The organism is Halomonas sp. 1513, assembly GCA_001971685.1.
In the GTDB taxonomy this organism is placed as follows: domain Bacteria; phylum Pseudomonadota; class Gammaproteobacteria; order Pseudomonadales; family Halomonadaceae; genus Franzmannia.
Map to the genome: position 1 here is coordinate 3032564 of CP019326.1, position 115343 is coordinate 3147906.

The window sequence follows — 115343 nt, forward strand, 5'->3', positions numbered from 1 at the left end:
CTTGAAGGTGGCCACGTGCAGGACCGGACCAAATATCTCACGCTCGAGATCCTCGATCCCGCCGACCTCGACCACCGCCGGGGTAACGAAGGTGCCGGTGTCCGGCACCGGCAGCGTCTTCATCACCTTGCCGGCTTTTTCCTGCTCCGCCACGTAGGCGCTGATGTCAGCCTGTGCCTCGGCATCGATCACCGGCGAGACGTCGGTGTCGGTATTCCACGGGTCGCCGATGGTCAGCGCGTCCATGGCGCCGTCGAGCATCGTCAGCAGCCGCTCGCGGGCCTCCTCCTGAACATAGAGCATGCGTAGCGCTGAACAGCGCTGGCCGGCCGACTGGAAGGAGGAGATCAGGATGTCGCGCACCGCCTGCTCGGTCAGCGCCGTGGAGTCGACGATCATGGCGTTCAGCCCGCCGGTCTCGGCAATCAGTACCGCGTCCGGCCCGGCGTTCTGCGCCAGGGCCTTGTGGATGATCTGCGCCACCGGGGTCGAACCGGTGAAGCACACGCCGGCGATGCGCGGGTCGCTGGTCAGCGGCCCGCCCACCGTCGGCCCGTCGCCGGGCAGCAGCTGCAGCGCCGCTTCCGGCAGGCCGGCCTCACGCATCAGCTCCACGGCGCGGGCGGCAATCAGCGGCGTCTGCTCGGCGGGCTTGGCGAGCACGGCGTTGCCGGCGGCCAGCGCCGCGGCGATCTGGCCGGTGGTGATGGCCAGCGGGAAATTCCACGGGCTGATGCAGACGAAAATACCGCGGGCACTGCCCGGCTCCTCGGCCTCCAGGCGCTCGGCCTCGTTGGCATAGAAGCGCAGGAAGTCCACCGCTTCGCGCACCTCGGCGATGCCGTCGAACATCATCTTGCCGGCCTCGCGGGTGGTGATCACGGTCAGCTCGGCGATGTGCGCTTCATAGAGGTCAGCGGTGCGGCGCAGCACCTCGGCGCGCTCCGACGCCGGGCGCGCCGACCACTCGCGGAAGCCCTGCTCGGCGGCATCGAGGGCGGCGGCCACCTCCTCCGGTGTCGCTTCATGTACCTTACCAATCACCCGCGAGCCGTCGGCGGGCGACACGGCGTCGCGAGCCGGCCCTTGCGGTGCCGGACTGCCCACCAGCATGGGACCTGCCGTCCAGGTGGTATCGGCAAAGGCCTCGCGTGCCTTGAGCAGCGGCAGAATCGAGGCGGGTTCGTTGATGCGGTAGCCCTTGGAGTTCTTGCGATCGGGCGCGAACAGCTCGCCGGGCTGGCGAATCAGCGGGCTTGAGACGTCCTTGCCAAGCTGCTGGAACCCGGACACCGGATCCTTCGACACCTCGCTTGGCGGAATCGAGCTATCCACTACCTGGTTGACGAATGAGGAGTTCGCGCCGTTCTCCAGCAGGCGGCGTACCAGGTAGGCCAGCAGGTCGCGGTGCGCGCCAACCGGGGCGTAGATGCGACAGTGCGTGCCTTCCGCCTGCTTGACGATATGGTGCAGCGATTCGCCCATGCCGTGCAGGCGCTGAAACTCGTAGCTCTCCTTGTCGCCGCCGGCCATGGCCACCACGGCGGCACAGGTGTGGGCGTTGTGGGTGGCGAACTGCGGGTAGATGCGGTCGCGCCGGTCGAGCAGCATCTGCGCACAGGCCATGTAGCTGACATCGGTGTTGACCTTGCGGGTGTAGACCGGGAAGGTCTTGACGCCCATTTCCTGGGACAGCTTGATCTCGGTATCCCAGTAGGCCCCTTTCACCAGGCGCACCATGATCTTGCGGTCGAAGCGTTCGGCAAGCTCGTAGAGCGCCTCGATCGTCGGCCCGGCGCGGCGCCCGTAGGCCTGCACCACGACCCCGAATCCGTCCCAGCCATCGAGGCTGGGGTCCGACATCAGCGCCTCGATCACGTCGAGGGAGAGGTCGAGCCGGTCCTGCTCCTCGGCGTCGATATTGAAGCCGATATTGGCCTTGGCCGCCTGCTGCACCAGCTCCCTGGCGCGTGGCACCAGTTCCGACATCACCGTGTCACGGTGGGTATATTCATAGCGCGGATGCAGCGCAGAGAGCTTCACCGAGATGCCGGGGCTGCCGCGCACGTCGCCCTTGGCCTGCTTGGCAATCGCGGTGATCGCCTTGGCATAGGCCTGGTGATAGCGAACGGCATCCTCGTCGGTGCGTGCCGCTTCGCCGAGCATGTCATAGGAGTAGGTGTAGCCCTGCTTCTCGAGTTCGCGGGCATTCTTCATGCCCTCCTCGATGGTCTGGCCGAGCACGAACTGACGGCCGAGGATCTTCATCGACTGGCCAACGGCCTTGCGCACCACCGGTTCGCCCATGCGACGGACCAGGCCACGCAGCGCCCGCGTCGGGCCCTTGGGATCCTCTTCCAGCACCTTGCCGGTCAGCAGCAACGCCCAGGTCGAGGCGTTTACCATCGACGAAGAGGACTTGCCCAGGTGGGCACCCCAGTCGGACGGCTCGATCTTGTCGTGGATCAGGTCGTCGATGGTTTCCGCATCGGGCACGCGCAGCAGCGCTTCAGCCAGACACATCAGGCCGACACCCTCGGTGGTCGAGAGTCCGTACTCGGCCAGGAACGCCTCCATCATCGAGGGCGACCGTTCCTTGCGTACCCGTGCCACGTAGTTGGCACCCACGGCTGCCACCTCGTGGCGCTCCTCCTCCGACAGTTTGATACGCTCGACAAGCTCCTGCAGCACCGCTACTTCATCGGCGTCGTAGTTGGCGCGGATGCGTGCCCGGAGGTCTGCCGAATCGATGTGCAGATGTCGCTTGGCGTCGTTCATGCTGAATCTCTCCTTGCTACTCGAGGCGTAGCCTTGTTGCGCCGCGTAAAAAGGGCCCCCGTAGGAGCCCCTTCACTACGTTGCATGCGTCCTGCTAGCGCTTACTAGCGAGTGATGTGCTGATATTCACCGGCATCGGCCGTCACGCTGCTCACCACCATGATGGCAACGAAGGAGGCGATGAAGCCAGGAATGATCTCGTATACACCGGGGCCGCCCATGAACTCACCGTTCCAACCCAGTGAGATCCAGATCATGACCGTGGCAGCACCCACCACCATGCCGGCGATGGCGCCGGCGCCGTTGGTGCGTGGCCACATCAGCGACAGGAGGATCAGCGGGCCGAACGCCGCCCCGAAGCCTGCCCAGGCGTTACTGACCAGCCCCAGCACCTGAGAGTCCTCATCGGACGCAATTACGGCGGCCACGATACCCACCAGCACCACACATACGCGACCTACGGCCACGCACTGCTGCTCGGTCGCGTTCTTGTGCAGGAACAGGCGGTAGAAGTCCTCCGTAAGCGATGAAGACGACACCAGCAGCTGACTGGAAATCGTGCTCATGATAGCGGCCAGCAGCGCCGCATAGAGGAAGCCGGTAATCAACGGGTGGAACAGCAGATCCGCGAGGATGATAAAGATCGTTTCCGGGTCCTGGACGTCCATGCCGTTGCGGATCGCATAGGCGCGGCCGAAGATCCCCAGCGAGACCGCACCGATCAGCGAGATCAGCATCCAGCCCATGCCGATGTTGCGGGCAACCGGCACGTCCTTGAGCGAGCGTATGGCCATGAAGCGCACGATGATATGCGGCTGTCCGAAATAGCCCAGCCCCCAGGTCACCGCCGACAGCCAGCCGATGAAGGTCAGCCCCGACGTCCAGGACAGCAGTGTGGGATCGACGTCATTCAAGGTCTGTGAGGCCTGGCCAAAACCGCCGCCCCCTTCACCAAACAGCACCACCGCCGGCATGATCACCAGCGCCAGCATCATGATGCAGCCCTGCACGAAGTCGGTCATGCTCACGGCCAGGAAGCCGCCGACCACGGTATAGATCAGTACCACGCCGAGGGTGATCATGACCCCCATGGCGTAGTTGCTCATGTCGCCGAAGTTGTATATCCCGGCGAACGCGCTTTCGAACAGCTTGCCGCCCGCCACCAGGCCTGAGGCGGTGTAGACCGCAAAGAAGATCACGATGACGATGGCGGACACCGTCCGCAGAGAGAGCGCCCGAGTCGGAAACCGGTTGGCCAGGAACGCCGGGATGGTAATCGCATTGCCGTAATGCACGGTCTGCTCGCGAAGCCGCGGTGCCACCAGCGTCCAGTTGAAGAACGCACCTACCAGCAGGCCGATGCCGATCCAGGCCGAGCCCAGACCAGAGACGAACATGGCCCCGGGCAACCCCAGCAGCAACCAACCGCTCATGTCCGACGCACCGGCTGACAGGGCCGCCACTTGCGGGCTGAGGCCACGGCCACCCAACATGTAATCCTCGGATGAGGCCGTCGCTTTGCGCATGGCATAGATGCCGATGGCGATCATTAGCGCAAAGTAACCAAACAAACTAATCCAAACACCAGTAGCCATGAACGTACTCCCGTTCGTCGGATCAGAACCAGCACCGTCAGGTAAGCGCTTTACCCGTGATGACGCCGATGGTGGCTCGCATGTTTTAGCGCGGCTTTTTGTTCGCGTAACGCTTTCGCATCACAAGCGGTACAGCCTGTGACGCCAGCCGCTAACCGCAGTGATCGCCTCCTCTCGTTGCGTTTGCCTGGTAAATTATCAAGAACCAGCTTCCTTCTTTTGATCCCAAGTGCTGGACGTGATGCGCGCTACAATGGATCTCACTATTTATCAGGAATTTTCTTAACATTACAAAGCGTAGCAGGTAATTCAGGCCGATGGGGCGCCGTCCTGCACACGGTGGTTGGCCACCACCAACGATGGGTTCACGGCAAGAACATCAAGCGAAAAGACAGGTAGTTATTTGCCGCCGCATGAAACATGGAAAATGCCGGGCTGAACGGGAGAGGCTGACGATTCGTGCGGGCCAACGGTGGAGCCAGGACGTGGAGTGAGACCACCAGAAATAGAAAAAGCCGCTGAAATCAGCGGCTTTTTCGATATTCGTGGCGGAGGGGGAGGGATTCGAACCCTCGAAGCCTTTCGACTTACACACTTTCCAGGCGTGCTCCTTCGACCACTCGGACACCCCTCCACATTGTGGCTCTTTCGCAGGAACGGGCGGCGTTAGCGGCTCGGCCTATGCGTCAGAACGGCGCACACTGTAACGAGCCAAGCCCGTGATTGCAAGCGCTTTTCCCCACTTCCCGGCGTTGCAGCCGTTGGCTCTGACGGCGCCAGACACGCCTCGGGGACTGCCGCAATACGTGACTCAGTCCCAGCGCTCGACGAAGTCGGCCGGGTCGCGTTCGGGAAGCGGCTTGTGGCGCCCGGCCAGCTGGCCGAGGTAGAGAAAGCCGACGATCTCGTCGTGCTCGCCCAGGCCAAGCCCCTTGCGCACGGTGCTGTTGAAGGCGTAGTGGCCGCTGCGCCACATGGCGCCGAGGCCCAGGGCATGAGCGGCGAGTATGATGCCGTGGGCGGCGCAGCCGGCGGAAATCACCTGCTCCACCGGCGGCACCTTGGGCAGATCCGGAGTGACCTTGGCGATCACCGCGATCACCATCGGTGCGCGAAGGGGTTTCTTGCGTGCGGCGTTGAGGGTGTCATCGCCGCTGTGCGGGTCATCGCGGTACTCGGCCTCGGCGAACAGCTCACCGAGGCGGTCGAGGCCCTTGCCGGAGAACTCGATGAAACGCCACGGCGTCAGCTCCTTGTGGTCGGGCGCGCGCAGCGCGGCGCGGTACAGCGCCTCGCACTGGGCCGCATCAGGGGGCGGGCCCATCAGCTTGCCCATGGAACTGCGCTCGTGCAGCAGCGTCATGGCATCCATCCGGCGTCTCCTCGTCGTGGTGTCGAATAGGCCACCAGCTTACCGCAGTGACTTACTGCCGAGCCAGGCGCAGCGGCTCCGGCGGGCGCTCGCCGGGGGTCCCGCGCCAGGGGCTGATATCCAGGCCGCCGCGGCGCACATAGCGCGCCAGCACTAGCAGCCGCTCGGGCCGGGCGCAGGCCATCAGGTCGCTGAAGATGTGCTCGACGCAGTGCTCGTGGAAGTCCTGGTGCTGGCGATAGCCGATCAGGTAGCGCAGCAGCCCTTCACGGTCGAGCCGGGGGCCACGGTAGCGGATCATCACGCTGCCCCAGTCGGGCTGGCCGGTGACCGGGCAGTTGGACTTGAGCAGGTGCGAGTGCAGCGTCTCCTCGACGATCTCCTCCCCTGCCTTCAGATGGGCCGCACTCGGAGTGTAGTCGTCGATCTCGATGTCCAGGTCATCCAGGCACTCGCCGGGCAGGCGCCGCGGCGCCAGCGCCTGGTCGTCGACGCCGAACAGTGCCACCTCGACGGCTGCACCGGCCACGCCGCTCAGGTCCCGCTCGAGAGTCGCTATCACCTCTTCGCGGCTGGCGAAGCGGGTCTGGTTGAAGCCGTTGAGATAGAGCTTCCACGACTTGGACTCGATCAGGTGCGGCGAGTCCGCCGGCAGCCGGAAGCGGGCCACCGCCACCAGCGGCTTGCCGCGGGCGTTGAGCCACGAGACCTCAAAAGCGTGCCACTCGTCCTCGCCGACGAACGGCAAGGCGCCCTCCTCGATGCCCAGCGGCGCGCGGTTGGCGGCCCGCGGGATGGGATAGAGCAGCGTGGCGTCGTAGCGCTCCGGGTAGGCCGACTCGCGGCCCAGCGGGGCGTGGGCCAGGGTATCGGGACGATCTTGGCTCATGAACGAATTCCTTTGCCGTGTTCGAGCATCCACAGCGCGAGGCCGAACAGCACCACGATAAAGGCCACGATGGCGCTCAGCGCCCAGACTACCGGGATATCCGAGACGCCCAGGAAGCCGTAGCGGAACACGTTGACCATGTACAGGATCGGGTTGAGCATCGACACCCCCTGCCACAGCGCCGGCAGCATCGAGATCGAGTAGAACACCCCGCCGAGGTAGGTCAACGGCGTGAGGATGAAGGTCGGCACGATGGAAATATCGTCGAACTTGTCGGCCAGCAGCGCGTTGATGAAGCCGCCGATGGAGAACAGCGCCGAGGTCAGCACCACCACGAAGATAGTCAGCAGCGGGTGAGCCATGCTAATTCGGGTGAAGAACAGCGACACGATGGTCACGATCAGCCCCACGCCCAGCCCGCGGGCCATGCCGCCCAGCACGAAGCCGGCCAGGATCACCCAGTTGGGCATCGGCGAGACCATCATCTCCTCGATGGAGCGCTGGAACTTGTTGGAGAAGAAGGATGACGCGACGTTGGAGTAGCTGTTGGTGATCACCGCCATCATGATCAGCCCGGGGACGATGAAGTCCATGTAGCTGAAGCCGTCCATCTCGCCGATTCGCGAGCCGATCAGGCTGCCGAAGATGATGAAGTACATGGTCATGGTGATCGACGGCGGCAGCAAGGTCTGCGGCCAGATCCGCGTGAAGCGCTTGATCTCCTTGTGCACAAGGGTCCATAGCGCGATGGCGATCTGCGTCGGGTTCATGGGCGGGCCTCCGCTGCCTTGGTGGCACGGTCGAGCTCGGCATTGCCCTGCTCGACCATGGTCACGAACATCTCCTCGAGGCGGTTGGCGCGGTTGCGCATCGACACCACCTCGATGCCCTGCTCGCCGAGGGCGGCGAAGATATCGTTGAGCCGCTGCCCGCGGTGCACCATGACCGCCAGCTGGGCGCCGTCGACCTGCTGCACCTCGAAGCCCTCGATCTGCGGCACCGCCTCCAGCGGGGCGGCCAGGTCGAACAGGAAGGTCTCGGTGTCGAGTTCGGTGAGCAGTGACTTGACGCTGGTGTTACGGATGATCTCGCCGTGGTTGATGATCGCCACGTTGCGGCACAGGCTCTCGGCTTCCTCGAGGTAGTGGGTGGTGAGAATGATGGTGGTGCCCTCCTCGCGGTTGATGCGGCGCAGGTACTCCCACATGCTGCGGCGCAGCTCGATATCCACGCCGGCGGTGGGCTCGTCGAGGATCAGCAGCTTGGGCCGGTGCATCAGCGCCCGGGCAATCATCAGCCGGCGCTTCATGCCGCCGGAGAGCATCCGCGCGCTGCCGTCGCGCTTGTCCCACAGGCCGAGGTCGCCGAGCAGGCGCTTGGCGCGGGGCAAGGCCTCGCTGCGCGGCATGCCGTAGTAGCCGGCCTGGGCCAGCACGATATCGATGACCTTCTCGAACTGGTTGAAGTTGAACTCCTGGGGCACCACACCGAGATGATACTTGGCGCGAGCAAAGTCGCGGTCGGTATCGATGCCGAAGATCGAGATCTCACCGGCGCTCTTCTGCACCAGCGAGCAGACCACGCCGAGGGTGGTCGACTTGCCAGCCCCGTTGGGCCCGAGCAGCGCGAAGAAGTCGCCCTGCTGCACATCGAGATCGATGCCCTTGAGGGCGTGAAAACCGTTGCCGTAGACCTTGGTCAGCCCACGGATGGACAGCGCCGGTGTGGCCATCGGGATCTCCCGGGAGATAGGTGAATCATTAGGCAACTAAAGATATGGCCGATCGTCGAGAATTCAAGGGCCTCGAGAATCAGATATAGGGAGGGGCTTATTTGGAGCGGGAAACGAGATTCGAACTCGCGACCCCAACCTTGGCAAGGTTGTGCTCTACCACTGAGCTATTCCCGCATGATGAAGCGTGGCAGCGATGTGGCGTCCCATAGGGGGTTCGAACCCCTGTTACCGCCGTGAAAGGGCGGTGTCCTGGACCACTAGACGAATGGGACGCAATATTTTTTGGTGCTTGGAGCGGGAAACGAGATCGACCGGGCTGGCGCACCAGCTCGCGACCGTCGCATTGGCCTGCTCGGGTCTTACTTGGAGCGGGAAACGAGATTCGAACTCGCGACCCCAACCTTGGCAAGGTTGTGCTCTACCACTGAGCTATTCCCGCTTGTATCACAACCTATCGATGATCGGAGTGGCGTCCCATAGGGGGTTCGAACCCCTGTTACCGCCGTGAAAGGGCGGTGTCCTGGACCACTAGACGAATGGGACGCATGGAGCGGGAAACGAGATTCGAACTCGCGACCCCAACCTTGGCAAGGTTGTGCTCTACCACTGAGCTATTCCCGCACAGGCCCTTTACCAGCCGATCATCCAGCACCTGACGAGAGGAAGTGGCGTCCCATAGGGGGTTCGAACCCCTGTTACCGCCGTGAAAGGGCGGTGTCCTGGACCACTAGACGAATGGGACGCGGCGTTCCCTCATCGAGGTGGCGCGTATGTTACTGAGCGCTCATTAGGCTGTCAAGCGACTGCCCAGGCGGGATTTTCCCGACCGGCCAGCTACGCTGATAATAGCCGTGTCGAGACTAGCCAGACACCCCCCGAGCGGTGTTTGATGGCCACAGATTCACCCGCAGCGAGAGAGACCGCCATGCGCAACAAAGTCGAGAAAAGCGACGCCGAGTGGCGTGCCCAGCTAACCCCGGAGCAGTATCGCGTCACCCGTGAGAAAGGTACCGAACGGCCGTTCAGCGGCGACTACCAGGTCAGCGACGACCACGGCATCTACCACTGCGTGTGCTGTCAGGCGCCGCTGTTCGAAAGCGAGCACAAGTTCGACGCCGGCTGCGGCTGGCCGAGCTTCGACCGCCCGCTGGGGGTCAACGCCGTGGAAGAGCACGTCGACGACAGCCACGGCATGCAGCGCACCGAGGTGGTCTGCGCCCACTGCAACGCCCACCTCGGCCATGTCTTCCCCGACGGCCCGCCCGAGACCACCGGCCTGCGCTACTGCATCAACTCGGTATCGCTGACCTTCCACGACGGCGAATAAACCCGACCGGGCCGGCGCCTGCCGGCCCACGCCAAGCTCTGCTAGAATGGTCGCCTTTTGCACGCGGATGGAGAGTGGCCATGCTCGGCTGGTTCCCGGGACACATGAACAAGGCGCGCCGCCAGATCAAGGAGGCGCTGCCGGAGATCGACGTGGTGCTCGAGGTGCTGGATGCCCGCCTGCCCTACTCCAGCGCCAATCCGATGCTCGCCGAGCTCACCGAGCACAAGCCGGTGCTCAAGATCCTGTCGCGGGCCGACCTCGCCGACCCGACGCGCACCGCCGAGTGGGTCGCCCACTTCGACGCCCAGGACGACACCCGCGCCCTGGCCGTGACCACTACCAACGCTCGCGAGCTAAAGCGCATCCCTGCGCTGTGCCATGAACTGGCCGGCCAGATCCGCGCCGACCGCGACGTGCGGGTCATGGTGATGGGCATTCCCAACGTAGGTAAATCGACCTTGATCAACGGCCTGGCCGGCCGCAAGATCGCCAAGACCGGTAACGAGCCGGCGGTGACCAAGCGCCAGCAGAAGGTGCGCATCGACGGCCGGGTAGCGCTGATCGACACTCCCGGGGTGCTGTGGCCGAAGATCGAGGATCAGGCCAGCGCCTACCGCCTGGCCGCCAGCGGCGCGATCCGCGACACCGCCATTGACTATATCGACGTGGCGGTGATCACCGCCGCCGAACTGGCCAAGCGCTATCCCGAGGCCCTCACCGCGCGCTATAAGCTCAAGGCGCTGCCCGCCTACACCGCCAACCCCGATGCGGCGCGGGTCGAGGCCGACGGCCCGGCGCGGCCCGACTTCCTGGCCCTGGCCGGCTTCGACGGCGCTGCCATCGTCGCCGAGATCGCCGCCAGGCGCGGCGGCCTGCGCGCCGGCGGCGAAGTCGACCTGCACCGCGGCGCCGAGGTGCTGCTGCATGAACTGCGCGACGGCAAGCTCGGCCCGGTAACCCTCGAGACCCCGGCGGACATCCCCGCGCCAGCGGTCGAGGACGACGCCCCGGATGGCATAGATAACCCATAAGACGCCCCTCGCGGGCTCCACTACTGGACGCACTTTCGGACACCCCATGGACACCCCGATCAGGAAATCGCACAAGCTTCACAACGTCTGCTACGACATCCGCGGCCCGGTGCTCGACCATGCCAAGCGCCTGGAAGAGGAAGGTCAGCGCATCCTCAAGCTGAATATCGGCAATCCCGCGCCGTTCGGCTTCGAGGCCCCGGAGGAGATTCTTCAGGACGTGATGCGCAACCTGCCCACCGCCCAGGGCTACTGCGATTCCAAGGGGCTCTACTCGGCGCGCAAGGCGATCATGCAGGAGTGTCAGCGCAAGCAGATCCCCGGCGTCGGCATCGAGGACATCTACATCGGCAACGGTGTCTCGGAACTGATCGTGATGGCCATGCAGGCGCTGCTCAACGACGGCGACGAGGTGCTGATCCCGGCGCCGGACTATCCGCTGTGGACCGCCGCCGCCAACCTCTCCGGCGGACGCCCGGTGCACTACCTGTGCGACGAGCAGGCCGACTGGGCGCCGGACATGGACGATATTCGCGCCAAGGTCACCAGCCATACCCGCGCCATCGTGCTGATCAATCCCAACAACCCCACCGGCGCGGTGTATCCGCCGGCGGTGGTCAGCGAGCTGCTCGACATCGCCCGCGAACACGACCTGGTGGTGTTCTCCGACGAGATCTACGACAAGATCCTCTACGACGACGTCGAGCACGTCTCCACCGGCGCCCTGGCCAGTGACGACCAGTTGGTGGTGACCATGAACGGGCTCTCCAAGAGCTACCGCTGCGCCGGCTTCCGCTCCGGCTGGATGATCCTCTCCGGCGGCGTCGCCAAGCAGCGCGCCGCCGATTACATCCAGGGCCTGACCATGCTCGCCTCGATGCGCCTGTGCGCCAACGTGCCGGCCCAGCACGCCATCCAGACCGCGCTGGGCGGCTATCAGTCGATCAACGACCTGATCCTGCCCGGCGGACGGCTGCGCGCCCAGCGCGACATCACCGTGGAGAAGCTCAACGCCATCCCCGGGGTCTCCTGCACGACGCCCAAGGGCGCGCTCTATGCCTTCCCGCGGCTCGACCCCAAGGTGTTCAACATCCAGGACGACCAGCAGCTGGTGCTCGACCTGCTGCTGCAGGAGAAGATCCTGCTGGTGCAGGGTACCGCCTTCAACTGGCCGCAGCCGGACCACGTGCGCATCGTCACCCTGCCGTGGGCCGAGCAGCTCGGTGATGCACTGGAGCGCTTCGGCAACTTCCTGTCGCGCTATCGTCAATGACGCATAAAACGCCAGCGGCTTGGGAAGCGCTGAATAAATCGGCTAGCGGGATGAAGCACAAGGCGCACGGAGCACAGAAACCGGAGCCTATGGGGTATAGGTGAGGATTTCGAGCACCGCGCAACGCAGTGATTCGCACGCGCAGGCATTTAGTCAGTGTTTCCCTTGAAACCCGGGCCCACAGACCGTATCTAATCCACAGCTAATTTGTCGTTTCTTGCCGGAGACCGCGTAACATGATGAGAATCCTGCTTTTCCTGGCCACCAACCTGGGTGTGATCCTGGTCGCCAGCATCACCCTCAGGCTGCTTGGCGTTGAGCCCTACCTCAACGCCCAAGGCCTGAACATGAACTCGCTGCTGATCTTCTGCTTCATTTTCGGCATGGCCGGCTCGATGATCTCGCTGTTCATCTCCAAGTGGATGGCCAAGCGCAGCACTGGCACGGTGGTCATCGAGCAGCCGTCGAACAGCACCGAAAAGTGGCTGCTCGACACCGTCGAGGAGCTGTCCCGGGAAGCCGGCATCAAGACCCCCGAGGTCGGCATCTTCCCGGCCCAGCAGTCCAACGCCTTCGCCACCGGCTGGAACAAGAACGACGCCCTGGTGGCGGTTTCCGCCGGCCTGCTCAACCGCATGCGCCCGGAGGAGGTGCGCGCGGTGCTGGCCCACGAGATCGGCCACGTGGCCAATGGCGACATGGTCACCCTGGCGCTGATCCAGGGCGTGGTGAACACCTTCGTGATGTTCTTCGCGCGCATCGTCGCCCACCTGGTCGACGGCTTTCTCAAGAGCCGAAATAACGGCGCCGGGCTCGGTTTCATGGGCTATTTTGCGGTAGTGATCGTGGCCGAGATCGTATTCGGCATCGTCGCCTCGGCGATCGTCGCCTGGTTCTCGCGCTTCCGCGAGTATCGCGCCGACGCCGCCGGCGCCAGGCTGGCCGGTTCCGGTGCGATGATCAACGCCCTGGCGCGCCTCAAGGCCGAGACCGAGCTGCCCGACCAGATGCCGGACACCCTGCGCGCCATGGCCATCACCAAGGGCCAGACCCGCTCGCTGATGGAGCGCATGTTCGCCAGCCACCCGCCGCTGGATGATCGCATCCGCGCCCTCAAGGAGGCGGCTTACCGTCAGTGAGTCGCACGCTGCCTGAACCTGGCCACGACGCAACGGGCTCACCCAAGGGTGAGCCCGTTGCGTTGCTGCGCCGGGCATCGCGCCCGGCCATGTGCCTCAACTGACCCGAAAGCCCGCCGCGGCAAGCAGAGGCGCCAGCGGCTGGCTGTCCTTGCCCAGTGCCACCTTGAGCGTGGCAAACTCACGCCGCAGCGGATACTCGGCACGCCAGGCATCGAAGCCTTTGGCCATGCCCTGGGTGGCCGCCCTGAGCGCCAGACCGTCATGGTCGCGGCGCACATCGTAGACCGCGCGCATGCACAACCGCAGCGCGTCCCAGGGCGACAGCCCGCTGCCCAGCTCGAGACGCCTCAGTGGCGGCGGCGGCGCCAGGTCGTCGATACTCAGCCTGGCCGGCAACCCGAAACGGCGCAGCGCCGCGGCATAGATCTGCTGGGTGCCGCGCAGCTTGCCGTCGAGGCTATAGCCGGCGATATGCGGCGTGGCAATATCCACCCGCTGCCGCAGCGTCGCGTCGATGCCCGGCTCTCCTTCCCAAACATCGAGCACCACGCGCAGATCCCCCGCCGTGGCCAGGCGCTGGCTCAGCGCGGCGCCATCCAGGCAGTCGCCGCGACCGGCATTGAGCAGCCAGGTGCCGGGCTTGAGTGCGGCAATGCGCTCGGCGTTGAGCAGGTGGTGGGTGGCATGCGCGCCGCTGCGCACCAGCGGGGTATGCAGGCAGAGTACATCGGCCCACTCACAGAGTTCGCCCAGGCCATGGAAGCGCTCGCCCGGCTCCGCCTCGGCGCGCGGCGGGTCGCAGCGGCGGCAGTCGAGCCCCAGCGCCGTCAGCCGCCGATAGAGCCGCTCACCCACGTTACCGGCACCGACGATCCCCACCCGGCGCCGGTCGAGGGCGGTTTCTTCACGCTCGGCAAGCAGCGCCAGGCTCGACAGCACATAATCGACCACCGCCTCGGCGTTGCAGCCCGGGGCGCTGGCGAAGTCGATGCCGCGGGCGGCCAGCGCCGCCTGGTCGACATGATCGGTACCGATGGTACAGGTGCCGACGAAACGCAGCCGCGCCCCGGCCCGCTGGGCGGCCTCGAGCAGCGAGGCATCGACCCGGGTGATCGAGCGCACGATCAGCGCCTCGGCACCGGCCAGCGCCGCGCCGTCGATCTCACGGCCGGGCAGCATGACCACCTCGCCAAGTTCGCCGAAGCAGCGCTTGGCAGCAGGGATGTTGGCATCGACGATCACACGCATGTGGGACTCCCCAACGATCGCGTTAGCAGGCAAGCACAGCGCTATGGCTATGCCCGGCAACGCCGTTACAATAGCACGCCGAACAGCGTCGAGCGCCCGACCAGGCTCGCCCACCACCTTCAGGAGCCCCGATGATCGTCCGTTGGGAGAGTGAACATGACTACGTGCTGGTGCATATCCATCAGGACATGTTCGGCGACTGGATCTTCAGCCGCGCCTGGGGGCAGATCGGCACCCAGTTCGGCGGTCTCAAGCACCAGCTCGCCGACGACTACGCCCAGGCGGTGATGTGGCTCGACGATATAGGCCACATCCAGGCCTCGCGGGGCTTTCACAAGGTGCTCGAGGTACAGGACGACACCCCCGAGGGGCGCGACGCGGTGCGCCAGCTGTCGCTGCTGGAGGCGCTGTAAGCGGTAAGCGCCAAGTGCTCCGCGCTGCCCGTAGGGCCTAGCCCAGATAGCGCCGCCCGCCGCGGATTACCGCGCCTTTCACTTCAGCCGGCGCGGGCGCTTGGTATAGCCGCCGCTGCAGGGCCTCCCAGGCGCCAGCGTCCAGCCAGCCGCGCGCCTCCAGCCAGGCCGCCAGCCTCGCCGGGTCGAAGCCGCGATCGAGCTCCTCGCCCTGCTGATCGGCGAGTACCGGAATCCGCACGCCGTAGCGCGCCATCAAGGCGTCGTCCTCGCTGATTTCGACATGCTCCAGCGTCACCGGCTCACTGCTCAGCTCGCTGAGTAGCGCCTCGAGCTGGCTGCACAGGTGGCAGCCCAGGGTGGTGTAGAGTCGCAGCCGGATCATGCGGCCTCCCGATGGCGGATCATGAAGACGTGGTGGATATCCGGGCGCCGCGCGAAGTCCGGATCGAAGGTCTTGGCGGAGATGTCCTCCACCGCGTACTCCGCGGCGAGGTCGGTATCGAGCACGAACTTGCGCTGATTGTTGGAGAACACCAGGGTACCGCCGGGGGCCAGCCGCGCCATGGCCAGGCGCACCAGGCGGCCGTGGTCGCGCTGGATATCCAGGGTCGCGGCCATCTTCTTGGAATTGGAGAAGGTCGGCGGGTCCATGAAGATCAGGTCGAACTGGCTACCGGCGGTCTCCAGCCAGCGCAGGCAGTCGTCGCGCACCACGCGGTGGCGACTCGGGTCGAGGCGGTTGAGGGCGAAGTTGTCCCGCGCCCACTCCAGGTAGGTATTCGACAGATCGACGCTGACACTGTCGCTGGCACCGCCCTGCTGCTCGGTACCCAGCGCGGCGTGCACCGTCGCCGTGGCGGTGTAGCAGAACAGGTTGAGAAAGCGCGTGCCGGGTGCCAGCTCAGCGAGCAGCCGCCGCACCGGCCGGTGGTCGAGGAACAGCCCGGTATCCAGATAGTCGCGCAGGTTGACCCATAGCCGCGCACGGCATTCGCGTACTTCGAAGCGTTCGCCGCTGGCGGCCTGCTTCTGGTACTGGGCACGCCCGCTCTGGCGCTCGCGCTGCTTGACGTAGACATGCTCGGGGCGCACCCCGAGCACCTCGGGAATCACCTGCAGGGCATCGTGTAGGCGGCGCTGGGCCTGGGCGGCGTTGACCGAGCGCGGTGGCGCATACTCCTGCACGTGGACGCGCTCGCCGTAGACATCGATGGCCAGGGCGTACTCCGGCATGTCGGCGTCATAGAGCCGATAGCAGGGCTCGCCGCGCTGCTTGAGCCATTTCTTGAGGCGCTTGCGGTTCTTCTCCAGGCGGTTGGCAAACATCTGCGCGCCCTCGCTGCGCCGCGGTGCGCTGTCGCCCTCGCCGTGGGCGGGCTCAGACGCCAATGCGTCTGCCGGGGACGCATCTAGGTCAGCTTGCGGCAACGGCATCAACAGCAGCTTGCAGTCCAGCGGGCCGTTCTTGAAGGCGTACTGCTTGACGGCACGCAGCCCGGTACGGTGGCCGAGATCCGGGTTGCCGGTGAACAGCGCCAGGGTCCAGCCCGGGAAGGCGCGCCGGCTACGCTCGCCGATGGCGGCGTACAGCGGCACCAGTTCGGGCAGTTCGCCGATGCGCTCGCCGTAGGGCGGGTTGGTGATGATCAGCCCAGGCGTCTCGGCGTCCAGCGCCGCGGGGCGCGTCAGCTGGGCCACCGCGCCGCCGCTGACGTCGATCAGCGCCGGAATCCCGGCGCGCATGGCGTTGGCCTTGGCCGCGGCGACCGCCTGAGGGCTCTGGTCGACACCGAACAGTGCCGACTTGCAGCGCTTGCGGCCGATGCTGGCGCGGGCCTCGGCCTCGCGCTTGAGCTCGGCCCACAGCGCGGCGTCGTGGCCCGCCCAGCCGTGCAAGCCGAAGCGCTCCCTAGCCAGCCCGGGTGCCACGTCGGCGGCCATCAGCGCGGCTTCGATGAGCAAGGTCCCCGAGCCGCACAGCGGGTCGACCAGCGCCTCGCCGGCCTTGGCGCGAGCCGGCCAGTCGACGCGCATCAGCAGCGCCGCGGCGAGGTTCTCCTTGAGCGGCGCATGGCCAAGCTCACGGCGATAGCCACGCTTGTGCAGGCTGTCGCCGGACAGGTCGATGCCAAGCGTCAGGCGGCCGCGATGCAGGTGAGCATAGAGCCGCAGGTCCGGTGACTTGGGGTCGATATCCGGGCGCCCGCCGCCGGCAGCACGCAGCGCATCCACCACCCCATCCTTGACCGTCTGGGCGCCGAAGCGGGTATGCCGGATATGCGCCGACTGGCCGTGGAAGTCCACCGCCAGCGTCGTGCCCGGCCGCCAGTGCTGCTCCCAGGCCACGGCCGCGGCGCTGGCCTTGAGCTGCTCGGGGTGTTCGATGCCCTCCTCCCGCGCCAGGCACAGCACCACCCGGTTGGCCAGCCGCGACCACAGGCAGAGCCGATAGGCCACCTCGAGTGATCCGCTGGCATGCACGCCGGCCACGGTGGTCTTGTCGACCTGGGCGCCGAGCGCGCTCAGCTCATCCGCCAGCAGGCCCTCGATACCCCACGGGCATGTTACAAAAATGTGATGGTTATCAGCCAGTTGTATATCAGTCATAAAAAAGTGCCACGGCCCTGCTGCCGGTCATATTCCTGTGGTGTCAGTTTGATGATGGCCTTATGCAAAATCACCGCTCGACAAGGCCCCGCATCATGAACTAGATGTAATAGGGTAGCTACTGAAAACGCATGCGTTTCTTGTCCATGGACGCCACTGGTAATGGCGTGTGGCGGGTCGACCCGACCCACCGCACTAACACCATTCGTCCCGAATAAACTCGGTTCTTCATCAAGAGGCCATCCGATGAAACGACAGAAACGTGATCGCTTCCAGCGTGCCTATGTTCACGGTTACAAGGCGGGCATCACCGGCCGCTCCCGTGATGACTGTCCCAGTCAGGATGTGAATCTTCGCGAATACTGGATGAGCGGTTGGCGTGAGGGTCGTGGGGATCAATGGTCCGGTATGACAGGTGTCTCCGGCATTCACAAGAACCCCATGGTGATGTGATATCACCGTCTTCATCGTTTAATGCGTAACGCATGCGATGATTCTTTCAAGGCCCGCCTCACCCGCGGGCCTTTCTGTTGCCCGCCTGTCGCTTACCCCTGGCTCGCCTCACGCAGCGCCCGCGCGCACTCGCCCACCAGCGCCGGGCCACGGTAGATAAAGCCCGAGTAGAGCTGCACCAGGTCGGCGCCCGCCTCGAGCTTGGCCGCCGCCGCCGCCGCGCTGTCGATGCCCCCCACGCCGATGATCGGCATGTCCGGCAACTGCTGGCGCAGCGCGCGAATCACCCGGTTGGAGGCCTCGAACACCGGCCGCCCGGAGAGTCCGCCCTGCTCGTCGGCGTGGGCAAGTCCGGCCACCGCCTCGCGGTCTACCGTGGTGTTGGTGGCAATCACCGCGTCGATCTCGCTGCGGGTCAAGGAGGCGGCGACCAGCCCGACCTCCTCGGCGCTCATGTCCGGGGCGATCTTTACCGCCAGCGGCACGCGCCGCCCGCTGCGCTGGTCGAGCTGCGTGGCCTCCTCACGCAGCGTGCCCAGCAGCGCATCGAGATGCTCACCGAACTGCAGATTGCGCAGCCCGGGGGTATTGGGCGAGGAGATATTCACGGTGATGTAGTCGGCATGGGCGTGGACCTTGCGCAGGCAGATCAGGTAGTCGTCCACCGCCTGCTCCACCGGGGTGGTGAGATTCTTGCCGATGTTGATACCGATCACGCCCTGGTAGCGGCTGGCCTGGACCCGCGCCACCAGGTGATCGACGCCGGCATTGTTGAAGCCCATGCGGTTGATGATCGCCTCTGCCTCGGGCAGGCGGAACATGCGCGGTTTGGGGTTGCCGTCCTGGGGCTTGGGGGTCACGGTACCGACCTCGACGAAGCCGAAGCCCAGCGCGCCCAGCGCATCGAGGTGGTCGGCGTTCTTGTCGAGCCCGGCGGCCAGCCCGACCCGATTGGGGAAGCGCAGGCCCATCAGCGTCAGCGGATCGGCGACCTGGGCTCCACCGCAGCGCCGCGCCAGGCCCACGCGGTTGGCCAGGTCGAGACCCTTGAGGGCCACCCCGTGGGCGGTTTCCGGATCGAGTCGGAACAGCAGCGAGCGGGCAAGCGAATACATGGCACTCCTCGGGGCGACAGATGGCGACGGGCGGCGATTATAGCCCAGCCGCCCCATAAACGACGAACCCCCGCATGCGCGGGGGTTCGTGGGTCGATGACGGCCTGCATCAGCTCTCGCTGTTGCTCTCGGCGAGGTCGGCCAGTTCGCGGATCGCTACCGAGAACAGCGGGAAACCGCCCTGGCTGCCGGAGCGCACCTCGGCGAGCAGATTGCACCAGCGCTGGAACAGCCGGTCGTGTCGCTCGAGCCACTGCTCCACGCGCTGTTCGACGTCACGCGCTCCGCTGTCGAGCTTGATCACGCCCACCGTCAATGCCAGCTGCTGGCGATCGAGATCGTCGCGGAAACTCTCTCGCGCCTGGGCCTGCCAGCTATCGCGCACCTCCAGGGCGTTGATCTGGTCGATCATCCACGGCAGTTCGAGGCGATGGCCGACCTCGTAGAAGACCTCGGCGACGCGCTGGATCTTCTCGTCGGTCTGCTTGGCGGCCTCGATGATGCCGAGCCCGGCATACAGGCTCTGGGTCGAGGCCACGCTGCTGGCCAGGGCGTCCGGCACGCCGGCCGCCTTGAGCTGGTCGCGGCGCGCCTCCCAGGCCTGACGCTCATCGCCGCGCAGGCGCTTGCCAAGGCTCTCCTGGAGCTGCGCCAGGCGCGGCGCGAAGTGCTCGATGCAGTCCTTGGTGGTCATGCTGCTGCGCTGACGCAGGAACCAGCGCGTGGCGCGCCGCAGCAGCCGCATCAGGTCGAGCATCATGCGGTACTGGACGCGGCTGTCGACCTTGTTGTCGAGGGCCTCGATCTTGTGCCACACGCCGTTGAGGCTGAAGCTGTCGCGGGCCACGATATAGGCACGAGCGATGTCGGCACGCCCGGCGCCGGTGGTGTCCATCAGCCGCCGTACGAAGACGATGCCCATGTGGTCGACCAGGTCGTTGGCGATCTGGGTGGCGACGATCTCGCGCTTCAGCTTGTGATCGTACATTTCGGTCTTGAAGCGCTCCACCAGCACCTGCGGGAAGATACGCTCCAGATGCTGCTGGATATACGGATCATCGGGCACCTCGGAAGCGATCAGGTCACCCTTGAGGGTGCTCTTGGCATATGAGACCAGCACCGACAGCTCGGGCAGGGTCAAGCCTTCGTCCGCGTTGGAGCGCTCGATCAGGGTCTCGTCGTCGGGCAGGAACTCCAGCTCGCGGTCGAGATGTCCGCTGGCCTCGAGCTCGTTGATGAAGCGCCGGTAGGGGCCCAGCCCCTCCTTGGAGAGCACTTCGGAGAGCGCCAGCGCCTGGGTCTGGCGGTAGTTGTCGATCAGTACCAGCTGCGACACGTCCTCGGTCATCTCGGCGAGCAGCTGATTGCGCTGCTTGTCGGTCATGTCTCCGCGCTTGACGATGTCGTCGAGCAGGATCTTGATGTTGACCTCGTGGTCGGAGCAGTTGACCCCGCCGGCGTTATCGATGAAGTCGGTGTTGACCCTCACCCCGCGGGCAGCCGCCTCCATGCGACCGCGCTGGGTAAGGCCCAGGTTACCGCCCTCGCCAACCACCCGGCAGTTGAGCTCGCGGCCGTCGATGCGCAGCGCATCGTTGGCCTTGTCGCCGACCTCGGCGTCGCTCTCGCTGGCGGCCTTGACGTAGGTGCCGATGCCGCCGTTCCAGATCAGGTCCACGGGCGACTTGAGCATGGCGCGAATCAGGTCGTTGGGCGCCAGCTTGTCGGCCTGTATGTCGAAGGCCGCCCGCATCTCGGGCGTAATCGCGATCGACTTGGCGCTGCGCGAGAAGATCCCGCCGCCCTTGGAGATCAGCTTGGCGTCGTAGTCCTCCCAGCTCGAACGCGGCAGGTCAAACAGCCGCTTGCGCTCGGCGAACGACTTGGCCGCATCCGGCGCCGGGTCGACGAAGATATGCAGGTGGTTGAAGGCGCCGAGCAGGCGGATCTTGTCCGACAGCAGCATGCCGTTGCCGAACACGTCGCCGGCCATGTCGCCGATGCCCACCACGCTGAACTCGTCGGCCTGGGTGTTGACGCCGAACTCGCGGAAGTGGCGTTTGACCGACTCCCAGGCGCCCTTGGCGGTAATCCCCATCTTCTTGTGGTCGTAGCCGTTGGCGCCGCCGGAGGCGAAGGCGTCGCCCAGCCAGTGGCCGTACTCGAGGGAGATCTCGTTGGCGATATCAGAGAAGGTCGCGGTGCCCTTGTCGGCGGCGACCACCAGGTAGGGATCATCCTCGTCGTGGCGCACCACCGCCTGGGGCGGCACTACCTCGCCGGCCACCAGGTTGTCGGTGACGTCGAGCAGCGCGCGGATGAAGATCTGATAGCAGGCGATGCCTTCGCGCTGCAGGGCATCGCGGTCGCCGCCCTCGGGCAGTCGCTTGCAGACGAAGCCGCCCTTGGCGCCTACCGGCACGATCACCGCGTTCTTGACCTGCTGGGCCTTGACCAGCCCCAGCACCTCGGTGCGGAAGTCCTCGCGACGATCCGACCAGCGCAGCCCGCCGCGGGCCACCTTGCCGCCGCGCAGGTGCACGCCCTCGACCCGCGGCGAGTAGACGAATATCTCGAACGCCGGGCGCGGCTTGGGCATGTCGGGCACGCGAGTCGGGTCGAGCTTGAAGGCGATGTAGTCCTTGAGTGCGCCGTCGGCGCCGGGCTGATAGTAGTTGGTGCGCAGCGTGGCCTGGATCAGCTCGATATAGCGGCGCAGCAGCAGGTCGTCGTTGAGGCTAGCGACGCCGTCGAGGCTGTGCTGCAGGCGCATCAGGCACGCCTCGACCTCGCTGTCGCGATCGCCCTGTTCGGGATCGAAGCGCAGCTCGAACAGCGAGACCAGCTCGCGGGTGATCTCCGGGTACTTGGTCAGGGTAGTGGCGATGTAGAGCTGCGACAGGCCGAAGCGGATCTGCTTGAGGTAGCGCGCGTAGGCGCGCAGCATGGCCACCTCGCGCCAGCTGAGGTTGGCGCCGATCACCAGGCGGTTGAAGGCGTCGTTCTCGGCCTCGCCGTTCCAGATGCGCTTGAAGGCATCGATGAACGGCTCGCGCATCTCCTGCAGGTTGACCACCTCGTTGGTGTGGTGCTCGAGATCGAAGTCGTGGATCCAGCAGGTACCGTCGGCGCGGGTGAGCTCATAGGGGCGCTCGCCGATCACCCGCAGCCCGAGGTTCTCCATCACCGGCAGCACGTCGGAGAGCGGGATCGGCCGGTCGCGATGGAACAGCTTGAGATTGACCCCGTCGCCCTCCTCCTCGACCAGCCGATAGAGCGACAGCGACAGCGGCGCACTGGCGTCCAGGTCGTTGACGTGGTGAATATCGTAGACCGCCGTGCGGGCCGTGAAGTCCTCGCGATAGGCCGCCGGGAAAGCATCGCGGTAGACGTCCATCAGCCGGTTGGCCTGCTCCTCGCCGAAGCCCTCGACCATCGCCTCGTGCAGCTCGTCGCGCCAGCTGCGGGCAAGCCCGATGACCTTGTTCTCGATACGCTTGAGGTCGTAGTCGGCCGGCGCATCGCCGTTGAAGCGCAGGATCAACTGGATACGCGCCAGCACCGACTCGGAGAGGTAGGTGTTGAAATCGCCGAAGGTGGCATCGAGCTCTTCGCACAGCAGGTTCTGGATGCGCACGCGCAGGTCGGTGGAGAACACGTCCCGCGGCACGAACACCAGGCAGGAGTAGAACTTGCCGAAACGATCCTCGCGCACGAACAGGCGCACCCGACGCCGCTCGCGGATATTGAGAATCCCCAGTGCGGTGCGGGTCAGCTCCTCGCTGGTGATCTGGAACAGATCGTCGCGCGGATAGACCTCGAGGATCTGTATCAGCTGCTTGCCGTCGTGGCCGTCGGGATTGACCGCGGTGGCCTCCATTACCGCCTTGAGCTTCTTGCGCAGCACCGGCACGTTGCGCGGCGACTCGTTGTAGATCGTGGCGGCATACAGCCCCAGGAAGCGCCGCTCGCCGATCACCTTGCCCTTGGCATCATAGCGGTCGATGGAGATGTAGTCGGGATAGGCGGGGCGATGCACGCGGGCGTGATGGGCGCTCTTGGCGAACGACAGCAGCTCGGGAATCAGCACGTAGTGGTCGCCGTCGACGCCCTGGTCGTTGCGGATGCGTTCGCGATAGCGCGGCTGGTCGAGGCGGAACACCCCCAGCTCGCTGCCTTCGACCAACTTGAGCTCGTCGTGGCCGTCGACCTCCACCACCTCGTACTCGTCGTAGCCGAGGAAGGTGAAGTTGTTGTCGAGCAGCCACTCGAGGAAGGCCATCGCCTCCTGATGGTCGGCGGGGTCGACCTGCTTGGGACGCTTGGCCTTGAGCTCCTTGAGGGCGGCCGACACCTGATCGCGCATCGGCGTGAAATCGGCCACCGCGGTGCGCACATCGAGCAGCACCTCGTGCAGGCTGGCCTCGATCTCCTCGAGTAGCTTGGGATCGGAGTGGCGATCGACCTCGATCACCATCAGCGACTCACGCGAGGCCGGCGCGTCCTTGTCGCCGGGCCGGGCGACCTTGGTCAGGCGATGCTTGGCATCGCGCTGCATGGCCAGTACAGCATTGTGGATGGCGTGCACGGTGATGCCGCGGCGGTTGAGTTCGATGCGCACCGAGTCGACCAGGAACGGCATGTCGGCGTGCAGCACCTCGACCTGGGTGTGAGTCGACTGCCAGCCGTGCTCGGCGAAGTCGGGGTTGTAGACCCGCACCTTGGGCTTGCTCAGGTCGTGACTCTGAATGAAGTGCCAGGTCGACAGCGTCGCGCCGTAGACATCCTCGGGGCGCCGCCCGGCCATGTCCTCGAGCGACGCGCTGGCATAGAACGCATCGGCGAAGGCGGTGATCGCCTTGACCTTGTCGTCCGCCAGACGCTTGACCAACTGCTCCTGAAGCTGAGCCAGGAACTCCTGCTTGCCATCGATCGCAACGTGTTGCATCCATCACCTCGGCGTGGGCCAGCCGCAGCGCGACCGGCGAAATCGTCCAGTGAGCGACCCGTAGGGTCGCATGTGGCGTCACTCTACCCTTGGCGCGGCGTCTAACCTACTGAGTTGCCAGTCTTGTCATGCGTCATGTCGGTTGCGCATCGGCGTTCCAACAGCACCCCGCATTCGCAGTGATGGGTCCAGGGAAACTGGTCGAACAGTGCGAAGCGCGTGATGCGGTGGCTGTCGCAGAGGCGCTCGAGATTGGCCGCCAACGTATCGGGATTACATGAAATGTAGACGATGCGCGAATAGCCGCTCAGCTGCGCGCAGCTGGCGTCATCCAGCCCGGCTCGCGGCGGATCCACCAGCACGGTAGAAAAATCGTAGTCGTCCAGCGCCATCTCGGCCACCCGGCGGCCGCCCTTCTCGCCTTTCAGCGCGGCGGCGAACTCCTCCGCCGACATCCGCCCCACCTGCACGTTGTCGATGCGGTTGGCGGCCAGGTTCTCCCGCGCGCTGGCCACCGAGGTGCGCGAGATCTCGGTGGCCAGCACGCGGCGGAAGTTCTCGGCCAGGGCCACGGTGAAGTTGCCGTTGCCGCAGTAGAGCTCGACCAGGTCGGCGGCCTGGCTGTCGCGGGTCACGTCCCGCGCCCAGCCGAGCATGGCGCGGCAGATCTCGGCATTGGGCTGGGTGAAGCTGTTCTCGACCTGCTGGTAGGCAAACTCACGCCCCTCGACTTCGAGCCGCTCCCAGACGTGGTCGCGCTCGAGCACCAGCCGCTGCTTGCGCGAACGACCGATGATGGCGACATCCAGCGCCTCCTGCAGCGCTCGCGCCTCGGCCTCCCAGGCCTCGTCCAGCGGCTTGTGGTAGATCAGCGTGACCAGCGCCTCGCCGGCCAGGGTGGTCAGGAACTCGACCTGGAACAGCTTGCGGCGCAGCAGCGGGTTGTCGCGCAACGCCTCGATCAGCTGCGGCATCAGCTGATTGATGTGCCGGCTGGCCACCGGGTACTGATCGAGGCGGATCACCCGCTTCTGCTTGGGGTCGTCGGGGTCGACCTCGAACATGGCGTAGAACAGGTCGTCGCCCTCGTGCCACAGGCGAAATTCGCAGCGCATGCGGTAGTGGCTCGGTGGCGAGGCGAACACTTCCAGCGGCGGCGGATCGAAGCGCGCGAACTGGGCGCTGATGCGCTGGCGCTTGGCCTCGAGCTGCTCGGCGTAGCGCGGTGGGTCGACGACGGGTACGGCCACGGGGCCTCCTTGACGATGAGAATACGGGGTAAGCGACGCCTCAGGGCGTCGACGAAGGGAAGGACGTGTCTGTGGAGACCCCGTCCAGCGCCAGGCCGCGCACCTGGGCAAAGCCAAAGCGCGCCAGGGCCGGTGCCAGCAACGGCGCCTCGCGGGTCAGCCAGGCGGTCTGCGGGCCGGGCAGCGAGGGCAGCGGCGACACCACCTGAGCGACCCGCCGGGCGATGGCGTCACCGGAGTCGACCCAGGTCACCGGCCGCGGCGCCGCGGCGGCCAGCGCCTCACGCAGCAGCGGAAAATGCGTACAGCCCAACACCACGGTGTCGAGCTCGGGGTCCTGCCAAAGCGGCGCCAGGCACGCCTCGATCACCTGCGGATCGAGCGCGCCACCGGCCAGCCAGTGCTCGGCCTCGGCGACCAGCGGATCGGCGGCCAGGCGCTGTACGTGGCAGTGGCCGGCGAAGGTCTCGATCAAGCGCCGCGTATAGGGCCGGTTGACCGTGGCCGAGGTGGCCAACAGCGCCAGGTGGCCGCTTTGCGACAGCGCCGCGGCGGGCTTGATCGCCGGCACGGTGCCCACCACCGGCATCGTCAGTCGACTACGCAGCGCCTCGAGGGCCAGGGTACTGGCGGTATTGCAGGCCACCACCAGGGCACTGGCGCCGCTGGCCGCCGCCGCGGCCTCGCACACTGCCACGCAGCGCTCCACCAGCCAGGCATCCTGCTTGGTCCCGTAGGGCAGCATGGCGTTGTCGCAGACGTACGCCAGCGAGGCCTGAGGCAGGCGCTGGCGCATCGCCGCGACCACCGACAGCCCGCCGACACCGGAATCGAATACCAGCAGCGGTCCGCTCATGGCTGCCGCCCCTGAAAATGCGCCAGCAGTGTGTCGATCAGCACCCGTAGCCGCGCCGGCATCAGCTCGCGCTCGGCGTACAGCAAGTACACCTCGAGGGGCGGGGGAGCGAAGGCCTCGAGCACCCGTACCAGGCGCCCACGGCGTACTTCGGGCTCGCCCAGGAAGGCCGGTTTCATCGCCAGCCCCATGCCGCGCGCCGCGGCCTCGACCAGGGCGCGGCCGTTGTTGCAGGTCAATACCGGCCGATAGCGCACCCGCTCCGACTGGCCGTCAACCTGGAAGACCCAGCCCGGGCCACCGCGCTGCAGGCTGTAGTGCAGGCAGCGATGGTGGCTGAGCTCGCGGGGATGCTGCGGCACGCCGTAGCGCTCGAAGTAGCTCGGCGCGCCGTACAGGTGAACCGGCATCGCCATCAGCGGGCGGGCGATCAGGCTGGAGTCCTCCAGGGCGCCGATGCGTACCACCAGGTCGAAGTCCTCGGCCAGCGGGTCGACGCGGCGATCCTCGAGCACCACCTCCAGCTCCACCCCGGGGTGGGCCTGCTCGAAGGCCTGCAGCGCCGGCATCAGCTCGCGCACGCCAAAATCCAGCGGCGCCGACAGCCGCAGGCGACCGCGCACCTCGCCGCGCTGCTCGCCCAGCTCCGCCTCCAGCTCGCCGAGCTCATCGAGCAGCCGCGCGGCGCCCTGCAGATAGCGCTCGCCCTCGACGGTCAGTTGCAGGCGTCGGGTGGTGCGCATCAGCAGGCGCACCCCGAGCAGCGCCTCCAGGCGCGAGATCTGCTTGCTGACCATAGCGTTGGACAGCCCGAGCTTGCGCGCGCCGCCGGCGAAGCTGCCCGCCTCGACGACGGCACGAAAGATCTGCATTGCCTGTAGCCGGTCCATAGCGCCCCGCGCGGTGTGATCGATGCCGGGCATTCTACCCTGCCGTCGGCCGCGACTCGACCGTCACGACCCCCCTTGCCTCAACCTCGAATACTGGTTATTTTTACAGTAATAAATGATTCAGCCGGAGCCCGCATGCATCTAACCCCGATAGCCCAGCACGCCGCACGCAAGCCGCACCCCGGCCTGCAACGCCGCGGTGCCAGCGGCTTTCCCTCGCCAGCCGACGACTATCTGGAGGCGCCGCTGGACCTGCACCGCCTGCTGGTACCGCGTCCCGCCTCGACCTTCTTCATGCGCGTCGAGGGCGATGCCCAGGCCACGGCCGGCTTTCAGCACGGCGATCTGCTGGTGGTCGACCGCGCCCTGACGCCGCAGCGCGGCGACTGGGTGGTGGCGGCCATCGACGGCGAGCTCTGCCTGCGCCGGCTCGACGGCCAGCGGCGGCGTCGCTGGCTGTGCCCGCCCACGTCACACCAGGCGCGCCTGCCCCTCGACGGTGAAAGCGACTGCCGCCTGTGGGGCGTGGTGCACTATGTGGTGCACGGCTGCCGCCAGGCACCGCCAATGACTACCTGAGCCGGGAGCCCGTCGTGTTCGCGCTGGTCGATGCCAACAATTTCTACGTCAGCTGTGAACGGCTGTTCGCCCCCCATCTGGAGGGCCAGCCGGTGGGCGTGCTGTCGAACAACGACGGCTGCGTGATCGCCCGCTCCAACGAGTTCAAGGCGCTGGGCATCCCGATGGGCATTCCGACCCACAAGATCGCCCCCGCGCTGCGCCGCCGCATCACCCTGTGCTCGTCCAACTACACCCTCTACGGCGACCTCTCGGCGCGTAGCCAGCAGGTGCTGGCCGCGCGAGTGCCGGCGCTGGAGCCCTACTCCATCGACGAGAGTTTCCTCGATCTGCGCGGCCTGCCCGACGATCTCACCGCGCTTGGCGCCGAGCTGTGCCAGGCGGTAGCGCGGGAGGTGGGGCTGCCGGTGTCGGTGGGTATCGCCCCGACCCGCACCCTGGCCAAGCTCGCCAACCATCGCGCCAAGCGTCAGCCGGGCCGGCCCCAGGTGTGTGTCTGGTCCCACGCTGACGACCGTGACCTGCGTGGGACGCTTGCCGAGCTGCCGCTGAGCGCGGTGTGGGGCATCGGTGAGCGCCTGCAGTGCCGGCTGCTCGACCACGGCATCGATACCGCCGCGGCGCTGCGCTCGGCCCCCGGCGCCTGGCTGCAGCAGCGCTTCGGGGTGGTGGTGGCGCGCACCGCCCTGGAGCTCGCCGGCCATCCCTGCCTGGCGGGCACCGACCTGGCCACGCCGCGGCGCAGCATCTTGTGCTCACGTTCGTTTCGCCAGGCGCTGCGGCGGCGCGAGTCGCTGGCGGCTGCACTGCGCTACCACTGCCAGCGAGCCGGCGAGAAGCTGCGCCGCGACGACCTCCAGGCCGCCGCCATCGGCGTCTTCCTGCGCACCAATCCGTTCCAGGACGTCGTCCAGCGGCGCGCCAGCCTGTGGGCGCCAATGCCGGTTCCCAGCGCCGACACGCTGCGCCTCAATCAACTGGCGCAGCAGTTGCTCGATCAGCTCTGGGAGGCGGGATTGGCCTATCATAAAGTGGGCGTGATGCTGGCCGAACTGAGCCCGCGCCAGCATCACCAGGCCTCACTGCTGGATCCCGCCGAATCGCCCAGCAAGGCGCAGCTGATGGGCGCCTGGGACAACATCCGCGCCCGCTTCGGCCGCGAGGCGCTAACGCTCGGCGTGCAGGCCCCCGACGCCGACTGGCAGATGCACAGCCGCCGGCGCTCATCGCGCTATACCACGCGCTGGGATGAGCTGCCGGCGGTGCGGGCGCATTAGCCGGGCCTGGGCGGCGCTCCCGTTACAGGGCCGGCTCCGGCGTGGCCCTGAGTTCGGCGTAGAGTTCGGGGTAGGCCGCTTGCAGGTACTCGAGACGCGCCTTGGCGCCCTCGGGCAGCAGGGTGGCGAGATGACGCAGGTCGGCGTCGTCGAAGTGCTCGGCGATCAACGGGAAGAGCGCCTCGCGCTCGTCGCGTAGGTAGGCGCGGTGGGCCTCGAGGTAGGCACGCAGGTCCTCGGCGAAACGATCCATGGGCAGCACCGCATCCATCAGAATCATGTCGAGATCCTGGGACAGCCGCTGCAGCCGCTCACGCAGCGCACGGTAGTCGGCACTCAGGCGATTGCTGAGTTCGCTGACCTCGGGCACCTTGGTCGCAAGCTGCTCGCTGCACAGCCGCTCCAGCGGCACGGTGAAGTCCTCCATGTAGTCGAGCACATAGTCGACGACTTCGCGGATCAGCTGGAAGTCGGGGCGCTCACCGGCGGCGAGCGTCTTCTGTTTGAGCTGCAGCACGTGCAACAGGCGCGCCATATTGGCATGATCCTGGCGCAATTGAGTCAGCATGGGCATGGAGGGTCCTCCTCTGCTGTCGAGTGCTCTGCTGTCGAGGGCGAACGTCGGCACGACATTGGATCGTGCCGAGGTGTCCCAGGTTCCAACGGACAGCACGACGCCACGGCTACGATGAGTGTTTAACCCTAGTGGCTCTGGCGCCATCCTGCCTGTCGCCAAACGTCGCATACGAAGCATACTGAGGAAGCCATGGACCTGTTCAGCCAGACACATGCCAACGCCGGAGCTCCGCTGGCCTATCGCATGCGCCCGCGACACCTGGCCGAATATATCGGCCAGCAGGCGCTGGTCGGCCCGGACAAGCCGCTGCGGCGCATGGCGGAAAGCGCCAGCGTGCGCTCGATGATCCTGTGGGGCCCACCCGGCGTGGGCAAGACCACCCTGGCCGAAATTCTCGCCAACGAATCCGGCGCCCGGCTCGAGCAGCTCTCGGCGGTGATGGCCGGGGTCAAGGATATCCGCGCTGCCGTGGAGCGCGCGCAACTGTCGCAGGGGCACAACACGCTGCTGTTCCTCGACGAGATCCACCGCCTCAACAAGAGCCAGCAGGACGCCCTGCTACCCCACGTCGAATCCGGGCTGCTGACGCTGATCGGCGCCACCACCGAGAACCCCTCCTTCGAGGTCAACTCGGCGCTGCTGTCGCGGGCGCGGGTCTATGTGCTCAAGACACTCACCGAGGACGAGCTGCTCGCGGTGCTGCGCCAGGCCCTCGCGGATAGCCAGCGCGGGCTTGGCCAGCGGCGCATCCAGGTCGACGACGACGTGCTGGCCATGCTGGCCCGCGCCGCCGGCGGCGACGCGCGACGCGCCCTCGGCCTGCTCGAGACCGCCTGCGATTTCTGCGTGCCAGACGGCGACGGCGAACGCCTGCCGACAGAGGCGCTGGCCGACGTGCTGGGCCATCAGGCCAGCGCCTTCGACAAGCAGGGCGACCACTACTACGACCTGCTCTCGGCGATCCACAAGTCGCTGCGCTCGTCGCGGGTCGATGCCGCGCTGATGTACATGGCGCAGTTCATGCAGGGCGGCGGCGACCCACTCGACGTGGTCAGACGCCTGGCGGCGATCGCCTCGGAGGACGTCGGCAATGCCGACCCCCGCGCCCTGCCGTTGGTGATGGCGGCCTGGGACGCCTATCTGCGCCTCGGCGACTACGAGGGCCAGCGCGCCATCGCCCACGCCGCCATCCACCTGGCGGTGGCGCCCAAGAGCAATGCCATCGACCAGGCCTGGAAGCAGGCCAAGGCGCTTGCCGCCCAGCACCCCACCCTCGAGGTACCCAGCTACCTGCGCAACGCGCCGACCCAGCTGATGAAGGAGCTCGGCCACGGCGACGGCTACCGCTACGCCCACCACGAGCCCCACGGCTACCCTGCCGGCCGCCGCCACGACTGCTGGCCCGAGGGCCTGCCACCGGCGAGTCTCTACCAGCCCAGCGAGTTCGGCCAGGAGGCGCGCTTCAAGCAGATCATGGCGTGGCGCGCCGAGCTCGACGCCGAGGCCGACGGCGACGAGTAGCGCCGAGCGCCGCAGAATGTTGCCTGACAGCGGATAAGAACCAGCAAGCCCCCGCCGAATTCGCTCCGGCGGGGGCTTGCTGACTTGCTGGGCGCTAGGCGCTTACTGCTCGGCGCTATCAGTGATCGTCGCGGATCACATCGGCGTTGTCGGGGATCTCGAACACGAAGTGGGCCTCGTCGATATCGCCGTTGACCTGGATATTGCTGAACTCGATGGCGGTACGCTGGCCGGTGCTGTCGTTCATCTGCAGGGCACCGAACTGCTCGCCGTAGAAGGTCATCTTGAGCTCTTCGAACAGCGTATCGGCGCCGCGCGGCACCAGCGTGAAGGTCTCGGTATCGCCCTGCTGCTGGTGGCTCACCTGGTAGCTGTCGGTGAGCTCGGTGGCGCTGCCGGAGAGCAGCAGTGCCGGGGTGTGCGTGACGCGGGTGTCCAGCGCCTGCACCGTGACCTGCTCGAGGTCCGGGTCATGCAGGAAGACCTCGTCGCCGTCCGACACCACTTCCTGGCGATAGGGCGCGTCGACTTCCCAGCGGAACTTGCCGGGCCGCGATAGCCACATCTGGCCCCGCGCCTCCTGGAGGCGCTGCCCGCTGCCGTCGAGGATCTGCTGCTCGAAGTCGGCAGAATAGGTCTCCAGCGAATCGAGCAGCTGGGTAAGGCGCTCGGCGCCGTCATCGGCCAGCGCGGTGAGGGGCATGGCAGCAGTCAGCGACAGGGCCAGCAGCGATGTCTTCAGTTTCATTTTCACTCCCTTACGCCGCACCTTCAGTGCACGACGATGTTGTGTTCCCGACTCATGGACAGCGCCCCTGAGTGGACGTTGCAGCGCAACCAGCGCTTCCACGATTGCTGCATGCTTGTCATCAGTCGCCGGCGGGTGGGCCGGCCAGGACTTCGCGACTGCCGTTGCTGCCCATCGACGACACCACGCCGGCCGACTCCATCGCCTCGACCAGCCGCGCGGCGCGGTTGTAGCCGATCTTGAAGCGCCGCTGCACCGCCGAGATCGAGGCGCGACGCGACTCGGTGACGAACATCACCGCCTCGTCGTAGAGGGCGTCCTGCTCGGCGTCGTCGCCATCGCCGCCACCCTCGGCCTCGAGGCCGGTCAAGGCATCGGCGGACACCCCGCCGGAGAGGATCTCCTCGATGTATTCAGGCTCGCCGCGGCGCTTCCAGTCCTCGACGATGCGGTGCACTTCGTCATCGTCGACGAAGGCGCCGTGGACCCGCGTCGGCAGGCCCGAGCCGGCCGGCAGGTAGAGCATGTCGCCGTGGCCGAGCAGGTTCTCGGCGCCGCCCTGGTCGAGGATGGTGCGCGAGTCGACCCGCGAGGAGACCTGGAAGGCCATGCGGGTGGGAATGTTGGCCTTGATCAGGCCGGTCACCACGTCCACCGACGGCCGCTGGGTGGCAAGTATCAGGTGGATGCCGGCGGCGCGGGCCTTCTGCGCCAGCCGCGCGATCAGCTCCTCGACCTTCTTGCCGACGATCATGAACATGTCGGCGAACTCGTCGATCACCACCACGATGTAGGGCAGCTTCTCGAGCACCGGCGGCGTTTCGTGCATCTGCCACGGCTGCGGCTCCCACAGCGGGTCGGCGACCTGGGCGCCGGCGCGCTCGGCCTCGTCGAGCTTAGCGTTGAAGCCGGCGATATTGCGCACGCCCATGGCCGCCATCAGCTTGTAGCGGCGCTCCATCTCGGCCACGCACCAGCGCAGCGCGTTGGCGGCCTCCTTCATGTCGGTGACCACCGGCGCCAGCAGATGCGGGATGCCGTCGTACACCGACAGCTCGAGCATCTTGGGGTCGACCATGATCATGCGCACTTCGTCGGGGGTGCCCTTGAGCAGCATCGAGATCAACATGGCGTTGACCCCCACCGACTTGCCCGAGCCGGTGGTGCCGGCCACCAGCAGGTGCGGCATCTTGCCGAGGTTGGCGACCACCGGCGCGCCGCCGATGTCCTGGCCCAGCGCCAAGGTCAGTGCCGAGGCCTCGTGCTGATAGCGGTCGGAGTCGATCACCTCGCGTAGGCGGATCATGGCGCGCTTGGGATTGGGAATTTCGATGCCCACGGTGGGCTTGCCGGGAATGATCTCCACCACCCGTACGCTCTTGACCATCAGCGAGCGCGCCAGGTCCTTGGCCAGGTTGCTGATCTTGGAGACCTTGACCCCGGCGGCGGGCTTGATCTCGAAGCGCGTGATCACCGGCCCCGGCCAGGTCTCGACCACCTCGGCCTTGACGCCGTACTCGCGCAGCCGCGTCTCGAGCAGCTCGGCCATGCTCGCCAGCTGCTCCGGGGTGTAGTTGGGCTGGTGCGGCTCCGGCGGCGTCAGCAGCCGCAGGCTGGGCAGCTCACCGTCGGGCTCTGAGACCATGTCGAACTGGGGGCGCTGGTTCTGCAGGTGCTCCACGGTCCATAGCGCCGGGCCGGCGGGCTCGGCGGCGGCGGCGCGGCCCTGCTCGGCAGTGGCCACCCGGGGCGTCTCGACCGGCGTCTGCCCAGGGTCGGGAGCCATCTGGGGAGCGGCCTCTTCCGCCGCGCCGTGGTCTGCCGCAGGGTGATCGGGTGGCACGTGCTCGTCGGCCACCTTGGCCGGTGCTGGCGGCGTATCCGGCTCGTCGAGATCCGACCACGACAGGCGCGGCTCATCGGCGTCAGGCTCGTCTTCCCAGTCGGCGTCGCGCCAGCTGACCAGGCTCGGCTCACGCTTGTCGCTGCGCGCCGGCGAGTGCGGCGACGAGCCCGATGAAGCCCAGGCCTGGGGGCGCGCCTCGTCGTCTGCGTCCAGTTCCACGGCTACGCCGGGGCGCGGCTCCGCGGGAGCCGGATCAGCGGGAGCCGGTTCGGTGGGTGCCGGCTCGGCCGCCTGCGGGCTTGTCACGTCATCGCGCTGGGCACTCAGCGACATACCCGCCCAGGAGGGCTCATCGACATCCGGGCGCAGCGGCGTCTCTTGTGTCGCTGCCGGCCCGGCAGCGCCGGCCCAGGCGGCCTGTCCGGCAGCCGATGAAGCTGGCGCCGCGGCCCGCGCGCTGGCGCTGTACGCCGCCTCGGGTCGCTTGGCCGACGGCGTGTGCGCCGGCACCTCCCACGGGATATCGGTGTTTCCGTCATCGCCAAACCCCGGCTCGAGTCGCCCCTCGGCCCGCGACGGGGGCGCCTGGGAGGCCATCTCAGGCACGCTGTCGGCGTTGCCTTGCCAGGGCAGCAGGCGCTGCCACCAGCGGCGCGCGGTGGTCTCGGGCTGCTCGTCTTGCGCCTCGTTGTCAGTCGCTTGCCTCTCACTGCGCTGGGCATCACGGGCATCGCGGGCCTGCTCGCGACGCACCAGCCAGTGGTCCTTGGCACCCCCCAGCTGTTCCCAGACCCAGCCGATCAGGCGGAACAGCTGGCGCCCCAGCTCGTCCATCACCGTCAGCCAGGAGAGGCCAGAGAACAGCGGAAAGCCGCAGAGGATCGCCACCATCGCCAGCAGCGTGGTGCCGTGGGCGCCGACCAGCGGGTAGAGCCCCACCACCAGGCCTTCACCGAGAATCCCCCCTGAGGCGTAGGGCAGGCCGCTGTAGGGGCTGTAGAAGTGCAGGGCACCCAGCGTCGTGGTGCCAAGCAGCAGCAGCACCAGGCCGGCGGCCTTGACCGCCAGCGCCGTGGTATCCCACTCGAAGCGCACCTGTCGCGAGCGTACCAGCCACCAGGCGGCAAACCCCAGCATGCCGGGCCACCACAGCGCACTGGCGCCGAACAGCGAATACAGCACATCCGCCAGCCAGGCACCGACCGGCCCCATCCAGTTGCCGACTGCCGTCTCGGGCCCGCTGTGCGACCACCCCGGATCCCCGGCCTGGTAGCTGAACAAGGCCAGCAGCAGAAACACGCAGCCGGCGAGCAGCATGATCACCACCCCCTCGCGGCTGGCACCTTGAAGCTTCAATCCAACGCGACGTGCCTGGTCCTTGGCCTGGCTGGCCCTGCCCTTGGCCTGGGTCGCCGGCGTGCGGCGAGCGCTGGCTCTCTTCTTGACACTCAAGCGGCCTTCCCCCTTGTACGCCTGTGACGGCGTCATCCATGGTCACGCAATGGCGCCATCATACCGAGCCAACAGGCCGCATCACAGTAGTGAATCGGCGACATAACCACAGCGGGGATGACCCCCGCCCCGGCCATGGTCAATAATGGTGACCCGTATCCAACACAGACCCCGTTCATCGATGCTGCCCTGGCTGCCCCCGACGCCGATCCGCTTTCCGCCGACCAACACCGCGCTCGACGATCCCGACGGCCTGCTGGCCGCCGGCGGCGCGCTGACGCCGGCGTGGCTGCTAGCTGCCTACCGACGCGGCATCTTTCCCTGGTACAGCGACGACCAGCCGATCCTGTGGTGGAGCCCCGATCCGCGCATGGTGCTCTTTCCGGCCGACCTCAAGGTGCGACGCAGTCTCGCCAAGCGGCTGCGCAACGGCGGCTTCTCGACCAGCATCGACCGCGCCTTTGCCTCGGTCATCGCGGCTTGCGCAGAGTGCCGCGCGGCGCATGAAGGCACCTGGATCACCAGCGAGATGCGTGACGCCTACCTGGCGCTGCACCGCCTCGGTCATGCCCACTCGGTGGAGGTGTGGCGTGATGACGCACTGGTGGGTGGCCTCTACGGCGTCGCCATCGGCCGGATGTTCTTCGGCGAATCGATGTTCTCGCGGGAGCGCGACGCCTCGAAGGTGGCGCTGGTCACGCTGGCCAGACACCTCGAGGCCCACGGCGGCGGCCTGATCGACTGCCAGATGCATACCGCTCACCTGGCCAGCCTAGGCGCCAGGGACATCGCCCGGGACGCGTTCCTCGACTATCTTGAGCAGTATGCACAGGCCGCCGCCGGAGCGGCCTTTCACCCGCCAGGAGAGGGCGACAGTGAGCAGTAATACGCCTCGGCAGCCGACGCGGGATCTGCGTTTCTTCCTAACGGTCCCGCATGCCTGCAGCTACCTCGAGAAACGCGAGGCCACCACGCTGTTTCTCGACCCCCAGGAGTCACCCGGCCAGGGCGTCTACGACGCCCTGGCCCTGCTCGGCTTTCGGCGCAGCGGTCGGCATCTCTACCGCCCCCACTGCGACGCCTGCAACGCCTGCGTCTCGGTACGCATACCGGTTGCCGACTTCACCCCCAATCGCAGCCAGCGCAAGCTGCTGCGGCGCAACGCCGACCTGACCCTGCACGAGCGTCCGGCGCGCTTCGATGCCGAACACTACGGCCTGTATGCGCGCTATATCCGCGAACGCCACGCCGACGGCGACATGTTTCCGCCCAGCCACGAGCAGTACCGCACTTTCCTGACCCTCGATCATCCTTACGCGCGGCTGCTCGAATTCCGCCTCGACGGGCGCCTGGTGGCGATTGCGGCCATCGACCTGCTGGGGCATGGGCTCTCGGCGATCTACACCTTCTTCGACCCCGACCCGGCCTTCGAGCGACGTTCGCTGGGCAGCTACGCGGTGCTCACCCTGGTGGAGCAGGCACGCCACCGCCAACTGCCCCATGTCTACCTCGGCTACTGGATCCGCGAATGCCGCAAGATGAACTACAAGCGCAGTTTTCAGCCGCTGGAATACCTTCACGGCCGCCACTGGCGGCGCGAAATTCCAACATGAGCGGCTTTTTTGCCTTGGCGGGCGGCTTGCGGCACAATATCGCGCTATCTTGTTGACCAACACCAAGCACGAGGAACCGCCTCATATGGCACGTGAAGACCATATCGAAATGGAAGGTGTCGTCGTCGATACCCTTCCCAACACCATGTTCCGCGTCGAGCTGGAAAACGGCCACGTGGTCACTGCACACATCTCCGGCAAGATGCGCAAGAACTACATCCGCATCCTGACCGGCGACAAGGTCAAGGTCGAGCTGACGCCCTACGACCTGTCCAAGGGCCGCATCGTCTACCGCTCCCGCTAAGCCCGCACCCCGCCACCGGCCCCGAACCGCAGCCCCTAACGCGCGACGCCCCGTCATGTGACAGGGCGCCGGTACTGCGCGTTGACAGGCTGCGACCGGCATACACCGGTCGCGCTACGTTCAGGCCAGTTCGGCCTCGGTTTCCAGCCGCAGCTCGTCGTCCCCCTCCTCGACGCTGACATGCACCACGCCGCCGTGTTCGGAGAGCTCGCCGAATAGGATCATCTCGGCCAGCGGCTTCTTGAGCTTGTCCTGAATCAGGCGCGCCATCGGCCGCGCGCCCATCTCCGGATCATAGCCCTGCTCGGCAAGCCAGCTGCGCGCCGCCTCGTCGACGTCGAGCTGCACGCGCTTCTCGTCGAGCTGCGCCTGTAGTTCGACCAGGAACTTGTCGACCACGTTGCGCACCACCTCGGGCACCAGGCCGTGGAACTGGATGATGCCGTCGAGACGATTGCGGAACTCGGGGGTGAAGGTCTTGCGAATCACCTCCATGCCGTCGGTGGAGTGGTCCTGAGTCTGGAAGCCGATCGAGCGCCGCGCGATCTGCTCGGCACCGGCATTCGAGGTCATGATCAGGATCACGTGGCGGAAGTCCGCCTCGCGGCCGTTGTTGTCGGTCAGGCGGCCGTGATCCATCACCTGCAGCAGCAGGTTGAAGACCTCGGGGTGCGCCTTCTCGATCTCGTCGAGCAGCAGCACGCAGTGCGGCTGCTTGGTGATCGCCTCGGTGAGCAGCCCACCCTGGTCGTAGCCGACGTAGCCGGGAGGCGCACCGATGAGCCGCGACACGGTGTGGCGCTCCATGTACTCGGACATGTCGAAGCGCACCAGCTCGATGCCCATCAGCGAGGCCAGCTGCTTGGCCACTTCTGTCTTGCCGACCCCGGTGGGGCCGGAGAACAGGAAGCTGCCCACCGGCTTGTCCGGCGACTTGAGGCCGGCCCGCGACAGCTTGATCGCCGCCGACAGGCTGGTGATCGCCTCGTCCTGGCCGAACACCAGCATCTTGAGGTCGCGCTCGAGGTTGGAGAGCAGCTTACGGTCGGAGCTGGAGACGCTCTTCGGCGGAATCCGCGCGATCGACGCCACCACCGCCTCGACCTGATCGACGTCGATGGTATCGACCCGCACCTCCGGCGGCAGCAGGCGCTGGTGCGCGCCGGCCTCGTCGATCACGTCGATGGCCTTGTCGGGCAGGTGGCGATCGTTGATGTAGCGATCCGCCAGGCGCGCCGCACTCTCCAGCGCGCCGTCGGTGTACTTGAGCTTGTGGTGCTCCTCGAAGCGCCCACGCAGGCCCTTGAGAATGCGGATGGTGTCCTCGACCGACGGCGCCATGACATCGACCTTCTGGAAGCGCCGGGCCAGGGCACGGTCCTTCTCGAAGATGCCGCGGAACTCCTGGAAGGTGGTCGAGCCGATGCAGCGCAGCTCACCCGACGAGAGCAGCGGCTTGAGCAGGTTGGACGCATCCATGACCCCGCCGGACGCCGCACCGGCACCGATCACGGTGTGGATCTCGTCGATGAACAGGATCGCGTTGGGCTGCTTCTTGAGCTCGGCCAGCAGGCTCTTGAGGCGCTTCTCGAAGTCGCCACGGTACTTGGTGCCGGCCAGCAGTGCGCCCATGTCGAGCGAGTAGACCACCGCATCGGCGATCACGTCGGGTACCTCTTCCTCGACGACCCGCTTGGCCAGACCTTCGGCGATGGCGGTCTTGCCCACCCCGGCCTCGCCGACCAGCAGCGGGTTGTTCTTGCGCCGCCGGGCGAGAATCTGCACCACTCGTTCGAGCTCGTGGTCGCGACCGATCAGCGGGTCGATCTTGCCCAGTCGCGCCTGCTCGTTGAGGTTGGTGGCGTAGCCAGTGAGCGGATGTGCCGCACCTTCGCTACCGCCCTCCTCGGCTTCTTCGGCATCCGATGATGGCGCCGACGAGGGGCTCTGGGTATGCCCCGACACCTTGGAGATGCCGTGGGCGATGTAATTCACGGCATCCACTCGCGCCACATTCTGCTGCTTGAGGAAGTAGACCGCCTGGCTCTCCTGCTCGGAGAAGATCGCCACCAGCACGTTGGCGCCGGTGACCTCGCTCTTGCCGGAGGACTGCACGTGGAAGACCGCGCGCTGCAGTACGCGCTGGAAGCCCAGCGTCGGCTGTGTCTCGCGATCGACCTGATCCTCGGGGATCAACGGCGTGGTGGAGTTAATGAAATCCTGCAGGTCGGAGCGCAGTTTTTCGAGATTGGCCCCGCAGGCTCGCAGCACGTCTGCCGCGGAGGCATTATCGAGCAGTGCCAGCAGCAGGTGCTCCACGGTCATGAATTCGTGGCGCTTGGAACGGGCCACGGTAAACGCCGTGTTCAGGGTCAGTTCAAGTTCTTTGCTCAGCATGGCAGTCCCCTTCTCGCCGCCTCGGGCTTACGTCGGCAAATTTCTCGGCCGCATTCTCACCATCGGGCACATTCATGGGTTTCGCAAGCTCGATGTTCCAACGCTTGCCGATCGCAGCATGCGAACGACCGGTCGCGTACACGCTCAATCCGCCGCGTCGATGTCACACAGCAGTGGATGCTGGCACTCGCGGGCGTACTCGTTGACCTGATGACACTTGGTTTCGGCGATGTCGCGGGTGAATATCCCGCAGGTCGCCTTGCCCTGTGTATGTACCGCCAGCATGACCTGTACGGCTTTTTCGCTCTCTAAGTGAAAGAAGGTCTGCAGCACCTCGACCACGAACTCCATCGGTGTGAAGTCGTCATTGTGCAGCACCACCTTGTACATCGGCGGCCTGGCCAGTTCCGGATCGGCCGACTGGGTCGCCAGGTCGCCATCGTCGTCGGGCTCCGACTCCGGCGGCCGGGTCATGCCCAGTGTCGCAGTGCAGTGAGTGGCGCCGGTCGCTCCGAGCTCATCGTGTTGATACATAACCATTGGTGTCCATCGATAATGTCTGCTCGCCGCTGGCGCCACGCTTATTCGACGCCATTCGCGGCGGCGGGTTCATTACTCAGTGATAAATGCGTCCCCGGGTCGCCACTTGCAAGGCCCGGGCCAACGGCACGAGCAAAAAAAGGCCCCCGCCCGCCAGGCGGACGAGGGCCCTGGGCCTTCGCAGGCGACGGGATCAGTCGTTGGCGACCACGCTCAACGCAGCGTTGAGGGTCCGACTGGGGCGCATCGCCTCGCGGGTCAGGTCGTGATCCGGGTGATAGTAGCCACGGATATCGACCGGCTTGCCCTGCACGCCGTTGAGTTCATCGAGGATAGCCGCCTCGTTGCTCTTCAGCGACTCGGCCAGGCGCGCGAACAGCGCCTTGAGTTCGGCATCTTCGTCCTGGGCGGCCAGCGCCTCGGCCCAGTACATCGCCAGGTAGAAGTGGCTGCCGCGGTTGTCGATCTCACCGACCTTGCGCGACGGCGACTTGTTGCTGTCGAGGAACTTGCCGTTGGCACTGTCCAGGGCCTTGGCCAGCAGCGTGGCGCGCACGTTGCCGAAAGCGTTGCCGAGGTGCTCCAGCGACGCCGCCAGGGCCAGGAACTCGCCCAGCGAATCCCAGCGCAGGTGGTTCTCTTCGAGGAACTGCTGGACGTGCTTGGGCGCTGAGCCGCCGGCACCGGTCTCGAAAAGGCCGCCGCCGTTCATCAGCGGCACGATGGAGAGCATCTTGGCACTGGTGCCGAGCTCCATGATCGGGAACAGGTCAGTGAGGTAGTCGCGCAGCACGTTGCCGGTGACCGAGATGGTGTCCTGACCCTTGCGGATCCGCTCGAGCGAGACCTGCATCGCCTCCACCGGTGCCAGAATACGGATATCCAGGCCGCTGGTGTCGTGATCCTTGAGGTAGGTCTCGACCTTGTTGATCAGCTGGGCGTCGTGGGCGCGCTTGGCGTCGAGCCAGAAGATCGCCGGGGCGCCGCTGTCGCGGGCACGGGTTACCGCCAGCTTGACCCAGTCCTGAATCGGCGCGTCCTTGGTCTGGCACATGCGCCAGATGTCGCCGCGCTCGACGCTGTGCTCGAACAGCAGCGCGCCGCTCTCGTCGATGACCCGCACGGTGCCGTCGGCGGGGATCTCGAAGGTCTTGTCGTGGGAGCCGTACTCTTCGGCCTTCTGCGCCATCAGGCCGACATTGGGCACGCTGCCCATGGTGGTCGGATCGAAGGCACCGTTGGCCTTGCAGTCGTCGATCACGGTCTGATAGATGCTGGCGTAGCAGCGATCCGGAATCACCGCCTTGGCGTCATGCAGCTGGTCGTCGGCGCCCCACATCTTGCCCGAGTCGCGGATCATCGCCGGCATCGAGGCGTCGACAATCACGTCGCTGGGCACGTGCAGGTTGGTGATACCCTTGTGGGAGTTGACCATCGCCAGGCGCGGACGCTCGGCGTAGAGCGCCTCGACGTCGGCCTTGATCGCCTCCTGCTTGGCGTCGGGCAGCGATTTGATGGTGGCGTAGAGATCGCCGATGCCGCTGTTGGCGTTGAAGCCGACCTTGTCGAGCTCAGCGGCATGCTTGGCCAGCACGTCGCGGTAGAAGGCCTCCACCGCCACGCCGAAGATGATCGGGTCGGAGACCTTCATCATGGTCGCCTTGAGGTGCAGCGAGAACAGCACGTCCTGCTGCTTGGCATCCTCGATCTGCTCGGCGATGAAGGCGCTCAGGGCGCGGCGGCTCATGACCGAACCGTCGACCACCTCGCCGGCCAGCACCGGGGTCTGCTCCTTGAGCACCTGGGTGCTGCCGTCGGCACTCACCAGCTCGATCTTGACGTTGCCGGCGGCCTCGATCAGCGCCGATTTCTCACTGGCGTAGAAGTCGCCGTCGCCCATGCTCGCCACGTGGGACTTGGAGTCGGCGCTCCACTCGCCCATGCGGTGCGGGTACTTGCGGGCGAAGCCCTTGACCGACTGCGGCGCACGGCGGTCGGAGTTGCCTTCGCGCAGCACCGGGTTGACCGCGCTGCCCTTGACCTTGTCATAGCGCGCCTTGACGTCGTGCTCGACCTGCGAGGCGGGCTCGTCGGGGTAGTTGGGCAGCTTGTAGCCCTGCTGCTGCAGTTCGCGAATGGCCGCCTTGAGCTGCGGCGTCGAGGCGCTGATATTGGGCAACTTGATGATATTGGCTTCCGGCGTCTTGGCCAGATCGCCAAGCTCGGCCAGATGATCGCCGAGCTGCTGTTCGTCGCTCAGGTAATCAGGAAACTGGGACAGGATACGCCCGGCCAAGGAAATGTCGCGGGTTTCCACTTCGATGCCGGCGGGATCGGTAAACGCATCGATGATCGGCAGCAGTGAGTGGGTGGCAAGGGCAGGCGCTTCGTCGGTAAGCGTGTAGATAATCTTCGGCGTTTTTGACATGTTAGCGGTAGTCTCTCTGGTCTCTCTGGTCACAGCGATTGCAGGAAAGGCGAGCGGGTCGGAACACCAGGCAGGGACAGGACTCGGCGGGTCCGGTTGTGACGACGGCGCTCCCAGCGATCGGCTGGCAGTATACCAGCGCGAGGCCTGTTTCGCATGAGCGATGTTCGTCTACCCCCGCCCCGCGGCGACCGACGAGCCGGCCCTGCAAGCAGCGACGTAATACGATTTACCCCTTGATGGCGGAGCCCCATGAGCACCCTGTATCTACTCCACAAGCCTTATCAGGTGCTCTCACAGTTCACCGATCGTGAGGGCCGCGCGACCCTGGCCGACTATCTCGAGGCGCCCGGGGTGTATGCCGCCGGCCGCCTCGACTACGACTCAGAAGGCCTGCTGCTGCTCAGCGACGATGGGGCGCTGATCCATCGCATCAGCCATCCGCGCCACAAGCAGCCCAAGACCTATCGGGTCCAGGTCGAGGGCGAGCCCAACGACGCCGCGTTGCAGGCCCTGCGCCACGGCGTGCCGCTCAAGGATGGGCCGACGCGGCCGGCCAAGGTACGCCGCCTCGAGGCCAGCGAGCTGCCCGACCGCCAGCCGCCGCTGGACCCCAAGCGCCATCCGCACACTGCCTGGCTGGAACTGACCATCAGCGAAGGGCGCAACCGTCAGGTACGGCGCATGACCGCTCACGTCGGCCACCCCACCCTGCGCCTGGTGCGCGTCGCCATCGGCCCCTGGCGACTCGACGGCCTGGCCCCCGGCGAGTGGCGCCGCGAAATCCTCAATGCCCCGGCGCGTCGAACGGCCAGGTCTCACCCCCCACAGAGGCGCTCACGATGAAACGCTGGTCTCCCCGGGTCACCGTCGCCACCGTCGTCGAGCGCGCCGGCCGCTATTTGCTGGTCGAGGAGGACCGCGGCGGCCCCTTCACCCTGTTCAACCAGCCCGCCGGCCATCTGGAGCCCGGCGAACGGCTGCTCGAGGCCGCCGAGCGTGAAGTCCGCGAAGAGACCGCCTGGCGGGTCGGCATCACCGACTACCTGGGGCTCTACGTCTACCACGCTCAGGACGGCCTGACCTTTCACAGCCACGGCTATGTGGGCATGGCGCTGGCCCACCTGGGCAACGAGCTCGACCGCGACGTCCTGGCCATTCACTGGCTGACCTTCGATGAGATCGAGGACCTGGAGCGCGCCGGCCGGCTGAGAAGCCCGCTGGTGATGCGCCGCATCCGCGACGCGCGCAGCGGCCGGGTGTTCCCGATGGACGTGATTCAGGAGCGCTAGCACCCACGCCCCTGAGCTCACCACTTCATCACCAGTCGATAGAGCGCCGGGATCACCAGTAGCGTGAGCAGGGTCGAGGCGATGAGCCCCGAGATGATCGCCCAGGCCATGGGCGGCCACAGCGTCGACTGGGTCAGGGTCAGGGGCACCAGGCCGGCAACGGTGGTGGCGGTGGTGAGCAGCACCGGCCGGGTGCGCCGAGCGACCGCCCCGACGACCGCATCGTCCAGGGGCATGCCCTGCCGGCGATGGGTATTCATCACGTCGATCAGCACGATGGCATTGTTGACCACGATCCCCACCAGGGCGACGACGCCCAGCATGGCGGTGAAGCCGAACGGCTGCCCGGTCAGCCACAGGCCCGGGATCACGCCGATGGCCGCCAGCGGCACGGTGGTCAATACGATGCCCAACTGGCGAAAGGAGTTGAACTGCGCCAGCAGGAAGACGACCAGCAACAGGATGCCGAATGGCAGGGTCTGGAACAGCGCCGTATTGGCATCCCCCGCCGACTCGGCCGCCCCACCCACCGTGTAGGTCACTCCCTCGGGCAGCTCGAGCTCCGCCAGCCGCGGCAGCAGTCCGTCCAGCACCCCGGCATAGGTCTGGCCATCCGCCACCTCGGCCAGCACGGTGGTCATGCGGCGCAGGCCACGATGCTGGATCACCGCCGGCTGCCATGTCGTGCGCAGGGCGGCGACCTCGCCGAGAGGCACCGAGTCGCCGTTGTCCGCGGTCAGACGCAGCCCTTCGAGTGCGGACAGGGGGAAACGCTCGCCCTCCGGGGAACGAATCAGCAGCGCCGCGGGTTCCCGCTCGGCGCGCCAGGTACTCACCTCGATGCCGCGACTGGCCCCCGCCACCGCCATGGCGACCTCGCGCCGCGACAGGCCGAAATCGCCGGCACGGGCATCGTCCACGTCCAGCCGCAGCGTGGGGAGCCCTTCACCCAGAGTATGCCGCGCATCCCGCGCACCCTCGGCACCCCGCACCAGCGCCAGAATGCGCTCCGTGCCTTCGGCGAGCCGACTGCGCTCCTCGGCGAAGACGCGAATCTCGACGGGGGCCGTGACGGGCGGCCCCTGCCCCAGGCGTCGCGCCACCACATCGGCCTCCGGCAACCGTTCCGAGGTAACGTCCCGGACCCACGCCATCAGCGGGGCCAGATCGTCGGCATGCTCCGCCTCGACCACCAGCCGCGCCAGATGCGCCTGACGGGGCTGCTCGACCAGGTTGTAATAGAACCGTGGGCCGCTGAAGCCGGCAAAAAGGTGTACGCCGGTCACCGCCGGCCGCTCACGCAGGTCCGCGGCCAGCACGCTCGCCTCATGGGCGGTGTAATCGAGATGCGTGCCCTCGGCGAAGTGCAGATCGATGACCAGTTGGTTGCGGTCCGTATCGGGAAAGAAGTCATGGTTGAGCAGTGGCACCATGGCCAGCGCGCCCACCAGCAGGACCACGGCGCCGGCGAGTATGCCGCCGGGCCAGCGAACGGCGAAGCGCCCGATCCGCGAACCCGCGCCTGACAGGCTGCGCCGCTGTGAGCCGCCGCCGGGCTTGAGGATGGCGGCGGCGAAGACGGGGGTGACGAAGATGGCATAGAGGTAGCTCACCACCAGGGTCAGCATCACCATCACCGGAATCGCCCGGGTGAAGTCGGCGGTATTGCCGCTGGAAAGCAGCAGCGGCACGAAGGCGGCCAGGGTGGTGCCGGTCGCCGCCAGCAGCGGCGCGGCAAGCTCTCGCACCGAACGCGACACGGCCTCCGCCGCCGAGCGCCCCTGGTCGCGATGCCACTGCAGGTTCTCCACCATGACGATGGCGTTGTCCACCAGCATACCCAGCGCGATCACCATGCCCGCCACGGCGATCTGGTGCAGGATGCCGCCTCCCATGGCATAGATGGCCAGGGCCGAAAAGGTCACCAGCGGCACGATCAGCATCACCGCGAATCCCAGCCTCAGGCCCATGGTCAGGAACAGCAGGACGCCGAGAATGGCAATACCCAGCAGCAGCGAGACGCCGAGTTCGGCCAGCCGCTGCTCCACCCAGCGGGGCTGATAGAACATCTCCTGGATCTGCAGCGGCGCATAGGCGGGGCGCACCTCATCGAGCAGGCTGCGCAGGGATTCGCCGAAACGCACGGCATTGACCCGCTCGTTGGAGAGAATGATGCCCAGTGCCACGGCGGGCTCACCGTCATGCCAGATCCGCTCGGTGGCGGGCTCCCGTGGCGACAGCCGTACATCCGCCAGCTCGCCTAGCGGAATGACGTCGCCAGGCCGCGTGCGAATCGGCGTCATGGCCAGATCTTCGAGGCTGCCAAACTCCGTCACCGGGTCGAGCACCACCGAGCGCCCGCCGCTGGAGAGGCTGCCCCCCGCGGACGTCAGGTTGCGGGCGGCCAACTGATCGCCCAGCGCCTGGGCATCGAGCCCGGTCAGTTCCGCCAGGGCATCGTCCCAACTGACGATGACCTGCTGCCCGGGATCGGCGAGCAGGTCGATGCGCGCAATGTCCTTGAGTCGGAACAGATCCCGACGCAGCCGCTCGGCCGCCTCGCGCAGCTCGAGCAGGTCATCGGAGCCGGTCACCGACAGCACGATGCCGTGGGCATCGGAGTCCCGATCGCTGATCTCGGCGTCACCCACCCCGTCGGGAAACTTGCGCGACGCCCGGTTCACCGCAATGCGGATCTGCTCCCAGGCGGCGTCGGTGTCATAGACATGCTCGTGCATCTCGATGGTGACATGCGCCACCCCCAGCCGCGCCGTGCCGATGAGCTCGTTGACCTCCTCGACCTGGGCCAGCTCCTCTTCCAGCGCGTTGAGCACCAGACGCTCGACCTGCTCCGGCTCCGCGCCGGGATACGGCACCAGCACCTGGCCGAAGCGGTAGGGAAAGAAGGGATCCTCCTGACGGTCCATGGTCAGCCAGGCGGCCAGTCCGATCAGCGCCAGCAGTGTCGTCACGGTCAGCACCAGGCGCTTGACGTGCAGCGTCGCGTGCAGCCACTTCATGGCAGTACCCGCACGCTATCGCCCGGCTGGAGGCGCCCCTGGCCCGCCACCACCACCCGGTCGCCGTGAGAAAGCGGGGCCGAGATGGTCACCCAGTCGTCCGCCAGTCGTCCCGGCGCCACCGCCACCCGCCGTATGCTCTCCTCATCAGTGAGGGCGAGGACGTAGGGCGCGTGCCCGCCGGGGTCCTGCACGGCAGAGAGTGGCACCTGCAGCGATGACCCCATGGGAACGGCAAGAGATACCTGCACCGACTCCCCGGGGGCCAGCCGCGGGTCGGGGTCGAGTTCGACCACCACCGGCACCAGCGCCGAACCGGCTCTCCCCACGCTGCTGATCCGCCCCTGGAAGCGGCCTTCCAGTAGCGTCGGCGACACCTGAACCGGCATCCCCGCGGTTAGCCGGGCGCCGAGCATCGCCGGGACGCGAATCGCCACCTCCACGCCATCGGTACCGGAAAGCGCCAGCACCGGTTCCCCGGCGGCCACGAAGTCGCCTGCCTCGACGAACAGGTCGGCCACGTCGGCCGCGAACGGCGCCCGCAGCGTCATCTCCTCGACCTGGGCTGCGGCATCGGCACGGGCAGCCACTGCCTGCTCCCGGACCTGGGCGGTGGCCTGCCGTTCTGCGACCAGCCGATCCAGCTCCTCCTGGGCGACCAGGTTCCGCTCGCGCAGCACCCGGGCCCGCTCGACATCCCTCTCAAGCCTGGCGAGATGGGCATCGAGCTCCTTGACCCGCCCCTCGGCACCCGCCAAGGCAGGTTCAAGCGCGGGGTTGTGCAGCCGGGCCAGGGGGTCTCCCTGCTCGACGCGCTGGCCGCGCTCCACGAGGCGCTCGCTGAGCACGCCGGCATGCAGGAAAGCCGGCGTGCCCCGGTCCATAGCCTGCACCACACCGGGGAAGCGCATCCTCTGTTCGGCGGCGCCGTTGCGCACCTGGGCGACACGCACCATCGGCCGAGTATCGAGCGTTTCGTTGGCCTCGCCCCTCGCGGCCGGCGCCGAGTCGCAGCCAGCAAGTAGCAGCACGATGCCCAGCACCCCCAGCACCCTCGTGGCAGCCTCTCCTCTTGCCCCCTGTGTCATGTTCCTGCTTCCTCATTCAGCGAACAGGCTTAACAAACTGGCCGACCGGTCAGTAATTGGCACAAAAAACTCAGTTCTGCGGCGCGACCCCGGCCATGAAGATCGTCAGAAAATCTTCCAGAAAAGCCTCGTCGCTGCCCATGCCCGGCCAGTGTTGATGATGACACTTGGCCTCGAACCATTGCGTGCACGTCATCACGAACAGCGCGATCACATGGGTTGGGTTGATGTCCTTACGCAGCAGGCCACGCACCTGGGCCTGGCGAACCCATTCGGCACCCGCACCGACGAGCTGGTGGTCGAGCTCTCCACAATGACTGTCCCCTTCCAGATGGGTCCAGGCGAACAACCGCACGACGCCGGGGTTGTCGCGTAAAAAGTGGAAGTAGGCTTCCACCGAATTCCGCAACAGCATGGCATCCGGCTCACCGGCCCCCTCCAGCATGGCCATCTGACCAGTGTAATAGCGCTCGAAGGCACGATTCTTGACCGCCTCCCACAGCTGTTCTTTGCTGCCGAAATGGTGATGGATCAGGCTCTTGGTCACATCGGCCGAACGCGCCAGCGCACTCAGCTTGACGGCGGAGAAGCCCTGCTCTACGAAGAGGGACTCCGCCGCGTCGAGAATGCGGGTGCGGGTCAGTTCAGGATCTCGGGTCTGGGTTTTCTGGCTCATCGCCAGACGATAGCCTCGATTGGCCGGCCGGTCAATTGACCCCGTGCTCGTCGCAGCGAAGCCCCACAAGATGAAGCACCGCAGCAACATGAGGTATAATCGCCGGCCATTTGAGGCTCCAACCCGAGAGAGTGTATGTCTTCAGCTACCGGCAAGGTGATCGTCGGCATGTCCGGCGGTGTCGACTCCTCCGTCTCTGCACAGCTGCTGCTCGACCAGGGTTACCAGGTCGAGGGGTTGTTCATGAAGAACTGGGACGAGGACGACGGTACCGAGTACTGCACCGCCAAGGAGGATCTGGCAGACGCCCAGGCGGTGTGCGACAAGCTCGGCATCCACCTGCACACCGCCAACTTCGCCGCCGAGTACTGGGACAACGTCTTCGAGCACTTCCTGGCCGAGTATCAGGCCGGGCGCACGCCGAACCCTGACATCCTGTGCAACCGCGAGATCAAGTTCAAGGTGTTCCTCGAGTACGCCGAGATGCTCGGTGCCGACAAGATCGCCACCGGCCACTACGTGCGTGGCGGCGTGCGCGACGGCCGCCCACGCCTGCTCAAGGGCCTGGATGCCAACAAGGACCAGAGCTACTTCCTGCACGCGGTGCCCGAGGCGGCCATCGCCCGCACCCTGTTCCCGGTCGGCGAACTCGAGAAGCCCGAGGTCCGCGCGATCGCCGAGCGCCACGGTCTGGCTACCGCGCGCAAGAAGGACTCGACGGGGATCTGCTTTATCGGCGAGCGGCGCTTCAGCGACTTCCTCAAGCAGTATCTGCCGGCCCGGCCGGGCACCATCGAGACCCCCGACGGCGAGTTGATCGGCGAGCACATGGGCCTGATGTACTACACCCTCGGCCAGCGCCAGGGGCTCGGCATCGGCGGCCTGGCCAACCACCCGGATGCGCCCTGGTACGTGGCCGCCAAGGACCTCGAGCGCAACGTGCTGGTCGCCGTCCAGGGCAAGCACCACCCGCTGCTGTACAGCGACAGCCTGGCCACCGAGGCCATGGACTGGGTAGCCGGCGACCCGCCCGCCGCGACTGGCCGCTTCACCGCCAAGACCCGCTACCGCCAGGAAGACGTGCCTTGCCATATGCACACGCTGCCCGATGGCGGCGTCGAGGTGCGCTTCGATGAACCGCAGCGCGCGGTGACGCCGGGCCAGTCGCTGGTGCTCTACGCTAACGACGTCTGCCTCGGCGGCGGCGTGATCCGCACCACCTGGAACGCCACGGAGGCAGCCGCATGAGCAGTACCCCGATCCACAGCGCCCCGGACAGCCCGATGGCCCGCCAGGCCCTGGCGCTGGCCGGCGTCTTTCAGGCCGCCGCAGTGGTCGACGAAATGGCGCGCACCGGCCAGGCCGACGAGCGCGCCTGGAGCACCCTGATTCGCGCCACCGTGGACACCGACCCCGAGAGCTTCGAAGCCATCTACGGCGGCCATCCCAACTACCTGCGCCAAGGGCTCGACGTGCTCGAGGCAGTGGTCGGCCGCAAGCAGGCCAACCCGGTGGTGCTGCGCTACGGCTTCTCGCTGCTGATGCTGATGAACAAGCTGCGCAACAACAGCGACATGATGGGCACCCTGGGCAGCAAGCTGACCCGCATCCAGGGCCAGGCCGAGCACTTCGGCGACACCCACGAAAACGTGGTCGCCAGCCTCGGCGAGCTCTATCAGGAGACGCTCTCGACCTTCAAGTACCGCATCGTGGTACAGGGCGAGCCCAGCCTGCTACAGCAGCGCATGATGCCCGAGCGGGTGCGCGCCGCGCTGCTGGCCGGCGTGCGCTTCGGCCTGCTGTGGCATCAGCAGGGCGGCCGGCGCTGGAAGCTGGTGTTCCAGCGCGGTGCCATGAAGCGCGCCCTCGACCAGATCAACCGCCAGTGATCCGCGACCAGACGACCCGTCCCAACCTCCAGGAAGACCCGACCATGCAGCTCTCCTCCCTGACCGCCCTCTCCCCCGTCGACGGCCGCTACGGCAGCAAGGCCGCGGCGCTGCGCGAGCACTTCAGTGAATTCGGCCTGATCCGCGCCCGGGTCACCGTCGAGGTGCGCTGGCTCGAGGCGCTGGCCGCGCTGCCGGGCATCGCCGAGGTGCCGCCGCTGTCACCGGCCGCCAAGGCCTTCCTCGACGCCCTGGTGGCCGACTTCAGTGAAGCCGACGCCGCGCGCATCAAGGAGATCGAGCGCACCACCAATCACGACGTCAAGGCGGTGGAGTACTTCATCAAGGAGCGCATCGCCGAGCAGCCCGAGCTGCACGCGATCAGCGAATTCGTGCACTTCGCCTGCACCAGCGAGGACATCAACAACCTCTCCCACGGCGTGATGCTGACAGACGGGCTCAAGAGCCTGCTGCCGGTGATGCACGAGGTGGCCGACGCCATCGCCGCACTCGCCCACCAGCACGCCGCCCAGCCGATGCTGTCGCGCACCCACGGCCAGACCGCCAGCCCCACCACGCTCGGCAAGGAGATGGCCAACGTCGCCTACCGTCTGCGCCGCCAGCTCAAGCAGATCGAGGGCGTCGAGATCCTCGGCAAGATCAACGGCGCGGTGGGCAACTACAACGCCCACCTCACCACCTACCCCGAGGTCGACTGGGAAGCCAATGCCCGCACATTCGTCGAGGGCCTGGGGCTCTCCTTCAACCCCTACACCACCCAGATCGAGCCCCACGACTACATCGCCGAGCTGTTCGACGCCATCTGCCGTTTCCACACCGTGCTGATCGACTTCGATCGCGACGTCTGGGGATATATTTCGCTGGGCTACTTCAAGCAGCGCACCGTCGAGGGCGAGATCGGCTCCTCGACCATGCCGCACAAGGTCAACCCCATCGACTTCGAGAACTCCGAGGGCAACCTGGGGCTGGCCAACGCCATCCTCGGCCACCTGGCCCAGAAGCTGCCGATCTCGCGCTGGCAGCGCGACCTCACCGACTCCACGGTGCTGCGCAACCTCGGCGTCGGCCTGGCCTACGGCCTGATCGCCTACCAGGCCTCGCTCAAGGGCATCTCCAAGCTCGAGGCCAACCCCTCGCGCCTTGACGAAGACCTCGACGCCAGCTGGGAAGTGCTCGCCGAGCCGATCCAGACGGTGATGCGCCGCTACGGCATCGAGCAGCCCTACGAGAAGCTCAAGGAACTGACCCGCGGCAAGCGCATCGACCAGGCCGGCTTCGCCGCCTTCATCGACACCCTGAAACTTCCCGAGGACGTCAAAGTGGAGCTGAAGGCACTCAGCCCGGCGACCTATACTGGCAATGCCAGTGAGCAAGCGAGCAGGCTGTAAGCGCCTAGCGCCCAGCAAATTCAGCGGCGCCGGGGACAGGCCGTAGAGGGGTTTTTGCCAGGAACGGCAAAAGGTAGCGTACAGGGACGTATTTACAGCGCCCCCTCGCAGGCCTGTCGCCGGTTCAGCCGCGGGACAGCATAAGCGGCGCCGGGGACAGTCGCGATTCCTGCCCGCAGCTTCAATCTTTGCAACGAGGTACGACGCATGCCCCCTGATTCCCCGCGACAACTGCTCGGCGGCCTCACCGCCAGCGAGTTCCTGCGCGACGTCTGGCAGCAGAAACCGCTGCTGATCCGCGGCGCCCTGTCCGACCTCGAATGCCCGCTCGACCCAGACGAGCTGGCCGGCCTGGCCTGCGAGGAAGGCATCGAAGCGCGCCTGGTCGATGAGCATGGCCGCGACGGCCCCTGGCAGGTCCAGCACGGCCCCTTCGATGACGCCACCTTTGCCGCCCTGCCCGACGAGAACTGGTCGCTGCTGGTCCAGGCCGTAGACCACTACGTACCCGAGGTCGCCGCGCTGCTCGAGCACTTCGACTTCCTGCCGCGCTGGCGCCTCGACGACATCATGATCAGCTACGCCCCGCCGGGCGGCAGCGTCGGCCCCCACGTCGACCACTACGACGTCTTCCTGCTCCAGGCCAGCGGCCAGCGCCGCTGGCAGCTGGGCGGCGCGGTGGCCGACGACGCCCCGATCATCGCCGGCATCGACCTGCGCATCCTCGAGCGCTTCGAGGTAACCCCGGGTGATGACTGGGTGCTCGAGCCCGGCGACATGCTCTACTTGCCGCCCGGCTGGGCCCACCACGGGGTCAGCCAGTCCGACGACTGCATGACGGTCTCGGTGGGCTTCCGCGCCCCCTCCGCCGACGAGGCGGTGACCTCCTATGCCGACTATGTCGGCGAGACGCTGCCCGCCTCGAGGCGCTTCGGCGATGCCGGCATGACGCCGCCCGTCGATCCCAGTGAGCTCGACGACGACGCAGTCCAGCGTGTACGCCAGCTGATCCTCGACAGCCTAGATGACCCCGCCCAGATGGCACAGTGGTTCGGCCGAGCCATGACCCAGCCCAAGTATGTCGACCAGCTGGTGCCTGCCGAACGCCCCATCGAGGTCGAGGAGCTTGTCGCGACACTACACGACGGCGACGAGCTGGTGCGCAGCCTGGGGTCGCGCTTCGCCTGGCGGGCGCTTGACGATGCGCGTGCCACACTGTTCGTCGACGGCGACGGTCTGACCTGCTCGCTGCCGCTGGCCCGGGCGCTGGCCTCCGACGCCGCGCTTGACGCCACGCTGCTCGAAATCGACGGCGCCGCCGAGCTGCTCGCGCTGCTGCATGATCGCGGTAGCCTCGGCTGGCCACTGGAAGACGACGATGAGGATGACCAATGAGCGACGCCATCAGCATGGAACAGGGTGACTGGGAAGAACTCGGCAGCGAAGCCAGCGAGATACGCCGCATCGTGTTCATCGTCGAGCAGCAGGTCCCCCAGGAAGAGGAGTGGGACGGTCGCGATGCCTTCTGCCTGCACTTCCTGATCCGCCATCACGGCCGGGCACTGGGCACTGCGCGACTGCTGCCGGACGGCCACCTGGGGCGCGTAGCGGTTCTCGAGGAGGGCCGCGGCCTGGGCCTCGGCCGGCGCCTCGTCGAGGCCGCCATCGAGGCGGCACGCCACCAGGGGCATGCCCATCTCGAGCTGGCGGCCCAGCTGCAGGCTATCCCTTTCTACGAACGACTCGGCTTCAGTGCCTATGGCGACGAATTCCTCGACGCCGGCATTCCGCACCGCAACATGTCCCTTTCTCTAGGTGACTGATTCACCGACACCTTTCCCCATAGAAGAAAGCTGACTACAGAAAGCGAGCCGTTTTTGGCTCGCTTGTAGTCATACTACAACCCCTTCTGCCGCTAAGTAATGATTGTTGAGCCCAGTGTTCATGGGCCATAGTTCAATCACAGGCATGAATTAAAACGACCGTTTTATAGCCTCATGTAGTGGCCATTAAACATTCGTTTTATTTTGAGACCTGATACGACCAAGGCAGTACAGACAGCGCTACAGACCTGGTCAATGCTGATATCACTTCGCAGGTGCAGCATAGCAACGGACACCCTTGGCACCGGGTGAAGTCGACCAAGCCAATAGCGTGATACTGCAGCGCAAAAGACGAGAAAGGACGGCCCCATGTCAGTTTACCAAGACGACCTAAACACCATCACTCGACTGCGTGACGCCCAGGGCGGCAAGTGGGACACCATCAATCCCGAGTATGCCGCGCGCATGAAAGCCCAGAACCGCTTCAAGACCGGTCTCGACATTGCCCGCTACACCGCCGGCATCATGCGCCAGGACATGGCCGACTATGACGCCGACACCAGCCAGTACACCCAGTCGCTGGGCTGCTGGCACGGTTTCATCGGCCAACAGAAGATGATCGCGATCAAGCGTCACCACGGCACCACCAAGAAGCGCTACCTGTACCTGTCGGGATGGATGATCGCCGCGCTGCGTTCCGAGTTCGGCCCGCTGCCCGACCAGTCGATGCATGAGAAGACCTCGGTGCCGGCGCTGATCGAAGAGCTCTACACCTTCCTGCGCCAGGCCGACGCCCGTGAGCTGGGCCACCTGTTCCATGAACTTGACGATGCCCGGGCCAAGGGTGACGCCATTGCCGAACGTGCCGTGCAGAAGCGCATCGACAACCATGAGACCCACGTGGTGCCGATCATCGCCGATATCGACGCCGGCTTCGGTAACGAGGAGGCTACCTACCTGCTGGCCAAGCGCATGATCGAGGCGGGTGCCTGCTGCATCCAGCTCGAGAACCAGGTCTCCGACGCCAAGCAGTGCGGCCATCAGGACGGCAAGGTTACCGTGCCCCACGAGGACTTCCTGGCCAAGATCAATGCCGTGCGCTACGCCTTCCTCGAGCTGGGGGTCGACGACGGGGTGATCGTGGCACGCACCGACTCGCTGGGCGCCGGCCTGACCCAGAAACTGCCGGTAAGCAAGGAGCCGGGCGACCTCGCTGCACAGTACAACCGCTTTCTCTACACCACGCCGATCGAATCTGCCGACGACGTCAGCGAGGGCGACAGCGTGATCAAGCTGGATGGCGAACTGCGCAAGCCGCTGCGCCTGGCCAACGGCCTGTATCGCTTCCGCTCAGGCACCGGCGAGGATCGCGTGGTGCTGGACTGCATCACCAGCCTGCAGAACGGTGCCGATCTGCTGTGGATCGAGACCGAGAAGCCCCACGTCGGCCAGATTGCCAGCATGGTCAACCGCATCCGTGAGGTAGTGCCCGACGCCAAGCTGGTCTACAACAACTCGCCGTCCTTCAACTGGACCCTCAACTTCCGCCAGCAGGTGTTCGACGCCTGGCAGACCGAAGGCAAGGATGTCTCGGGCTACGACCGCGCCCAGCTGATGAGCGCCGACTACGACGACACCGAGCTGGCCGCGGTGGCCGACGAGTGGACGCGCAACTTCCAGCGCGACGGCGCGCGGGAGGCGGGTATCTTCCACCACCTGATCACCTTGCCGACCTATCACACCGCGGCACTCTCCACCGATGAGCTGGCCAAGGGCTACTTCGGCGAAGAGGGCATGCTGGCCTACGTCGCCGGCGTCCAGCGCAAGGAGATTCGTAGCGGCCTGGCCTGCGTCAAGCACCAGGACATGGCCGGCTCCAATATCGGTGACGACCACAAGGAGTACTTCTCCGGCGCCGGCGCCCTCAAGGCCGGCGGCAAGGACAACACCATGAACCAGTTTGGCTGATTCACGCCGACACGCGCAGATCGCATGGCATGACAGTGATTGGGGAGGCAGCCGCCTCCCCTTTTTTGCGTTTCCTTATTGTTTGCCGAATGCCCGGCCTACACTGGGGGCACTCGAGCATAAGACGCTGGTCGAAGCGGGAAAGTAGGATTAAACTCGCTGAAAACACCGTTTCATAATCTGTTTCATCATCGGAGGTGCTTCCATGAAACGTCTTCTTCCCGTCGTTGCCTTGGGCGTGCTGACATTGGCCGGCTGTGCCAATACCGCGCCCTTAGGCGGCGACGTCTACCGCAGCAGCCAGGCCCAGACCGGCCAGAGCGTTGCCTACGGCACCATCACCGCATTGCGCCAGGTACAGATCCAGGCCGACAGCCCCCAGGGCAATGTGATAGGTACGGTCGGCGGCGGCGTCATCGGCGGCTTGCTGGGTAACCAGGTCGGCGGTGGCTCCGGCCGCCAGCTAGCAACGGCCGCCGGTGCCATCGGCGGCGCCGTGGCCGGTTCGCGTACCGAGGATGCGGTCAACCGTACCCGCGCCTGGGAAATGGAAGTGCGTCGCGACAACGGCGAGAGCGTGGTGGTGGTCCAGCGCGCCGACCGCAACTTCCAGGTGGGTCAGCGTGTCCGCCTGATCGGTAGCGGAGCCAGCATGAGCGTGGCGCCTTACTGAGATTTCCTCTACTCACAGCAAAAAGGCTCGCCAATGGCGAGCCTTTTAGTTTCTGGTCACGGCGGGGCTCAGTGCGACTTGGCTTTCTTCATCGCCCAGCACAGCAGGCGCTTGGCGACCCAGGCAACCAGCGCAATGAATAGCAGGGTCAGCAGCATGTCCACCGGACGCACCAGGAAGGTCGCCCCCAGGATCGCCAGCGCCGGGCACCACACCCAGCGATCATCGCCGTCGCTGCGCAACACCTCGGGCAGCACCCGCTGCAGGAAAGGGCTCAGGCTGGCCTCCCAGCGGCTCAGGCCGAAATAGAGGATCGCGGCAAATCCAATTAGCCAGATAATGGTCACGGTCATCGGCATCTCCATCATGATTTAGCAATTGAAGGGTATAACACTGCGAGTAAATGACGCTCAGGGTAAAACATGCCGGCCACGAAAAGTACCCACTATTCGGCGCATGTTGCCCCTCGCACAACGCGTCGCCGGCTCGTCGCCCACCACGGGCCCGCAGACCACTCGCCTTGAGCATCAATCATGATGGGCAGGCAAAACCTGAAAAAATTCCCTGCGCCCCTGACAGCCCCCCAACCGGCACGTTACCATTGCCGAGACATGCACTCACCAAAGGTTCATCAATGCAGATTGCGCAGAACTCCGTTGTCGCGTTTCACTACACCCTGACCAACGACGCAGGTGAAGTGCTGGACAGCTCGGAAGGCCGCGACCCGCTCACTTACCTCCACGGCGCCGGCAACATCATTCCGGGCCTGGAAAAGGAGCTCGAAGGCCGCGAGAGCGGTGAGAAGCTGCAGGTCACCGTTCAGCCGGCCGAAGGCTATGGCGAGACCCAGCCGTCGCTGGTACAGGAAGTGCCCCGCGATGCCTTCCAAGGCGTCGAGAGCGTCGAGCCGGGCATGCAGTTCCAGGCTCAGACCCAGGGCGGCCCGCTGATGGTCACCGTGACTCAGGTCGAAGGCGACACCGTGACCGTGGATGGCAACCATCCGCTGGCCGGCCAGACGCTGAACTTCGACGTCGAGATCGCCACGGTTCGCGAAGCCAGCCAGGAAGAGCTCGAGCACGGCCACGTGCACGGCGAGGGCGGCGTGGAGCACTAAACGCTCGCTACGCTCGACCCGACACGCGGGGCAGCCATCGGCTGCCCCGCGGTCGTTTCAGGCCTCGCCGTCGGCGCGCTGTGGCACCAGCACCAGTTGCCCGTGGCGCACGCTGCGCTCGGCGATCACCTCGCTGGCGAACCCCTGCACTTCGCTGCCTTGCCCCTTGAGCACGGCTATCTCAAGGCAACTGTGGTGGTCGAGATGCACGTGCAGGGTCGAGACGGTCAAGTGGTGGTGGGCATGTGAGTGGTGGGTCAGGCGCTTGGACAGCTCACGCGCGGCGTGATCGTAGACATACACCAGCGCCCCCACGCAAGGCTGCTCGGCATCGCCGTCGAGGGCCGTCTCCTTGATGCCTGCCCGCGCCAGGTCGCGGATCGCCTCGGAGCGGTTCTGGTAGCCGCGCTGAACGATCAACCGATCCAGATCCGCCATCAGGGCATCGTCCAATGTCACCGTTACCCGCTGCATCACTCCCTCCTTGCCTCGTGCCGCTCGCCACACAAGTATGATGTTATTGACTAGACTTCATACCCCTTCGACTTTAGGGTAAAGAAAAAAGCCCAAGGACCCCATGATGCCGCTATTCTGCCGACGCTGGATGGCCGCTGCGACGCTTGTCGCGCCTCTCGCCTTCGGCGCGACTGCCGCCCACGCCGAGCCATCCCTGGTACTGGCCATCGGCGGTGAGCCCAGCGAGGGCTTCGACCCGCTGCTGGGCTGGGGCCACTACGGCCACCCGCTGTTCCAGTCGACGCTGCTGAGCCGCGATGCCGACCTGGCGACTCAGCCAGAGCTGGCCCGCGACTGGACGCTGTCCGATGATCGTCTGCGCTGGACACTCACTCTGCGCGACGACGCCACCTTCAGCGACGGCACCCCGCTGACCGCCAAGGATGTGGCCTTCACCTTCAACGCCGCCGCCCGCGCCGGAGGGCGCGCCGACCTCAGCGTACTGGCCAGCGCCGACGCCCTCGACGACCACCGCGTGCAGCTGAGCCTGACAGAGCCGCGCATCACCTTCGTCGACACCCTCTACACCCTGGGCATCGTCCCCGACGCCGACCGCGATAACGGCTACCACGACGGCTACGGCCGGGCGCCGCTGGGCTCAGGCCCCTACCGGCTGGTCGAGTGGCAAGAGGGCGAGCAACTGATCGTCGAACGCAACCCCTACTACCATGGCGACACACCGCCCTTCCAACGGCTGGTGTTCCAGTTCACCGGCGAGGATACCACGCTGGCCTCGGCCAATGCCGGCCGCCTGCAGCTGGCCGCGATTCCGCCGGCGCTGGCCGCCCAGCCGCCCGCCGGCATGCGCCGGGTCGCCATGCGCAGCGTCGACAACCGCGGCATCCTGTTTCCCATGCAGCCCGCACGCGGTGAAGTCAGCGACAGCGGCGCGCCGATCGGCAATGACGTCACCGCCGACCCGGCGATCCGCCACGCGGTCAACCTGGCCATCGACCGCGAGCTGCTGGTGGAGGTCGCCCTGCACGGCTTTGGCCAGCCGGCCTACGGCCCCGCCGACGGCCTGCCGTGGAGCGACGCCGCCGAACGCGTCGACGACGGCGACCTGCAGGCCGCTGCCGAGCGGCTAGACGCCGCAGGCTGGCAGTTGCAGGGCGATGGCCTGCGCCGGCGCGACGGCCAGGCGGCGGGCTTCCGGCTCACCTACCCTGCCGGCGACACCACCCGCCAGTTGCTCGCCGAGAGCGTCGCCGAACTGCTGCGCCCGCTGGGCATCGCGGTCGAACCGACGGGCCGCCACTGGGACGAGATCCGCCGCGAGGCGCTGCATCAGGATGCCATCCTGTTCGGCTGGGGCAGCCACAGCCCGCAGGAGATCTACTACCTCTATCACAGCCAGCACGCCGGCCAGGATTACTACAACAGCGGCTTGTATGCCAACCCGACCGTCGACGCCCACCTCGAGGCGGCCCAGAGCGCCGCGAGCTTCGACGCCTCGCTGCCCCATTGGCGAGCGGCCCAGTGGGACGGCGAAGCGGGCTACGGGGTACGCGGCGATGCCGCCTGGGCCTGGCTGGTCAATCTCGAGCACCTCTACTTCGTCGACGACTGCCTCGACCTCGGTGAGCTGGGCATCGCGCCCCACGGCCACGGCTGGCCGATCACCGCCAACCTGCTCGAATGGCAGTGGCAGTGCGACGGATGATGCGTTTGATCGCCCCGTTGGCGAGGCGGCTGCTGCGCCTGATCGCGGTGCTCGGGATAGTGGCGCTGGCCGCCTTCGGCCTGATGCAGGCCTCGCCGGTGGACCCAGTAGACGCCTACCTGGGCCCGCAGCTGGCCCAGGTCAGCCCCGAGCAGCGGGCGCTGATTGCCGAACGCTGGGGCGCCGACCAGCCCGCAGCGCAGCAGTTTGGGCTGTGGCTTGGCAACCTGCTGCGCGGCGAGCTGGGCTGGAGCCGGGTCTACAACGCCCCGGTCAGCGAGGTGATCGGCACCCGCTTCCTGGCCTCGCTGCCACTGCTGGCCAGCGCCTGGCTGGGCGCCACCCTGTTCGGCTTCATCCTCGGCGTGGTGGCCGGCACCCGCGAAGACGGCTGGGCGGATCGTTGGATCCGCCGCTACGCCTACACCCTGGCCTCGACGCCGACCTTCTGGCTGGCGATCCTGGCGCTGCTGCTGTTCTCGGTAGCGCTGGGCTGGACCCCGGTGTGCTGCGCCGGCCCCGTCGGCATGACCCGCGACGAAGTGGGCCTGGCCAGCCGCCTGCATCATCTGCTGCTGCCGGCGTTGACCCTGTCCCTGCTCGGCGTGGCCCAGATCACCCTGCATACCCGGGCGCGGATGCTCGAGCTGATGCGCTCCGACGTGGCCCTGCACGCCTTTGCCCAAGGCGCCAGCCGGCGCGAGGTGGCGTGGCGCCACGGCGCGCGGCACGCCTGCCTGCCGGCGCTGACGCTGGCCTTCGCTTCGCTCGGCGAGCTGTTCGGCGGCTCGATCCTGGTCGAGCAGGTATTCGCCTACCCCGGCCTGGGTCGCGCCACGGTCGAGGCCGGCCTGCGTAGCGATATCCCGCTGCTGCTGGCCATCGCACTGTTCACCGCGCTGTTCGTCAGCGCCGGCAATGCCCTGGCCGACGGCCTCTACCGATTGATCGACCCGCGCCTGCGCGAGGTGCGTACATGAGCCGTGATGCGTCGCCACCGCTGGCCCTGCGCGGCAATCCGCGGCTGGCCCTGGCACTCGGCTCCCTGGTCCTGCTGGCCGCCCTCGTCGCGCTGCTGATCGCCCAGCCCACGCTCGCCGAGCGTGCCGCCGCCAGCGACTTCCAGGCCCGCCTGCTGGCCCCCGGCGGCGAGCACTGGTTCGGCACCGACGTGCTGGGTCGCGACCTGTTCGCACGCACCCTGCAGGGCCTGGCACTGAGCCTATGGGTGGGCGCGGCGGCGGCACTGCTCGGTACCCTGATCGCGCTGGCCTTGGCGGCCCTGGCCAGCCTCGACCGTCGCGCCGATGCCGCCGTCGGGCTGCTGGTCGACAGCGTGCTGGGGCTGCCGCATCTGATTCTGCTGATCCTGATCGCTTTCGCCCTGGGCGGCGGCACCCAGGCGGTGATCATTGCCGTGGCACTGACCCACTGGCCGAGCCTGACCCGGGTACTGCGCGCCGAGCTGCTGCAGCTGCGCCAGGCCGACTATGTGCGCCTGTCGCGGCGTTTCGGCAAGTCGCGCCGCCATGTGATCCGCCACCACCTGCTGCCGGCACTGCTGCCTCACTGCCTGGTCGGCGGCCTGCTGCTGTTTCCCCATGCGATCCTCCACGAGGCGGCGCTGACCTTCCTCGGCTTCGGCCTTAGCCCGGGTCAGCCCGCCATCGGTGTGCTACTCGCCGAGTCGCTGCGCTATCTCAGCGCCGGCTACTGGTGGCTGGGCGTCTTCCCCGGGCTCGGCCTGCTGCTGCTGGTGCTGACCTTCGATCGCCTGGGCAGCGCCCTACGGCGGCTGCTCACCCCCCGCGAGGCCCAGCAATGACCCCGACCTCATCAAGCGGAGCCTGACCATGCTCGAGATCCGCCAGCTCGCCCTCGACTTCCTGCGCTACCGCGGCCTATGGCGCCGCGAGGCGGTCGCCTGCCTGCACGACGTATCGCTGACGCTGACCCGCGGCGAAGTGCACGCCGTGGTGGGCGCCTCCGGGGCCGGCAAGAGCCTGATGGCCCAAGCCATGATGGGGCTACTGCCCGGCAACACCCGGCGCCGCGGTGAGCTGTGGCTCGACGGCGAGCCGCTTGACGCGGCGCGCCAGGCGGCGCTGCGCGGCAAACGTCTGGCGCTGATTCCCCAGTCGCTGGCGGCGCTGGATCCGCTGGTACGTAGCCAGCGTCAGGTCGCCTGGGCGGCACAGCGTGCCGGCGCCGCCGCACCGCGGGCGGCCGCCGAACGCGCCCTGGCGCAGCTCGGCCTGGTCGGCGACAGCGCTCGGCGCTACCCCCACCAGCTCTCCGGCGGCATGGCGCGGCGGGTGCTGCTGGCCATGGCCACCGCCGGCGACGCCGAGTGGCTGATCGCCGACGAGCCCAGCGTCGGCCTCGACCCGCAGCAGCGCGACGGCGTGCTCGACCAGCTGCGCGAGCTAGCCGACGCCGGCAAGGGCGTGCTGCTGATCACCCACGACCTGCGCCATGCGCTGCGCGTGGCCGACCGGGTCACGGTGTTCCACGCCGGCACCACCCTGGAAACCGCGCCGGCGGATGCCTTCCAGGGTTGTGGCGAGGCGCTGGCCAGCGACTACGCCCGGGCGCTTTGGCGGGCCCTGCCCGACAACGATTTCGCTCGGCCGTCGCTGCACGAGGTCGCCCAGCTTGCTTGAGGCACGCGACATCACGCTCGGCTATGGTGCCGGCGAGTGCGTGCTGCGCGGGCTCTCGCTGCGGCTGGCAGCGGGGGAATGGGTCGGCCTCAGCGGCGCCTCGGGGTCCGGCAAGTCGACCCTCGGCCAGGTGCTCGCCGGGCATCTTGCGCCTCGGCGTGGCAGCCTGCGGCTCGACGGCGCAGCGCTGCCGCGGCACGGCCTGCACCCGGTGCAGTGGCTGCCCCAGGTGCCGGAGCTGGCGGTCAATCCGCGCTGGCGCATCGGCCGCGTACTGAATGAGGCCTGGTCGCCGAGCGCCGCGCAGCGCCGGCGCTTCGGCATCGACGACGCCTGGCTCGAACGCTATCCCCACGAACTGTCCGGCGGCGAGCTGCAGCGGGTGGTGGTGCTGCGCGGCCTGGCGCCCGGGGTTCGCTACCTGATCGCCGACGAGATCTCCTCGATGCTCGACGCCATCACCCAGGCAGCGCTATGGCAGGCGCTGCGCGAGGAAGCGCAGGAGCGCACCCTGGGGATGCTGGTGATCGGTCATGACCCGGCGCTGCTGCAGCGACTCTGCCAGCGTCGCCTGCGACTAGACAACGGTCAGCTCTACCCCGAGTCCTGACCCTCGCGTGCCCGCAGGGTGCGATAGCCACCCCACAACCGGGTGGCGGTGGTGATCAGACAGGCCACCGCGAACAGCGTGGCCAGCAGCGCAAAGTGCTGGGGAAACAGACAGAACAGCACGAAGGCGAACAGCGTCTCGGTGCCCTCGGTGAGCCCGTGCAGGTAGTAGAAGGCCTTGGATTCAAACCGTGGCCGCTCCAGGCGGTGCTTGGCGGCCATGATCGCGAAGGCCAGAAAGGAGGTACCGGTACCGATGAAGGCGAACAGCAGCAGCGCCGCCGCCAGGGCGTTGGCCGCCGGGTCGGCCAGCGCAAAGCCCAGCACCACCGCGGCGTAGAAGACGAAGTCGAGGCCGATATCGAGGAAACCGCCGGCATCGCTGGCACGCTGGGTATGCCGCGCCAGGGCACCGTCCAGCCCGTCGCCGAGCCGGTTGAGCAGGATCACCACCAGCGCCGCGGCGTACCACTCCAGCGCCAGCAGCGGCAGCACCAGCATGCCCACCGCGAAGGCCGCCAGGGTGACATGATCCGCTTGCACGCCGCGTCGTGCCAGCGCTGCAGCCATCCATCCAAGCGGCGCCTGGGTCAACGGCATAGTCCAGCGGTCGAGCATCAGCTGCGCTCCTCACGGGCATCGATCAGGTGTGGCTTGCCGCTGCGCCGCCGCCAGCGGAAGTAGCGCGCCAGCCAGTCGAGCACACGCTCGGGTTTGTGGGCATTCTTCCACACACCGGCGCTGGCCTTGGCCGCCTCCGAATAGCTCGGATAGGGATGAATGGTCGCCAGCAGCTTGTTGAGGCCGATATTGCGGGTCATCGCCAGGGTGAAGGTGGCGAGCAGCTCGCCGGCGCCGTGGCCGACCACGCAGGCGCCGAGGATCCGGTCCTTGCCGGGCACCGTCAGCACCTTGACGAAGCCGCGGTCGTAGCCGTCGGCGATGGCGCGGTCCAGCTCGCCGAGCTCGTAGCGGGTCAGCTCATACGCGACCCCGCGCGCCTCGGCCTCGCGCTCGCTAAGCCCGACCCGCGCCACCTCGGGGTCGCTGAAGGTCACCGCCGGCAGCGCCCGGTAGCTGACCGCGAAGCACTTGACCTCGCCGAACAGGGCGTTGACGGTGGCGTGCCAGGCTTGGTGGGCGCTGGCGTGGGTCAGTTGGTAGGGTCCCACGACGTCGCCGCAGGCCCAGATATTGGGGTGCACGCTGCGCAGGGTCTCGTCGACATCGAGGGTGCCGTTGGCACGGGTGGCAATCCCCAGCGCCTCCAGTCCCAATCCGGTCACGTTGGCCTCGCGTCCCACCGCCATCAGCAGGCGGTCGAAGACGAGGCGTGCCTGGCTGCCGTCGCCGCGCTCGATGACCAGCACCTTGCCGCGCTCGGCGTGACTGGGACCCGGCTCCACCGCCACCGCGCGACAGCCCAGATGCAGCGCCACGCCCTCCTCGCGCAGCCCGGCCTCGAGCGCCTCGGCGACGTCGCGATCCTCCCGCGGCAGCAGCTGGGCGGCGCCTTCGACCAGGTTTACCCGGCTACCCAGCCGCGCGAAGCTCTGGCCCAGTTCGCAGCCGATCGGCCCGCCGCCGATCACCACCAGCCGCTCGGGCAGCCGCTCGAGCTGCCACAGGTTGTCGGAGGTCAGCATCTCGTCGGCAGCGATGCCCGGCAGCGGCAGCACCCGCGGACGCGCACCGCTGGCGATGATCACATGGCGACTGGTCAGCACCCGCTCGCCGACGCGCACCTCCCACGGCGTCTGCAGGTGCGCCTCGCCGTGCACCACGTCCACGCCGAGCCCGCGATAGCGAGCCGGGCTGTCGTGGGGGGCGACCTTGGCAACGGCCGCGTGGACATGCGCCATGACGCCGTGAAAATCGATATCGGGTGCGCCGAGGTGAACCCCGAAGCGCTTGGCGCTGCGCGCCTCATGGGCGGCGCGGGCGGCGCGAATCAGCGCCTTGGAGGGCACGCAGCCGGTATTCAGGCAGTCGCCGCCCATGGCATCGCGCTCCACCAGCGCTACCCGCGCCTTGACCGCCGCGGCGATATAGCTCGCCACCAGCCCCGCCGAGCCGGCGCCGATCACCACGATGTCGTAGTCGAAGCTGCGCGGGCGGTGGTAGGCCTTGGCCAGCCGTCGACGCTTGATGGCCTCCACCGTGAAGCGTGCCAGCAGTGGAAACAGCCCGATCAGCACGAACGACACGATCAGCGTCGGCGACAGGATCCCGCCCAGCGACTCGAGGCTGCCGAGCTCGCGGCCGGCGTTCACGAACACCGCGGTGCCGGGCAGCATGCCCAGCTGACTGACCCAATAGAAGGTCGTCACCTTCATGCGCGTCAGCCCCATCACCAGGTTGATGACGAAGAACGGGAACAGCGGAATCAAACGTAGGGTGAACAGATACAGCGCGCCCTCACGCTGAATGCCGCGGTTGATGCTGTCGAGCTGCGAAGCAAAGCGACGCTCCAGCGGGCCGCGGGCCAGGGTCCGCGCGATCAGGAAGGCCAGGGTCGCGCCCAGGGTGCTGGCGAAGGAGATGATCAACAGCCCCCAGCCGAAGCCGAACAGCGCCCCGCCGAGCAGCGTCAGCAGTGTGGCGCCGGGCAGCGACAGCCCGGCCATCAGCGTGTAGATCAGGAAGAACCCGCCGCCGACCAGCAGCGGCCGCTCGCCGAACCAGTGCTGGAACTCGGCCTGATTGGCCCTTAGGTTGTCGAGGGTCAGCCACTGGTGCGCGCCGCTGATAAAGAATGTCGCCACGACCAGCGCAATACCGGCCAGGATCCATAGTCGTCGTTGTGCCAAGCTCGTCTCTCCATGATCGGGGTACCTGCCTGAGCCTCAGGTTACGCACGCCTCCCGGCGCCCTATTCTTAGAGGAAACTGCGCATCAGGTTGGCGCTAAGTCGCGTTGGGGCCTGGCTTCCTTACACCGGCAGCCGCAAGTACCCGGGGAACCCCTATGCCATCAGGCCATCAAAGCAGTCATCGTCCCGCAACCGGTCAATTACCATGCCACCGATTCGTCCGCTTCGCTACGCCCTGCTTGCCCTGCTGCCACTCGCCGCCCACGCCGAAGAGGCCAACCAGTCGACGGCCGAGGCGGTCTTCGCCGGCGGCTGCTTCTGGTGCGTGGAAGAGTTCTTCGATGCCGTCGACGGCGTGCTCGCCACGACCTCCGGCTTCAGCGGCGGTGACGTCGAAAACCCCAGCTACGAGCAGGTAGTGGCCGGCGGCACCGGGCATGCCGAAGTGGTCAAGGTCGAATACGACCCGTCCCAGGTCGACTACGAGACGCTGCTGCATGTGTTCTGGCGCAACGTCGACCCCTTCGTCGAAGACCGTCAGTTCTGCGACGCCGGCGAGGCCTATCGCAGCGCGATCTTCACCGCCAGCGACGAGGAGCGCGCCCTGGCCGAGGCCAGCCGGGACGCCGTGGCCGAGCGCTTCGACCAGCCCATCGCGACCCGGATCTATGACTTCGAAACCTTCTACCCGGCCGAGGATTACCACCAGAACTACTATCAGGAGAACCCGCTGCGCTACCGCTTCTACAAGTCGGCCTGCGGCCGTGAAGAGCGCCTCGAGGAGATCTGGGGGGATGAAGCCGGCGGCTTGTAGTGCGCCCTCAGCCCGCCAGGCGGCGCTCCTGACGGCCTAGCCGTGCGGCCAGCGCCAGGGTCACCGCCAATACCAGCCACGAGGCCAGCGCCACGCCCCACCAGTGGGCCAGCTGCCAGAACGGCTCCAGGTAGAAGCCGCCGAGGCTGGCGCCAACGTAGTAGAACACCAGGTAGAGCGCCGAGGCGCTGCCGCGTGCCGCCTTGGCCTGGCGACCGACCCAGCTCGAGGCCGTCGAGTGGGCGAAGAAGAAGCCGAAGGCGTTGACGGTCAATCCGATGATGATCGCCGCCAGCGACCCGGCCAGGGTCAGCAGGGTGCCGGCGGCAAAGATCGCGATGCCCAGCATCATGCAACGCGGCTGCGACAGCCGCTGGGCGGCCCGCCCGGACAGCGAGGCGCCCAGGGTGCCGCCCAGGTAGGTGACGAAGACCATCCCCAGCCACTGGGTGGCCAGGCCGTAGGGCGCCTCGCTCAAGCGGAAGGTGATATAGCTGTATTGGTTGATGAAAATCAGGAAGTTGAGTCCACCGATCAGGTAGGCACCGAGCAGCAGCGGATTGCCCAGGTGGCCGGCGATCGAGGCCAGCGCCGCCGTCAGCCGAAACGGCTGCGGCGCGAAGTGGCGCGATGCCGGCAGCAGCTTCCAGAACAGCGCCACGCACACCACGCTGACCACGCCGACGGTCGCGAAGCTAGCCTGCCAGCCGCCCAGATCGGCGGCGAAACCGCCCATGACACGACCGCCGATGCCGCCCAGGGTGTTGGCGCTGATATACAGCCCCACCGCCAGCATCAGTCCACGCCTGTCGAACTCGTCGCCCATCCAGGCGATGGCCACCGCCGGCAGGCCACCCAGTACGAATCCCTGCACGGCCCGCAGCGCGAGCAGCGTAGGGTAGTTCGGCGCCAGCGCCAGTCCCAGGCTGCACAGGGTGGTCAGCACCAGGGTCACCAGCATGATGCCGCGACGGCCGATGGCGTCGGAGAGCGTACCGAACACCAGCAGCGCCAGCGCCAGCGCCAGCGTCGACACCGACATCACCAACCCTGCGGCCAGGGTCGAGATACCGAATACCTGGCGCAGCTCCGGCAGCAGCGGCTGCGGCGCGTAGAGATTGATGAATACCGTGAAGGATCCCAGGCAGAGGGCCAGGGTGGCACGCCACCAGGCGCGGCTATGGGCTTCGATCATGGACGTCTCCCCGTGGGAGAGGCATGATCGTCGTCTCGGACCAATAAGCCAAACAGCAACTTTTGATAGCCGCCATCGGATTTTCTTATGAGCCTACCCTTCGATCTGCGCGCCCTACAGTGCTTCGTCAGCGTCGCCGACCAGCGCGGCTTCAGCGCCGCCGCCCGCGAGCTGCATGTCGCTCAGTCGGCCATCAGCCAGACCATCGCCAATCTCGAAAAGCGCCTCGAGCTGACCCTCTTCCATCGCCACGAGCGACGCATCAGCCTCACCGCCGAAGGCGAAGCGCTCTACGCCCACGCCAAGGCGCTGCTCGAGCGCGCCGAGGCGGCCCATCTGGCGATGCGCGAGCTGCACGGCCTGGTCAAGGGCGAGGTGCGCATCGGCATTCCCTCGATGCTCGGCTCCTACTACTTTCCGCCGCTGCTGATGGGCTTCAAGGCGCGCCACCCGGGCATCCGCCTGACGGTGGTCGAGGCCGGCACGCGTCGCCTGCAGCACATGATCAACGCTGGCGAGCTGGATCTGGGTGTGGTGATCGACGATGCCACCAGCCAGGGGCTGGAGCGGCGCCGCTTCCTGCGCGAGGAGATGGTGGTTTGCGTACCCGAGGATCATCCGTTTGCCGGACGCGCCAGCGTCTCGCCGGCGGACTTCTTCAGCGAGCCCTTGGTGCTGTTTCAGGACGGCTACTTTCACCGCGAGTTCGTCGATGCCCTGGCCGAGGCGGGTGACCACCAGGCCGACGTGGCCTTTCAGTCGAACCTGATTCCGCTGACCAAGGCCATCGTCCGCCAGGGGTTCGGGATCACCACCTTCCTGCGCCGGGTGATCGACGAGCCGGGGCTGGCCGCGGTGTCGTTCGCCCCCGAGGCGTGGCTGGAACTCTCGCTGGCCTGGGCCCGTGGCAGTGGCCTGTCACGGGCCGAGCAGGCCTTCGTCGACTTCGTGCTGGAGCACCCCGATCAGCCGCGCTGAGTCCAGGCCGCGCGCTGTGCCAGCTGGGTCTGGTCCATGGGCCGCCGCGACTGCCAGTAGTGGCGCTGCCAGTAGGTGTTATCGATCTCGGAGAGGATCACCCCCTGGGACGTGGAGGCGTGCAGGAAGTAGCCGTCGCCGACATAGACGCCGACGTGGTTGTAAGGCCCCGGCGGGCGAAAGAACACCAGATCACCGGGACGCAGCTCGCTACGCTCGATGCGGCTGCCCTGCAGCGCCTGGGACTCGGTGGTGCGCGGCAGGTCCATGCGGAAGCTGTCGTTGAAGACATGCTGCATCAGCGCCGAGCAGTCGATGCCGGCCTGGCCTTCGCCGCCCAGGCGATAGGGGGTGCCCACCCAGCGCTCGTGCTGCGCCAGCAGTGCCTGGCGCACCAGCGCCGGCGAGGGACGCTGGAAACTGCGCAGTTCGCGGGTCGGGTTGTCCACCGGAGACATCAGCGGGTCACGGTCGAGAGACGGCAGGGAAGTACCGAAGTACTCGGCGGGCGGCTCTTCCTGCGGGGTTCCAGCACAGCCAGCCACGATACCGAGAAGCAGACATACGCCAGCAATACGCAACATTAAGCGACCTCGTTCACGAATGCGCGAACCGCGCCTTGCCACCAGCACGCGTAATCACGCATGTCGGGGGCAGTGTGACGTCGCTGTGGAAGTGGTGCCCAGGGCGGATGCCCGACGTACCACGTCCATAGCGGCCTGTCAGCGGTCCGATGCCAAGGGAAAATCAGGCACCTGACAGGAAGCGCCTGTTGACAAAAACCTGTTGAATATAATCCATGTTATGGCGCCTGGCGACAGCCGGGAACGTAACGTTTGGTTAATGAAGGGTGCGCGCATCCCCCGGCAGGGTATCGATATGCATCGGCGCCCAGTGCCGCGGCCGTGCCCCCGGGAAGTCGAGGCTCGCCCAGGCGCCGGCCAGCGGCGGCGCGCCGGTGAGCCAGGCCACCAGTGCCTCGCGGAAGCTGGCCAGGAAATCTGACCGCTCCTCGGTCTCGCCCATGAAGAACGAGAAACCGGCGTAGAGACCGCGGGCGTAGGCCGACCAGCCGGCGTAGTGCTCGGCGGCCAGCCGCGTGGCGCGCTCCAGCACCGCGGCGAAGGCCGCTTCATCGAGCCAGGCCAGCTGACGCGCGGCAATCGCCAGGTCCACCGCCTGGGCGATGTCCCAGGCGGTCATGTCGATATCGTTGCAGCCATCCTCGTTGTCGCGCACCCGCGCCAGCCGCAGCAGGTGATTGCGCTCCTCTTCGCCGCAATCACCGGACTCAAGGGTGGCGATTTCGGACGCCAGGCGGGCGGTGTTGAGGGTATAGGGGGCATAGTTGATCTGGAATTCCTGGCGATCCCCGGAACCGAGCAGGAAATCCAGAAACTCGGCCACGCCCGCGGCGCTGTGCAGGCCGTAGTGGCCGTCGAGCCACTCGCGGATCGCCTCGCACTCCCTGGGGCTCTCGGGTAGCGGCTCGCTCCAGGCGCTGGTGTTGAGCGGCCCGACCAGCGCCAGCGCGGTGAAGCGCGGCAGGCTGGGACGCTCGCCGGGCTCCTGCCAGGCCCCTGGCTTCCAGTCCAGCCAGTGGAAGGGGCTGCCGGGATCGTCGCGGTGCCAGCAGATCTCGTGGCTCAGCAGCGGCCCCTCGCCGTCGGGCAGCACGCTCTCCCAGGCCGACCAGGCGCTCAACAGGCGCCGCGCATCGGGATAGAAGCGACACAGCACGCCGCGCAGCGATTCGGCCTGGTCAGCCAGAGCCGCGGCGTCGAACTCGCCGCTGTCCATCGCCATCTGCAGGTAGAAAGCGTACTTCTCGGCCATGTGAATGGTGGCGGCATGGCGGCTGCAGCCGGCCAGCGCATCGCGCTGGGCCAGCGCCGCGGCCGGCGGCTCACCAAAGGGAGTGCGCGTCCTGGGCAGCGCCGCATGGCTGGCATCGGCGGCCAGCTGGTTGAGATGGTGGGCCTGGGCCGGCAGCCAGTAGCGGCGCAGCCCGTCGGCGCCGTCGTCAGGGAACAGCCCCAGCGTCTCGCGCAGGTAGCCGCGGGCGTCATCGCTGCGGGCCTCGCTCAGCGCTGGCGACACACCCTGGCAATAGAGCAGGTCGGGTTCGCGGATCGAGGCCAGCGCCAGCACCCAGTGACGCGGCTCACGGCGCCAGGCGCGCATCGCTGTGCGGCTGCGCTGGCGCAGCGGCTCCTCGAGCAAGTCGGCCAGCGGCTCGCGCCAGGGACTGACCGCCGACTGCAGCAGCAGCCCCCAGTCGCCGGGCACCTCACCGCAGCGATCGCGCCCGTCGAACAGGCTGCGTCCGCGCTGGTAGGCGTTGACCAGCGCCATCCAGTCGCTGTAGCGCCGCGCCAGCAGATCCAGGGCATGGCCGGCGAAATCCTCGGCCTCCTCCTGGCTGAGCCACTCCAGGCACCAGCCGGCATGCGCCAGCTCGACCATCCGCAGCCAGTCCCAGGCCGCCCACTCCAACGGCTCGCCGCGGGCCACGAAGGTCAGTAGCATATGGCCGTAGGGCTCGGCACCCTGCAGCCCGGCCAGCCACGCCTGGCGCTGCTCGGCGTCCTGCTCGAGCAGGCGGCTGGCGTCGAGGTCCCAGCCGTAGCGGTCGCCCTGCCCGGCCAGCCACAGTATCAGGCGGATCAGCCCGTCACGCTCATGCACCTGCCACACCTCACCCAGCCAGCCGGCCACATCGGGCCAGTCGAGGCCGGGGCTCGGCGGCAGCGCCAGGGTCGGCGCGAAGGCCGCACGCAGGCGCCACACCGACTCCCGCGGGGCGCTCGGCCAGAGCGGGGCCGGCGCCTCGCGCCGCGCCAGGCGCGCAGCGAGCATCTCCCAGGTCACGCCGTCACCGTCCTGCTCGAGGCGCGCCAGCGCCTCACAGGCTTCATAGAAGCCGTCGTCGCCGCGCACCCAGCCCTCGCCACTGCGGATGGCAAGCAGCGCCTTGAGCCACTCGCCGAGATCACGGTAGTGGGCGCAGATATCGTCGGCCAGGCGCCTGACCCAGGCCCGCGCCTGCTCGCCGGGCAGCCAGCCCGCTGCCGCCGCCAGCGCCAGCAGCTCCAGGGCATCGAGCTGGCACAGGGCATTGGGCGGGCCCGCAGGGAACGCCTCGAGCAATCGCCAGCCGAGTTCGCTGCGCTCCTCGACCCCGAGGTAGCTCAGCCGCTCGGCGGCCAGCTCCGCCGACACCGCCGTCGGGTCGGGCTCGAAGGCCCAGCCGCACAGCACCAGTTGTTGCGCCCACCAGGCATTCAGGGGATCGACCAAGACTCACCTCTACATCACGAAAGACGGCAACGCATAAATCGGCGCCCAGTGTAGCCGAAAGCGTACAGGCCGCCGATGGTTGACGGCCAAACAGGGCAATATGGCCGCCGAATCGTTTTATATATTGCACACTACGTCAATTATGATAACAATCAGCCCATCGACCCTGAGGAGGCAGCATGCCCATACACACAATCCCCGATCTGATGATCGACAAGGCGTTCATTGCCGGCGCCTGGCGCGACGCCGAGCGGCGCTTCGCGGTGACCAACCCGGTCAGTGGCGACGTGCTCGCCGAAGTGCCCGACCTCGACGCCGACGCCGCGCGCGACGCCGTGGCCGCCGCCGAGGCGGCCTGGCCGGCGTGGCGCAAGACCCCGGCCAAGCAGCGCAGCGCGCTGCTGCGCGCCTGGTTCGAGGCGATCATGGCCCACCAGGAAGACCTGGCACGCTTGATGACCCTGGAGCAGGGCAAGCCGCTCGCCGAATCCCGCGGCGAGGTTGCCTACGGCGCCAGCTTCATCGAGTTCTACGCCGAGCAGGCCAAGCGCATGGCCGGCGAGACGCTGCCCAGCCACGGCGCCGACAAGCGCCTGCTGGTGCTGCGCGAACCGGTCGGCGTGGTCGCCGCCATCACTCCGTGGAACTTCCCGCTGGCGATGATCACCCGCAAGTGCGCCCCGGCGCTGGCCGCCGGCTGCCCGGTGGTGATCAAGCCCGCCGAGGCCACCCCGCTGACCGCCCTGGCCCTGGCGCGCCTCGCCGAGCAGGTCGGCTTTCCCGCCGGCCTGCTCAACGTGGTCACCGCCGAGAAGCCGGCGGCCATTGGCGAGGTGCTGACCAGCGACCCGCGGGTGCGCAAGGTCTCCTTCACCGGCTCGACGCCGGTGGGTAAGAAGCTGCTGGCGCAGTGCGCCGGCACGGTCAAGAAGGTCTCCATGGAACTGGGCGGCAACGCGCCGTTCATCGTCTTCGACGACGCCGACCTCGACGCCGCGGTGGAGGGCGCCATCGCCTCCAAGTTCCGCAACGCCGGTCAGACCTGCGTCTGCACCAACCGCTTCCTGGTTCAGGACGGCGTCTATGATGCCTTCCTCGAGAAACTCGCCGCCCGCGTCGCCGAGCTCGAGGTCGGCGACGGCCTCGATGAGGGCGTGACGCAGGGGCCGCTGATCAATGCCGCGGCGGTGGACAAGGTCCAGTCGCATATCCACGACGCCCTGGAGAAAGGCGCGCGGCTGGTATGCGGCGGCGAACCGCATGTCCTGGGCGGCAACTTCTTCCAGCCCACCGTGGTCGCCGACGTTACCGCCGAGATGCGCGTGGCCCGCGAGGAGACCTTCGGCCCGCTGGCCCCGGTGTTCCGTTTCGACACCGACGAACAGGCCATCGCCATGGCCAACGCTACCGAGTTCGGCCTCGCCGCCTACTTCTATGCCCGCGACTATCGGCGCATCTGGCATGTCATGGAAGGCCTCGAGTATGGCATGGTAGCAGTCAATGAAGGTCTGCTTTCCACCGAACTTGCGCCGTTTGGCGGCGTCAAGGAATCGGGCCTGGGCCGTGAAGGGTCGCACCACGGCCTGGATGACTTCACTGAGCTAAAGTATGTGTGTATCGGCGGCCTGTGAGCGCCCCCCTACCAACGATCCAAGGAGTGACACGATGACTAATGCAGAGCTCAACGACCTCAAGCAGCGCTATGTGGCCAACGGCGCCGCCAGCCCCGCCACGGCCTTCGCCGACCGCGCCGAGAACGCCCAGGTGTGGGACGCCGACGGCAACCGCTTCGTCGACTTCGCCGGCGGCATCGGCGTGCTCAATATCGGCCACCGCCATCCCAAGGTGGTCGCAGCGGTCAAGGCCCAGCTCGACAAGGTGATGCACACCTGCCAGACCGTGATGCCCTACGAGGGCTACGTGAAGGTGGCCGAGAAGCTCAGCCAGATCACCCCGGTGCGCGGCCACGCCAAGGTGATGCTGGCCAACTCCGGCGCCGAGGCGCTGGAAAACGCCGTCAAGGTCGCCCGCGCCGCCACCGGCAAGAACAACGTGATCTGCTTCGACGGCGGCTATCACGGCCGTACCTTCATGACCATGGCCATGAACGGCAAGGTCGCGCCCTACCAGACCGACTTCGGCAGCATGCCCGGCAACGTCTTCCGTGCGCCCTTCCCGGTGCCCTACCACGGTGTCAGCGAAGACGAAGCCCTGCGTGGCTTGAAGATGGCGCTCAAGACCGACGCCAACCCCAAGGACACCGCAGCCATCGTGCTCGAGCCGGTGCTCGGCGAGGGCGGCTTCTATCCGGCGCCGACCAGCTTCCTCAAGGCGATCCGCGAGATCTGCGACGAGCACGGCATCCTGATGATCATCGACGAGGTGCAGTCGGGCTTCGGGCGCACCGGCAAGATGTTCGCCATCGAGCACAGCGGCGTCGAGCCCGATATCATGACCATGGCCAAGAGCATGGCCGACGGCATGCCGATCTCCGCGGTGGTCGGCACCGACAAGGTGATGGACGCTTCTGGCGGCAACTCGCTGGGCGGCACCTATACCGGCAGCCCGGTCTCCTGCGCCGCGACCCTGGCGGTACTCGAGGTCTTCGAGGAGGAGAACATCCTCGCCAAGAGTAACGCCCTGGGCGACAAGCTGGCCAAGCGCTTCGCCACCTGGCAGCAGGACTTCGACTGCATCGACAACGGGCGCAACATGGGCGCCATGGCGGCCTTCGACCTGGTCTCCGACAAGGCCAACCACACCCCGGACGCCGAGCTGGCCGCGGCGCTGTGCAAGAAGGCCCGCGACAACGGCCTGATCCTGCTCTCCTGCGGCATGTACGGCAACACCATCCGCTTCCTGATGCCGGTCACCATCGAGGACGACATCCTCGAAGAGGGCCTTGGCATCCTCGAGTCGTGCCTCAAGGAACTGGTCGGCCAGAAGGCAAGTGCCACCGCCTGAGTCAGCCCCTAGTCGTCACTACCCACCGCCCGGCTGACCGCAGCCGGGCGGTTTTTTTGGTGATATCCTTGCCCTGGCTTTGCACGACACTGCCTGCGCCCAAGGACCTTCGATGTTTCGCACCCTCTCTCTGCTGCGCTCGCTGCACGGCGCCCACCACTCGCTGGCGGACGCCCGCGCCACCGTGCAGCGCGCCTGCGACTACCGCTGGCTGCGCGGGGCCATGGCCGGCTGCCATGTCGCCGAGGCGTCCAAGCCGCTGGCTGACGCCACCCCCTGCGTGGCCCTTACCCAACTGGTCAGCGCGTCGCCGGCGCGGCTGCGCGGCGGCAACTGGCCCGCCGACGCCGAGGCTCGTGAGCGCTGCCGGGTCGAGGGTAGCCACGCCTGCCGCGCCGCCGGAGCACCGGCCTATCGCACCCTCGAGAGCCTCTCCCAGGGCCTGGTTCATGGCGCCATGTCGGTGCTCGAGGATGCCGCCCGGCTCGACTACCTGCTCGAACAGCGGGCGCTATGGCTGACCTGGCGCCGCCCCCAGCGTCTCGAGGGCGCGCTTGCGGCGCTGGCCGCTCGCCGGCTTGGCCAGGCACACCAGGGGGTGTTCGTGCTCGAGCTCAGGGTGCCGGGACGCGACCTTGAGGGCGCCCCCCGCGGCGCCTGGCTCGATCAGCAGCTCGACCGCTACCGCAAGCTGCTGCCCCGCTGACCCCTTGTAGGACACACCGTGACTCTCCTAGGCTGGTAGCCACGCATGATGCGACGCCACCCACACAAGGAGAGACGTGTGAACGACACAGACCTCGGCGTTCTCGACGCCGCCCATCTCGTCGAGCGCTATCGACGCCGCGACTGCTCGCCGCTGGAGGCCACCCGCGCCGCCCTCGAACGGATCGAACGCTTCAATCCTGCCGTCAACGCCTATGTATACGTCGATCACGAGGGTGCCGAGAAAGCCGCCCGAGCCTCGGCGCGGCGCTGGGGCAAGGGCGAGCCGCTGAGCGCCATCGACGGCGTGCCGGTGTCGCTCAAGGACCTCACCGCGGTGGCCGGCATGCCCTCCCGGGACGGCTCGCTGACCACCGATGACGTCCCCCGTGAGCACGACTCGCCGCCGGCCCGAAAGCTGCGCGAGGCCGGGGCGATCCTGCTCGGCAAGACCAATACGCCGGAGTTCGGCTGGAAGGGCGTGACCGACAGTCTCGTCCACGGCGCCACCCGCAACCCCTGGGATACCCGGCTGACCCCGGGCGGCTCCTCCGGCGGCGCGGGCGTCGCCGCGGCGCTGAACATGGGCGTGCTGCACCAGGGCGGCGACTCTGGCGGTTCGATTCGCATTCCCGCCGCTTTCACCGGCACTTTCGGCTTCAAGCCGTCGTTCGGCTGGGTGCCCCAGTGGCCGCCCTCCCAGGAGCCGACACTCTCGCACCTCGGTCCAATCACCCGCACCGTGGGCGATGCGGCCCTGATGCTCAACGTGATCGGCCGCTATGACTACCACGACCCCTACGCCATCCGCGGCCAGCCCGACGACTGGGGCAGCGATATCGGCCAGGGCATCGAAGGGCTGCGCATCGCCTACTCCGCCGACCTCGGCTATGCCAAGGTCGACCCCCAGGTCGCCCAGCGCGTCAGGGAGGCCGCCGACAAGCTCGCGGCACTCGGCGCCGAGATCGTTGAGGTCGACCCCGGTTTCGCCTCACCGCTCTCCACCTTCCAGACCATCTGGTTCACCGCCTCGCTGGACATGTACCAGCAGCTGAGCGCCAGTCAGCGCGAACAGCTCGACCCCGGTCTGGTCTCGAATGCGCTGCGCGCCGAGTCGCTGTCGTCGGTGGATCTGTTCCGCGCCCTCAGCGAGCGCGCACGGCTGACCGAGCGGTTGGAACACTTCAATCGCGACTATCATCTGCTGATGACCCCGGCAGTGGCCGTCGAGCCGTTTGCCATCAACCACGAGGTACCGCCGGGCAGCGGCATGCAGGACTGGGAGGACTGGGCGCCCTTCTCTTACCCCTTCAACCTCAGCCAGCAGCCCGCCGCCTCGGTGCCCTGCGGCTTTACCGACAAGGGGCTGCCGGTGGGCTTCCAACTGGCCGGCGGCAAGTTCGACGACCAGCGTGTGCTGCGCGTCTGCCATGCCTTCATGGAGGCATATCCGCCACGCTTCCCGGCCATGCCCGACCCCATTCAACAGGCCTGAACGCACACCGCCCGGCAGGTGCCGGGCGGTGCTCAGTCGCGTGCCGCGATGTCGTCAGGCGCTGCGCACCTTGGAAATCACCCATAGCAGGACCACCGCACCTACCGTGGCGGTGACCAGCGAGCCAATGAAGCCGCCGGACTGCAGCCCCAGCAGGCTGAACAGGAAACCGCCGATCACTGCCCCGACAATCCCCACGCCGATATTGCCGAGGATGCCAAAGCCGCCGCCGCGCATGATATTACCGGCAATCCAACCCGCCAGACCGCCAATGATCAACCACAGAATCAATCCCATCGTGCTCTCCTTCGTCCATTGAATCGTCTCGCATGCAGCCATCCGCGGCGATAGCACTTCAGAACGATGAGCCAGGCTCATCGAGAAAGGCCAGTTCCTGCGCCGTGGAGTCACGCCCCAGTATGGCATTGCGATGGGGGTAGCGGCCAAACCTGGCGATGACATCGCGGTGGCGATGTTCGAAGCGCAGGTTCTCCTCGAGGCCCGGCTGGTCGAACAGGCGCAGCGCTTCATCGTGCACCTTGAGCGACTCGCTGTGCATATAGGGCATATACAGGAAAGCGCGCCAGGCAACGTCGAGATGGCGATCACGGCGCTGGGCCACCGCCTCCTGCGCCAGTACCAGGGCCATGCCATCGTTGGCGAAGGCTGCCGGGGTGTCGCGATAGACGTTGCGCGAGAACTGGTCGAGCAGGATGATCTCGGCCAGCCGCCCCCGCGCCGAGAGGCGCCACTCCCACAGCTCACCGCGACTCGCCGCCTCGAGCCTGGCGCCAAAGCGCCGCGAGATGCTGGCATCGAGCGCCGCATCCTTGCGAAACCACTGCGCAGGCGTCAGCTCGTCGAACCAGAACGCCAGTATCTCATCTGCATCGTCCATGCCACCTCCCGTCGTTGCCGGCGCGCCGCTGCAGCGCTGCGGTGCAGTTGCTATCATCTGAGCCCGCCGCCCGCCGCGGGTTCCCCCTTAGCCTACGTCAAGGAGTCACGATGGCCACCCAGGAAATGTTGGAAATGTCGCTGTTCGTCTTCAACCTGGTCGGCCTGGTGGTGTGCCTGGTCGGCCTAAGCCTGACCCGGCGGCGGCGCACGCTGGGTTACACCATCGCCGTGCTCGGCTTCCTGATTGCCGCGACTCCCATGCTGGCGCAGCTCGTCGGCAGCCTCTGAGAAAGACCTACAGCCGGGCGACGACGGTTGCCGCCTGCCCCACGCCGCGCGACACTGGTGGCTGACTTGCCATGGATTGCCGTCATGCCCGTTACCGTCACCCTGCTGTCGCTGTGCCAGGCCCTGCTGGTCAGCGGCAATATCCTGCTGATCGCGGTATCGCCGCTGATCGGTGCCAGCCTGGCACCCAGCCCCAACTGGTCCACCGCGCCGGTGGCCACCCAGTGGCTGGGGCTGATGTGCGCCACCATCCCGGCTTCGCTGATCATGGCCAGGCTGGGTCGCAAGCGCGGCTTCGTGCTGGGCAACCTGCTGGGGCTCGCCGGCGTGGCGGTGGCGATACAGGCGCTACGCGGCGAGCAGTTCGCGCTGTTCCTGCTCGCCACCTGGCTGATCGGTATCGGCATCGGCTTCGGTCAGCTGTATCGTTTCGCCGCGGTGGAGGCCGCCCCGGCGCCGCTGCGTGACCGCGCCATCGGCCTGGTGATGGGCGGCGGCGTGCTGGCGGCGTTCTTCGGCCCGTGGCTGGCCCGGGTCAGCCGCGAGGTCGGCGAAGTCCCCTTCCTGGGCAGCTTCGTCGGGCTCGGCGCGCTCTACCTGGTGGCCCTGCTGATCCTCGCCGTCACGCGGCTGCCACCAGCGACCCGCACTCACGGCGAGGGCACGCCACGACCGCTGGGCGAGATCCTGCGCCAGCCGACCTTTATCGTCGCCGTCAGCGCCGCACTGATTGGCTACGGAGTGATGAACCTGGCCATGACCGCCACGCCGCTGGCGATGGCTAGCGTCGGGCACCACTTCGACCACGTTGCCGCGACCATCCAGTGGCACGTAGTGGCGATGTTCCTGCCGTCGTTCTTCACCGGTCATCTGACCGCCCGTTTCGGCGCCAGGCGCATGATCGTCGCCGGCTGCCTGCTGCTGGTGGCCAGCGCCCTGGCCGCGCAGATCGAGACCGGGGTGATGGGCTTTCACCTGGCCCTGGTGCTGCTCGGACTGGGCTGGAACTTCACCTTCCTGCCCGCCACCGGGCTGCTCACCGAGACCTATCGGCCGGTGGAGAAGGCCCGCACCCAGGCCGCCAACGAGTTCCTGGTGTTCTCCACCGTGGCGCTGACCGCGCTACTCGCCGGGCCAATGGTAAGCCAGCTCGGCTGGGCCACCCTCAACGCGCTGCTGATCCCGCTGGCGCTGCTGCCAGTGGCCTTACTGGCCTGGCAGCGACTTGCCAAGGCGCCCACTGGCCCGCACATTAGTGGCTGAATTCACACCACGAGTCGTCTTGCATGCCGCAACCCCTGGCACGCGAACTGGGTAATCTCATCGAACGCGGTCGCGACCGCCAGCTGCGGCTGGCGGTCACCGGCCTGTCGCGGGCCGGCAAGACCGCCTTTCTCACCTCGCTGGTCCATCAGCTGCGCCACGCCGGCCTCGAGGCGCGCCTCGATCTGCTGCCGGCGGCCCGCGACGGCCGCCTGCTCGGCGCCAGCCGGGTCAGCCAGCGCGACCTCGGCGTGCCGCGCTTCCCCTACGACCAGGCACTGGCGGCACTCGACGAAACCCCACCGCGCTGGCCGGCGCCGACCCGCGGCATCAGCGAACTGCGCCTGGTGATTCGCTACCGCCCGGCCAAGCGCGGTTTGCTCGGCGGCGAGAGCCGCGAGCTGACCCTCGACCTGTTCGACTACCCCGGCGAGTGGCTGCTCGACCTGCCGCTGCTCGACCACGACTACCTGAGCTGGAGCGAGTCCCAGGATGCGCGACTGACCCGCGGCCAGGCGCGCCACGCCATGTTCGCCGAGTGGCGCGCCGCGGTGGCCGACCTCGACCCTGCCGCTGACGCCGACGAGGCGCAGCTGGCGGCGATTGCCGAACGCTATGCCGAAGGGCTGCGCGCCGCCCGCGAGGCCGGCTTCGCCGACCTGCAGCCGGGACGCTTCCTGCTCCCGGGCGATCTCGACGGCGCCCCGGTACTGCAGTTCTTCCCGCTGCCGGGGCTCGCCGAGGCCCAGCGCAAGTCCCTCGAGGCACTGCCCGAGGAGAGCGTCTATCGCACCCTGGCGGCACGCTACGCCCACTACCGCCGCCACATCGTCAAACCCTTCTACCAGCAGCATTTTCGGCGCTTCGACCGGCAGGTCGTGCTGGTCGACGTGCTCGGCGCCCTCAACGCCGGCCCCGAACGCTTCGAGGACCTTTCCCGGGCGCTCTCCACGCTGATGCAGAGCTTCGCCTACGGCAAGCGCAGCCTGGTCTCGCGGCTGTTCGCACCGCGCATCGACCGCCTGGCGATCGCCGCCACCAAAGCCGACCACGTCACCCCCGAGCAGCACGGCCACCTGGTCAGCCTGCTCGAAGCGCTGCTGGCCGAGCCGCTCAAGGACCTGCGCTTCGCCGACGTGCCGGTGCGGGCGCTGTCGCTGGCGTCGATCCGCGCCACCCACCCGCGGGAGGTCGAGCAGCGCGGCAAGCGCACCCCGGCGCTGGCCGGCACCACCCTCGACGGTGACGAGGTGCTGCTGTTTCCCGGCGAGGTGCCGCCGCGGCTGCCGGACGCCGGCTTCTGGGCCCGTCAGGGGTTCGACTTCCACGCCTTCCGGCCGCTGCCTCGCGACGCCGGCGCCCTGCCCCATATCCGCCTCGACGCGGCCCTCGACTGGCTGATCGGAGACAAGCTGCAATGAACGATCCCCGCCCCGGCCAGCGCTTCGCACTCGATGATCCACCCGCTGCGCCCGGCGATCCGCGCCCGGCCCAGGCCTTCGACCCGGCCACCGAGAGCCGCGACTGGCAGCCCGAGGCCGAGCCCCAGGCCCCCGGCGAAGCGGCACTGGTGGCGAGCCTGGCGCGCCCGCGCAGGCGCCGCTGGGGCCTGCTGACGCTGCTCGGCGGTGCCCTCGGCCTGGGCGCCGTGGAAGCAGGCTCGACGCTGTATGCGGCGAGCCTCGGCGGCGACTGGCTGGCCGGCGCCTGGAGCGTGCTGCTGATGCTGGCGCTGGGGCTGGGTGGCCGCGCCCTGCTGCGCGAGCTGTGGCGACTGCGGCGGCTGCGCCGTCACGGCCGCCTGCGCGAGGCGCTGGCCGGCCTCGACCAGGCCAGCCCGCGTGAGGCACTGGCGCTGGCGCAGCGGCTGCGCGAGCAGCTCGGCCTGGATGCCGACCACCCCCACTGGCAGGGCTTCGTCACAGCCCATCAGCCCCACCACGACGGCGGCGAGACCCGCGCGCTGCTGGCCCACCACCTGCTCGCGCCCCGCGACCGCGAGGCGCGCCGGCTGATCTCGCGGATGTCCGGCGACACCGCGGTGCTGGTGGCGGTCAGCCCGCTGACGCTGGTCGACATGGCACTGGTGGCGTGGCGCAACCTGGCGCTGATCGACCGCCTGGCGCGCCTCTACGGGCTCGAACTCGGCTACGCCAGCCGCCTGCGGCTGTTTCGCGCGGTGCTCTACAACATGGCCTTCGCCGGCGCCAGCGAGATTGCCTCCGAGGCGAGCATGGAGATCCTCTCGATGAACCTCGCCGGACGCCTCTCGACCCGCGCCGGTCAGGGACTCGGCGTGGGCCTGCTCAGTGCCCGCCTGGGGCTGCGTACCGCCCGGCTGACGCGCCCGCTGGCCTTCGCCGACGACGAGGCACCGCGCATGAAGGACCTGCGCGGTGAGGTGTGGCAGCGGCTGCGCCGCCTCGAGGAAGAGCGCTGAGACTTGCTTGACCGGGATCAATGCAGCGCCGCTGTGATCGGCTAGGCTGAGGGGGAAACATCCCTGACGGAGACAGCCATGTTCAAATCAGTACTCATCGCCGTGGACGGCTCAGAGCACGCCAAGAAAGCCCTCGAGGTCGCCTGCCAGCTGGTCAGCAAGGAGGATGCGACCCTGCATATCCTGCACATCCCCGAGGCGCTGACCCATGAGACCACGCTAGTATGGGGGATCGGCGCCATCGCCATCGAGTCCTCCCGCGAGGTGCTCGAGGAGGCCGGCAAGTCGGTCATCGACCGCGCCAGCGAGGCGGCCCGCAGCATGGGCGCCAGCCACGTCGAGACCCACCTCAGCAAGGGCGACCCGGCGCGCAACATCCTGCGCCACGCCGAAAAGCTCGGCGTCGAGGCCATCGTGATGGGCAGCCGCGGCCTGGGCGACTTCGCCGGGCTGATGATGGGCAGCGTCTCGCACAAGGTGACCAACAGCGCCAAGTGCACGGTGATCAGCGTACGCTAAGGCTCAGAGAGCGAAATAGTCCCGTAGGCGCCTGGCCACGGCGGTATCGGCATGATGGCCGATCAACCTGGCACCGTGGACACGCCCGGCGAGGCCAGGATGGGCATTGGCCATGACATGGGCCTCGCCGGCCACCGCCAGCATCTCGCTGTCGTTGAGGTTGTCGCCGAAGGCCAGACAGGCCTCCGGGGCAACCTCCAGACGCTCGAGCAGTGCCAGAAGCGCCTGACCCTTGTTGACCCCGCCGGCCATCACCTCCAGCGAGTTGGCCATCGAGTAGGTGACGTGCAGCTGCGCGCCAAGTCGCGCGGCGATGTCAGCCTCGAGTTCGGCCAGATGCGCCGGCTCGCCGATATACAGCACCTTGCCCACCCCCTGGCCATCGAGCAGGGCCGGCTCCACCACCCGATAGCCGAAACCGGTATGCGCGTGTAGCGCCAGCAGCGCCGGCGCCGGGGCGTCGATCAGCCACTCGTCGTCTTGATAAAGGTTGAGCCGTACGCTGTCCGGCCGCTCCAGGGCGATCAGCTCGCGGGCGTGCTCCGCCGCCAGGTGGCGGGCATGCAGCAGCCGATCATCGGGGTCGTGCAGGTAGGCGCCGTTGGTGCTGATCAGGTGCACCGGCACCCCGAGCCGCTCGCGGAATGCCAGCATGTCGCGATAGTGGCGCCCCGACGCGAAGGCCAGGTGGTGGCCCCGCTCGGCCAGGGCGCGCAGGGTGGCGACGGTGTCGGGATGAAGGTCGTGGTCGGCGCCCAGCAGGGTACCGTCGAGATCGGAAACGATCAGGTGTGGCGGCATGCAGCGTCCTCAATGGAATCGTGTCACCCCGACTAACGTATAGCCGAACGCCCTGCGACCACAAGCGCCGGGGGCGTATGCTGGGGGTCTCGATAGTTGTGTCACAGGAGACGCCATGAAGACCCTCGTGATCGGCGCCAACGGCCAGATCGGCCGCCAGTTCTGCGAACTCGCCAGCCGCGGCGGCATGTCGCTACGCGCCATGATCCGCCACTCCGACCAGCAGCCGTGGTTTCACGAACGCGGTATCGATACCGTGATCGGCGACCTGGAAGGCGACTTCCACCAGGCCTTCAACGGCTGCGACCAGGTCGTCTTCAGCGCCGGCTCGGGCCCGCATACCGGCCCCGACAAGACGCTGCTGATCGACCTGTATGGCGCGATCCGCGCCGTCGACCTGGCGGTCGAGCGCGGCCTGGAGCGTTTCCTGATGGTCAGCGCGCTGCGTGCCAGCGACCCCATGGCCGCCCCCGCCAAGCTGCGGCCCTATATGGCGGCCAAGTTCGCCGCCGACGCCTACCTGCGCTGCGCGCGCATCCCCCACGTGATCCTCAAGCCCGGCAAGCTCACCGACGCCCCCGCCAGCCGACTGGTGAGTGCCGCCGCCGCGCATGCCGACGGGATCGAGGTCTCGCGCGGCAACGTCGCCTACGCGCTGCTGCACTTGAGCCAGGCGCGCATGCTCAAGAATCGCGAGTTCGACCTGCTCGACGGCGACTCGAGCATTGCCATGGCCCTGCTGTAATTGGCGAGGCCGGCGGGAATCCGTATAGTGGCCCTCTACCCCCGCCAAGCAAAAGTGTCCGATGCTGCAGAATAACGCCCTGCTTGCCCAGCTCAAGCAACAGATTCGCTCTACCACGCCCCGCGTAGAGGGCGTGATCAAGGCCACCGACAAGGGATTCGGCTTCCTCGAGACCGACGACGGCGAGTCCTACTTCGTGCCGCCGCCGGCGATGAAGCAAGTCATCCACGGCGATCGCGTCGCGGCCGTGCTCCACGAGGAGGGCGACAAGCGCTCCGTCGAGCCGGACACCCTCATCGAGCAGGGCCTGACGCGCTTCGTCGCCCGCGTCCAGAAGCGCGAAGGCCGGCTGGCCGTGGTGCCCGACCATCCCTCGATCAAGAATGTCCTCAAGTCGCGGATCAAGAACAGCCTCGACGAGGAGAGCATCGGCGACGGCGACTGGATCGTGGCGCGCCTGGTGCGTCATCCGCTCAAGGAGAACGACCGCGGCTTCTTCGCCCAGATCGACGAACTGGTGGTCAAGGCCGACGACCCGGCAGTGCCGTGGCGCGTGACCCTGGCCCGCCATGCCCTCGAGCAGGCCTCCCCCGAGGCCGGTGACGAGTGGCCGCTGCGCGACGAGGGCCTCGAGCGCGAAGACCTCACCGCCGAGCCGTTCTTCACCATCGACGGCGAGAAGACCCGTGACATGGACGATGCGCTGCGCGTCGAGCCCCGCGACGGCGGCGGCTGGCGGCTCAGCGTGGCCATCGCCGACCCCACCGCCTACGTCGACGAGCAGCACGCCGCCGACCTCGAGGCGCGCACCCGGGCCTTCACCGTCTATCTGCCGGGTCAGAACGTCACCATGCTGCCGGAAGTGCTGGCCGACGACCTGTGCTCGCTGTGGGAAGGCCGCGAGCGGCCGGTGCTGGCCTGCCAGCTCGAGGTCAATGCCGACGGCAGCCTCGGCGACTATCGCTTCTTCGCCGCCACCGCCACGTCGCATGCCAAGCTGGCCTATGACCGGGTCTCCGACTGGCTGGAAGGCCAGGGCGAATGGGCCCCCGACGCGGCGATCGCCCCCCAGCTCGAGGCGCTACGCGACCTGACCGAGGCGCGCAGCGCCTGGCGCGCCGAGCATGCGCTGGTGTTCAAGGATCGACCCGACTACGAGTTCGACCTCGACGAGGCCGGCAACGTGCTCGGCATCCGCACCGAGCAGCGGCGCATCGCCAATCGCATGATCGAAGAGTCGATGATCGCCGCCAACGCCTGCTGTGCCGACCTGCTCGCCGACAAGGTCGGCCACGGCATCTTCAACGTGCACCGCGCCTTCGATCCGGACAAGGCCGAGGCCGCTCACGAGTTCCTCAGCGCCCAGCAGATCGAAGTCGAGCGCGAGGCGCTCACCGAGCTGCCGCGCTACCGTGAGCTCAAGCGCGCGCTGGAGAGCCGCGAGGACGCCTGGCTGGACATCCGCCTGAGGCGTTTCCAGGGCTTCACCAGCATGTCGGCGCTGCCCGGACCGCACTTCGGCCTGGGCCTGGCCGCCTACGCCACCTGGACCTCGCCGATCCGCAAGTATGGCGATATGGTCAACCACCGCCTGATCAAGCAGGTCCTCAAGGGCGAGAGCGCCTCGGCGGAGGCCAGCCAGCAGCTCACCGAGCAGCTCACCGAGCGGCGCCGTCTCAATCGCATGGCCGAGCGCGACGTCAAGGACTGGCTCTATGTGCGCTTCCTGACACCCGCCGCCAAGGCCCAGGACGCCTTCGAGGCGGAGATCATGGCCATCAACCGCGGCGGCATGCGCGTGCGCCTGATCGCCAACGGTGCCACCGCCTTCGTGCCCGCGCCGATGATGCACAGCGACCGCGACAAGGTCGTTATCGACGACAAGGAGGGCCGCATTCAGGTGGAAGGCGAAGAGCGCTACAAGCTCGGCGATGCGATTCGCGTGGCGCTGGTCGAGGCCCGCGAGGAGACTCGCTCGCTGGTGGCCCGCCCGGCGACCTGAGGCCGCCAACACCACAACGCCTCGACCAACGTCGAGGCGTTTTTGTTAGTGATGCCTTCATCGGCGCGCGCCCCTCAGGTCGCGCTGCGGCCTGCCTGATCTACGGACAGCGCATGAGACTGGAAGAAACGCAGCATTTCCTGGGTCGCATCGGGTCCTTTGGCATCCGTATGCGATCCGCGTGCATCGCCCCCTGACCAGGCATGGCCGGCCCCGTGGATGACCCACTGCTCGAGGCACAGCTGGCCATGCGCATCATGATGGAGAGTCTTGGTGTAGGCGTGGCCATTGGCGACCTGCCCCCGCTCCAGCGAGGTTCCGGCCCCTCGTGAGACGGCGTACTGTGCGGCAACGCGATCGGCATTGCTGGGATGCACCGTGGTGTCACGATCGCCGTGAAATACCACGGCAGGCACCGTCGATGCCCAGGTGGAGGCGCCGGCCGATGAGGCGGCAGCCATGGGGCGTCCACCCTGCATCGCCGCCAAGGCATCGGGGAGGCTCTGGGCGACCGCGTGAGGCAGCCCCGAGTGCACGCCCACCGCCGCATAGAGGTCCGGATAGGTCATCGCCAGTGTGGTTGCCATGGCGCCACCCGCGGATAGGCCTGCGACATAGACTCGGCTGGCATCGAGCGCGTGGGTGTCGATGATCTGGCGGGTCATGCCGGCGAGGATCGCCGGCTCACCGCCGCCGCGCTGCTGGTCTTCGGCCTTGAACCAGTTCCAGCATTTGGAGCTGTTGGCGGTCATCGGCTGAGCAGGATAGAGCACGCAGAACTGCTGCTCTTCGGCCAGCCGGTTCATGCGGGTCCCAGCGGCGAAGTCATCCGGGTCCTGGGTGCAGCCATGCAGCATGACGACCAGCGGCAGTGCCTGGCCGTGATAGCCACCGGGCAGATACAGCTTGTATTCACGCGTGCCGGCAGGGTGGCTAAAGCGACCGGCGGTGAACGCGCCGGGCTGCGCTATCTCGCTGGTGCTCAGCTCGGACCGGGCCATGGATTCACGCATCTGGCGCCACGTGTCGCGCCATGCCGAAGGCATCCCGCCACCAGCGGTCCCCGCCGTGGCCTGTCGGGCATGGCCAAACGCCGTGAACGGCGCCGCGCCCGCTGACGGCTCAGCGGTCGAGTGTCCCTCGGCAGACGCCGACGACACTTCCTCGTCAACGACTTCGCAGGTCCCGGTGAAGGTATTGCCTGCGGAGTAGGACGCATCCGGCGCGTGTTCGCTGCTGCCCGTACTCTTCCCGTCAGGCATGGCGCCCTGCAGGATAGCCATGGCCTCGTGCAGCTGCCCGGCGCGGGTGAGCCGCGTCGCTTCTTGCATTCGCTGTGCGTCGATCATCTTCGATGTCCCTATTCGGTGCGTCAGTGGATTCGATCCGCCAGGGCCGTCTTGACCGCCTTGCTGGCATGCAGGGCTCCCAGCACGACCACCGATTCGATGGTGGCGCGGGCAAGCTCCGCTGATACGTCGTCGGCAATGCTGGCCATTCCCAGCACCTGAATCTGCAACATCTCTCCCGCTGCCTGCAGCGCCTCCAGGTCGCTGCGGCTGTAATGCTCGAGCCCCAACACGAAGGCCTTGCGCGTCACGGTGTCCCTGACCACTTCGGCATGGGTCGCCAGCTGGTTGCGGATAGCGGTACGGATCAGGTCGGTGCGATTGGAGTAGAAGCCTTCCTGGACCAGCAGGTCGATCTGCCCCAGGTCGACGACCCCCAGGTTGATGGTGATCTTCTCGCTCGAGTCGCCGCCCTTGCGGCGAAGTTCGTGCACGCTCATGTGCGTTACCTCGTTATCCATACAGCAGGCTCCGCGCCCACCATCCAAATGGAAGCTAATGGGAATCCATATACCATCTGTACGGATGGTATAATAGACCTTCTCGGCAGCTAGTCAACGCTCGGACAAAAAAAAGCCCGCCGATGGCAGGCCTCTCTACGCGGTGTCAGCAGGATGCTTTACAGGCCGCGCTGACGCTTCTCCTGCGCCCAGTCGATGGCGGGGCCGCGCATGCCGTGGCCGCCGCGATAGGGGGCATACTGCGGCGGCTGCCAACCGTTGAGCAAAGCCGGATCGAGGCGATACACCTCGACACCGATGGGCTGGCAGGTGCTCAGCGGGTCCTTGGCGTTGGGGCCCCACAGATCCACCGATAGATCGCCGCCGGGGCAGCACGACAGCGCGCAGAGCAGGTCGATCTCGGCGAAGAACTCGATATAGTCGCCTTCGCGTGCCGGGCAGGCCTTCATGAAGTACTGGTCGTCCTCGTTGAGGCCGGTGCACTGGAAGACGTTGAGCACGTCGTGGACGTCGAACTCGGTGAGCCCGAAAGGCGCCACCGCGCGCACCAGATTCGAATGGCAGTGGTGGTCGAAGTCCTCGCCGGTGAGCAGCTTGTTGACGTAGGGGTCGCAGCGCGTGCCGAGCAGGTCGTGGACCCGGCCACCGTCGTCATCGACGCCGTAGCCCTCCAGCGTATCGGCGATGATGGTGGCCATCGGCCGCAGGTAGGGCAGCGTCGACCACAGCCGGTCGAAGGTCGAAACGTGGGCGCGCTGCAGCTGACGCGTCCGCGAGGCCCAGAAGCGCTCGCGGGGGTTGTGCAGGCTCCAGAGATTGAAGTCGCCGACCTGGGGGCCATGCAGCGTCGACAGGCGCAGCACGTGTCCGGCCGGCACCGTCCAGGCCAGTCCGTCGCGCAGCGGCACCACGTGCTGTGCGATGCGCTCACGGTCGGCGGGATCACATAGCCGCGAGTAGAAATCGCGATCCACGTCGAGTACCGACCCCTTGCTTGCCTGATAGGCGGCAGACACCTTGGCCATGCATTTCTCCTCGTCATGTCACTGCCGGCGGCAGCGCTACATCTGGTCCGGGCGCGGCGGCGTGCCGATCCTGGGCTGGCTGATATCCTCGGAGGATAGCCCGCGGAACAGCGCGAAGATCATGGCAAACACCATGATGAAGATCGGCAGTCCGATCACCGTGATCACCTGCTGCAGCGCCTCGAGGCCCGCTTCGCCGGCGAGCACGATCAGCATCGCCGCCACGACGCCCTCGGACACCCCCCAGAACACGCGCTGGCGCACCGGCCCCTGGCCGGCATCACCGGTGCACAGCATGTCGACCACCAGCGACGCCGAGTCCGATGAGGTGGCAAAGAAGATCGCCACGATCACCACCGCCAGTCCCTGGATCAGCGTGGTGGCCGGAAAGTGCTCGAAGAAGGCGAACATCGCCAGCGGCACGCTCTCGGCCACCGCCGCCGACATCACCCCCGCCTGGTCGCCCAGCGCCTCGCGGGCGGCACTGCCGATACCGTCGATCTCCATCGCCGACCAGCCGAAGATGGCGAACCACACCAGGGTGAACAGCGACGGCGCGAACAGCACGCCGAGCACGAACTCGCGAATGGTGCGGCCCTTGGATATACGCGCCACGAAGATGCCGATGAACGGCGACCATGTCACCGTCCAGGCCCAGTAGAACACCGTCCAGTTGCCCTGCCAGCCCCAGCTGCCGCCCTCGCGGGTGTACTGGGCCAGGGTGTCATTCCAGAACGCCATGGGCACGATATTGGACACGTAGATACCCAGCGTCTCGACGATCCCGCGCAGCAGGAACACCGTGGAGCCGGTGAGCAGCACGAACAGCATCAGGCCGGTGGCCATGCCGATATTGATGTTGGAAAGGATCTTCACGCCCTTGTCGAGCCCGGCGACGATCGAGCCCACGGCCACCGCGGTCAATACGATGATGATCAGAACCTTGACCGTGACGCTATCCGGCACGCCCATCAGCTCCGACAGGCCGGCGTTGATCTGCGAGGTGCCCAGGCCGATCGACACCGCCACCCCGAACAGGGTGCCGAGCACCGCGAAGACGTCGATGGTCTTGCCCAGCGGCCCATAGACCCGCTCCTTGAGCAGCGGGTAGAACACCGAGCTGACCCGCATCGGCAGGCCGTGGCGATGGATGAAGTAGGCAAAGGCCAGCCCCGGCAGGGTGAAGATGGTCCAGGTATGCAGGCCCAGGTGATAGAGCGAGAAGCCGATCGCCTCCTGGGAGGCCGCCACCGAGTGTGGCTCGATGTCGCCGTGGGGCGGATTGGAAAAGTGAAAGATCGGCTCGGCCACGCCCCAGAACATCAACACGGTGCCGATACCGCCGGCAAACAGCATGGAGAACCAGGAGACGTTGCCATACTCAGGCCTTTCATCCTCGCGGCCTAGGCGTATCTGGCCATAGCGGCTCATCGCCACCCACAGCAGAAACAGCAGCCAGGCGTTCACCCCCATGATGAAGAACCAGCCGAGGTTGGTGACCACCCACTCGCGGCCGCTGGCAAACACATCTCGGATGGTTTCCGGGGCGATCAGCAGCGCCAGCAGAAAGAGCACCATCAATCCTGCCGAGGTGAAGAAGATGGTCGGTTCGGTGCGCAGCCCGAGTCGCTTGGCTAGCTTATCCATAGTGGCCCCTGCTCCTGGTGGCGGAATGTCGCGCATCCCGGTGGCATTCGCTTCTCAGCCTAGCAGCTAGCGATGGTCACACCGCTCAGCGACACCGCAGGTCATTCAACGCCCACGAAAAAAGGCACCCGAAGGTGCCTTTTAACGTGCCGAAGAGGCAGCGACCGAGTTACCAGCCGGTCACCTGCTTCAGGGCGTCGCCGATCTCGGCCAGCGAACGCACGGTCTTGACCCCGGCGTCCTCGAGGGCGGCGAACTTCTCGTCCGCGGTGCCCTTGCCGCCGGAGATGATCGCACCGGCGTGGCCCATGCGCTTGCCCGGAGGCGCGGTCACGCCGGCGATGTAGGAGACCACCGGCTTGGAGACGTTGGCCTTGATGTAGGCCGCGGCCTCTTCCTCGGCGGTGCCGCCGATCTCGCCGATCATCACGATCGCCTCGGTCTGCGGGTCCTTCTCGAACATCTCCAGGATGTCGATGAAGTTGGAGCCCGGGATCGGGTCGCCGCCGATGCCCACGCAGGTCGACTGGCCGAAGCCGTGGTCGGTGGTCTGCTTGACCGCTTCATAGGTCAGCGTGCCGGAGCGTGACACGATGCCGACGCGGCCGGGCTGGTGGATATGCCCCGGCATGATGCCGATCTTGCACTCGCCCGGGGTGATCACGCCGGGGCAGTTGGGGCCGATCAGGCGCACGCCCAGCTCGTCACACTTGACCTTGGCGTCGAGCATGTCGAGGGTCGCGATGCCTTCGGTGATGCACACGATCAGCTTGATGCCGGCATTGGCGGCTTCGAGGATCGAGTCCTTGCAGAACGGCGCCGGCACGTAGATCACGCTGGCCTCGGCGCCGGTCTTCTCGACCGCTTCCTTGACGGTGTTGAACACCGGCAGGCCGAGATGCTCCTGGCCTCCCTTACCCGGGGTCACACCGCCGACCATCTGCGTACCGTAGGCAATCGCCTGCTCGGAGTGGAACGTACCTTGGCCACCGGTGAAGCCCTGGCAGATGACCTTGGTGTTCTTGTCGATCAGGATGCTCATTACTTGCCCTCCGCCGCGTTAACGACCTGCTGAGCCGCGTCGGTCAGACTGGTAGCCGCGATGATATTCAGACCGCTAGACGCGAGTTTCTCCGTACCTAGCTCGGCGTTGTTGCCTTCCAGGCGCACGACGACCGGCACGTTGACACCGACCTGCTCGACGGCACCGATGATGCCTTCGGCAATCATGTCGCAGCGCACGATGCCGCCGAAGATGTTGACCAGTACGGCCTTGACGTTATCGTCAGACAGAATGATCTTGAACGCCTCGGCGACCCGCTCCTTGGTGGCACCGCCGCCGACGTCGAGGAAGTTGGCCGGCTTGCCGCCGCTCAGGTTGACGATGTCCATGGTGCCCATGGCCAGGCCGGCACCGTTGACCATGCAGCCGATGTTGCCATCCAGCGCCACGTAGTTGAGTTCCCACTTGGCGGCGTCGGCTTCGCGCTGGTCTTCCTGAGACGGGTCACGCATCGCCTGCAGGTCCGGGTGACGGTACAGCGCGTTGCTGTCCAGCCCCAGCTTGGCGTCGAGGCAGTGCAGGTTGCCTTCGTCGGTGATCACCAGCGGGTTGATCTCGAGCAGCGCCAGGTCCTTGTCGTGGAACAGCTTGGACAAGCCCAGGAAGATCTTGGTGAACTGCTTGATCTGGTCGCCCTTGAGGCCCAGGGCGAAGGCCAGCTCACGGGCCTGGTACGGCTGCGCGCCGACCAGCGGATCGATCTCGGCCTTGAGGATCTTCTCGGGTGTCTCCTCGGCGACCTTCTCGATCTCTACACCGCCTTCGGTGGAGGCCATGAAGACCACACGGCGGGTAGTGCGGTCGACCACCGCACCCAGATACAGCTCATCGGCGATATCGGTGCAGGTCTCAACCAGAATCTTGGCTACCGGCTGGCCGTGTTCGTCGGTCTGGAAGGTCACCAGGTTCTTGCCCAGCCACTGCTCGGCAAAGGCCTTGGCCTCGGCCGGATCCTTGATCAGCTTGACGCCGCCGGCTTTGCCGCGACCACCGGCATGCACCTGGGCCTTGACCACCCACATGTCGCCGCCGATCTTCTTGCATGCTTCTGCTGCTTCTTCGGGAGTGTCCACTGCAAAACTCTTGGACACCGGCAGACCATAGTCGGCAAACAGCTGCTTGCCTTGATACTCGTGAAGGTTCATCGATTCATGCCATTGGTTGCATGTGACTCGAACGATGACCGCGGACACTCATCTTGGCGAAGTGCGTTCCCGGGTCACCCCCGTCTGCTTCCGGTACGTCGCCGGAAGCAATGCGCCGCCCTCAGGCGGCGCTTGTTGTCTTACTTGCGCTTCTTGCGATTGGCCATGTGGATGGCGTGTCCTTCCACGGCGAGCGCCGCTTCGTGGACCGCTTCCGACATGGTCGGGTGCGCATAGCAGGTCAGCGCCAGGTCTTCGGCGCTGGAGCCGAACTCCATGGCGATGACGCCCTGGGCGATCATTTCACCGGCATGCTGGCCGACGATATGCATGCCCAGGATGCGGTCGGTTTCGGCGTCGGCGATCACCTTGGCCATGCCTTCGGTGGCATTGTTGGCCATGGCGCGGCCGCTGGCGGCGAACGGGAAGGCACCGGTCTTGACCTCGATGCCGGCCGCCTTGGCGTCCTGCTCGGTCATGCCGACCCAGGCCACCTCGGGGAAGGTGTAGATCACGCTGGGAATGGCGTCGTAGTTCATCTCGGCCTTATGGCCGGCGATGATATCGGCGACCATGATGCCCTCTTCCGAGGCCTTGTGTGCCAGCATCGGACCGCGCACGCAGTCGCCGATGGCATAAACGCTCGGCACGCTGGTGCGGCACTGGTCGTCGACGAAGATGAAGCCGCGCTCATCCAGCTTGACCCCAGCGTCGTCGCCCAGCAGGCCCTGGGTATAGGGACGCCGGCCGACGCACACGATCAGCTTGTCGAATACCTGTTCCTGCTCGCCCTTGGCGTCGGTGTACTTGACGATGACTTCCTTGCCGTTGGTCTCGGAGCCGGTGACGCGGGCGCCCAGCTTGATGTCCAGGCCCTGCTTCTTGAGCAGCTTCTGGGTCTCCTTGGCGATGGCCGAGTCGACCATCGGCAGGAAGGAGTCCATGGCCTCGAGCACGGTCACCTCGGAGCCCAGGCGGCTCCACACGCTGCCCAGCTCCAGTCCGATCACGCCGGCGCCGATCACGCCGAGGCGCTTGGGCGTCTCGTCGAACTCCAGGGCGCCGGTGGAGTCGACGATCAGGCCTTCGGTGAGCGGGGTCGGCGGAATCTCCACCGGCACCGAGCCGGAGGCGATGACGATGTTGTCGGCCTCATAGACGGCCTTGTCGCCATCCTTGCTGACCTCGACCTGCTTGCTGGAGAGCACCTTGCCGGCGCCTTCCAGAGCGGTCACGCCGTTGGCCTTGAACAGCCCGGCGATGCCGCCGGTGAGGTTCTTCACGATCTTGTCCTTGCGGGCCATCATCTTGGTGACGTCCATCTTGACGTCGCCGGCCTGGATGCCCATCTCGTCGAAGTCGTGCTGGGCCTCGACGAACTTGTGGGAGGCCTCGAGCAGCGCCTTGGACGGGATACAGCCCACGTTGAGGCAGGTGCCGCCGTGCACGACGTTGCCTTCCTTGCCGATCCACTTCTCGACACAGGCGGTCTTCAGGCCCAGCTGGGCGGCGCGGATGGCGGCGACGTAGCCACCGGGGCCCGCACCAATCACGATCACATCGAATTTATCGGCCATGAATTCGTTTCCTGTTGGGTTGCGCGTTAGTCGTTGGCAGTCGTGTTACACGTCGAGCAGCAGACGTGCCGGATCCTCGAGCAGTTCCTTGATGGTCACCAGGAACTGCACCGCGTCCTTGCCATCGATCATGCGGTGGTCATAGGAGAGCGCCAGGTACATCATCGGGCGGATCTCGACCTTGCCGTTGACCGCCATGGGGCGTTCCTGGATCTTGTGCATACCCAGGATAGCGGTCTGCGGCGGATTCAGAATCGGCGTCGACATCAGCGAGCCGAAGATGCCGCCGTTGGTAATGGTGAAGGTGCCGCCCTGCATCTCGTCGATGCCCAGCTTGCCGTCGCGGGCACGCTTACCGAAGTCGACGATGGTCTTCTCGACGTCGGCGATCTTCATGCTGTCGGTGTCACGCAGTACCGGGACCACCAGACCGCGCTCGGTGGAGACCGCCACGCCGATGTCCTGGTAGCCGTGGTAGACGATATCGCTGCCGTCGATGGAGGCGTTGACATCGGGGAAGCGCTTGAGTGCCTCGGAGGCCGCCTTGACGAAGAAGCCCATGAAACCGAGCTTGGTGTCGTGGGCCTTGAGGAAGGTGTCCTTGTACTGCGCGCGCAGGTCCATCACCGCGCCCATGTCGACCTCGTTATAGGTGGTCAGCATGGCGGCGGTCTGCTGGGCCTGAACCAGCCGCTTGGCGATGGTCTGGCGCAGGCGGCTCATCGGCACGCGCTTCTCGGGGCGCTCGCCTTCGACGACCGGTGCCACGGGGGCGGCCTGCTTGGGTGCGCTGGCCGGCTTGGCGGCCTTCTTCGCGGAGCCCTCCTTCACGGCCTTCTGGACGTCCTCCTTGAGGATGCGCCCGCCCTTGCCGGTACCCTCGATCTTGCTGACCTCGAGGTCATGCTCGGCGACCAGCTTGCGCGCCGCCGGGGCGAGGATCTTGTCACCGACCTTCTCGTCGCCGTCGTCACCCGACGCAGCACTCTCTGCCGGCGCCGCCTCGCTGCCAGCGCCATCACCTTCGCTGAAGATCGCCAGCACCTGCTCGGAAGCAACCTGGCTACCCTCTTCGGCCTTGATCTCGGCGAGGGCACCGTCGGCCGGCGCCACCACCTCGAGGACCACCTTGTCGGTCTCGATCTCGGCCAGCACCTCGTCGCGCTTGACCGCTTCGCCGACCTGCTTGTTCCAGCTGGCCACGGTGCCTTCCTGGATCGACTCGGGGAAGGTCGGCGCCTTGACGTCGTGCTGCTGGCCGCTGGCGGCGGGCTTGGGAGCCTCGGCCTTGGCGTCGTCGGCTTTGCCACCCTTGTCGGCAGCCTTGGCCTTGTCGCCGGCCGCGCCAAGAATGCCCAGCACCTGCTCGGACTGAACGGTGTCGCCTTCCTCGGCGTTGATTTCGCTCAGCGTGCCGGCTTCCGGCGCCACCACTTCGAGCACCACCTTGTCGGTCTCGATTTCGACGATCAATTCGTCGCGCTCAACGCTATCGCCGGGCTGCTTGTGCCAGGCCGCCACGCTGCCTTCGGCAACGGACTCTGGAAAGGTTGGCGCTTTGATCTCGGTAGCCATGTCGTTTCCTTGTGTGTTCTCTCTCGTCCGGCAGGACGCCTCATGCATTGAAGGCGTCGTCTACCAGTTGGCGCTGCTGTTCGACGTGTACGGACATGTAGCCCGCGGCGGGGGCGGCCGAAGCCGGACGACCGGCGAACTTGAGCTCGCGGCCCAGGCCGTTGTGCAGCATGTCGGCAACTACCCGCATATGGTGCTGGCTCTGGTACCAGGCGCCCTGGTTGAGCGGCTCTTCCTGACACCACACGATCTGTTCGAGGTTGGTGTAGCCCTTGAGGGCCTCAAAGAGCTCCTCCTTGGGGAACGGATAGAGCTGCTCGAGACGCACCACCGCGGTGTCTTCGCGCTCATGCTCGCTACGGTAGTTGGCCAGATCGTAGTAGACCTTGCCGGCGCACAGCACCACGCGCTTGACCTTCTCGGCGTCGAGCTTGCCCTGATCCGCCAGCACCATGTGGAACTTGCCGTGGGCCAGCTCCTCGAGGGTCGAGGTCGCCTCCTTGTGGCGCAGCAGGCTCTTGGGCGACATCACCACCAGCGGCTTGCGCAGTGGCCGGATCACCTGGCGACGCAGCAGATGATAGATCTGTGCCGGTGTCGTCGGCACACAGACCTGCATGTTGTGCTCGGCGCACATCTGCAGGAAGCGCTCCAGGCGCGCCGAGGAGTGCTCGGGGCCCTGCCCTTCGTAGCCGTGAGGCAGCAGCATGGTCAGGCCGCACAGACGCCCCCACTTGGTCTCACCGGAGGAGATGAACTGGTCGACCACCACCTGGGCACCGTTGAAGAAGTCGCCGAACTGCGCCTCCCAGACCACCAAGTGGTTGGGTGCGGTTGTCGCATAGCCGTACTCGAACGCCAGCACCGCCTCTTCCGACAGGAAGGAGTCGTGAATGGTAAAGCGCGGCTGGCCGTCGGCCATATGCTGCAGCGGCACATAGGTGCTGCCGTCCTTCTGGTTATGCACCACCGCATGACGGTGGGAGAAGGTGCCGCGGCCCGAGTCCTGGCCGGTGATGCGGATCGGGTGGCCCTGGTCGAGCAGGGTGGCGTAGGCCAGGGTCTCGGCAAAGCCCCAGTTGAGTCCCATGCCGCCGGCCTGCATCTTGCGACGATCCTCGTAGATCTTGGCCACCTGACGCTGCACCTGAACGCCGTCGGGCACCTCGCACATCTTGGCGGCGAGCTGCTGCATGCGCTTCATGTCGAAGGTGGTATCGGCATCGCCGGTCCACTCATGGCCCAGATAGGGCGCCCAGTCGACGAACAGCTCGGTGTTGGGCTCCTTGACCAGGGCGTTGGCCACATGGTTGCCGGCCATCAGGTCTTCGCGATAGGTCTCGCCCATCGCCTTGGCGTCGTCCTCGGAGAGCACCCCCTCCTCGACCAGGCGCTTGGCATACAGCGCCCGCGCCGAGGGGTGGTTCTTGATCTTCGAGTACATCATCGGCTGGGTGCCGGACGGCTCGTCGGCCTCGTTGTGACCGCGGCGACGGTAGCAGACCAGGTCGATGACCACGTCGCGCTTGAACTGCTGGCGATAGTCGATGGCCACTTGGGTGGCGTGCAGCACCGCATCCGGGTCGTCGCCGTTGACGTGGAAGATCGGCGCCTGGACCATCTTGGCAATGTCGGTGCAGTATTCGGTGGAGCGGGTGTCGTCAGGATGCGAAGTGGTGAAGCCTACCTGGTTGTTGATCACGATGTGCAGCGTGCCGCCGGTCTTGTAGGCACGGGTCTGGGACATCTGGAAGGTCTCCATGACCACGCCCTGACCGGCGAAGGCTGCATCGCCGTGAATATTGATCGGCAGTACCTTGTCACCTGCCGGATCATCGCGACGATCCTGACGGGCGCGCACCGAGCCCTCTACCACCGGCGCCACGATCTCCAGGTGCGAGGGGTTGAAGGCCAGCGCCAGGTGAACTTCGCCACCCGGGGTCATGACGTTGGAGCTGAAGCCCTGATGATACTTGACGTCGCCGGAGCCGCGCTCGATGACCTTCTTGCCGTCGAACTCCTCGATCAGCTCGGAGGGGCTCTTGCCGAGGATATTGACCAGCAGGTTGAGACGCCCGCGGTGGGCCATGCCGATCACCACTTCCTTGGTGCCGTAGCCGCCAGCGCGCTGGATGATCTCGTCCATCATGGGAATGAAGGACTCGCCGCCCTCGAGGCCGAAGCGCTTGGTGCCCGGGTACTTCGAGGCCAGGTAGTTCTCGAGCCCTTCCGCGGCGCTGAGCCGCTCCAGCACGTGCTTGCGCACCTCGGGGCTGAACTTGGGCTTCGAGCGCACCGACTCGAAGCGCTGCTGCAGCCAGCGCTTCTCTTCGGTGTCGACGATATGCATGATCTCGCAGCCGATCGACCGACAGTAGGTCTCATCCAGCGCCTGGACGATCTCCTTGAGCGGCGCCTTGTCCTTGCCCAGGAAGAACGAGCCGGTCTGGAACTCGGTGTCCAGGTCGGCACTGGTCAGCTGGTGGAAGGAGAGGTCGAGATCGGGAACCGGCACCGGGCTGCGCAGGTCGAGCGGATCAATATCCGCCTTCTGGTGCCCGCGGAAGCGGTAGGCGTTGATCAGCTGGAGCACCTTGACCTGCTTCTTGTTCTCGCCACTGTCGGCGGCGCTGGCGGCTTGGGTGCTGCGGCGTGACTTGCCGAGCTGATAGAACTGGTCGCGAATCGGGCTTAGCGGAACATCGTGGGAGGAACTGCCTTCAGGACGCGGCAACTGGTCGAAGTAGTTGCGCCACTCGTCGGGGACAGCATTGGGATCAACGAGGTACTGCTCGTAGAGCGCTTCCACATAGTGAGCGTTGCCGCCACTCACGTGAGAAGTGCGCCACATCAACTCCATTATGCCTTCTTGCATCTCTCGGTCACCCTGCACTGATGGGGTGTTGTCGGCGCCTGATACGACGTCGCCGCATCGGCGTTTCTGGTGCCCTGCCGGCGGGGCGGTCATCCTGTCCGGCATGCCTGGGCAGGCAGCATTGCCTGAACCCCGGCCTGGCCGATGATCGTCGAAAGCCGGTGCCACGGGCACCGGCTCTCTGCGATCAGGGCCGTAGTGAGCTGCGACACTCGGTCACAGCGCAAAACCGGGCTACATGATAGCAAGCCTGGGGCCACGATTTAAGTGGCATTGGCCAGCAGCATCTCGCGAATCTTGCCGATCGCCCGGGTTGGATTGAGGCCCTTGGGGCATACCGACACGCAGTTCATGATGCCGCGGCAGCGGAACACGCTGAACGGGTCCTCGAGCTCGGCCAGGCGCGCCTGGGTCGCCTCGTCGCGGGAATCGGCGAGGAAGCGGTAGGACTGTAGCAGGCCAGCGGGCCCCACGAACTTGTCCGGGTTCCACCAGAACGACGGGCACGAGGTCGAGCAGCAGGCGCACAGGATGCACTCGTAGAGCCCATCCAGCTTGTCGCGATCTTCCGGCGACTGCAGCCGCTCGATGGCCGGGGCCGGGGTGTCGTTCTGCAGGTACGGCTGAATGCGCTCGTACTGCTTGTAGAAGATCCCCATGTCGACCACCAGGTCGCGGATCACCGGCAGGCCGGGCAGCGGACGCAGCACCAGCTTGTTGTGCTTGACCACCTCGGAGAGCGGCGTGATGCAAGCCAGGCCGTTCTTGCCGTTCATGTTCATGCCGTCGGAGCCGCAAACCCCTTCGCGGCAGCTGCGGCGGTAGGCCATGGAGCTGTCCTGCTCCTTGGTCAGGTGCAGCACGTCGAGCACCATCAGGTCGCGACCCTTGGTGTCGACCTGGAACTCCTGCATATAGGGTGCGGAGTCGGTTTCCGGGTTGTAGCGGTATACGGATACCTGAAGCGTGGACATCGTGACCCCCTTAATATGTACGGACTTTCGGCTCGAAGGTATCGACGGTCTTCGGCGTGAAGTTGACGTCGCGCTTGCCAAGCCGCTTGTCGGCCGGGAAATAGAGCGAGTGCTTCAGCCAGTTGACGTCGTCCCGATCCGGATAGTCATAGCGGGAGTGCGCACCGCGGCTCTCCTTGCGCTCCAGCGCCGAGATCGCGGTGGCCTCGGCCACTTCCATCAGGTTGTCGAGCTCCAGCGCTTCGACACGCGCGGTGTTGAAGGCGTTCGACTTGTCGCCCAGGTGGGCATTGGCGATCCGCTCGCGCAGGTCGGCGAGCTTCTTGACGCCCTCCTGCATGTTGTCCTCCTGGCGGAACACGCCGAAGGCGTTCTGCATGATGTCCTGCAGTTCGGCCTTGAGCTCCGGCACGCTCTCGCCGCCGCTCGACTCGTTCCAGCGGCTCATGCGCTTCATCGCCGCATCGACGTCGGATTGCGTAGCGTCAAGGTAGTCGATGCCCTCGTTGAGCGCGCCCTCGATGAACATCCCCGCCGCGCGGCCGAACACCACCAGGTCGAGCAGCGAGTTGCCGCCCAGGCGGTTGGCGCCGTGCACCGACACGCAGGCCGCCTCGCCACAGGCGAACAGGCCGTTGACGATCTGGTCGTTGCCGTCGGCGTCCTGCATGATCGCCTGACCGTGCACGTTGGTGGGGATCCCGCCCATCATGTAGTGGCAGGTCGGCACCACCGGGATCGGCTCCTTGGCCGGATCGGCGTGGGCAAAGGTCTTGGACAGTTCGACAATGCCCGGCAGGCGCTTGCCCAGCACCTCTTCGCCGAGATGATCGAGCTTGAGGAAGACGTGGTCGCCCTTCTCACCGCAGCCGCGGCCCTCGAGGATCTCCATGACCATCGAGCGCGCTACCACGTCGCGGCCGGCAAGGTCCTTGGCGTTGGGCGCATAGCGCTCCATGAAACGCTCGCCGTCCTTGTTGACCAGATAGCCGCCCTCACCGCGGCAGCCCTCGGTGACCAAGGTGCCGGCGCCGTAGATGCCGGTGGGGTGGAACTGCCACATCTCCATGTCCTGCATCGGGAAGCCGGCGCGCAGCGCCATGCCGATGCCGTCACCGGTATTGATCAGGGCGTTGGTGGTGGAAGCGTAGATGCGCCCGGCACCACCGGTGGCCAGCACCGTGGCCTTGGACTTGACGTGCACCACTTCGCCGGTCTCGATGTCCAGCGCGATGCAGCCCACCACGTCGCCGTTGGCGTTCTTGACCAGATCCACCGCATACCACTCGTTGAGGAAGGTGGTATTGTTCTTCAGGTTGTTCTGGTAAAGGGTGTGCAGCAGGGCGTGGCCGGTGCGGTCGGCCGCGGCACAGGTGCGCGCCGCCTGGCCGCCCTCGCCGAAGTTCTTGGACTGGCCACCGAACGGCCGCTGATAGATGCGGCCGTTGTCGAAACGCGAGAACGGCAGGCCCATGTGCTCGAGCTCGAAGACCGCCTTGGGGCCCTCGGAGCACATGTACTCGGCGGCGTCCTGGTCGGCGATATAGTCGCCGCCCTTGACGGTGTCATACATGTGCCAGCGCCAGTCGTCGTTGGGGTCCGCCGAGGCGATGGCACAGGTGATACCGCCCTGGGCAGAGACGGTGTGCGAGCGGGTCGGGAAGACCTTGGAGAGCACCGCGGTCTTCTTGCCGGACTTGGCCAGCTCGAGCGCGGCACGCAGGCCGGAGCCACCCCCGCCGATGATGATGGCGTCGAAGGACAGGCTACGCATGTTGGACATGGATCAGGCTCCCCACAGAATTTGAATGCCCCAGACCAGGAACACGAAGATGGCCAGGATGATGGCGCTCTGTGCCGTCAGGCGGATGCCGGTCGGCTTGAGATAGTCGGTGGTCACGGTCCACAGCCCGATCCAGGCGTGGGCGGCAATCGAGACGAACGCCAGCAGCGAGAAGATGCGCATCCAGGTCTGGGCGAAAAGACCACTCCAGGTGGCATAGTCGAGGCCCGGGTTGAGCAGCAGGTAGGCGACGATGAAGAGCGTGTAGAGTGCCAGAATGACGGCTGAGAAACGCTGGATCAGCCAGTCCGATAGGCCGCTGCGACCGAAGTTGGTGATATTGGTTACCATACCCAGACTCCTGCGAGGATCACTAGAACCGCACTGACCACCACGGTGATCTGTGCCTTGCGCATGCCGCTTTCCAGGGTCACGCCGATATTGAGGTCCATCAGCAGGTGCTTGATGCCGGCCACGAAGTGGAAGGCCAGCGCCGACAGCAGCCCCCAGGCGACCAGCTTGGCCAACAGGTTGTTGGCGAGGGCGTCCTGCACCGCATAGAAGCCCGCCGGGGACGACAGCGACTTGTCCAGCGCCCAGAAAGCGAAAATCAGGCCGACGAACAGGATAATGCCGGTGATACGGTGAGTGATCGACGTCAGGGCGGGTAGCGGTAGCTTGATGGTGGAGATATCGAGATTAACGGGTCGTTTGCTATTCACGGCTCTATACACACTCTCTTGGCCCGCTCTGTGCTTCGGGCATGGCCCGAGCGGGCGGTGGTTTTGAGGAAGGGCTCGGCCGTCTGCCAAGTCGGCACGACCTCCGTTTCCTGCCAGTCGCGCGGGGTGGATTATAGGGACTGGGGCTCACCATGACAAATTGTCGACGACCGCTTGCGACCATGGTGTAGCCTTGACCTACTGCCCCCAGCGCGGACAATGGTGCAAAGCACCATTTACTATACAAGACCTGTATAAATATTAAAGGTTCGCACAATAGATCGCCGCTATGGGCTAATTGACAATCCCCGGCACGCTTCTATAGTGGGCTGACCTTTTTCGCCAGCTTGGCAAGCGAGACAACGACTTATCGTCCGACGACAGAACTGTAGAGGAGGCCGACATGGCTGACAGAAAAGCACGATTGACCGTAGACGGGCTCGACAAGACGATCGAATTCCCGGTCTACTCTGGCACCATGGGGCCAGATGTCGTCGACGTTCGCACCCTGGGCGCCGAGGGGCTGTTCACCCACGATCCCGGCTTCATGGCCACCTCCTCCACCGAGTCGGCGATCACCTTCATCGACGGTGGCAAGGGCGTGCTGCTGCATCGTGGCTATCCGATCGGCCAACTGGCCGAGCACTCCAATTTCGTCGAATTGAGCTATGCGCTGCTGTTTGGCGAGCTGCCCGACGACGAGCAGTACACCCAGTTCGAGAGCACCATCCGCAATCACACCATGGTGCACGAGCAGCTGGCCAACTTCTACAAGGGCTTCCGCCGCGACGCTCATCCGATGTCGATCCTGTGCGGCGTGGTCGGCGGCCTAGCGGCCTTCTACCACGACCATCTCGACATCACCAAGGAGGAGGATCGCACCATCAGTGCGATCCGCCTGATCGCCAAGATGCCGACGCTGGCGTCGATGTGCTACAAGTACAACATCGGCCAGCCGTTCAACTATCCGCGCAACGACCTGAGCTACGCCGAGAACTTCCTCTACATGATGTTCAGCAACCCCTGCGAGGAGTTCAAGGTCAACCCGGTGTTCGCCAAGGCCATGGATCGCATCTTCATGCTCCACGCCGACCACGAGCAGAACGCCTCCACCTCCACGGTACGCCTGGCCGGCTCCACCGGCGCCAACCCCTTCGCCTGTATCAGCGCCGGCATTGCAGCGCTATGGGGTCCGGCCCACGGCGGCGCCAACGAAGCCGTGCTGAGCATGCTCGACGAGATCGGCGACGAGTCCGAGGAGAACATCCAGCGCTTCATCGACCGCGCCAAAGACAAGAGCGACCCGTTCAAGCTGATGGGCTTCGGCCACCGCGTGTATCGCAACTTCGATCCCCGCGCCAAGGTCATGAAGGAGACCTGCGACGAGGTGCTGGCCGAGCTGGGCATGGCAGACGACCCGCAGCTCAAGATCGCCAAGCGGCTCGAGCAGATCGCCCTGGAGGACGAGTACTTCATCGAGCGCAAGCTCTACCCCAATGTCGACTTCTACTCCGGCATCATCCTCAAGGCGATCGGCATTCCCACCAACATGTTCACCGTGGTCTTCGCCGTGTCGCGCACCATCGGCTGGATCTCGCACTGGAACGAGATGATCAGCAGCGACTACAAGATCAGCCGCCCGCGCCAGCTCTACACCGGCCACACCGAGCGCGACTACCCGACCAAGTAGCACGCGCGCCACTCGGCGAGCGACAGCGCTCGCGTAGCGGGCCACCCTTCGAGGTGGCCCGCTTGCGTTATGCCGCTACCTCCTCCGGCGAGCACCACAGCTCTTGTATAAGTCTCTTTCCGCCGACACCCACCCCCTGCACCCCCTTGCGCCCATTGCTGCACCACGGCGAACCCAGCCCTGCCCTTGCCTCCCGGCGGGTCACCGAGGGTTTTCCACACAATCTGTGGATAACGCTGTGCGCAACCTCGAGATAAGCCGCACAAGCCACCGTGACAAGCGGGTTGCAGTTAGATTGCTCAATTTTTAAACAATTCTATGTCACTGATTTTTATGGATTAAACGTATTTTTTTCGAACAACCCCAGATTATATGAAGGTTGTGCACAAGCCATCGCCGCACGCCGGGCGCCGTGGACAACTCAGGGGATATGTCAAGCCTCGATGGGCGATTTATGGCTTGTGCATCAGGGTCAGGGTGGGGAGGCACGGGCATGAGTCCGCGCGTCATGAGGCACGCAGGCCTCACAAAGCAAAAAGACGCCACTTGGGCGTCTTCTCTGAAGGAGGTGGCGTCCCATAGGGGGTTCGAACCCCTGTTCCCGCCGTGAAAGGGCGGTGTCCTGGACCACTAGACGAATGGGACGCATCGGTTCCGAGATGGTGGAGCCTAGCGGGATCGAACCGCTGACCTCGACACTGCCAGTGTCGCGCTCTCCCAGCTGAGCTAAGGCCCCGTCTCTCAAGAACGAGGCGTATACTACCCGGCACCTCGTGCTTCGTCAACCGCTTTTCGCGCCACGCCTCACAGCTCGCGGAATTCCTTCTCGAAGCGCTTGGCCTGCTTCTTGGACACGCCGCCGAGCACATCGATGGCATGGCGCAGCCGTGCACGGGTCATGTCGGAGCCGAGGATCACCATGGCATCCATCACCGAGGTCGAGGTGGCCGAGCCGGTCACGGCGATGAATACCGGCGCCAGTAGCGCCTTCATCTTGAGCTCGAAGTGCTCGCCCAGCGCCTTGACCTCGGCCAGCAGCGACTCCTTGTCCCAGCGCGCCACCCCTTCGAGGCGCCAGACCAGAAACTGCAGCAGCTTGAGCAGCGTCTCGCGCTCGAGCTTGACGTCGGCAAAGCTCTCTTCGTCGATGGCCGGCAGCCCGGAGAAGAAGTGCCCGGCCAGCGGCGCGACCTGGGACAGGGTATCCACCCGCGGACGTACCTGGGGCAGGATCTGGTTGACGTAGGCTTCATTGAAGGCCCAGTCGCGCAGCGCCTGGAGAAATGCCGCGTCGTCGAGGTCCTCGCGGATATAGACGCCGTTGAGCCAGGTCAGCTTGTCCAGATCGAACACTGGCCCACCCAGCGACACGCGCTGGATATCGAAACTGGCCATCATCTCGTCGAGGGAGAACTTCTCGCGGTCGTCGGGCATCGACCAGCCCATGCGGCCCAGGTAGTTGGTCACCGCCTGGGGCAGGAACCCCATGCGCCGGTAGTAGTTGATCGAGGTCGGGTTCTTGCGCTTGGAGAGCTTGGACTTGTCTGGGTTGCGCAGCAGCGGCATATGACAGAGCTGCGGCATCTGCCAGCCGAAGTACTCGTAGAGCAGCTGGTGCTTGGGCGCCGAGTTGATCCACTCCTCGCCGCGCAGCACGTGGCTGATACCCATCAAGTGGTCGTCGACCACGTTGGCCAGGTGGTAGGTGGGCATGCCGTCGGACTTGAGCAGGATCTGCGCATCGACCTGAGCCCAGTCGACCTCGATCTCGCCGCGCAGCATGTCATTGACCACGCAGGTGCCTTCGCTGGGCACCTGCATGCGCACCACATAGGGCCAACCCTCCTGCTCGCGACGCGCCTGCTCGTCGTCGGGCAGCGCCAGATCGACGGGCTTGAGGGCCATCTGCAGGCCGGCGGCCTTGCGCGCCTCGCGCAGCTCGTCGAGCTCCTCGCTGGTGCGGTAGCACTTGAAGGCGTGGCCGGCATCGAGCAGCCGCTGGGCGTGCTCAGCGTAGATCTCGCCGCGCTCGCTCTGGCGATAGGGGCCGTGGGGACCGCCCACGTCAGGCCCTTCGTCCCAGTCGAGGCCCAGCCAGCGCAGCGAGTCGAGGATCATCTGCTCGGACTCCGCGGTGGAGCGCACCCGGTCGGTGTCCTCGATGCGCAGCACGAACTGACCGCCGTGCTGGCGGGCGAAACACAGGTTGAACAGCGCGATATAGGCGGTGCCGACATGGGGGTCGCCGGTGGGCGACGGGGCGATGCGCGTGCGTACGGTCATCTGCTGCAATCCTTGGGTCGAGAAGCTTGCCGGCATTATACGCACTCCCCCGCTGCCCATCAGCCGGGGAATCATTCGCCCGCCCGAGAGTCCATTGAGCGGCGCAACGTCAGGAGGTTAGCCATGTTTCCCACGCTCCCGGAGCGCATCAACGTACTGCTCACCGGTGCCTCAGGCGGCATCGGCCAGGCGCTCTGCCACGCCCTGCTCGATGAGCCGCAGGTGGCGCGAGTGATCGCCGTCAGCCGACGCCCACTGGCTCTCGATGAGCACGACCCACGCGGCATCGCCGAGCCGCTGCAGGCCGACCTGACCGCTGCCGAGGGCCGCGCGGCGCTGGCCGACCACCTCGACGGTGCGCCGCTGCACCTCATCGTCAACACCCTGGGCATGCTTCACGACGACGCCGCAGGCATCGCCCCGGAGAAGCGCCTCGAGGATCTCGATCCCGGCGCGCTGGCGCGGCTCTTCGAGGTCAATGCCGCGACCCCGGCGCTGCTACTGCAGGCGCTGCTGCCGTCGCTCAAGGGCACGCATCCGGCCTATTTCGCCAGCCTCTCGGCGCGGGTCGGCTCGATTGCCGACAACCGCCTCGGCGGCTGGTACGCCTACCGTGCCAGCAAGGCCGCCCACAATATGCTGCTCAGTACCGCCGCGGTGGAGTTCAAGCGCCTCAACCGCCGGCTGTGCGTGCTCTGCCTGCACCCCGGCACCACCGATACCGCGCTCTCAGCGCCGTTTCAGGCACGGGTGCCCGACGGCAAGCTGTTCACCCCTGACTTCGTGGCCGAGCGGCTGCTGGCAGTGATCGCCGAGCGCAGCGCCGACGACAGCGGCGGCTTCTGGGATTGGGCAGGAGACCCCATCCCCTGGTAAGGGGTTACAGCGCCAGGTGTTCGCGAAACCAGTCGGTAATGAAGTCGAGATAGGCGCGGGTCTTGTCGGGCAGGTACTTACGCGAGCGGAACAGCACCAGCATGCTGCCATGCTCGTTCCAGTAGGGCTGCAGCAGCGGCACCAGCAGCCCCTCGGCCACCGCCTGGCGGGCGGCGAAGGTCGGCAGGTAGGCCAGTCCGAAACCGGCCTTGGCCGCCTCCACCACCCCCAGCAGGTTATTGATCACCAGCCGCGAGCCCGGCTCGATATCCAGCGGCTGGCCGTTGAGTGAAAAGCGCCAGTGGGCGCCGAGGTCGTAGTTGCCGTAGAACACGCTGTCGTGCTCGCGGATGTCCTGGGGGTGCTGGGGGCGGTTGACCCTGGCCAGGTACTCGGGCGATGCATAGAGCCCGTAGACCACCTTGCACAGCGGCCGCGACACTAGGCTCGAGGGCGGCAGCGGCCCCATGCGGATCGCCAGGTCGACGGCATCGTCGATGGGTTCGAAGCGCTGGTCCTCGAGCAGGATCTCCACGGCCACGTCGGGATAGCGGCGCATGAAGGCGGTGGTCGGCGCCGCCAGGTACATGAAGCCGAAGCTGACCTGGGCGCTGACCTTGAGCTGGCCCCGCGGCCGCGCGGTGACCGACTGCACCTGGGCCTCGGCGGAGGCCAGCTCCTCGCGGATGCGCAGCCCGTGCTCGTAGTAGATCTGTCCCGACTCGGTGAGCCGCAGCGAGCGGGTCGAGCGGTTGAGCAGACTCACCCCCAGTTCATCCTCCAAGGCCGCCACGCGCTTGGACGCCAGCGACTTGGAGATACCCAGGCGCCGTGCCGCGGCGGTGAAGCTGCCGCTGCGCACGACCTCGACGAAGACTTTCAAGGCATCCAGGGTTGCCATGTCCTGCCCCGCGTTAGTGAATGATCGACCAGGCCAGATGTTTCCATTTTGGAAACACTAGTTTTCGATTGTACCCACTTATTCCGCAAACGCCGACTGCCTATACTGCCCGGGTCTCGCAGCGAACGGCTGTGCCGGGCGCCACCGAGACCAACGCCATCAGGCAGGGGCAATGGTGCCCACGCCTGGATGACGCCTTCAGTGCAACTCGCTTGTGCGCGGCCGGCTATCTCTCGATGACCGGCGCGCTTTCTTTTGCCCGCCATCTGCCCCCTGATAATCGGGTAGGGGCCGGGGTCACCCCCGGCGCCCTCCCACACCACCGGGCATACGGTTCCGTACCACGGCGGTTCACGAAGAACGGCTAAGCCCTCTTACCGTATCAAGTACCGAGATCAGGCCCAGTTGGTTGAACCACTTCCGTGGCAGGGCCTGATTCATGTGCGAGGCCCCGGCGTTCCACCACGGGCCTCGACCGTTCCCCGCCGATTTCCAGGCGCGCTGGTCGTCCAGCCCCAGCGCCAGGAGCTTCCGGCGTCGAGTCTGCGGCCGCTTCCACTGCCGCCAGATCACGCAGCGCAGTCGGCGGCGTATCCAACCATCCAGCGCTTCCAACGGGCGTTTAACATCGACGAGACTGAAGTAGCTGGCCCAGCCTCGCAGGACTGGCACCAGCTCTTCGACGACGCGTCGGATATTGCGCCCCTTGCCACGCTTGAGTACCTCACGGACACGCTGCATCAGGCGCTGCAGGCTGGCCTTGGCCAGCGTCAGCTTCGGCAGTTTGTGTCGGGTCAGCGTGTAGCCCAGGTACCCGCGGTGCCACGGGCGGTCCACCGCACTCTTGGCGTGATTGACCGTGAGCCTGAGTGAGCTCTCGAGAAAATCACTCAGGCTAGCCATAACGCGCTCACCCGCTCGACGACTCCTGACGTATACCTGCAGGTCGTCGGCGTAGCGGCAGAAGCGGTGACCGCGGCGTTCCAGCTCCTTGTCCACGTCATCCAGCAGGATATTGGCCAGCAGCGGACTCAGCGGTCCGCCCTGCGGCGTTCCCTGTTGGCGTGGCGCGGGCAGGCCGTCCTGAAACATCCCGGCTTCCAGATAGCGACGAATCAGGCGCCGTACCCGCTTGTCGCGGATGCGGCGCGCGACCCGGGCCATCAGCAGGTCGTGGTTCACCCGGTCAAAGAAGGCTTTCAGGTCAAGATCGACCACCCAGCGGTGGCCGGCAGTGACATGGGCCTTCATCGCCGAGACGGCCTGCTGGGCACTGCGCCCTGGCCTGTAGCCGTAGCTCGATGCCGAGAATGTCGGATCGAAGATCGGCGTCAGTACCTGAAGCAGCGCCTGCTGGATCAGCCGGTCGGTCACCGTGGGGATGCCGAGCTGCCGTGTCCCGCCCTTGGGCTTGGGAATCTTGACGGCCCGGACCGGGCTGGGATGATACTCACCGGCCAGCAGCCGCTCGCGCAGCGTCGGCCAGTACTGTTTCAGGTGATCGGCCAGCTGATCCACCGTCATGCCGTCGGCACCCGGTGCGCCTTGGTTGGCGACCACCTTCCGGTAAGCCCGCGCCATGTTGGCCTTCGCTACCACGGCCTCCATGAGCGGGGCGGGCTCCGCTTTCGTCCACGATGACGACGCCGGGACCGTCTCGACGCCCACCGGCCGGGACTCAGAGTTCCGCCCCTGCCCCTCTGGGTGGGTGACGGTATCAGCGTCAGTGTCTGTCTTCATGATCGATCCTCGAGACGTCATCGCCTACTCGCGGTTCTTCATGTTCGGCCCTTGGTGCCGGGGTGAATCGGCACTTACTATGACCTCTGCTGACGTCTGGTGACCCATCCCGCCGCCTCTCGACGCCGGTAGCACCGTGGCAGACCACCAGACCTCCCAGGGTAAGACGCGCGACCTTCCTCCCACCTACCCGCCGCATTTACTACCGCACCTTCTGGATAGCTATCGGGTTTCGAGGATCTTAGCCCTCTCGCCCAGATGCGGGAGCCTCATATACGGTTCCTGTTCGTCGGGCCAGGAGTTTGCCTTCAGCTTCCTTCAGATTCCGCCTCGCGACGGACACCCTTGCTGTTCAGCTAACGGTTCCCGCTATCAGGGTCCGTAGGGGACTCTCACCCCCGAGTCATCCCGAGGCACCACCCTCGGAAACAGCGCCCGTCAGGCGCTGCGCGCCATGCCTGGCGCACCAAAAAAAGGCCCGCTCACGGGGAACGGGCCGAACAACAGCACGGGCTGTCGAGAGAGATCGAATTCGCTAACGCCTCAGTGGTGGAAGCGCTCCGCGGCCTGGCGCGCCAGCTCGCGGATGGCACTCCAGTCCTCGGCCTCCACCAGCGCCTTGGGGGTCAGCCAGGAGCCGCCCACACACATCACATTGGGCAGCGCCAGGTACTCGTCGGCGTTGTCGACGCTGATGCCGCCGGTGGGGCAGAAGCGCGCCTCGGGAATCGGCGCACCGAAGGCCTTGATCGCCTTGGCCCCGCCGCTGGACTCGGCGGGGAAGAACTTGAAGCGCCGGTAGCCGTACTGCCAGCCGGTCATCAGTTCGGAGATGGTCGACACGCCGGGCAGCATCGGCACCGGGCTCTCGACGCCGTAGCGGTAGAGCGCCTCGGTGGCCCCTGGGGTAACCACGAAGTCGGCGCCGACCTCCTCGGCCAGGCGATACTGGGCCGGGGTGAGCACCGTACCGACGCCAATGCTGGCCCCCGGCAAGGCCTCGCGCATGCGCTTGATCGCTTCCAGGGCACAGTCGGTGCGCAGCGTCACTTCGAGGACGGTCAAGCCGCCCTCGACCAGGGCGCGGCCCATCGGCACCGCGTCCTCGAGGCGCTCGATGGTGATCACCGGGATCACCTCGGCCTTGAGGCAGATGCTGTCGAGTTCGGTGGTGCGCGTGGATGGCAGCTGCTTGTCGATGGTCATGTTCGGAGTCTCCAGAGGGGATCAGGGCGCCCAGTAGATGGCCAGCGGGCAGGCCAGGAAGGCGCGGATCGGCAGTGCGCGAACGTCGTCGCCGCCCAGCGCCGCGGCCAGCACGCTGCGCTTGTCGTCGCCGTTGATGTGCAACATGTGGCGGCGCGCCTGGTGCAGGCGACCGGCACTCATAGTGATGCGCGGCTGCGGCTGGCTCGGAGTGCGTACCGCGACCAGCGGCTCATCGCTGGACAGCGCCAGGTCGAGCTCACGGCTATCGGGAAACAGCGAGGCGGTATGGCCGTCGCCGCCCATGCCGAGGATCACCACGCTGGCCGGCCAGGCCAGCGGCTCGATCCGCCGGGCCACCTCGGCCACGCCCTGCTCGGGGGTCTCGGCGGCACTGGTCAAGGGCACGAAGCGGGCCGCCGCTGCCGGCCCCTGAAGCAGATGCTCGCGCACCAGGCGGGCGTTGCTGTCGGCACTCTCGGCATCGACCCAGCGCTCGTCGGCGAGGGTCACCTCGACCCGCGACCACGGCAGGTCATAGGCAGCCAGCGCAGCGAAGAAGGGTACCGGCGTCGAGCCGCCGGACACCACCAGCAGAGCGCGCTCCTGACGGTCAAGATCCACACGCAGCGCTTCGGCGACGGCCTCGGCGAGCTGTTCGGCGAGTTGTTGGCGAGCCTGACTCATGTCAATAGTCCTCATACCAGCTGCGGCCGTCCTGGGTGATCATGGCGATCGACGCGACCGGCCCCCAGGAGCCGGCAGGATAGCGCCGCGGCGGCATATCGCGCGCCTCCCAGCCCGCGATCAGCTGATCGCACCAGCGCCAGGCGTGTTCGACCTCGTCGCGACGCACGAACAGGTACTGCTGGCCCTTCATGACCTCGAGCAGCAGGCGCTCATAGGCATCGGGAATCCGCGACTTGGGGAAGGCGTTGTTGAAATCCAGGTGCAGCGGCCCGGGGCGCAGGCGCATGCCCTTGTCCAAGCCGCTGTCCTTGGTCAGCACCTGCAGCGCAATGCCCTCCTCCGGCTGCAGGCGGATGATCAGCTTGTTAGCCGCCAGGCTGCGCTGGTCCGGGTCGAAGATATAGTGCGGCTGCTGGCGAAAGTGAATGACGATCTGCGACAGCTTCTCGGGCATGCGCTTGCCGGTGCGCAGGTAGAACGGCACCCCCGCCCAGCGCCAGTTGGCGACCTCGGTCTTCATGGCGACGAAGGTTTCGGTGTGGCTGTCGGTATTGGCACCCTCCTCCTCGAGGTAGCCGGGCACCGCGGCGCCCTCGCTGGTGCCGGCGGTATACTGGCCGCGCACCACGTCGCGACCCAGCGCCTCGCCGACGAACGGCTTGAGCGCCTTGAGCACCTTGACCTTCTCGTCGCGGATGGCATCGGCGTCGAGGTTCGAGGGCGGGTCCATGGCGATCAGGCACAGCAGCTGCAGCAAATGATTCTGCACCATGTCGCGCAGCTGGCCGGCCTGGTCGAAATAGCCCCAGCGGCCCTCGATGCCGACCTGCTCGGCGACGGTGATCTCGACGTGGGAGATGTGGTTCTGGTTCCACTGGGTACCGAACAGCGGATTGGCGAAGCGCAGCGCGATCAGATTCTGCACCGTCTCCTTGCCCAGATAGTGGTCGATGCGGTAGATCCGCGACTCGGGGAACACCTCGCCGATGACGTCGTTGATCTGCTGCGATGAGGCAAGGTCGTAGCCGATCGGCTTCTCCACCACTACCCGGACGCTGTCGTCGAGGCTGCCGCTGGCCTGCAGGTTACGGCAGATATCACCGTAGATGCTGGCCGGCACCGAGAGATAGACCACCATCGGCCGCGGCGACCCTTCGCGCCAGGCGCGGATCGCCTCGTATCCCTCGACGCTGGCGAAATCCAGCTTGAGGTAGTCGAGACGCGCCATGAAACGCTTGAGGCTGGCCTTGTCCTGCTCGCTGCTCTTTACCCGCCGCTGCAGGGCATCGGCGACCTGCTGGCGAAACGCCTCGCCGTCGATATCCTGACGTGCCAGACCGAGCAGACGGGTACCCTCGGGCAGCAGCCCCTCGCGGTCGAGGTGATAGAGCGCCGGAAACAGCTTGCGCAGCGCCAGGTCGCCCAACGCGCCGAACAGCGCCAGATCGATCTCGGTGTCGGCCACGTTCGGCATCGCGCTGTGCTGACTCATGCCTTGCCCCCTGAAATTTGGTTAACTTACCGATAAAATACGTGTTCGCTGACAGATAAAGCAACATTTATCTGTAATTTTACTACCAAAGATGCAGTAGCGTCGAGCCATGTATGGTCATCCTGGCATCCTCCCGCTAGGATAGCCGTGAAAATGTAGTTAAATCACTACATCATCGGTCGCCATGCATCAAGGCCGTCGCCGTACCACAGCGATGATTGCCCGCTACCAAGAGTCTAGCCGCCCATGTCCAGCCATGACCTGATCGAACGTATCCGCAAGCGCCTGGACGAGCTCAACCGCTCCGAACGCAAGGTTGCCGACGTGATTCTCGCCGACCCCGCCTCGGCCACCGGCATGAGCATCGCCACCCTGGCACAGGCCGCCTCGGTCAGCGAACCTACGGTCAATCGGTTCTGTCGCAACTTCGAGGCCAAGGGTTACCCCGACTTCAAGATCAAGCTGGCACAGAGCCTGGCCGGCGGCACCCCCTACGTCAGCCGCAGCGTCGAGCGCGACGACGATGCCGCCGGCTACGGCGACAAGATCTTCGGTGCCACCATCGCCGCCCTCGACGAGGCGCGCCGAGCGCTCGACGCCAGGCGTGTCGAACGCGCCGTCGACTACCTGATCCAGGCCAAGCAGATCCACTTCTTCGGCTTGGGCGCCTCTGGGCCGGTGGCCCAGGACGCCCAGCACAAGTTCTTCCGCTTCAACCTGCCGGTGATGGCCTATGAAGACGTGCTGATGCAGCGCATGGTCGCCGCCGCCAGCCATACCGGTGACGTGGTGGTTATCATCTCCTACACCGGACGCACCCGGGAACTGGTGGAAATTGCCCGTCTGGCGAGGGAGAACGGCGCGGTAGTACTGGGCATCACCGCCCCCGACTCGCCGCTGGCCGGCGAGTGCACCGAAACCCTTGGGGTCACCGCGCCGGAGGACACCGACGTCTATATGCCGATGACCTCGCGGATGATCCACCTGGCACTGATCGACGTGCTGGCCACCGGCGTCACCCTGCGCCGCGGCGAGGATTTCCTGATTCACCTCAAGAAGATCAAGGATAGCCTGCAGGCGACGCGCTTTCCCGTAGGCCGCTAGCCTTAACCGCAACCAGCGCGCCGCCAGAGGTTTTCGCCGGGAACCGATTGGCGCATCATGGGGTCTGCTCACGCACTCGGTTTCCCCGGACGGAGTCCACATGCTCCCTGTGTCATCGCTTCCCGTTCGTCGGTCGCTGGCTTGCCTGGCAGGCAGTGCCTTGCTCTGCGCCAGCGCCCAGGCCCTTGAGCGCGAGGATCTGCAGCGCCAGCTGGCCACCCCGGCCCAGCTGCAGGGCAACTTCGAACAGCGCCACTGGCGGGAAGAACAGCAGTCGCGCCTGCACAGCGACGGACAATTTCTCTATCAGCGTGAACGCCTGCTGGTATGGCGCTTCGCCTCCCCGCGCGAAGCTACCCTGGCGTTTCCGAAACGCCTGCCCGGCCCTCGTGACGACATCGAGGAGGATGGCCTGCCGGACCGCGAACTGCTCGACGAGCTGCTCCCGGACAGGGTCGAATTCGGACGCCACCTGGTCGACCTGCTGGGCGGCAACTGGGCGCCGCTCGAAGAGGACTACGCCATCGCCCTGGCCGGTGAGGCAGACGCCTGGCAGGCCCGCTTCAGCCCCCGCGCCCCGGCATTGGAGCAGCAGCTCGGCGAACTGCTGCTGAGCGGCGATGACAGCGGCTGGCAGCGCCTGGAGATACACGACGCCAACGGCGACGAGCTGCAGATCGAGTTCTCCGCCATCAGCGCGATGGTCGACGCGTCGCTGAGCGCCTTCCTAGGTCAGTGGCTGGAGGTCGAGGCTGCGCCGCGGGAAGAACAGGATCCGGACGACGATGACGGTGACGCGGTCATGGCCGAGGAGGTCGACCCCGAGGAGATCGACGCAGAGGTCGAGGAAATGGCCGACCAGAATGACGCAACGGACACCGACGCGGCTGACGACGCCGACGATTGATCCCCGACTCAAGTTTCCCCCCTGCCGGCCGATAGCCCTGTCAGGACACTCGGCGATACGCGCCGAGTGTCGACAGGAGCACATGGATGAACCGCAACGCTTCGCCGAGCGCCGCTACGCTGGTGCTAATCGTGGTAGCAGCGCTCGCCCTTGGCGGCCTGGGGCTGTCGCTGAGTGACCTGCGCCTACCGCTAGGCGCCGAGGATCTCGTGGCACTGGCAGTTTACGGCCTGGCAGTGACAGGACTGCTGTGCCTGCTGATGCTGGTGGCGAGCCTGGTCAGTGGCCTGCGTGTCCAGCAGGCGGCGCTCATTCAGAGCCTCGAGACACAGAGCCGCCAGCTGCGCGCCGCCGAAGCCGCCCAACTGATGGAGCGCTTCGTGCATCAGGCCGAAGCGCTGCTCGACAAGGAGAGCCTCGA

Annotated in this window: 97 protein-coding genes and 9 tRNA genes (2 of these 106 running past the window's edge); 45 read left to right on the top strand and 61 right to left on the bottom strand. The window is 66.5% G+C overall.

Translation table 11 applies throughout. The features are described from left to right. The 13 genes from BWR19_13765 to BWR19_13825 all read right to left on the bottom strand — a co-directional run. Nucleotides 1-2778: the 5' portion of a bifunctional proline dehydrogenase/L-glutamate gamma-semialdehyde dehydrogenase gene (locus BWR19_13765; protein APX93918.1), read on the bottom strand. Its footprint begins 888 nt before the window's first position; 2778 of the gene's 3666 nt are visible here — the first part of the coding sequence; its start codon is at nt 2776-2778; its stop codon lies off the left edge, out of view. Nucleotides 2779-2882: 104 nt separating this feature from the next. Beyond that, the gene (locus tag BWR19_13770; protein ID APX93919.1) at nt 2883-4373 is read right to left on the bottom strand and encodes a sodium/proline symporter; all 1491 of its coding nucleotides are present in this window, start codon (nt 4371-4373) and stop codon (nt 2883-2885) included. A gap of 546 nt (nt 4374-4919) precedes the next feature. Then, nucleotides 4920-5007, bottom strand: a tRNA-Ser gene (locus tag BWR19_13775). 177 nt (nt 5008-5184) lie between these two features. After that, the gene (locus BWR19_13780; protein ID APX93920.1) at nt 5185-5745 is read right to left on the bottom strand and encodes a nitroreductase; all 561 of its coding nucleotides are present in this window, start codon (nt 5743-5745) and stop codon (nt 5185-5187) included. Nucleotides 5746-5797: 52 nt separating this feature from the next. Next, entirely contained in the window at nt 5798-6634 is an 837-nt protein-coding gene (locus BWR19_13785) for an NADPH-dependent 7-cyano-7-deazaguanine reductase QueF (GenBank protein ID APX93921.1), read from the bottom strand. Next, nucleotides 6631-7404, bottom strand: coding sequence for an ABC transporter permease (locus BWR19_13790; GenBank protein ID APX93922.1), 774 nt, complete (start codon nt 7402-7404; stop codon nt 6631-6633). Before BWR19_13790 ends, BWR19_13785 begins: the two co-directional genes overlap by 4 nt. Next, nucleotides 7401-8366, bottom strand: a complete 966-nt coding sequence (locus tag BWR19_13795; GenBank protein ID APX93923.1) for an ABC transporter — start codon at nt 8364-8366, stop codon at nt 7401-7403. Before BWR19_13795 ends, BWR19_13790 begins: the two co-directional genes overlap by 4 nt. A 102-nt stretch (nt 8367-8468) precedes the next feature. Then, nucleotides 8469-8543, bottom strand: a tRNA-Gly gene (locus BWR19_13800). Nucleotides 8544-8565: 22 nt separating this feature from the next. After that, a tRNA-Glu gene (locus BWR19_13805) sits at nt 8566-8641 on the bottom strand. Between the two features lie 92 nt (nt 8642-8733). After that, nucleotides 8734-8808, bottom strand: a tRNA-Gly gene (locus BWR19_13810). 28 nt (nt 8809-8836) lie between these two features. Then, nucleotides 8837-8912: transfer RNA gene (locus BWR19_13815), tRNA-Glu, on the bottom strand. A gap of 3 nt (nt 8913-8915) precedes the next feature. Beyond that, nucleotides 8916-8990 (bottom strand) — tRNA-Gly (locus tag BWR19_13820). A gap of 45 nt (nt 8991-9035) precedes the next feature. Continuing rightward, nucleotides 9036-9111 (bottom strand) — tRNA-Glu (locus tag BWR19_13825). 183 nt (nt 9112-9294) lie between these two features. Here BWR19_13825 and BWR19_13830 point away from each other — a divergent pair. The 4 genes from BWR19_13830 (at nt 9295) to BWR19_13845 (ending at nt 13142) form a co-directional block, all read left to right on the top strand. Next, the gene (locus tag BWR19_13830; protein ID APX93924.1) at nt 9295-9696 is read left to right on the top strand and encodes a peptide-methionine (R)-S-oxide reductase; all 402 of its coding nucleotides are present in this window, start codon (nt 9295-9297) and stop codon (nt 9694-9696) included. 80 nt (nt 9697-9776) lie between these two features. Beyond that, entirely contained in the window at nt 9777-10730 is a 954-nt protein-coding gene (locus BWR19_13835; protein APX93925.1) for a ribosome biogenesis GTPase YlqF, read from the top strand. A 46-nt stretch (nt 10731-10776) separates the two neighbouring features. After that, nucleotides 10777-12003, top strand: coding sequence for an aminotransferase (locus tag BWR19_13840; GenBank protein APX93926.1), 1227 nt, complete (start codon nt 10777-10779; stop codon nt 12001-12003). 236 nt (nt 12004-12239) lie between these two features. Next, complete coding sequence (locus tag BWR19_13845) at nt 12240-13142, top strand: zinc metalloprotease HtpX (protein ID APX93927.1); 903 nt, start codon at nt 12240-12242, stop codon at nt 13140-13142. A 96-nt stretch (nt 13143-13238) separates the two neighbouring features. Here the strand turns inward: BWR19_13845 and BWR19_13850 are convergent, their stop codons facing one another. After that, entirely contained in the window at nt 13239-14393 is a 1155-nt protein-coding gene (locus BWR19_13850; GenBank protein APX93928.1) for a 4-phosphoerythronate dehydrogenase, read from the bottom strand. 131 nt (nt 14394-14524) lie between these two features. Between BWR19_13850 and BWR19_13855 the strand changes: the two genes are divergently transcribed. Beyond that, entirely contained in the window at nt 14525-14806 is a 282-nt protein-coding gene (locus BWR19_13855; protein ID APX93929.1) for a hypothetical protein, read from the top strand. A 37-nt stretch (nt 14807-14843) separates the two neighbouring features. Here the strand turns inward: BWR19_13855 and BWR19_13860 are convergent, their stop codons facing one another. Continuing rightward, the gene (locus tag BWR19_13860) at nt 14844-15191 is read right to left on the bottom strand and encodes a thioredoxin family protein (protein APX93930.1); all 348 of its coding nucleotides are present in this window, start codon (nt 15189-15191) and stop codon (nt 14844-14846) included. Beyond that, nucleotides 15188-17416 (bottom strand): 23S rRNA (guanine(2445)-N(2))/(guanine(2069)-N(7))-methyltransferase, encoded by a 2229-nt coding sequence (locus tag BWR19_13865; protein ID APX93931.1) that lies wholly within the window; start codon nt 17414-17416, stop codon nt 15188-15190. The genes BWR19_13860 and BWR19_13865 overlap by 4 nt, the downstream gene beginning before the upstream one ends. Before the next feature lie 246 nt (nt 17417-17662). Between BWR19_13865 and BWR19_13870 the strand changes: the two genes are divergently transcribed. Further along, the gene (locus BWR19_13870; GenBank protein APX93932.1) at nt 17663-17869 is read left to right on the top strand and encodes a ribosome modulation factor; all 207 of its coding nucleotides are present in this window, start codon (nt 17663-17665) and stop codon (nt 17867-17869) included. A 92-nt stretch (nt 17870-17961) separates the two neighbouring features. Here BWR19_13870 and BWR19_13875 read toward each other — a convergent pair whose 3' ends face one another. From BWR19_13875 to BWR19_13895, 5 genes are all read right to left on the bottom strand, one after another. Continuing rightward, a complete protein-coding gene (locus BWR19_13875) occupies nt 17962-18984 on the bottom strand; it encodes a dihydroorotate dehydrogenase (quinone) (GenBank protein ID APX93933.1) in 1023 nt (340 codons plus the stop codon). 109 nt (nt 18985-19093) lie between these two features. Beyond that, nucleotides 19094-23932 carry an NAD-glutamate dehydrogenase gene (locus BWR19_13880; GenBank protein APX93934.1) on the bottom strand — a complete coding sequence of 1613 codons (4839 nt, stop codon included), beginning with the start codon at nt 23930-23932 and terminating at the stop codon, nt 19094-19096. A gap of 101 nt (nt 23933-24033) precedes the next feature. Further along, entirely contained in the window at nt 24034-25182 is a 1149-nt protein-coding gene (locus tag BWR19_13885; GenBank protein APX93935.1) for a tRNA (uridine(54)-C5)-methyltransferase TrmA, read from the bottom strand. 40 nt (nt 25183-25222) lie between these two features. After that, nucleotides 25223-26038, bottom strand: coding sequence for a glutamate racemase (locus tag BWR19_13890; protein ID APX93936.1), 816 nt, complete (start codon nt 26036-26038; stop codon nt 25223-25225). After that, nucleotides 26035-26928 carry a LysR family transcriptional regulator gene (locus tag BWR19_13895; GenBank protein ID APX95034.1) on the bottom strand — a complete coding sequence of 298 codons (894 nt, stop codon included), beginning with the start codon at nt 26926-26928 and terminating at the stop codon, nt 26035-26037. Before BWR19_13895 ends, BWR19_13890 begins: the two co-directional genes overlap by 4 nt. Before the next feature lie 135 nt (nt 26929-27063). On the opposite strand from BWR19_13895, the gene BWR19_13900 reads away from it, so the two are divergent. Together BWR19_13900 and BWR19_13905 are read left to right on the top strand one after the other, a co-directional pair. Beyond that, on the top strand, nt 27064-27507 hold the full coding sequence (locus BWR19_13900) for a hypothetical protein (protein ID APX93937.1): 444 nt from the start codon (nt 27064-27066) through the stop codon (nt 27505-27507). A gap of 14 nt (nt 27508-27521) precedes the next feature. Further along, nucleotides 27522-28784, top strand: coding sequence for a hypothetical protein (locus BWR19_13905; GenBank protein ID APX93938.1), 1263 nt, complete (start codon nt 27522-27524; stop codon nt 28782-28784). Between the two features lie 22 nt (nt 28785-28806). Here BWR19_13905 and BWR19_13910 read toward each other — a convergent pair whose 3' ends face one another. Continuing rightward, nucleotides 28807-29352 carry a hypothetical protein gene (locus BWR19_13910; GenBank protein APX95035.1) on the bottom strand — a complete coding sequence of 182 codons (546 nt, stop codon included), beginning with the start codon at nt 29350-29352 and terminating at the stop codon, nt 28807-28809. A 198-nt stretch (nt 29353-29550) separates the two neighbouring features. Here BWR19_13910 and BWR19_13915 point away from each other — a divergent pair, with 198 nt between their 5' ends. After that, complete coding sequence (locus BWR19_13915) at nt 29551-30882, top strand: AAA family ATPase (GenBank protein ID APX93939.1); 1332 nt, start codon at nt 29551-29553, stop codon at nt 30880-30882. A gap of 118 nt (nt 30883-31000) precedes the next feature. Here BWR19_13915 and BWR19_13920 read toward each other — a convergent pair whose 3' ends face one another. After that, the gene (locus BWR19_13920) at nt 31001-31630 is read right to left on the bottom strand and encodes an outer membrane lipoprotein carrier protein LolA (GenBank protein ID APX93940.1); all 630 of its coding nucleotides are present in this window, start codon (nt 31628-31630) and stop codon (nt 31001-31003) included. A gap of 121 nt (nt 31631-31751) precedes the next feature. Beyond that, entirely contained in the window at nt 31752-34964 is a 3213-nt protein-coding gene (locus BWR19_13925; protein ID APX93941.1) for a cell division protein FtsK, read from the bottom strand. 145 nt (nt 34965-35109) lie between these two features. On the opposite strand from BWR19_13925, the gene BWR19_13930 reads away from it, so the two are divergent. The 3 genes from BWR19_13930 (at nt 35110) to BWR19_13940 (ending at nt 36845) form a co-directional block, all read left to right on the top strand. After that, complete coding sequence (locus tag BWR19_13930) at nt 35110-35814, top strand: leucyl/phenylalanyl-tRNA--protein transferase (protein ID APX93942.1); 705 nt, start codon at nt 35110-35112, stop codon at nt 35812-35814. Then, nucleotides 35804-36541: an arginyltransferase gene (locus tag BWR19_13935; GenBank protein ID APX93943.1), complete on the top strand. Its 738-nt coding sequence runs from the start codon at nt 35804-35806 to the stop codon at nt 36539-36541. Before BWR19_13930 ends, BWR19_13935 begins: the two co-directional genes overlap by 11 nt. Before the next feature lie 85 nt (nt 36542-36626). Then, entirely contained in the window at nt 36627-36845 is a 219-nt protein-coding gene (locus BWR19_13940) for a translation initiation factor IF-1 (protein ID APX93944.1), read from the top strand. Between the two features lie 120 nt (nt 36846-36965). Here the strand turns inward: BWR19_13940 and BWR19_13945 are convergent, their stop codons facing one another. The 3 genes from BWR19_13945 to BWR19_13955 form a co-directional block, all read right to left on the bottom strand. Further along, on the bottom strand, nt 36966-39242 hold the full coding sequence (locus tag BWR19_13945) for an ATP-dependent Clp protease ATP-binding subunit ClpA (protein APX93945.1): 2277 nt from the start codon (nt 39240-39242) through the stop codon (nt 36966-36968). 144 nt (nt 39243-39386) lie between these two features. Then, the gene (locus BWR19_13950; protein APX95036.1) at nt 39387-39716 is read right to left on the bottom strand and encodes an ATP-dependent Clp protease adapter ClpS; all 330 of its coding nucleotides are present in this window, start codon (nt 39714-39716) and stop codon (nt 39387-39389) included. Nucleotides 39717-39975: 259 nt separating this feature from the next. Then, nucleotides 39976-42210, bottom strand: coding sequence for an isocitrate dehydrogenase (NADP(+)) (locus BWR19_13955; protein ID APX93946.1), 2235 nt, complete (start codon nt 42208-42210; stop codon nt 39976-39978). A 252-nt stretch (nt 42211-42462) separates the two neighbouring features. Here BWR19_13955 and BWR19_13960 point away from each other — a divergent pair, with 252 nt between their 5' ends. Both BWR19_13960 and BWR19_13965 read left to right on the top strand, forming a co-directional pair. Beyond that, on the top strand, nt 42463-43056 hold the full coding sequence (locus BWR19_13960) for a pseudouridine synthase (GenBank protein APX93947.1): 594 nt from the start codon (nt 42463-42465) through the stop codon (nt 43054-43056). Then, entirely contained in the window at nt 43053-43502 is a 450-nt protein-coding gene (locus BWR19_13965) for an NUDIX hydrolase (protein ID APX93948.1), read from the top strand. The genes BWR19_13960 and BWR19_13965 overlap by 4 nt, the downstream gene beginning before the upstream one ends. Before the next feature lie 17 nt (nt 43503-43519). On the opposite strand, the gene BWR19_13970 is transcribed toward BWR19_13965, so the two are convergent. The 3 genes from BWR19_13970 to BWR19_13980 all read right to left on the bottom strand — a co-directional run bounded on the left by BWR19_13970 (nt 43520) and on the right by BWR19_13980 (nt 48286). Continuing rightward, nucleotides 43520-46522 carry a hypothetical protein gene (locus BWR19_13970; protein ID APX93949.1) on the bottom strand — a complete coding sequence of 1001 codons (3003 nt, stop codon included), beginning with the start codon at nt 46520-46522 and terminating at the stop codon, nt 43520-43522. Further along, nucleotides 46519-47610 carry a hypothetical protein gene (locus BWR19_13975; protein APX93950.1) on the bottom strand — a complete coding sequence of 364 codons (1092 nt, stop codon included), beginning with the start codon at nt 47608-47610 and terminating at the stop codon, nt 46519-46521. Before BWR19_13975 ends, BWR19_13970 begins: the two co-directional genes overlap by 4 nt. A gap of 70 nt (nt 47611-47680) precedes the next feature. Beyond that, on the bottom strand, nt 47681-48286 hold the full coding sequence (locus BWR19_13980; protein ID APX93951.1) for a hypothetical protein: 606 nt from the start codon (nt 48284-48286) through the stop codon (nt 47681-47683). A 135-nt stretch (nt 48287-48421) separates the two neighbouring features. Between BWR19_13980 and BWR19_13985 the strand changes: the two genes are divergently transcribed. The 7 genes from BWR19_13985 to BWR19_14015 all read left to right on the top strand — a co-directional run bounded on the left by BWR19_13985 (nt 48422) and on the right by BWR19_14015 (nt 56048). Next, nucleotides 48422-49534, top strand: coding sequence for a tRNA 2-thiouridine(34) synthase MnmA (locus BWR19_13985; protein ID APX93952.1), 1113 nt, complete (start codon nt 48422-48424; stop codon nt 49532-49534). Then, a complete protein-coding gene (locus BWR19_13990; GenBank protein ID APX93953.1) occupies nt 49531-50175 on the top strand; it encodes a lysogenization regulator HflD in 645 nt (214 codons plus the stop codon). The genes BWR19_13985 and BWR19_13990 overlap by 4 nt, the downstream gene beginning before the upstream one ends. A 44-nt stretch (nt 50176-50219) precedes the next feature. Next, on the top strand, nt 50220-51584 hold the full coding sequence (locus tag BWR19_13995; protein ID APX93954.1) for an adenylosuccinate lyase: 1365 nt from the start codon (nt 50220-50222) through the stop codon (nt 51582-51584). 207 nt (nt 51585-51791) lie between these two features. Beyond that, nucleotides 51792-52979: a transcription factor gene (locus BWR19_14000; GenBank protein ID APX93955.1), complete on the top strand. Its 1188-nt coding sequence runs from the start codon at nt 51792-51794 to the stop codon at nt 52977-52979. Then, entirely contained in the window at nt 52976-53407 is a 432-nt protein-coding gene (locus BWR19_14005) for a GNAT family N-acetyltransferase (GenBank protein ID APX93956.1), read from the top strand. The genes BWR19_14000 and BWR19_14005 overlap by 4 nt, the downstream gene beginning before the upstream one ends. 369 nt (nt 53408-53776) lie before the next feature. Beyond that, on the top strand, nt 53777-55375 hold the full coding sequence (locus BWR19_14010; GenBank protein APX93957.1) for an isocitrate lyase: 1599 nt from the start codon (nt 53777-53779) through the stop codon (nt 55373-55375). Nucleotides 55376-55580: 205 nt separating this feature from the next. Next, entirely contained in the window at nt 55581-56048 is a 468-nt protein-coding gene (locus tag BWR19_14015) for a hypothetical protein (protein APX93958.1), read from the top strand. A 68-nt stretch (nt 56049-56116) separates the two neighbouring features. Here the strand turns inward: BWR19_14015 and BWR19_14020 are convergent, their stop codons facing one another. After that, complete coding sequence (locus BWR19_14020) at nt 56117-56401, bottom strand: hypothetical protein (protein ID APX93959.1); 285 nt, start codon at nt 56399-56401, stop codon at nt 56117-56119. Nucleotides 56402-56682: 281 nt separating this feature from the next. Between BWR19_14020 and BWR19_14025 the strand changes: the two genes are divergently transcribed. Next, entirely contained in the window at nt 56683-57165 is a 483-nt protein-coding gene (locus BWR19_14025; GenBank protein APX93960.1) for a peptidylprolyl isomerase, read from the top strand. 57 nt (nt 57166-57222) lie between these two features. On the opposite strand, the gene BWR19_14030 is transcribed toward BWR19_14025, so the two are convergent. Continuing rightward, entirely contained in the window at nt 57223-57639 is a 417-nt protein-coding gene (locus tag BWR19_14030) for a nickel responsive regulator (GenBank protein APX93961.1), read from the bottom strand. Nucleotides 57640-57769: 130 nt separating this feature from the next. Between BWR19_14030 and BWR19_14035 the strand changes: the two genes are divergently transcribed. Genes BWR19_14035 through BWR19_14055 form a run of 5 tightly spaced genes read left to right on the top strand, consistent with a single transcriptional unit; the run spans nt 57770 to nt 62617 of the window. Further along, on the top strand, nt 57770-59344 hold the full coding sequence (locus tag BWR19_14035; GenBank protein APX95037.1) for a nickel ABC transporter substrate-binding protein: 1575 nt from the start codon (nt 57770-57772) through the stop codon (nt 59342-59344). Then, nucleotides 59344-60324, top strand: a complete 981-nt coding sequence (locus tag BWR19_14040; protein ID APX93962.1) for an ABC transporter permease — start codon at nt 59344-59346, stop codon at nt 60322-60324. The genes BWR19_14035 and BWR19_14040 overlap by 1 nt, the downstream gene beginning before the upstream one ends. Then, nucleotides 60321-61169, top strand: coding sequence for a peptide ABC transporter permease (locus BWR19_14045; GenBank protein APX93963.1), 849 nt, complete (start codon nt 60321-60323; stop codon nt 61167-61169). The genes BWR19_14040 and BWR19_14045 overlap by 4 nt, the downstream gene beginning before the upstream one ends. A gap of 28 nt (nt 61170-61197) precedes the next feature. Beyond that, a complete protein-coding gene (locus BWR19_14050) occupies nt 61198-62007 on the top strand; it encodes an ATPase (protein ID APX93964.1) in 810 nt (269 codons plus the stop codon). Further along, nucleotides 62000-62617 (top strand): nickel ABC transporter ATP-binding protein, encoded by a 618-nt coding sequence (locus BWR19_14055; protein ID APX93965.1) that lies wholly within the window; start codon nt 62000-62002, stop codon nt 62615-62617. Before BWR19_14050 ends, BWR19_14055 begins: the two co-directional genes overlap by 8 nt. Here BWR19_14055 and BWR19_14060 read toward each other — a convergent pair. Beyond that, nucleotides 62602-63234, bottom strand: coding sequence for a hypothetical protein (locus BWR19_14060; protein APX93966.1), 633 nt, complete (start codon nt 63232-63234; stop codon nt 62602-62604). The two genes, BWR19_14055 and BWR19_14060, sit on opposite strands and share 16 nt — an antisense overlap. Beyond that, nucleotides 63234-65426, bottom strand: a complete 2193-nt coding sequence (locus tag BWR19_14065) for a pyridine nucleotide-disulfide oxidoreductase (protein ID APX93967.1) — start codon at nt 65424-65426, stop codon at nt 63234-63236. Before BWR19_14065 ends, BWR19_14060 begins: the two co-directional genes overlap by 1 nt. A gap of 207 nt (nt 65427-65633) precedes the next feature. Here BWR19_14065 and BWR19_14070 point away from each other — a divergent pair, with 207 nt between their 5' ends. Then, nucleotides 65634-66242, top strand: a complete 609-nt coding sequence (locus BWR19_14070; GenBank protein ID APX93968.1) for a peptide-methionine (S)-S-oxide reductase — start codon at nt 65634-65636, stop codon at nt 66240-66242. Between the two features lie 7 nt (nt 66243-66249). On the opposite strand, the gene BWR19_14075 is transcribed toward BWR19_14070, so the two are convergent. Next, nucleotides 66250-67437: an MFS transporter gene (locus BWR19_14075; protein ID APX93969.1), complete on the bottom strand. Its 1188-nt coding sequence runs from the start codon at nt 67435-67437 to the stop codon at nt 66250-66252. An 87-nt stretch (nt 67438-67524) separates the two neighbouring features. On the opposite strand from BWR19_14075, the gene BWR19_14080 reads away from it, so the two are divergent. Next, complete coding sequence (locus BWR19_14080; GenBank protein APX93970.1) at nt 67525-68415, top strand: LysR family transcriptional regulator; 891 nt, start codon at nt 67525-67527, stop codon at nt 68413-68415. On the opposite strand, the gene BWR19_14085 is transcribed toward BWR19_14080, so the two are convergent. Together BWR19_14085 and BWR19_14090 are read right to left on the bottom strand one after the other, a co-directional pair. Further along, nucleotides 68403-68999, bottom strand: coding sequence for a glycoside hydrolase (locus BWR19_14085; GenBank protein APX93971.1), 597 nt, complete (start codon nt 68997-68999; stop codon nt 68403-68405). The two genes, BWR19_14080 and BWR19_14085, sit on opposite strands and share 13 nt — an antisense overlap. A gap of 256 nt (nt 69000-69255) precedes the next feature. After that, nucleotides 69256-71715, bottom strand: a complete 2460-nt coding sequence (locus BWR19_14090; protein ID APX93972.1) for a hypothetical protein — start codon at nt 71713-71715, stop codon at nt 69256-69258. 206 nt (nt 71716-71921) lie between these two features. Here BWR19_14090 and gabD point away from each other — a divergent pair, with 206 nt between their 5' ends. From gabD to BWR19_14110, 4 genes are all read left to right on the top strand, one after another. Continuing rightward, nucleotides 71922-73346: a succinate-semialdehyde dehydrogenase (NADP(+)) gene (gene gabD / locus BWR19_14095; protein APX93973.1), complete on the top strand. Its 1425-nt coding sequence runs from the start codon at nt 71922-71924 to the stop codon at nt 73344-73346. A 34-nt stretch (nt 73347-73380) separates the two neighbouring features. Beyond that, nucleotides 73381-74679 (top strand): 4-aminobutyrate--2-oxoglutarate transaminase, encoded by a 1299-nt coding sequence (locus BWR19_14100; GenBank protein APX93974.1) that lies wholly within the window; start codon nt 73381-73383, stop codon nt 74677-74679. Between the two features lie 112 nt (nt 74680-74791). Further along, on the top strand, nt 74792-75385 hold the full coding sequence (locus BWR19_14105) for a hypothetical protein (protein ID APX93975.1): 594 nt from the start codon (nt 74792-74794) through the stop codon (nt 75383-75385). Between the two features lie 48 nt (nt 75386-75433). Then, complete coding sequence (locus BWR19_14110) at nt 75434-76879, top strand: amidase (protein APX95038.1); 1446 nt, start codon at nt 75434-75436, stop codon at nt 76877-76879. 54 nt (nt 76880-76933) lie between these two features. Here BWR19_14110 and BWR19_14115 read toward each other — a convergent pair whose 3' ends face one another. Next, nucleotides 76934-77176, bottom strand: a complete 243-nt coding sequence (locus tag BWR19_14115; GenBank protein APX93976.1) for a transglycosylase — start codon at nt 77174-77176, stop codon at nt 76934-76936. Nucleotides 77177-77234: 58 nt separating this feature from the next. After that, nucleotides 77235-77777, bottom strand: coding sequence for a hypothetical protein (locus tag BWR19_14120; GenBank protein APX93977.1), 543 nt, complete (start codon nt 77775-77777; stop codon nt 77235-77237). Nucleotides 77778-77887: 110 nt separating this feature from the next. Between BWR19_14120 and BWR19_14125 the strand changes: the two genes are divergently transcribed. From BWR19_14125 to BWR19_14145, 5 genes are all read left to right on the top strand, one after another. Further along, complete coding sequence (locus BWR19_14125) at nt 77888-78067, top strand: hypothetical protein (protein ID APX93978.1); 180 nt, start codon at nt 77888-77890, stop codon at nt 78065-78067. Between the two features lie 84 nt (nt 78068-78151). Continuing rightward, nucleotides 78152-79330, top strand: a complete 1179-nt coding sequence (locus BWR19_14130; GenBank protein ID APX93979.1) for an MFS transporter — start codon at nt 78152-78154, stop codon at nt 79328-79330. Nucleotides 79331-79353: 23 nt separating this feature from the next. Further along, complete coding sequence (locus BWR19_14135) at nt 79354-80751, top strand: hypothetical protein (protein APX93980.1); 1398 nt, start codon at nt 79354-79356, stop codon at nt 80749-80751. Continuing rightward, on the top strand, nt 80748-81770 hold the full coding sequence (locus BWR19_14140; GenBank protein ID APX93981.1) for a TIGR01620 family protein: 1023 nt from the start codon (nt 80748-80750) through the stop codon (nt 81768-81770). Before BWR19_14135 ends, BWR19_14140 begins: the two co-directional genes overlap by 4 nt. A gap of 78 nt (nt 81771-81848) precedes the next feature. Next, a complete protein-coding gene (locus BWR19_14145) occupies nt 81849-82289 on the top strand; it encodes a universal stress protein (GenBank protein APX93982.1) in 441 nt (146 codons plus the stop codon). Nucleotides 82290-82292: 3 nt separating this feature from the next. Here BWR19_14145 and BWR19_14150 read toward each other — a convergent pair whose 3' ends face one another. After that, nucleotides 82293-83090, bottom strand: coding sequence for a haloacid dehalogenase (locus tag BWR19_14150; protein APX93983.1), 798 nt, complete (start codon nt 83088-83090; stop codon nt 82293-82295). Nucleotides 83091-83205: 115 nt separating this feature from the next. Between BWR19_14150 and BWR19_14155 the strand changes: the two genes are divergently transcribed. Together BWR19_14155 and BWR19_14160 are read left to right on the top strand one after the other, a co-directional pair. After that, the gene (locus tag BWR19_14155) at nt 83206-83835 is read left to right on the top strand and encodes an epimerase (GenBank protein APX93984.1); all 630 of its coding nucleotides are present in this window, start codon (nt 83206-83208) and stop codon (nt 83833-83835) included. Nucleotides 83836-83896: 61 nt separating this feature from the next. Further along, nucleotides 83897-85837: an exoribonuclease II gene (locus tag BWR19_14160; GenBank protein ID APX93985.1), complete on the top strand. Its 1941-nt coding sequence runs from the start codon at nt 83897-83899 to the stop codon at nt 85835-85837. Between the two features lie 74 nt (nt 85838-85911). On the opposite strand, the gene BWR19_14165 is transcribed toward BWR19_14160, so the two are convergent. The 13 genes from BWR19_14165 to BWR19_14225 form a co-directional block, all read right to left on the bottom strand. Beyond that, on the bottom strand, nt 85912-87183 hold the full coding sequence (locus tag BWR19_14165) for a plasmid partitioning protein (GenBank protein ID APX95039.1): 1272 nt from the start codon (nt 87181-87183) through the stop codon (nt 85912-85914). A gap of 26 nt (nt 87184-87209) precedes the next feature. Further along, on the bottom strand, nt 87210-87626 hold the full coding sequence (locus BWR19_14170) for a CopG family transcriptional regulator (protein APX93986.1): 417 nt from the start codon (nt 87624-87626) through the stop codon (nt 87210-87212). Nucleotides 87627-87805: 179 nt separating this feature from the next. After that, on the bottom strand, nt 87806-88672 hold the full coding sequence (locus BWR19_14175; protein ID APX93987.1) for a hypothetical protein: 867 nt from the start codon (nt 88670-88672) through the stop codon (nt 87806-87808). A 36-nt stretch (nt 88673-88708) separates the two neighbouring features. Then, nucleotides 88709-90319, bottom strand: a complete 1611-nt coding sequence (locus BWR19_14180) for a multidrug DMT transporter permease (protein ID APX93988.1) — start codon at nt 90317-90319, stop codon at nt 88709-88711. A gap of 169 nt (nt 90320-90488) precedes the next feature. Beyond that, nucleotides 90489-91361: a succinate--CoA ligase subunit alpha gene (locus tag BWR19_14185; protein ID APX93989.1), complete on the bottom strand. Its 873-nt coding sequence runs from the start codon at nt 91359-91361 to the stop codon at nt 90489-90491. Further along, a complete protein-coding gene (locus BWR19_14190; GenBank protein APX93990.1) occupies nt 91361-92527 on the bottom strand; it encodes a succinate--CoA ligase subunit beta in 1167 nt (388 codons plus the stop codon). Before BWR19_14190 ends, BWR19_14185 begins: the two co-directional genes overlap by 1 nt. A 140-nt stretch (nt 92528-92667) precedes the next feature. Further along, a complete protein-coding gene (locus BWR19_14195; GenBank protein ID APX93991.1) occupies nt 92668-94104 on the bottom strand; it encodes a dihydrolipoyl dehydrogenase in 1437 nt (478 codons plus the stop codon). Nucleotides 94105-94149: 45 nt separating this feature from the next. Continuing rightward, nucleotides 94150-95679: a dihydrolipoamide succinyltransferase gene (locus tag BWR19_14200; GenBank protein ID APX93992.1), complete on the bottom strand. Its 1530-nt coding sequence runs from the start codon at nt 95677-95679 to the stop codon at nt 94150-94152. A 40-nt stretch (nt 95680-95719) separates the two neighbouring features. Further along, nucleotides 95720-98554: a 2-oxoglutarate dehydrogenase E1 component gene (locus tag BWR19_14205; GenBank protein APX93993.1), complete on the bottom strand. Its 2835-nt coding sequence runs from the start codon at nt 98552-98554 to the stop codon at nt 95720-95722. Between the two features lie 263 nt (nt 98555-98817). Beyond that, the gene (gene sdhB / locus BWR19_14210; GenBank protein ID APX93994.1) at nt 98818-99528 is read right to left on the bottom strand and encodes a succinate dehydrogenase iron-sulfur subunit; all 711 of its coding nucleotides are present in this window, start codon (nt 99526-99528) and stop codon (nt 98818-98820) included. 10 nt (nt 99529-99538) lie between these two features. Further along, on the bottom strand, nt 99539-101311 hold the full coding sequence (locus BWR19_14215) for a succinate dehydrogenase flavoprotein subunit (GenBank protein APX93995.1): 1773 nt from the start codon (nt 101309-101311) through the stop codon (nt 99539-99541). A gap of 3 nt (nt 101312-101314) precedes the next feature. Then, nucleotides 101315-101662, bottom strand: coding sequence for a succinate dehydrogenase, hydrophobic membrane anchor protein (locus tag BWR19_14220; protein ID APX93996.1), 348 nt, complete (start codon nt 101660-101662; stop codon nt 101315-101317). Beyond that, nucleotides 101656-102045: a succinate dehydrogenase, cytochrome b556 subunit gene (locus BWR19_14225; GenBank protein ID APX93997.1), complete on the bottom strand. Its 390-nt coding sequence runs from the start codon at nt 102043-102045 to the stop codon at nt 101656-101658. Before BWR19_14225 ends, BWR19_14220 begins: the two co-directional genes overlap by 7 nt. 391 nt (nt 102046-102436) lie before the next feature. Here BWR19_14225 and BWR19_14230 point away from each other — a divergent pair, with 391 nt between their 5' ends. Further along, nucleotides 102437-103723 carry a citrate (Si)-synthase gene (locus tag BWR19_14230; protein ID APX93998.1) on the top strand — a complete coding sequence of 429 codons (1287 nt, stop codon included), beginning with the start codon at nt 102437-102439 and terminating at the stop codon, nt 103721-103723. 569 nt (nt 103724-104292) lie between these two features. Here the strand turns inward: BWR19_14230 and BWR19_14235 are convergent. The 3 genes from BWR19_14235 to BWR19_14245 all read right to left on the bottom strand — a co-directional run bounded on the left by BWR19_14235 (nt 104293) and on the right by BWR19_14245 (nt 106006). Then, nucleotides 104293-104368 (bottom strand) — tRNA-Glu (locus BWR19_14235). Between the two features lie 15 nt (nt 104369-104383). Continuing rightward, nucleotides 104384-104459 (bottom strand) — tRNA-Ala (locus BWR19_14240). A gap of 68 nt (nt 104460-104527) precedes the next feature. Next, nucleotides 104528-106006 (bottom strand): glutamate--tRNA ligase, encoded by a 1479-nt coding sequence (locus tag BWR19_14245; GenBank protein APX93999.1) that lies wholly within the window; start codon nt 106004-106006, stop codon nt 104528-104530. Between the two features lie 123 nt (nt 106007-106129). Between BWR19_14245 and BWR19_14250 the strand changes: the two genes are divergently transcribed. Next, nucleotides 106130-106882: a short-chain dehydrogenase gene (locus BWR19_14250; GenBank protein APX94000.1), complete on the top strand. Its 753-nt coding sequence runs from the start codon at nt 106130-106132 to the stop codon at nt 106880-106882. Between the two features lie 4 nt (nt 106883-106886). On the opposite strand, the gene BWR19_14255 is transcribed toward BWR19_14250, so the two are convergent. The 5 genes from BWR19_14255 to BWR19_14275 form a co-directional block, all read right to left on the bottom strand. Next, a complete protein-coding gene (locus tag BWR19_14255) occupies nt 106887-107783 on the bottom strand; it encodes a LysR family transcriptional regulator (protein APX94001.1) in 897 nt (298 codons plus the stop codon). Nucleotides 107784-108134: 351 nt separating this feature from the next. Beyond that, complete coding sequence (locus BWR19_14260) at nt 108135-109451, bottom strand: group II intron reverse transcriptase/maturase (GenBank protein APX95040.1); 1317 nt, start codon at nt 109449-109451, stop codon at nt 108135-108137. A gap of 615 nt (nt 109452-110066) precedes the next feature. Next, nucleotides 110067-110729 (bottom strand): keto-deoxy-phosphogluconate aldolase, encoded by a 663-nt coding sequence (locus BWR19_14265; protein APX94002.1) that lies wholly within the window; start codon nt 110727-110729, stop codon nt 110067-110069. Between the two features lie 21 nt (nt 110730-110750). Then, on the bottom strand, nt 110751-111416 hold the full coding sequence (locus BWR19_14270; protein ID APX94003.1) for a 6-phosphogluconolactonase: 666 nt from the start codon (nt 111414-111416) through the stop codon (nt 110751-110753). A gap of 1 nt (nt 111417) precedes the next feature. Further along, nucleotides 111418-112911, bottom strand: a complete 1494-nt coding sequence (locus BWR19_14275; GenBank protein ID APX94004.1) for a glucose-6-phosphate dehydrogenase — start codon at nt 112909-112911, stop codon at nt 111418-111420. Nucleotides 112912-113157: 246 nt separating this feature from the next. Between BWR19_14275 and BWR19_14280 the strand changes: the two genes are divergently transcribed. From BWR19_14280 to BWR19_14290, 3 genes are all read left to right on the top strand, one after another. Continuing rightward, nucleotides 113158-114015 (top strand): transcriptional regulator HexR, encoded by an 858-nt coding sequence (locus BWR19_14280; protein APX94005.1) that lies wholly within the window; start codon nt 113158-113160, stop codon nt 114013-114015. 160 nt (nt 114016-114175) lie between these two features. Further along, nucleotides 114176-114922, top strand: a complete 747-nt coding sequence (locus BWR19_14285) for a hypothetical protein (protein APX94006.1) — start codon at nt 114176-114178, stop codon at nt 114920-114922. Between the two features lie 86 nt (nt 114923-115008). Then, on the top strand, nt 115009-115343 hold the 5' portion of the coding sequence (locus BWR19_14290; protein ID APX94007.1) for a hypothetical protein. Its footprint extends 298 nt past the window's final position; 335 of the gene's 633 nt are visible here — the first part of the coding sequence; the start codon lies at nt 115009-115011; the stop codon falls past the right edge of the window.

Coding starts and splice junctions, on each gene's coding strand:
- BWR19_13770 (APX93919.1), bottom strand. CDS start 4,373: ATGGCTACTGGTGTTTGGATTAGTTTGTTTGGTTACTTTGCGCTAATG.
- BWR19_13780 (APX93920.1), bottom strand. CDS start 5,745: ATGGATGCCATGACGCTGCTGCACGAGCGCAGTTCCATGGGCAAGCTG.
- BWR19_13785 (APX93921.1), bottom strand. CDS start 6,634: ATGAGCCAAGATCGTCCCGATACCCTGGCCCACGCCCCGCTGGGCCGC.
- BWR19_13790 (APX93922.1), bottom strand. CDS start 7,404: ATGAACCCGACGCAGATCGCCATCGCGCTATGGACCCTTGTGCACAAG.
- BWR19_13795 (APX93923.1), bottom strand. CDS start 8,366: ATGGCCACACCGGCGCTGTCCATCCGTGGGCTGACCAAGGTCTACGGC.
- BWR19_13830 (APX93924.1), top strand. CDS start 9,295: ATGCGCAACAAAGTCGAGAAAAGCGACGCCGAGTGGCGTGCCCAGCTA.
- BWR19_13835 (APX93925.1), top strand. CDS start 9,777: ATGCTCGGCTGGTTCCCGGGACACATGAACAAGGCGCGCCGCCAGATC.
- BWR19_13840 (APX93926.1), top strand. CDS start 10,777: ATGGACACCCCGATCAGGAAATCGCACAAGCTTCACAACGTCTGCTAC.
- BWR19_13845 (APX93927.1), top strand. CDS start 12,240: ATGATGAGAATCCTGCTTTTCCTGGCCACCAACCTGGGTGTGATCCTG.
- BWR19_13850 (APX93928.1), bottom strand. CDS start 14,393: ATGCGTGTGATCGTCGATGCCAACATCCCTGCTGCCAAGCGCTGCTTC.
- BWR19_13855 (APX93929.1), top strand. CDS start 14,525: ATGATCGTCCGTTGGGAGAGTGAACATGACTACGTGCTGGTGCATATC.
- BWR19_13860 (APX93930.1), bottom strand. CDS start 15,191: ATGATCCGGCTGCGACTCTACACCACCCTGGGCTGCCACCTGTGCAGC.
- BWR19_13865 (APX93931.1), bottom strand. CDS start 17,416: ATGACTGATATACAACTGGCTGATAACCATCACATTTTTGTAACATGC.
- BWR19_13870 (APX93932.1), top strand. CDS start 17,663: ATGAAACGACAGAAACGTGATCGCTTCCAGCGTGCCTATGTTCACGGT.
- BWR19_13875 (APX93933.1), bottom strand. CDS start 18,984: ATGTATTCGCTTGCCCGCTCGCTGCTGTTCCGACTCGATCCGGAAACC.
- BWR19_13880 (APX93934.1), bottom strand. CDS start 23,932: ATGCAACACGTTGCGATCGATGGCAAGCAGGAGTTCCTGGCTCAGCTT.
- BWR19_13890 (APX93936.1), bottom strand. CDS start 26,038: ATGAGCGGACCGCTGCTGGTATTCGATTCCGGTGTCGGCGGGCTGTCG.
- BWR19_13895 (APX95034.1), bottom strand. CDS start 26,928: ATGGACCGGCTACAGGCAATGCAGATCTTTCGTGCCGTCGTCGAGGCG.
- BWR19_13900 (APX93937.1), top strand. CDS start 27,064: ATGCATCTAACCCCGATAGCCCAGCACGCCGCACGCAAGCCGCACCCC.
- BWR19_13910 (APX95035.1), bottom strand. CDS start 29,352: ATGCTGACTCAATTGCGCCAGGATCATGCCAATATGGCGCGCCTGTTG.
- BWR19_13915 (APX93939.1), top strand. CDS start 29,551: ATGGACCTGTTCAGCCAGACACATGCCAACGCCGGAGCTCCGCTGGCC.
- BWR19_13920 (APX93940.1), bottom strand. CDS start 31,630: ATGAAACTGAAGACATCGCTGCTGGCCCTGTCGCTGACTGCTGCCATG.
- BWR19_13925 (APX93941.1), bottom strand. CDS start 34,964: ATGACGCCGTCACAGGCGTACAAGGGGGAAGGCCGCTTGAGTGTCAAG.
- BWR19_13930 (APX93942.1), top strand. CDS start 35,110: ATGCTGCCCTGGCTGCCCCCGACGCCGATCCGCTTTCCGCCGACCAAC.
- BWR19_13940 (APX93944.1), top strand. CDS start 36,627: ATGGCACGTGAAGACCATATCGAAATGGAAGGTGTCGTCGTCGATACC.
- BWR19_13945 (APX93945.1), bottom strand. CDS start 39,242: ATGCTGAGCAAAGAACTTGAACTGACCCTGAACACGGCGTTTACCGTG.
- BWR19_13950 (APX95036.1), bottom strand. CDS start 39,716: ATGACCCGGCCGCCGGAGTCGGAGCCCGACGACGATGGCGACCTGGCG.
- BWR19_13955 (APX93946.1), bottom strand. CDS start 42,210: ATGTCAAAAACGCCGAAGATTATCTACACGCTTACCGACGAAGCGCCT.
- BWR19_13960 (APX93947.1), top strand. CDS start 42,463: ATGAGCACCCTGTATCTACTCCACAAGCCTTATCAGGTGCTCTCACAG.
- BWR19_13965 (APX93948.1), top strand. CDS start 43,053: ATGAAACGCTGGTCTCCCCGGGTCACCGTCGCCACCGTCGTCGAGCGC.
- BWR19_13970 (APX93949.1), bottom strand. CDS start 46,522: ATGAAGTGGCTGCACGCGACGCTGCACGTCAAGCGCCTGGTGCTGACC.
- BWR19_13975 (APX93950.1), bottom strand. CDS start 47,610: ATGACACAGGGGGCAAGAGGAGAGGCTGCCACGAGGGTGCTGGGGGTG.
- BWR19_13980 (APX93951.1), bottom strand. CDS start 48,286: ATGAGCCAGAAAACCCAGACCCGAGATCCTGAACTGACCCGCACCCGC.
- BWR19_13985 (APX93952.1), top strand. CDS start 48,422: ATGTCTTCAGCTACCGGCAAGGTGATCGTCGGCATGTCCGGCGGTGTC.
- BWR19_13990 (APX93953.1), top strand. CDS start 49,531: ATGAGCAGTACCCCGATCCACAGCGCCCCGGACAGCCCGATGGCCCGC.
- BWR19_13995 (APX93954.1), top strand. CDS start 50,220: ATGCAGCTCTCCTCCCTGACCGCCCTCTCCCCCGTCGACGGCCGCTAC.
- BWR19_14000 (APX93955.1), top strand. CDS start 51,792: ATGCCCCCTGATTCCCCGCGACAACTGCTCGGCGGCCTCACCGCCAGC.
- BWR19_14005 (APX93956.1), top strand. CDS start 52,976: ATGAGCGACGCCATCAGCATGGAACAGGGTGACTGGGAAGAACTCGGC.
- BWR19_14010 (APX93957.1), top strand. CDS start 53,777: ATGTCAGTTTACCAAGACGACCTAAACACCATCACTCGACTGCGTGAC.
- BWR19_14015 (APX93958.1), top strand. CDS start 55,581: ATGAAACGTCTTCTTCCCGTCGTTGCCTTGGGCGTGCTGACATTGGCC.
- BWR19_14020 (APX93959.1), bottom strand. CDS start 56,401: ATGACCGTGACCATTATCTGGCTAATTGGATTTGCCGCGATCCTCTAT.
- BWR19_14025 (APX93960.1), top strand. CDS start 56,683: ATGCAGATTGCGCAGAACTCCGTTGTCGCGTTTCACTACACCCTGACC.
- BWR19_14030 (APX93961.1), bottom strand. CDS start 57,639: ATGCAGCGGGTAACGGTGACATTGGACGATGCCCTGATGGCGGATCTG.
- BWR19_14035 (APX95037.1), top strand. CDS start 57,770: ATGGCCGCTGCGACGCTTGTCGCGCCTCTCGCCTTCGGCGCGACTGCC.
- BWR19_14040 (APX93962.1), top strand. CDS start 59,344: ATGCGTTTGATCGCCCCGTTGGCGAGGCGGCTGCTGCGCCTGATCGCG.
- BWR19_14045 (APX93963.1), top strand. CDS start 60,321: ATGAGCCGTGATGCGTCGCCACCGCTGGCCCTGCGCGGCAATCCGCGG.
- BWR19_14050 (APX93964.1), top strand. CDS start 61,198: ATGCTCGAGATCCGCCAGCTCGCCCTCGACTTCCTGCGCTACCGCGGC.
- BWR19_14060 (APX93966.1), bottom strand. CDS start 63,234: ATGCTCGACCGCTGGACTATGCCGTTGACCCAGGCGCCGCTTGGATGG.
- BWR19_14070 (APX93968.1), top strand. CDS start 65,634: ATGCCACCGATTCGTCCGCTTCGCTACGCCCTGCTTGCCCTGCTGCCA.
- BWR19_14075 (APX93969.1), bottom strand. CDS start 67,437: ATGATCGAAGCCCATAGCCGCGCCTGGTGGCGTGCCACCCTGGCCCTC.
- BWR19_14080 (APX93970.1), top strand. CDS start 67,525: ATGAGCCTACCCTTCGATCTGCGCGCCCTACAGTGCTTCGTCAGCGTC.
- BWR19_14085 (APX93971.1), bottom strand. CDS start 68,999: ATGTTGCGTATTGCTGGCGTATGTCTGCTTCTCGGTATCGTGGCTGGC.
- gabD (APX93973.1), top strand. CDS start 71,922: ATGATCGACAAGGCGTTCATTGCCGGCGCCTGGCGCGACGCCGAGCGG.
- BWR19_14100 (APX93974.1), top strand. CDS start 73,381: ATGACTAATGCAGAGCTCAACGACCTCAAGCAGCGCTATGTGGCCAAC.
- BWR19_14105 (APX93975.1), top strand. CDS start 74,792: ATGTTTCGCACCCTCTCTCTGCTGCGCTCGCTGCACGGCGCCCACCAC.
- BWR19_14110 (APX95038.1), top strand. CDS start 75,434: ATGCGACGCCACCCACACAAGGAGAGACGTGTGAACGACACAGACCTC.
- BWR19_14115 (APX93976.1), bottom strand. CDS start 77,176: ATGGGATTGATTCTGTGGTTGATCATTGGCGGTCTGGCGGGTTGGATT.
- BWR19_14120 (APX93977.1), bottom strand. CDS start 77,777: ATGGACGATGCAGATGAGATACTGGCGTTCTGGTTCGACGAGCTGACG.
- BWR19_14125 (APX93978.1), top strand. CDS start 77,888: ATGGCCACCCAGGAAATGTTGGAAATGTCGCTGTTCGTCTTCAACCTG.
- BWR19_14130 (APX93979.1), top strand. CDS start 78,152: ATGCCCGTTACCGTCACCCTGCTGTCGCTGTGCCAGGCCCTGCTGGTC.
- BWR19_14135 (APX93980.1), top strand. CDS start 79,354: ATGCCGCAACCCCTGGCACGCGAACTGGGTAATCTCATCGAACGCGGT.
- BWR19_14140 (APX93981.1), top strand. CDS start 80,748: ATGAACGATCCCCGCCCCGGCCAGCGCTTCGCACTCGATGATCCACCC.
- BWR19_14145 (APX93982.1), top strand. CDS start 81,849: ATGTTCAAATCAGTACTCATCGCCGTGGACGGCTCAGAGCACGCCAAG.
- BWR19_14150 (APX93983.1), bottom strand. CDS start 83,090: ATGCCGCCACACCTGATCGTTTCCGATCTCGACGGTACCCTGCTGGGC.
- BWR19_14155 (APX93984.1), top strand. CDS start 83,206: ATGAAGACCCTCGTGATCGGCGCCAACGGCCAGATCGGCCGCCAGTTC.
- BWR19_14160 (APX93985.1), top strand. CDS start 83,897: ATGCTGCAGAATAACGCCCTGCTTGCCCAGCTCAAGCAACAGATTCGC.
- BWR19_14170 (APX93986.1), bottom strand. CDS start 87,626: ATGAGCGTGCACGAACTTCGCCGCAAGGGCGGCGACTCGAGCGAGAAG.
- BWR19_14175 (APX93987.1), bottom strand. CDS start 88,672: ATGGCCAAGGTGTCTGCCGCCTATCAGGCAAGCAAGGGGTCGGTACTC.
- BWR19_14180 (APX93988.1), bottom strand. CDS start 90,319: ATGGATAAGCTAGCCAAGCGACTCGGGCTGCGCACCGAACCGACCATC.
- BWR19_14185 (APX93989.1), bottom strand. CDS start 91,361: ATGAGCATCCTGATCGACAAGAACACCAAGGTCATCTGCCAGGGCTTC.
- BWR19_14190 (APX93990.1), bottom strand. CDS start 92,527: ATGAACCTTCACGAGTATCAAGGCAAGCAGCTGTTTGCCGACTATGGT.
- BWR19_14195 (APX93991.1), bottom strand. CDS start 94,104: ATGGCCGATAAATTCGATGTGATCGTGATTGGTGCGGGCCCCGGTGGC.
- BWR19_14200 (APX93992.1), bottom strand. CDS start 95,679: ATGGCTACCGAGATCAAAGCGCCAACCTTTCCAGAGTCCGTTGCCGAA.
- BWR19_14205 (APX93993.1), bottom strand. CDS start 98,554: ATGCAAGAAGGCATAATGGAGTTGATGTGGCGCACTTCTCACGTGAGT.
- sdhB (APX93994.1), bottom strand. CDS start 99,528: ATGTCCACGCTTCAGGTATCCGTATACCGCTACAACCCGGAAACCGAC.
- BWR19_14215 (APX93995.1), bottom strand. CDS start 101,311: ATGTCCAACATGCGTAGCCTGTCCTTCGACGCCATCATCATCGGCGGG.
- BWR19_14220 (APX93996.1), bottom strand. CDS start 101,662: ATGGTAACCAATATCACCAACTTCGGTCGCAGCGGCCTATCGGACTGG.
- BWR19_14230 (APX93998.1), top strand. CDS start 102,437: ATGGCTGACAGAAAAGCACGATTGACCGTAGACGGGCTCGACAAGACG.
- BWR19_14245 (APX93999.1), bottom strand. CDS start 106,006: ATGACCGTACGCACGCGCATCGCCCCGTCGCCCACCGGCGACCCCCAT.
- BWR19_14250 (APX94000.1), top strand. CDS start 106,130: ATGTTTCCCACGCTCCCGGAGCGCATCAACGTACTGCTCACCGGTGCC.
- BWR19_14255 (APX94001.1), bottom strand. CDS start 107,783: ATGGCAACCCTGGATGCCTTGAAAGTCTTCGTCGAGGTCGTGCGCAGC.
- BWR19_14265 (APX94002.1), bottom strand. CDS start 110,729: ATGACCATCGACAAGCAGCTGCCATCCACGCGCACCACCGAACTCGAC.
- BWR19_14270 (APX94003.1), bottom strand. CDS start 111,416: ATGAGTCAGGCTCGCCAACAACTCGCCGAACAGCTCGCCGAGGCCGTC.
- BWR19_14275 (APX94004.1), bottom strand. CDS start 112,911: ATGAGTCAGCACAGCGCGATGCCGAACGTGGCCGACACCGAGATCGAT.
- BWR19_14280 (APX94005.1), top strand. CDS start 113,158: ATGTCCAGCCATGACCTGATCGAACGTATCCGCAAGCGCCTGGACGAG.